Raw genomic sequence first — 115343 nt, 5'->3', positions numbered from 1 at the left:
GAGCCTCTTATTATGATCGTCTTGCGGCTGTTCAATACGCAGAAAAATATTGGGATAAACCTAACCAAAGTTACAAGCAGTTTGATGTAAACTGCACCAACTATATTTCACAGTGTTTGCATGCAGGAAAGGCACCGATGCGGGGATACCCTAAAAAAGCAGCCGGGTGGTGGATGAGAGGAAACGCCTGGAGCTACAGCTGGGCAGTTGCCCATTCCATGCATAGCTATTTAAGTAACTCCAAATCAGGGTTGCGGGCTGTGCGGAAATCTTCAGCAAGTGAACTCATCCCCGGAGACGTTATATGCTACGATTTTGAAGGAGATGGAAGATGGAATCATACGACGATCGTTGTAGCAAAAGATGGTCACGGCATGCCTCTTGTGAATGCGAATACGTATAATAGTCGAATGAGATATTGGGCTTATGAAGATTCAACGGCTTACACGCCAAAGATTAAGTATGATTTTTTCCATATCGTTGATCAGTAAGACTTTCGTTTTAGCAAGTTAGTGGTATAATGATGAATAGATTTGTTAGCAGAGGTGAAAATTTGTGGGACTACACGTAGTTTTATTTCAACCAGAAATTCCAGCAAATACAGGAAATATTGCGCGAACATGTGCAGCAACAAGTACGACGCTGCATTTAGTTCGACCGTTAGGCTTTTCAACAGATGATAAAATGTTAAAGCGAGCTGGATTGGATTACTGGGAATTTGTAAATGTGGTGTATCATGATTCGCTAGAAGAAGTATTTGAAAAATATCCTGAAGCAGGTTTCTACTTCATCACAAAATTTGGTCAGCAGCCACATACAACATTTGATTATAGTGACTTAGAGCAAGATCATTTCTTCGTATTTGGAAGAGAAACAAAGGGGTTGCCAAAGCATATTATTCAAGAGAACATGGACAAATGTCTTCGTTTACCGATGACTGAACATGTTCGTTCTTTAAATTTATCTAATACAGCAGCTATTTTAATCTATGAAGCGCTGCGTCAACAAAACTATGCTGGTTTATCTTAAGTAAAAAGCGAGGTTCAAATTTTATTGAACCTCGCTTTTTTTATTTATGTCGACGATGATATGTAGTGGTTATTTTTTAACTCCCGGTTTATCATTGTATCCAGCTCTGAAGATGGATGCTAAAAAAGCAATTGTTACTCCTAATACTAAAAGTAAGCGCATTGATTTTCCTCCTCAATCTAATTAAAAAGATTATACAGCTACTACATTTAAAACCGACGTTCCATATCTCATGATGTGTAATAATAACAAAATAAATCTTTTAGAGACGTAAGTTCTCTAACAAAGTTTGCCCGTTCCTTCTTACTCTTTTATTATAGCCAATAAATCCTTTACTGTGAATGCCCAGCAAGGACAAATTTCTGAATTTTACAATTTAAAAAGCATGTTCAAACATTTTGCTGCATAGATTGTATTAATCTTGTTCACTAGCACCATAACTAGTAGGGGAGGTCCTTTAATGGATATATTAAAGAAAGTTGAAAGATACCGCGAAGAAGAGAATCGTCTTAAGTGGGAAGGGACATTTGAAGAGTACCTAAAGCTGATTAAAGATGAGCCTTTAATTGCTCAGCCTGCACACTCTAGAGTATACAACATGATAAAGGATGCAGGAATTGAAGAGGTAAATGGTAAAAGACATTATAAATTTTTCAGTGGACAAATGTTTGGACTTGAAGATTCGCTAGAACGGTTGGTGGAGGAATATTTTCATCCAGCTGCAAAGCGTTTAGATGTTCGTAAACGTATTTTACTTTTAATGGGTCCAGTAAGTGGTGGTAAATCAACGCTAGTGACCATGTTAAAAAGAGGGCTTGAAGCTTATTCACTTACTGATCGAGGAGCTGTTTACGCTATTAAAGGATGCCCAATGCATGAAGATCCGCTACATTTAATTCCACATCATTTACGTAAAGACTTCTTTGAAGAGTATGGTATCCGAATTGAAGGAAACTTATCTCCTTTAAATACAATGCGATTAGAGGAAGAGTATGGTGGCCGAATTGAAGACGTCATTATCGAACGAATTTTCTTCTCAGAGGATAAACGAACTGGAATCGGAACGTTCAGTCCTTCTGATCCGAAATCTCAAGACATTGCTGACCTAACAGGAAGCATTGACTTTTCAACAATTGCAGAGTATGGATCAGAGTCAGACCCGCGTGCTTACCGCTTTGACGGAGAGCTTAATAAAGCAAATCGCGGGATGATGGAGTTCCAAGAGATGTTAAAATGTGATGAGAAATTTTTATGGCATTTACTCTCTTTAACCCAAGAAGGAAATTTTAAAGCAGGAAGATTTGCTTTAATTAGTGCAGATGAATTAATCGTAGCGCATACAAATGAAACAGAGTATCGCTCGTTTATTTCCAATAAGAAAAATGAAGCTTTGCATTCACGAATTATCGTAATGCCTGTTCCATATAACTTAAAAGTGAGTGATGAGGAGAAAATTTATGACAAAATGATTCGTGAAAGTGACGTATCAGATGTTCATATTGCCCCTCATACATTACGTATTGCTTCTATCTTTACTACGCTAACGAGATTAAAAGAGCCTAAGAAAGGCGATATTGATTTATTAAAGAAAATGCGCCTATACGACGGTCAATCTGTAGAAGGCTACAACGATGCAGACGTAGAAGAGTTACAAAAAGAGTATACGGATGAAGGAATGAGCGGTATCGATCCTCGCTATGTCATTAACCGCATTTCATCTACTATCATTCGAAAAGATATTAAGTCAATCAATGCATTAGATGTACTGCGTTCATTGAAAGAAGGGTTAGCACAGCATGCGTCTATTTCTGCTGAGGACCGAGAGCGTTACTTAAATTATATTTCTCTGGCGCGTAAAGAATATGACGAAATTGCTAAAAAAGAAGTGCAAAAAGCATTCGTTTATTCGTATGAAGAGTCTGCTAAAACATTGATGGATAATTATTTAGATAATGTCGAAGCATATTGCAACAAGAATAAGCTTCGCGATCCGCTAACAGGAGAAGAGTTAAATCCAGACGATAAATTAATGCGTTCCATTGAAGAGCAAATTGGTATTTCAGAAAATGCGAAAAAAGCATTCCGCGAAGAAATCTTAATTCGTATTTCTGCTTATGCACGTAAAGGAAAACGATTTGATTATAATTCGCATGAGCGCTTACGTGAAGCGATTCAGAAAAAATTGTTTGCGGATTTAAAAGACGTAGTGAAAATTACAACGTCCACTAAAACACCAGATGAGCAGCAGCTGAAGAAAGTTAATGAAGTAGTGGCTCGATTAATTGATGAGCATGGATACAATTCAGTATCTGCTAATGAACTGCTGCGCTATGTAGGAAGTTTGTTAAATCGATAACTCAGTATTAACAAGAAAACATGGCACTTCCGATTCGTGCCATGTTTTTCTTATCTCTTAAGATAAAACGTGCATAATTAGGCTAATGTGTAGTACGGATTGCACATAGCCATCATATGATAAGTCATAAACATATAAATGACATTAGACACTATAAAATGAATAGTTAATAGGGAAAGAATTAGTTAGCAAGTATATCATTCTTGTGCATAGGATAGAGTAACCAACCTTTGAACTAAAGGTATTTGTCAGAAACTTCGGTATAGCTTATGCATGCCGAACAAAAACGTGCAGTTGTTTTTAAAATAAGGAGGGGAATAGCGTGGGAAAAGAAGTAGATAAAAGTTTTGCTGTCTCAAAAGAAGACTGGTCCCTCCATCGTAAAGGCCACGATGATCAAAAAAGACATCAAGAAAAAATTAAAGAAGCGATTAAAAATAATTTACCGGATTTAATTACAGAAGAAAATATCGTGATGTCCAATGGAAGAGAAGTTGTTAAAATTCCAATTAAATCATTGGATGAATATCGAATTCGGTACAATTATGATAAAAACAAACATGTGGGTCAAGGTGATGGAGACAGTAAAGTTGGGGATGTAGTAGCACGTGACGGATCTGCTGGAGATGGTCAAAAAGGAGCAGGAAAAGGCCAAGGAGCAGGTGACCAGGCTGGAGAAGACTACTTTGAAGCGGAAGTATCCCTTATGGAGCTTCAAGAGGCTCTATTTGCTCAATTAGAACTGCCTAATCTTCAGCGAAAAGAATCTGATCAAATTGTTGTAGAGCACATTGAATTTAATGATATACGACGTACAGGCTTGATGGGGAATATTGATAAAAAACGAACTATGATGAGCGCTTATAAGCGAAATGCAATGACAGGAAAGCCAGCTTTTCATCCTATTTATCCGGAGGATTTAAAATTTAAAACGTGGAATGAAGTTATAAAGCCAGAATCTAAAGCAGTCGTTTTAGCTATGATGGATACGAGTGGTTCGATGGGCATATGGGAAAAATATATGGCACGAAGCTTTTTCTTTTGGATGACACGCTTTTTACGTACGAAATATGAAACAGTCGAAATTGAATTTATTGCACATCATACAGAGGCAAAAGTAGTGTCGGAAGAAGACTTCTTCTCAAAAGGAGAAAGTGGGGGAACAATTTGTTCATCTGCTTACCGAAAAGCGCTTGAATTAATTAATCAAAAGTACGATCCGAGCCGTTATAATATTTATCCGTTTCATTTTTCAGATGGTGATAATTTAACTTCAGATAATGCAAGGTGTGTAAAGTTAGTAAATGAATTAATGAAAGTGTCAAATATGTTTGGGTATGGAGAAGTAAATCAGTACAATCGACATTCTACTTTAATGTCCGCGTACAAAAACATTCAAGATGAAAGCTTTAGACACTTTATTTTAAAACAAAAATCAGACGTTTTTCACGCGATGAAAAGCTTTTTTAGAAAAGAGACAGAAGATCAGAAATATGCATAACCTAAAAGGCCTAGACTTATTATCTAGGTCTTTTTTATGCGGTTTATTCAACGCTTCTTTGGAGATAGTAAAAGTACGACTTTATCCAAAAGGAAAATAAGTGAATGAACGAAAAGATAAAGAGTGAAATGCAAAAACATCAACAAAATCAGCGGTTGAACGCAGCCGAGTTAGGTTACTTATGGGCACAATATTTAGGTGATACGCAGTATGTATGTGTTCTTGGTTATTTTCTATCTGTTGTACAAGATCCCGAGATTAAGGAGCTCATAAAAAAGTACATCAGATTTCACAAACCAAGGAGTATGTTGTAGATTATCAGTAATTTTGCGGTGCTGAAACATATATAGCTAAGCGAAAATAGATTGCTCTAGACCCACTTGAATGAGCAGTGATAAGATAGAAAAGCTGATTTTTCAAGAAGTAAGTCGAGGTGTGCAAATGAATAATAGTATAAGGGAATCCATTGCGAAAAAAGTAGCATGGATTAGCGTATGGAGCAATATTGCACTTACGCTAGGAAAAGTAATAGTAGGATGGATTGGAAACAGTGATGCCGTATTTGCTGATGGTATTCACTCTGCAGCGGACGTATTTGCCTCTATTATTGTCTTGTTGGTTATACGAGTAGCGAATAAGCCAGCAGATGATGACCATCCATATGGGCACGGAAAAGCAGAAGTGATTGTCTCAGGAATCGTAGGAATTATTTTATTGCTTGTATCATTTTATGTTGTATTTGAAGGAGTCGTTGGTTTATTTCATCCGGTTGAACCTCCAAATATTTTAGCCATGTGGATTGCTATTATTTCATACATAGCAAAAGTATTGTTGTACCGTTATTCTTTAAACGTAGCGAAGCAGCACCACAGTAAGGCAATTGAGGCAATTGCATTTGATCATAAAGCAGATATTGTTGCTTCTATTGCAGCTGCAACAGGTGTTTTATTATCTATCATTGGTGATAAAATGAATGTTCAACTGCTGTTATACGGAGATAAAATAGCAAGCATCTTTGTTTCTTATTTAATTTTTAACATTGCCAGACAAATGATGGGAGAGTCTTTTCAAATCTTAATGGAAGGCAATATTGATGAAGAGCTACTGAAAGAACTTGAAGAAAGTATTTATGAATTCAAAGATGTGAAGCGTATTGATCGCGTTCGAGCAAGAGAACATGGCCATTACATATTAGTTGATGTGCGTATTTCAATTGACCATTTTAAAACAATTAAGGAAGGCCATGATTTGGGACGAGAAATCAAGGCAACACTGATGAAAAAGCATGATAATATTCAGGAAGTATTAATTCATTTGAATCCTTATTTTCCAGATTAAATAAGAAGCAGCGAATTGTTATCTCGCTGCTTCTTATTATTTATAGATGTAGAAATTAATGAAATAAGTAGAATAAAATAATGAGAATTTTTATTTTTTATTCATAAAGAATCAAGTTTAATAAAATTGTATAAAAGGAATTGTATTTATTTATTGATGTGATAGGATAAAAAAGCATGTAAATGCATTCACTACGAATGAAAGCAGTGGACAGGTACATATAGATAATAATAAATGGTTTGGGGAGTCAAAGAAGGTGATGTTGAAGTGAATGCAAGCATCAGATCAATCATTAAAAAAGTCATGTTCACTCTCTTTATTGCGTATGCGGCAGTGGTCATTTATGCTACTCTCATACGAGAAAATGAACATGTTTACGGAAAAGCAATGAACTTGGATTTATTTAGTACGATCCGGCTGATGTGGGAAAGCGGTAATATAATGCTTACTCTAACAAATATACTAGGAAATATTGTGATGTTTGCGCCGCTTGGAATGTTTATTCCGTTGTTTATGAAGTGGTTTGATGGCTTTATCCAAGTGTTTACGACTGGCTTCTTAATAAGTTTTCTCATTGAAATTTTACAGTACAAGCTAACCGAACGAGTATTTGATATTGATGATATCTTTTTGAATACGCTAGGTACATTTATAGGCTGGGTTATTATTAAAATACTATATCGGATTAAGAACATGCTGAAAGCACGTTTCAAAAAAAGATGAAAGGACTTCTTTACGAAGTCCTTTTTGCATCTTGTTGATAGAAACACTTAATGCAGCGCCTTACGGAAGAATGAGAGGATTCAACGATAATGTGCTGACAATTTTGCTGAACAAATAATAACTTTTTTTCAAGCTCCCTTATTTGCTCTTTAAGCTGTTCTACTTCATTATTGATAAATATTTGAGCCACTGTTAACAAACTCTTTAGCTTTTTCTTTCATTCCTTCTGCTCGTACTTCATTTACATCTTTTTCATTTTCTTGAGCCATGTTACGAATATCTTGAGAAATACGCATTGAACAGAATTTAGGTCCGCACATGGAACAGAAATGAGCTGTTTTGGCACCTTCAGCGGGAAGTGTTTCATCGTGATATTCTTTTGCGCGCTCTGGATCTAGTGACAAGTTAAACTGATCATTCCATCTAAATTCAAATCTTGCTTTAGACAGCGCGTTATCGCGTTTTTGTGCTCCTGGATGGCCTTTTGCTAAGTCAGCGGCATGCGCAGCAATTTTATAGGTAATCACACCTTCTCGAACGTCTTCTTTGTTTGGAAGGCCCAAGTGTTCTTTTGGCGTTACGTAGCAAAGCATAGCTGTCCCAAACCAGCCAATCATTGCAGCACCGATACCTGATGTAATATGGTCATAACCTGGAGCGATGTCGGTTGTAAGCGGCCCAAGAGTATAGAAGGGAGCTTCTTGGCATATTTCCATTTGTTTATCTACGTTTTCTTTGATAAGGTGCATAGGGACATGTCCAGGACCTTCAATCATAACTTGAACATCGTGCTTCCAAGCAATTTTAGTTAGTTCACCAAGCGTTTCTAATTCACTAAACTGTGCTTCATCATTAGCATCTGCAATGGAACCAGGACGTAGTCCATCGCCAAGCGAAATGGAAATATCGTATGCTTTACAGATTTCACAAATTTCTTCAAAGCGAGTATATAAAAAGTTCTCTTCATGATGAGCTAAACACCACTGTGCTAAGATGGATCCTCCGCGTGAAACAATACCTGTCGTACGTTTCGCTGTCAGAGGAATATAGCGTAAAAGAACACCTGCGTGAATAGTAAAGTAATCAACGCCTTGTTCTGCTTGTTCAATTAATGTATCGCGATATGCTTCCCACGTTAGATCTTCTGCTACACCTTTTACTTTTTCAAGCGCTTGGTAAATAGGGACGGTACCTACAGGAACAGGCGAGTTGCGGATAATCCATTCGCGCGTCGTATGGATATCTTTTCCGGTTGATAAATCCATAATAGTATCGGCTCCCCAACGCGTTGCCCATGTCATTTTTTCTACTTCATCTTCAATAGCTGAACGAATAGCGGAATTTCCGATATTAGCGTTGATTTTGACATGGAATTTGCGACCGATAATCATGGGTTCGCTTTCAGGGTGGTTGATATTATTAGGGATAATTGCACGTCCTCTTGCTACTTCTTCACGCACGACTTCAGGATCCATCTGTTCACGAATAGCGATAAATTCCATTTCAGGCGTGATGATTCCTTTTTTCGCATAGTGCATTTGCGTTACATTTTGATTTTTTTTCGCGCGCAGAGGCAAGCGAGTAGTGGTAAAGCGCTCGTACTGATCTCGCGGGTCACCATCATAATAACCGTTATCCTGCGGTTGAACCGTACGGCCTTGATATGTTTCTACATCGTTTCGTTCTGCAATCCACTTCTCGCGCAGAGCGGGTAATCCTTTTTGTAAATTAATTTCATAAGAAGGATCTGTATAAACACCGCTCGTGTCATATACGCGTACGGGGCTATTTTCTTCTTCACCAAAAGATCCAGTAGTAGGAGACTGATGAATTTCACGCATAGGCACTTTAAGGTCTTCTCTAGATCCTTGCACATATACTTTGTGACTGTTTGGAAAAGGCTTTTTCATAGAAACTGATACATTTTGTTTTGACATGACATATTCCTCCGGTTTCGCATAAAGTGTAGCTATACCGAACCATAAAAAAATCGGATTCTGTGATAGACAGAACCCGATGGAATAGGCGAAAAAAGAATAAATAGACACTATTCTTTTCAAGACTACTTCCCTCCGCTGGTATAACCCAAATCAGGTTCAAAGGGTTAAAGAGTTTCATTGCACTCTTCTCTCAGTCTAAGCTATCAGACACCCCTAGTAGAAATAACATTCAAATTATTTAATTTACGGCTTAAGTTTACCATCATTCGGTAAAAAATCAACCCTTAAATAAAAAAGCTAGACAATTAGCGTTGTCTAGCAGCGTCGATTGCAATCACAATAGCTGTAATAATATGCATGATAAAACCTAAAAATGGAATCCAAGCAACTAAGGATGTAACAATCCCTAGTATGTTTCCGTAAGCAGATAACCCTCGTCTATTAGCTAAAATGAGTGTGATAGCATGAAGAATAAATGCAATAAAAAGAGGAGTATAACTAAACCCTATAACAATCCCGGCGCCGATTAAAGGAATTCCCAGCAAGGCTTCATACCCAGCAGTGACCCATTTCATTGTACGTACATTTCCATTCATAGTAAAAAGCCTCCTAAAAAAGATACTACTATATACGAGAAAGGAGAGAAAAAAGTTTCAAATTACTTAGGGGATATGTTGTATAAGCAAGCACTGATTAATTAAATTGATAGATGATAGTAAATAGGGATAGAAAAAACATAATGATTTAGTCATTTTTTCACACAAAAGAAAAATGGTCTAGATGATTCATTTTTAGCTAAGGGCCGGCGTTTTATACGGAACATAGTGGCTAATCTCTAAAATAAATAAAAGTTGATATCGTCTATTTGGTTAGTACATTTAAGCTTTTTGTTACAAATTATTAAAGATTCTTATCTTTTTGCAAATACGCATTGTATTTCATAGTTTTAACAATTATGATAAAAAAGCAAGTGTCAAAATAGGAAAATAGTTGAGCATGTAAAACGAAGCGATAAGCTTATTAATTTGAAAGAAAGGCAAGGTACATAGCTTTATGTGGGAAATTATTGTAGCAATCATTTTAGGGATTGTAGAAGGTTTAACAGAGTTTGCTCCTGTTTCATCAACTGGGCATATGATTATTGTCGATGACCTGTGGTTAAATTCAAAAGAACTATTTTCATCTCCAGTAGCTAATACATTTAAAATTGTTATTCAGCTAGGGTCGATCTTAGCAGTAGTTGTTATTTTTAAAGATCGTTTTATTAATTTATTAGGGCTAGGAAAAAAAGCAGCTGCGCCAATTGGACCGACAAATCGCTTGAATTTAATGCAGGTGATAGTTGGTCTGTTACCGGCAGGGGTGTTAGGACTTTTGTTTGACGATTACATTGATGAGCATTTGTTTTCTTTAAATACAGTGCTAATTGGCTTAGTGGTCGGAGCTGTATTAATGATTTTAGCAGATTTGATTGGACCTAAACGTCCGCGTGTAGAGACGGTGGACCAAATGACTTATGGACAAGCACTTGGTATAGGACTATTTCAATGTATTGCCCTTTGGCCGGGTTTTTCTCGCTCAGGTTCAACGATTTCAGGAGGGGTTCTTCTTGGAATGAGCCATAAAGCAGCTGCAGATTTTACGTTTATTATGGCAGTGCCAATCATGGCAGGAGCAAGCGGACTTTCATTGATTAAAAACTGGCAGTATTTCACATCAGATGCACTACCATTTTTTATTGCCGGTTTTATCAGCGCCTTTATTTTTGCGCTGGTATCAATTCGTTTTTTCCTAAAATTAATTAATCGTATCAAATTAGTACCATTTGCGATTTATCGAATTGTTTTAGCAGCCATTCTATATTTTGTATTTTTATAAAATAAATACGCATGTTTTTTAGTCATTTAAACTTCTAATAGTGACTTAAAAAGCAAGAAAAAGCTATTGCAGCATCGCAATAGCTTTTTTGCATAAATATATATTATCGCCTTTTGAAAGCGTTTTATAAACATAGGTATTGACAAAACGTGTCGAAAAATAGTAAATTAATATTTGTGCAGTATAAAGTTAAGTAAAAGTAAGACTTCTGTTTAGTTTTATTGACTGTAAAAAACGTATGACAACGTATAGATTGGTTTAATTTTATAAAAACTGAATAATAAGCTTAATCGTATAGAGCGGGGGAATCATTATCGGCAGTAAAGCTGCCTTGGGGTGAATCCTTACAAAAGGTAGGAAACTCTCAATTCCGAATCCGACAGTTAACCCCGTTTGCTTTATTGAGAGAAAGAGCCCAAAATAGCGTAAGTAAAAGGCTGTTCTTTCTTAAGAATAGTCTTTTTTTGTTTTTTCAGAAAAATATATACAAATGTCATACATCTTTGGGGAGGTACATCTATGAAAAAAATTCGTTTTGGTTTGGCTACGCAGATTTTTACCGGATTAATCCTCGGTGTTCTTGTAGGGGTAATTTGGTTTAACGATCCGCGTGTAGTAACATACCTGCAGCCGCTAGGAGACTTATTTTTAAGATTAATTAAAATGATTGTTATTCCAATTGTTATCTCAAGCTTAGTTGTTGGAGTTGCAGGAGCAGGTAGTGGTAAACAGGTCGGAAAACTTGGTGTTAAAACAATTCTCTATTTTGAAATTATTACGACTTTTGCAATCGTAATCGGTGTATTAATCGCTAACATCTTCCATCCTGGACAAGGTGTAGACATTCATTCAGCACAGAAGAGTGATATTTCACAATACGTTGAAACATCTGAACAGCAAGAAGGAAAGTCAGTGGCTGAAACTTTCTTACACATTGTTCCGACAAACTTTTTCCAATCAATTGTTGAAGGAGATATGCTAGCAATTATCTTCTTTACAGTGTTATTTGCCCTTGGAGTAGCGGCAATTGGAGAAAGAGGAAAGCCAGTTGTACAATTCTTCGACGGCGTTTCTCATGCAATGTTTCACGTGGTAAACCTTGTAATGAAAGTGGCTCCAATTGGTGTATTTGCTTTAATTGGTGTAACTGTTTCAAAATTCGGCTTAGATTCACTTCTTTCATTAGGAAAGCTTGTTATCTTGGTTTACTTAGCGTTAATTTTCTTCCTACTTGTTGTATTAGGAGGAATCGCGAAATGGGCAGGAATTAATATCTTCCACTTATTCCGCTATATGAAAGATGAACTATTGTTAGCATACAGTACATCTAGTTCTGAGACGGTTCTTCCACGTATTATGGAAAAACTTGAAAAGATGGGCTGTCCAAAAGCTATCGTATCGTTCGTTGTACCAATTGGTTATACCTTTAACCTAGATGGTTCCGTTCTTTATCAAGCGATTGCAGCGTTATTCTTAGCACAGGTGTATGGTATTGATTTAACGATCGTTCAACAGCTGACGCTCATTCTTGTATTGATGGTTACATCTAAAGGAATGGCTGCAGTGCCAGGAACATCATTTGTTGTATTACTAGCTACTCTTGGAACAATCGGTGTTCCCGCAGAAGGATTGGCCTTCATTGCTGGAGTAGACAGAATCATGGATATGGCACGTACGGTTGTTAACTTAGTAGGAAACACACTAGCAGCAATTGTGATGTCTAAATCTGAAGGTAAATTTGACCCTAAAAAAGGTACAGAAGTCATGAGAGCCGGTTAATTTATAAATTAAAAAGCTACTTATTCTATTCGAAAAATTAGAATAAGTAGCTTTTTTCATAATAATTCCTTTATTATTATGGAAATTGACCCTATAATATGTAACATCAGGTATAAATATATCCAAATTTTATTCTTACATAAAAGCAGTCACTGGTTCCTTTCTTTATCAATAAATATAGAGATAGCTTAGCTAGTAGGGGGATAGTAGAGTATGTGGAAAAAGCGAATATGGGTCATCTCCTCGATAATAATCGTATGTTTGTTAATCCCTTACAGTTTACCGATTGTGTTTGCTTTATTAACAGCATTAGCGCTTGAGGGTATTGTTCAAAAATTACATCAATCTTTTAAAATGAAAAGAGTCTATGCAGTGCTTATGACCTTCATTTTATATGTTGTTTCGCTCATACTTATTGGATTTTTTATTGTTCGAACAATCGTTACGCAAGTGGTTGCTCTTTCAAAAATAGCGCCTTCATTTGTAAAAGAAATCTATGAAACCGCGATTTATCCAACCATTATTAAGTGGAAGTACTATTCAAACGCTCTTCCTACAGAAGTGATTTCTTCTATCGAGCGCACGCTTGAAAAAACCGTAAATTCCTTAGACTCTCTATTAAAAAGTACCGTGGAAATCATCATTAGCTTTGCTGCTACTGTTCCTGGGTTTCTATTAGAGTTTCTTATTTATTTAGTAGCGCTTGTGTTTATCAGCCTTGAACTGCCTGCTATTAAAAATAAAATTAAGTCATTCTTAACAGAGGAAACGAAATATAAGCTACAAGTTGTCATTACTCAGCTTATTCAAGCGGGGGTCGGGTTTATTAAGGCACAAATTATCTTAAGTGTCATGACGTTTGTAATGGCTTATGTAGGGCTATGGCTACTAGATGTTCCTTATACCGCACTGCTTAGTTTATTAATTGTAATCGTTGATATCTTACCTATCCTTGGGACAGGCTCTGTACTCGTTCCATGGGGGATTTTTGCCCTTACTCAAGGGCATGACTCATTGGCAATCGGTTTATTTATTCTATTTGGAGTCATTACGGTAGTAAGGCGTGTAGTAGAACCAAAGGTATTTTCCACAAATATGGGTATTTCACCTTTGGCTGCACTAGTTAGTTTATACATTGGATTTAAACTCTTAGGTTTTGTCGGTTTATTTTTAGGACCTGCTTTAGTTATTTTATACGATGCTCTTCGTAAAGTAGGTATTATTCAAATTAACTTTAAACTGTAAAGGCGCTGGATAAAACTAGCGCTTTTTTTATTGAAACCTTTATAGTACGTAATACGTAAAGAGGGAAAGGAAGAAACTATGTCGTATTGGCTTTTATCTATCAATCGGCTAAATTATAGTTTTGCAGTCTTAGATTTAGTGACATGAGGAGGAGAATTTTTGTTAGAGTCGGTCTTACTTTCTTTAATTGAAGCGCTAAAGCAGCTCTCTTATTTTGGCGTAATCTTAGCATTAACATTTGAGTTTGTCCCGGCAGAGCTTGTTTTACCTTTAGTAGGGTATTGGGTGTACCAAGGTGATATGAACTTGTATCTAGCTATCCTTGCAGGTGCAGTAGGCGGTGTTTGTGGGCCGTTGACTCTTTATGCACTGGGACGTTACGGTGGACGACCGCTGGTTTTAAAATACGGGAAATACTTTTTGGTGAAAGAGAAAGAAATTGATGCTGCTGATCGCTTTTTTAATAAGTATGGCGGCGGGGTCGCTTTTTTTGGACGCTTTATTCCAGGAGTGCGGACGGCTATCTCTTTTCCATGTGGGATGGCAAAAATGAATGTATGGTTGTTTTCTATTTATACATTTGTTGCGATGCTTCCAGTAACAGCTATCTACGTATATTTAGGTTATAAGTTAGGACCTAAGTGGAAAGAGGTGGGACCGATTGTGTCTCAATATATGCAGCCCATTGGAATCGGACTTGTCGTTTTAATTGCATTGTTTTTTATCATTAAATATGTGCGAAATAAACAAGTAGGACAGAGCTGATAAATCAAGGAAAAGAGTGAGGATATGTCAGAGCATGAACAGTTAAGAGTAGAATTACGAAAGATTGAAAAATGGGAGAAAGACCAAAAAGGGCTTTTTTTCTGGGAGAGGCTGGCTCGATTACCTTTTTCCGCTTTAGATAAAGTAACGCCAAAGTTCATTCACCAAAAAATAGAGAAATTATTAGATGAAATTGCTAAGTATGTTGATAATGGAGGCCAGTATTTAGCTAATACTTCCGCGACGCTAGAAAAAGCATCAGCCCAATTACAAGAAAATAAGCAGCTTTCGATAGAGGATATTCAGCATTTATCTCTGCAAGAAATGGATGAATTGGCGGGGCATTTTATTGAAGTCCGAAAAAAGAATGCCCAGCTGCAAGGAGCTACAACCGGAGTAGGTGGAATTTTTACACTGGCTATTGATATTCCTTTTGTATTGGGACTTACACTTAAGACACTGCAAGAAGTGGCTGTTTCTTATGGTTACGATCCCACCGAGCAGGAGGAACGCATTTTTATGGTCAAATGCATGCAGTTTTCGTCTTCTGATATTGTAGGAAAGCGTGCGATTTTAGAAGAGTTAGCAAATGGCAATCGAATACAGAGCTTGCAGCAGCTACAAGGTTGGAGAGAAGTGTTTCTAACCTATAGAGACAATTTGGGATGGAAAAAGTTGTTTCAAATGATCCCTATAGCAGGAATGGTGTTCGGGGCGTATATTAATAAACAAGCGATTAGTGATATAGGAGAAGTTGGAATGATGCTTTACCGTAAAAGACGCATTTTGGAGAAAGTCTCACAATCTTAAAAAAAGGAAGCGCAATAATGCGCTTCTTTTTTTCGACATTATTTCTGAGGAAATATGTCGAGGTATGCTAAGTCTATTTCTTTAATCAAAATGAAAAGTAGGAATGGTAATAGTATTTTTTCGTCCGGCAATCAGTAAATAAATAATTCCGATTATACTCCATATGATACCGATAACTAAGGATGTTCTTTCTAAGTTAAGCCACATAAAAAATAAAAATAAACTGCCGAATAGAGGCATAAGTACATATGAAATGCATCCACTTAAGGATCGCTTATTTTGATGAATAAAATAATGGATAAAGACCGCTATGTTCACTGAACTGAACGCAATTAAAGCACCAAAATTAATTAAAGAGGTAGCCGTTTCAAGGGACAGACCTAGTGAAATCAAAGAGAGACCACCAATAACAATAATGTTCCAAATAGGCGTCTTTGTTTTAGGGTGAATATAGTCAAAAATTCCCCGCGGTAGATAACCATCCTTTCCAATTGCATAGAGAAGTCTTGATGCACTCATATGTGAGACAAGCCCAGAAGCAATAGTTGAAGTCAAGGCCGCTGCTACAAAAATAGATTGAAAAAGCTGGCCGCCAATTCTATAAGCGATTTCCGCAGATGCACCTTCTAAATCATGAAACAAAGAAGCTGAAGGGAAAAGAAGCTGAGCAAAGTAAGAAACCGTGATAAATAAGGAGCCTCCCGTACATGCGATAATGAGAATTCCTTTAGGAATGGTTTTCTCAGGCTTAAGTGTTTCTTCGGCCATGGTAGTTACGGCATCAAATCCTAAAAAAGAAAAGCATAAAATGGCCGCTCCGTTTAATAAAAGAGATACAGAGGCCGATTCACTTATAAATGGTTTAAATGATAACCCTTCGCCTTGAGTCGTAGCACTTAAAATAATAAAAATAATAGCGACTAAAATTTGAAAAGCAACTAATACCGTACCAAAAGAAATGGTTAAATGAACGCTAAAAATATTCATTATGGTCATGATGAAAACAAAGCTGATAATCCATACGGCTTTTGGAACACCTGGAAACAGGGAGCTTAGGTAAATATTTGTCAAAAGTGCATTAATCATTGGTAGAAATAGATAATCAAGAAGAGCCGTCCACCCTACTAAAAAACCGATGCTTGGATTCATTACCTGCTGTGCGTATGTATAAGAAGAACCAGCTCCGGAAAAGCTTTTACCATTTTTCCGTAACTAATGGCTGTGAATAAAATAGCAATCAACGTGAATGCATAAGCGCCTGAAACATGTCCATTCGTTGATTCAGTCACAATGCCAAATGTATCAAAAACGGCCATGGGTGCCATGTAGCCTAATCCTATCACGACGATATGCCATAATTTTAGTTGTTTAAGAAGAGAAGGTTCATGATTCATATTTGTTATCCTTTCTATGTATAATCATTCTATAATATTTATTATTATACTATATTATTAGATTTGTCATCTTTTTTTGAAAAAGAAGAGAAAATTGTGCACTAATCGATAAAGAGGAGTTAATTGATTACTAGATAAAGCAAAAAAATGCTTTTTTTCACTTTGATTTTTACCATTGAGTCTAGAAAGCATTTTACATAAAATGAAAGAAAGTAAAAAAGCTTCGATTAGTGTGATCTACCTGTAATAAATATGAAAACAAACTTTTGAATGCGGTTACATTTTTGTTGGTTTATAAATTTATAATGATGATAAAGGAGATGAAGGAAGTGATTGCTACACCCTATATAAACTTGGAAATAAACAAGGAACCAGATGTGCATGTCGTATTGGATGAAACAAAAAAAGATGGTGTTTATTTTATTAAATTAACGGTCAAGTCAATCAAAAAAAGAATTCTTCCAGAAATGGCATTAAAATGGAGCGTTCCGTTATTAGATATTCAACTATATAAATCTTTACAAACTAGTAAAGGCGATGTGAGTGTCTCTTCTGTTCATTGTTTTATGAATAAGAATGGTTCTAACCGTTACACCATTGCATGTTCAGACATACTTCAGCCCATTCAGTGTGCTCCTAATTGGAAAGAAATGTGTCTAGATGTAAAGATGACCTTATTTAGTGAAAGCACTTGGTCTCTTCATAGCTACGAAACTGAACTGCGAATAGATACAAGAATGGTCGAAACCGAAGAGTTATTCAAAGATTTAGCGAAATGGTATGAGAGAAAAGAGATTAATCTAGCATCTACTTTTGATTATGAAAGGGCAATAGATGAACGAGGAAATGTCTCGTTAGATATTTGATAGTGAGGAGAGGGATAGAGTGGGAATCTTATTCAATGAACGTACAAAGGAGTTTCACCTGCAAGGACGCGGCGTAAGTTATATCTTTTCAGTTTTGAGAAACGGTCAGCTCGGTCACTTGTACTATGGAAAAAAGCTTAAGCACCGTTCATCTTTTCAGCACTTTTTACGTGTAGAAACAAGAGGAGCAAGCGCTTCGGTATATGAAGGAGAACTAGCATTTTCTCTTGAAACAATCAAACAAGAGTATCCTTCATATGGGACAACAGACTTCAGAGAGCCAGCCTATCAACTTTTTCAGCAAAATGGAAGTCGAATCACAAATTTTGAATACGATAACCATAAAATTTACAAGGGAAAGAAGTCATTAAACGGTTTACCTGCTACGTATGTAGAAGAAGATAGTGAAGCAACAAGTGTAGAAGTTGAACTGATTGATAAATTGCTCAGCGTATCACTTATTTTAACGTATACCGTTTACGAAGATCGAAATATTATCACGCGTCATGCACGATTTGAGCATGGAGGAGAAGAACCAGTCGATATTTTGCGCATTATGAGCGGCAGTATTGATTTGCCTACATCAAATTATGAAATGGTTCAGCTTTCCGGTGCTTGGATTCGAGAAAGACATGTTAAAACACGAATGCTTCAGCCAGGTATTCAAAGTATTTCTAGTGCGAGAGGTACAAGCAGCAGTCAGCAAAATCCATTTTTAATTTTAAAGAATCCAGCTGCAACTGAACACAGTGGAGAAGCGTATGGTTTTAGTCTTGTATACAGCGGAAACTTTCTTGGACAAGTAGAAGTAGATCATTATAATGTATCAAGAATAACGATGGGTATTCATCCTTTTGATTTTCAGTGGCGACTAGAAAGTGGACAAACCTTTCAATCACCAGAACTAGTACTGGCTTATTCAAACAGCGGGCTAAACGGTCTTAGCCAAGAATATCATGAGCTTTATCGCAAGCGTCTTGCTAGAGGAAAATGGCGGGATTTGGAGCGCCCAGTTTTAATTAATAACTGGGAAGCAACATATTTTGATTTTAACGAAGAGAAAATTGTACATATTGCCAAAGAGGCACAAAAACTAGGCGTTGAACTTTTTGTATTGGATGACGGCTGGTTCGGTAAACGTAATGATGATACAACTTCTCTTGGAGACTGGTTTGTAGATGAAAATAAGCTTCCAGGCGGTATGAAGTCATTGGCTCAAAAAGTAACGGGTTTAGGTATGGATTTTGGTTTATGGTTTGAACCTGAAATGATTTCAAAACAAAGCAACTTGTATGAAAAGCATCCAGACTGGTTGATTCATGTACCACATCGTCATCAGTCTCATGGACGAAATCAATACGTGCTTGATTTTTCACGAGAAGAAGTAGTGAATTATATTTATGAACGAATGGAAGCTATTTTAAGTGAAGCTCCTATCTCTTATATAAAATGGGATATGAATCGAAATATAACGGAGGTTGGATCTGTTGGACTGCCCGCAAATCGTCAGTTTGAAGTAGTGCATCGCTATATTTTAGGTGTGTATGATTTATATGAGCGGTTAACAAAGAAGTTTCCGGATATATTATTTGAATCATGTGCAAGCGGGGGCGCTAGATTTGATCCGGGAATGCTTTATTATGCTCCCCAGGCTTGGACGAGTGATAATACGGACGCCATTGAACGTTTAAAAATTCAGTACGGTACGTCTTTTGCTTATCCAATCAGTTCAATGGGAGCGCATGTATCAGCCGTACCGAATCATCAAGTACGCAGAGTAACAAGTCTAGAAACAAGAGGAGACGTTGCGTATTTTGGCGCATTCGGTTATGAGTTAGATGTTACGCTGATGACGGCAGATGAAAAAGAAACGGTAAAAAAACAAATTCATTATTATAAAAAACACCGATCTCTTATTCAAAACGGCACATTCTATCGTTTGAAAAGTCCCTTTGAACAAGAGGGAAATGTGACGAGCTGGATGGTTGTTTCATCCGATCAAAAACAGGCAATCATCGGTTATTACCAAGTGTTAGCTAGGCCAAACCCTTCTTATGAACACATTGAGTTAAAAGGGCTTCATCCTGAGTACGAATATACAGTGATGGAAACAGACCAAACGGCTTATGGAGATGAGCTAATGTATGCAGGAATTGCCCTAACTCATGAATATCCAGGTGTTGAAGCATATGATGAAAAATCAGGAGACTTTGTATCGGTGATCTACACATTGCAAGCTCAATAAGCAAAAAGCCACTTCAGTATGTTAAGAAGTGGCTTTTTCAGTTAACTATAAAGTATACAATGTTGACATAAAAGGAGAAGTAATGGTAACTTTTAGTTATAATTGTTAACTTTTTATTTTTATAAGTTTACTCAATGGAGGGGAATCGATGGAAACAACAAGTTTAAGAGATTGGAAAGCACTTGCTCAGTCTATTATTAAAGGGAAAGAAATTACATACAACGAAGCGCTTCAACTTCTTCATGTACCAGATGAAGAAGTGTTAGAGGTCATGAATGCCGCTTATTTAATTCGCCATCATCATTATGGGAAAAAAGTAAAGCTTAATATGATTATTAACACCAAATCAGGTTTATGCCCAGAAGACTGCGGATATTGTTCACAGTCGATTGTGTCAGAAGCGCCAATTGATAAGTATGCGTGGTTAACAAAAGAGAAAATTGTAGAAGGTGCCTTTGAAGCTCAAAAAAGAAAAGCGGGTACATATTGTATCGTCGCATCAGGCCGCCGCCCTACTGATAAAGAAGTAGCACACGTAGTGGGAGCGGTAAAAGAAATTCGTCAAAAGACAGACTTAAAAATCTGTGCCTGTCTAGGATTTTTAACAGATGATCAAGCACACGAGCTAGTCGAGGCTGGTGTTCATCGCTATAATCATAATTTAAATACTCATGCTGATAACTATGACAATATTTGTTCTACTCATGGCTATGAAGATCGAGTCGATACCGTTACTACATCTAAAAAAGCAGGCTTGTCACCTTGTTCCGGTGCGATTTTTGGAATGGGAGAGACAAATGAACAAGCCGTCGAATTAGCTTTTCAAATTAAAAAATTAGATGCAGATTCTATTCCATGCAACTTTCTTGTTGCTGTTCCAGGAACGCCTTTGGAAGACAAAAAAGCATTAAAGCCAATGCAATGCTTAAAGCTGTTAGCGATGATGCGTTTTGTAAATCCAACGAAAGAAATTCGAATTTCAGGAGGCAGAGAAGTCAATCTCAGATCACTTCAGCCGCTTGGTTTGTTTGCTGCAAACTCAATTTTTGTAGGTGATTATTTAACGACTCAAGGTCAAGAACCTACAGCTGACTGGGGATTAATTGAAGATTTAGGATTCGAAATTGAAGAATGCGCACTGTAAAGCCGTTGAGAAATCAACGGCTTTTTTATTTTTAGGAGATTTACAGGAACTATACTTTTTTTTTACAAAACTCAACGGCTTCTTTATATTTCCTTCATAAATAATCATTATTATAAAACATGTGAACGATAAGTGAATAGTTACTAAGGTTATGAAATTGAGAAACCACAAAAAACAATAGGTCTATATTAACGCCCTATGCGTTTTTTGTGGTTTTTTTATAAATGAAAGGAAGGCATCGTTTTGAATAGGGAAGCAGATTTCTTACAACAGCTTGGGCAAGACCGTCTAATTGCATCCATTAAAAGCCCGAAAAATTTAGAACAATTTTTAGAAACAGAGATCCAGGCCGCCTTTTTATTAACGGGCAATATTAGTGTGATTAAACGCTATGTAGATTTACTCAAACAGCATAATCGAACGGTTTTTTTACACGTTGAAAAAATTCCAGGGATTAGCTATGACCGAGAAGGGCTTAAATTCCTTGCTAAGTTTGTAAAACCTACAGGTATCGTAACCACTAAAAGTTCACTCATTAATTACGCAAAGCAAGAAGGACTGGTTGCTATTCAGCGGCTGTTTCTAGTGGATACAGACGCGGTAGCACAAGGGTTGAAAACCGTTCAAGATATTAAACCGGATGCATTAGAACTAATGCCAGGATTAATTCCGGAGATGATAGAGAAAGTCGTTAAAAAAACAAGTATCCCTATTATTACAGGTGGACTCATTCAAAATGAAAGCCATATCCAAGCTGCTTTAAAAGCAGGAGCTACGGCAGTTTCTACAGGGAAATCATGGCTATGGGAAAAATATGAATGATAGAGAAAGGAGCGTTTTTAATGAAAAAAGTAGAGCTAGTTAACATTGGGAAGTCATACGATCAAAAAACAAATGTTATTCAAGATATTAACGTCACAATTGAACCGGGAGAGTTTTTCGTACTAGTAGGTCCTTCCGGATGTGGGAAAAGTACAATGCTGAGAATGATTGCCGGATTAGAAGAAGTCACGCAGGGAGAGCTACTAATTGGAGATGTAAAAGCAAATAAACTGCTTCCAAGTCAGCGCGATTTGTCAATGGTGTTTCAAAACTATGCCTTATATCCGCATTTGACAGTGGAACAAAATATTCTTTTTGGCCTGCATACAAAGAAAATTTCAAAGCAAGAACAGCAAAAGCGCTGCAGGGAAGCAGCAGAGATGCTTGGTTTAAGTGAATATCTAAAGAGAAAGCCTAGACAGCTTTCGGGAGGACAGCGTCAGCGTGTAGCGCTTGCACGTGCTATTGTTACTCATTCGCCTATTTGCTTGATGGATGAGCCGTTATCAAACCTAGATGCGAAGCTGCGCGCGAAGATGAGGTCAGAAATTCGCCAGATTCAGCGTAAGTTAGGTATTACGATGATTTATGTCACGCACGATCAAACAGAGGCGATGACGATGGCGGATCGAATGATGATTTTAAATGGAGGAAATATTCAACAAGTTGGACGTCCGCTTGATATTTACAATGCACCAAAGAACACGTTTGTAGCATCTTTTATAGGTTCTCCCCCTATGAATTTATCAAACGTTTCTATAGAAAATAACTTACTAGTTTTTGAAGATAGAAGAGCTATTTCTATGAGTACACCACACAGTAACCTTAACGGTAAAAAAGAAGTTGTGGTTGGAGTGAGACCTGAGCATATACAGCTTGCGACAAACGATAATACGAGTTTTATTGTGGAAGTAGATAATGTAGAAATTCTAGGCACGGAAACACTGCTTACCTTTCATATGGGAGACAAGCAGTGGATGGCTAAGTGGAACGGTCAATGGACTATAAAGGTGGGAGAGCGAGTTCCTATTTTTATCGATCCAAAACACCTGTTTTTATTTGATGGCGATACAGGTTCATGCTTGCACTACGAACCATCAACAGAAGATTTAACTGTAAAGGGGGCATTAGTATGAGTGCTGTTACCAAAACAGCAAACTCACCTGTTTCTGTTTTAGCAAACCCAAAAGAAAAAAAATCAATGCCTACTATCATTGTTGGACTAGCTTATTTACTGCCATCATTACTGTTATTTAGTGTATTTCTTTTCTACCCAATGATTAAGACATTATATTTAAGTCTTTTTATTACGGACACACAGGGAAATCCCTTGAATTTTGTAGGACTGCAAAATTTCTTATATCTATTTACAGATCCTAATTTCTTACAAAGTATGAAAGCTACTTTTCTATTTGTACTCTACACAGTACCTATTGGCTTAGTTATTGCCTTATTCCTAGCGCTAATCGCAAATGAAAAGCTAAAAGGAATTGGTTTTTTCAGAACAATGTTTTCATCTACGATGGGAATGAGCGTAGCGGCTTCTTCTGTGATTTGGATGTTTATGTATAATCCGACAATCGGGGTTATCAATAAAGTATTAAACCTTGTAGGGATTCACGACGTGCAGTGGTTATTAGATCCTAAGTATGCATTGGTTGCTGTGTCTATCTCGACGATTTGGATGAACATTGGGTTTACCTTTTTAATTTTACTTGGCGGGTTGCAAAATATTGATGAAAAGCTGTATGAAAACGCGCGTATTGCTGGAGTTAGCTATTGGTATCAGCTCCGTAAAATTACGCTTCCTATGCTTTCGCCAACGCTGTTTTTTATTATTACGGTTTCCTTTATTAACGCGTTTCAAACGTTTGGACAAATTGACATTTTAACAAAAGGCGGACCTACAGATTCCACAAATGTCATTGTTTATTCAATCTACAAAGATGCATTTGTAAACTACAATGTTGGCTCTGCAAGTGCTCAAGCTACAATATTATTTTTCTGTATTCTACTGGTTACCGCTCTTCAATTCAAGCTTGGCGAAAGGAAGGTACATTATCAATGAGCATCACGAGAAAATGGACAACTTATTTGTTACTCATTGCAGCTACTTTAGTATTGATGTTTCCTATCCTATACGCTTTTTCCATTAGTTTTATGAGTGGAGCGGAAGTGTTAGAAGGGAAGATTTGGCCGTCATCTTTTTCATTTGAAAACTATCGGGACGCTTTTGAAAAAGTTCCGCTGCTTCATTATTTAATTAACAGTTTTGCTGTGTCTATCTTTGTCATGGCCGGGCAGCTGTTAGTTTCAAGTTTGGCAGCTTTTGCATTTGTATTTATTAAATTTAAAGGAAGAGATGCTATTTTCTTTCTCTTTATTTCTACGATGATGATTCCATGGGAAGCAACGATGGTTCCTAACTTTTTAACAGCACAAAAGCTAGGATGGATTAACAATTATTTAGGATTAACGATTCCTTTTTTTGCTTTAGCGTTTGGGACATTTTTGTTGCGTCAGCAGTTTAAAACCATTCCGAATGAGCTATATGAAGCTTCTCAAGTTGCAGGGATCAGCCGCTTTCGTTTCTTTTGGAACGTCGTGCTCCCTGTGTCTAAAACAAGTCTAGTTACGCTTGGTGTATATAGCTTTTTAACAACATGGAATATGTATTTATGGCCCCTATTAGTGACAAATACAGAGGATGTTCGTACCGTTCAGATTGGTTTAAAGCAAATGCAAACACAGGAGATTTCAACTGATTGGGGAGTGGTTATGGCCGCTGTCGTTGTTGTAATCTTACCGACATTATTACTATTATTCCTAGGGCAAAAACGTCTTCAAAAAGGATTAACCCAAGGTGCAATTAAATAGGAGAGTGAATGTGATGAAAAAGATATTGGCTATCGTAACGGCATGCTTGCTAGTTATTCTAGGTGCTTGCTCAAATTCAACCGGTTCTTCGGAAGCGCAAGAAACAAAAAAAACAGCATCAGGTAAAACAGAAGTCGTATTTTGGCACGCTATGAGCGGTGACCTTGAAAAATCACTCAATAAAATTGTTGATGAGTACAATAAATCGCAGGATAAAGTTGAAGTGAAACCTGTTTTCCAAGGAACGTATGAAGAGGCACAAACAAAGTTCAATACAGTAGCAGGAACAAAGGATGCACCGGCTATTATGCAAACGTTCGAAGTAGGAACGAAATTCATGATAGACAGTGGTAAGGTCCAGCCCGTTCAAAAGTTTATTGATGAAGACCACTACGATACTTCACAGTGGGAGAAAAATATTTCAAGTTATTATCAAGTGAATGGAAAGCAATATTCAATGCCATTTAACTCTTCAACACCTGTTCTTGTTTACAATAAAGAGGCCTTTAAAAAAGCGGGGTTAGATCCTGAAAACCCTCCCAAAACGTATGATGAATTAAAGGCAGCTGCAACGAAATTAACAGAAAAACAAGGAAATAAAACATCGCAATACGGTTTTTCAATTCTAAATTACGGATGGTTCTTTGAAGAGTTAGTTGCTTCTCAAGGCGGTTTATATGTGGATCATGAAAACGGTCGTAAAGATGATGCCGAGAAGGCAGTATTTAATGGTAAAGAAGGATTAAATGCATTTAATTTAATTAATGATATGTACAAAGAAGGTACATTCTACAATGTAGGGCAAAACTGGGATGATATGCGTGCAGCATTTCAATCTAAAAAAATTGCAATGTTCTTAGATTCGTCAGCAGGTATTAAAACATTAGTAGACAACGCTCCATTTGATGTAGGTGTATCTTATATTCCTGTGCCAAAAGAAGAGGATCGTCAAGGAGTAGCTATAGGGGGAGCATCTTTATGGATGTCTAAAGGAATTAGTGATGGAACATCAAAAGCGGCTTGGGACTTCATGAAATATTTAGCAACACCAGAAGTTCAGGCAAAATGGCACGTAGAAAGTGGATATTTTGCAGTTAACCCAAAAGCGTATGAACAAGATATTGTGAAAAAAGAGTGGGAGAAATATCCGCAGTTAAAAGTAACGGTTGATCAACTTCATGAAACAAAGCCTACTCCAGCTACACAAGGTGCTTTAATTTCTGTATTTCCCGAATCGCGTCAAAAGGTAGTAACAGGAATGGAAAGCCTGTATCAAGGAGTAACGCCGAAAAAAGCACTTGATCAAGCAGCAAAAGAAACAAATAGAGCATTAGAAGTAGCCAATCAGAAATAACGTATGATTACGAAGCTCGTCTTTCAAGGTATTTTGAGGACGAGCTTTTACTTAGTGAATGACTAGTTAGGGGAGATAGAGGACAATGAATACTTCAATTGATCTTTATGCGCATCGCGGCTTTAGCGGACGGTATCCTGAAAATACAATGATTGCATTTGAAGAAGCTAGAAAAATGCAAGTTGCAGGTATTGAGTTGGATGTACAATTAACAAAAGACGGGGAAATAGTAGTTATTCACGATGAACGAATTGACAGAACGACGAATGGAATAGGATATGTTCAAGAATTTTCATATAAACAGCTGCGTTTATTCGATGCTGGAAGTTGGTATGATTCTCGTTTTTCTAAACAATCGATTCCGACATTAATAGAAGTGTTTGAGTGGATGATGGACAAAAAGACAAAATTGAGGGTGAATATTGAATTAAAAAATGACCGAATTTACTATTCAAAACTTGAAGAAAAAGTTCTTCATCTAATCGATGAGTTTGATTTAGAAGATCAAGTTATTTTGTCATCTTTTAACTATGATAGCCTAGCTAAAGTGAGATCTCTCCATTCATATATACCAACAGGTTTTTTATTTGAAGGGGTGAGTGAAGAGGCGATTGGAAAAGCAAAATCCATAGGAGCGCACTTACACTGTGATATGTCTTTTGCTCTTTCTTCGTATGGGAGAAAAGCAAAGCAAGAAGGATTAGAATTACGAGTATATACAATTAATGAAATGAATGATTTTTTGAAGCTCCAGCAGGCTTCAGTAGAAGTAGTGATGACAGATTACCCTAACCGTTTTTCCTCTACAGTGTCCAAAGAGTGATGTAGAAAGACTGTATGTATTAGTATGGTTTTTTACAGAAAAATATTATTTTATTCTGAATAGTATAAAAGTTATATTGTGCAATTGTTTTATAGATGATATATTGAGAATAGATTATAATGTTCCTTATGAAAGCGAATACATGTTGCGCAGCTCCGCAAACATTCATTTGCCGGTCCCTTGCATCGTCTGTTAGCTCTTTTAGGAGGAATAAAAAATCATGTATGATCAAGATACTATCTACATCATTGGAGATGCAAAAGCTCCTCAAAGCAATCCGATTACTAAAAAGTTCAATCAGTATTTTTTAGGATTGGTAGTTGATAAAACAAATGGAAAAATTATTGATGTGGAATGCTCAGCGACGATTGAGTTGACCGTTCGATTTGTTCAATCAATTTTTATTGGACGTCACATAAGTGACCCAACCCTTACAGACGAAATTAACAGCCGTTATTTTGGATCTTCCCAAAAAGCGCTGGTGGTAGCGTTTCATGATGCACAGAAAAAATATCAGCAAATAACAGCTGCTTTGTCTACATAGGCCTAGACGAAATCCAGCCTGACGTTTTTAAACGTTGGGCTGGATTTTGTTTTGTATAAAAACATTTTCGTGGAGATGAAGGGGGAAGAGTGAATGATTCAAGACGGATTTATGTATGTGAGTGTGTTAACTGCCTTTGCAGCGCTCATGGTAGGAATTGAAAAACGATTTAAAGCCAATCGATTTTTTAAATTTATTCCAGGTATTGTGCTCATTTACATAGGAGCTGCTCTTATGCAAACGGCTGGATTATTTGGGGATAGCGAATCAAATGCCGCCATGTATATGGGTGTTAAAAATGCGCTCCTTCCGGCCATGCTGATGCTTATGCTCTTAAAGTGTGATGTTCGAAGTGTAATTAAACTTGGACCAAGAATGCTGGGAGGATTCATCGTTGCAGTTTTTAGTATAATGGTAGGTTTTATCCTCGTCTACGCTATCTTTAAGAATTTCTATGTAGATGATACGTGGAAAGCTTTTGGTGCTTTATCAGGGAGCTGGACGGGTGGATCAGCTAACATGGTTGCTCTCCAAGGTATTTTAGATGTTCCGGAAAATATATTTGGCTACGCTCTTATGATGGATACGATTAACTATGCCGTGTGGGTTATGTTTATGTTTTGGCTTGTACCATTTGCATCTAAATTTAATAAATGGACAAAAGCAGACGTCAGCTTTATTGAGAATAGTATAGATGAAGTCGCAGCAACTTCTGAAAGCGAAAAAGAAGGCCCTCAGTTTCAGTATCTTCTCTATTTACTTGGTCTAGGTTTGTTTGTTTCAGCATTATCTACATTTATCGGAGGGCGTTTGCCTGAAGTGGGAGCTGTTATCAATGCAACGAGCTGGACGATTATGATTGCTTCTGTCGTTGGTTTAGTGCTTGCCGTAACCCCAGCTGCAAGAATTCCAGGTACGCTCGATGTATCCAATGTTATGTTATACATCGTTGTAGCGCTAATTGCTTCTCAATCAGATTTTTCAAATTTAGCTCAGGCTCCTATTTACTTAATATCTGGTTTTCTCATTATGTTAGTGCACTTAGTGATCATGCTGTTGCTAGCTAAACTATTTAAATATGATTTATTTACGCTTGGGGTAGCAAGTTTAGCTAATATTGGTGGGATGGCGTCTGCTCCAATGCTTGCAGCTGCTTATAACCGTGCACTAATTCCGGTAGGAGTCATTATGGCTCTGATGGGTTCCTTCTTAGGTACTTATTTTGGTATGATGATTGCCAAAATTTTAGGGGCGATTTAAGGGTAAACCCCAAATACGTATGAAAGAATACGTGTGCTGAACGGAAAGGAAGCGATCGATATGATAATTAAAGAGATAGCTGTAAAGCATCAAACCGTTCCACTGCTCGTTCCGTTTAAAACGGCGCTTCGAACAGCTACAGAGATAGACAGCATAAGTGTAGAAATCGAGTTAGAAAACGGAATAAAAGGAAAAGGAGCGGCTTCGCCAACATATGTTATTACAGGCGATTCTTTAGAAGGCATTCAAGCTGCACTTCAAGGTCCTATCAAACTAGCGTTAATAGGGGAGGATATACATCACTTTCAAAAACTCTTAAAAAAAATTCAAAGCTGCTGTATTCATAATTCGAGTGCTAAAGCGGCTGCTGATATCGCTTTGCATGATGCTTATACAAAGCTCCTCAGGATCCCTTTATATGCTTTCTTAGGGGATAAGCAGCCTATCTCTACGTGCATGACGATAAGTGTTGATACACCTGAGAAAATGGCTGAAGATGCACAAAAAAGTGCAGCGGATGGTTTTGACATTTTAAAAGTAAAGGTAGGTTCAGTTCCCGAATTAGATCTTAAGCGTATTAAACATATCCGATCTGTCATTCCGGATCATGTAAAGCTTCGTTTGGATGCAAATCAAGGATGGACTCAAAAACAAGCAGTGCAATTAATTAATGAAATGGAAGCTCTCAACTTTGGTATCGAACTGGTAGAACAGCCTGTCTCTGCTCATGACTGGGAAGGGTTAAAGTTTGTGACTGAACGAGTAAACGTACCGATTATGGCAGACGAGAGTCTATTTTCTGCGAAAGATGCATTAAAGCTTGTAAGCGGAAGATACGTGGACCTTTTAAATATTAAGTTAATGAAGTGCGGAGGGATTAATGAAGCAAGAAAAATTGCAAGCATCGCTGAGGCGAATGGTGTGGCATGTATGATTGGAAGCATGATGGAACCATCGCTTTCCGTTGGAGCGGCTGCCCATCTAGCAGCCGCTCATCCAAATATCACGTATTTTGACTTAGATGCTCCTCTGTGGCTTTCAGCTGAACTAGATGTGTTAAGGTACAGCGGTCAAGAGGTTTTCTTATCAGACCTTCCTGGAATAGGGGAAATCACCGTTCCTATCTCAACATAAAAACATAGTAATAGAGTAGAAGGAGAGAGAGGATGAACATAAAACGTTGGCTTTTGACGGCAATAACAGTTATTTTAGCTACATGTGGGATGAGTGCAATTCCTACTGTTCATGCTTCTGAAGAAAAAGAAACTGCCTATGTAGATGTAGCAGCAGCTACTCTATGGACAGCACCAAACATCTTGCGTGAAGTGGATGCTCCGTCAGCTACTAATCCTGTAGATATGAAGAAGTGGACCACATCGATGAATTTGAAGCAGAAGCAACAGTTATCTAGCGATGGAATGCTTGAGACACAAGCGTTATACGGAAACAAAGTAACGGTTTTAGATAAACAAGGGGACTGGGTCAAAGTAGCCGTAGACGGACAGCCTACTTCTCGAAATGAATTAGGATATCCCGGATGGCTGCCTAACAAGCAGCTAGCCTATAGTAAAAGGTACGAACAGTATGAAAAGAAACCTTTTGTAATGGTGACAGCTCCGACTACTTATTTATATCATTCGCCTTCTTTGAAAAAGAAAGGTATTGAAGTTAGCTATAATACGCGTTTACCTCTTATAGCAAAATCAAAGAGTGCATATAAGGTATTAAAACCAAATGGAAAAGCAGCATGGATTTCTGCAAAAGCAGGAAAAATCTACGCGTCTCAAAAAGACATTCCTATACCAACTGGCACAGAGCTTGTTGAAAGTGGAAAGGCATTTTTGAACCTTCCATATTTATGGGCCGGGATGAGCGGTTTTGGATTTGACTGCTCTGGATTTACATTTACGATGTACCAATCCCATGGTATTACTATTCCACGTGACTCAGGTCCCCAATCTCGAGCAGGGAGGCCAGTAGAGATGCGCGATCTTCAACCCGGAGACTTATTATTTTTTGCCTATAACCAAGGAAAAGGAAGCGTCCACCATGTAGCGATGTATGCGGGAGATGGCATGATGATTCATTCGCCGAATTCCGAGCGAACAGTAGAAATCATTCCGTTAAACACAATGGGATATATTGAAGAGTACGCAGGGGCACGCCGTTATTTACCTTAATCAGTTAGATGAGAGAAAGAAGCTCTTTTTGTGAAGAGCTTCTTTTTAACGATAATAAATGTTTTTAAAAAAAGAAAATTTAGTTTATTTATGTTTAACAGCTTCTCAGTAAGGGAAGAAGTGAAAAAAGAGAAAAAAACATTTTTCTTCTTAAAATGTATTGACTTTATATAAAAAGTATTATATTATTAATGAGCGTCGTTGAGACAAAATAGTAACAACGAAGCTAAAAAAGAATTTTTGAAAGTTGTTGACATCACGTTGATAATTTGATAAGATTAAAAAGTCGCTTAAGAGCGGCGGTTGAACTTTGAAAACTGAACAAAGCGACAAACGTCAACGTTAATTTTTTTATTTTATATGAGCAAGTCAAACATTTCTTCGGAGAGTTTGATCCTGGCTCAGGATGAACGCTGGCGGCGTGCCTAATACATGCAAGTCGAGCGAACTGATTAGAAGCTTGCTTCTATGACGTTAGCGGCGGACGGGTGAGTAACACGTGGGCAACCTACCTGTAAGACTGGGATAACTTCGGGAAACCGAAGCTAATACCGGATAGGATCTTCTCCTTCATGGGAGATGATTGAAAGATGGTTTCGGCTATCACTTACAGATGGGCCCGCGGTGCATTAGCTAGTTGGTGAGGTAACGGCTCACCAAGGCAACGATGCATAGCCGACCTGAGAGGGTGATCGGCCACACTGGGACTGAGACACGGCCCAGACTCCTACGGGAGGCAGCAGTAGGGAATCTTCCGCAATGGACGAAAGTCTGACGGAGCAACGCCGCGTGAGTGATGAAGGCTTTCGGGTCGTAAAACTCTGTTGTTAGGGAAGAACAAGTACGAGAGTAACTGCTCGTACCTTGACGGTACCTAACCAGAAAGCCACGGCTAACTACGTGCCAGCAGCCGCGGTAATACGTAGGTGGCAAGCGTTATCCGGAATTATTGGGCGTAAAGCGCGCGCAGGCGGTTTCTTAAGTCTGATGTGAAAGCCCACGGCTCAACCGTGGAGGGTCATTGGAAACTGGGGAACTTGAGTGCAGAAGAGAAAAGCGGAATTCCACGTGTAGCGGTGAAATGCGTAGAGATGTGGAGGAACACCAGTGGCGAAGGCGGCTTTTTGGTCTGTAACTGACGCTGAGGCGCGAAAGCGTGGGGAGCAAACAGGATTAGATACCCTGGTAGTCCACGCCGTAAACGATGAGTGCTAAGTGTTAGAGGGTTTCCGCCCTTTAGTGCTGCAGCTAACGCATTAAGCACTCCGCCTGGGGAGTACGGTCGCAAGACTGAAACTCAAAGGAATTGACGGGGGCCCGCACAAGCGGTGGAGCATGTGGTTTAATTCGAAGCAACGCGAAGAACCTTACCAGGTCTTGACATCCTCTGACAACTCTAGAGATAGAGCGTTCCCCTTCGGGGGACAGAGTGACAGGTGGTGCATGGTTGTCGTCAGCTCGTGTCGTGAGATGTTGGGTTAAGTCCCGCAACGAGCGCAACCCTTGATCTTAGTTGCCAGCATTAAGTTGGGCACTCTAAGGTGACTGCCGGTGACAAACCGGAGGAAGGTGGGGATGACGTCAAATCATCATGCCCCTTATGACCTGGGCTACACACGTGCTACAATGGATGGTACAAAGGGCTGCAAGACCGCGAGGTCAAGCCAATCCCATAAAACCATTCTCAGTTCGGATTGTAGGCTGCAACTCGCCTACATGAAGCTGGAATCGCTAGTAATCGCGGATCAGCATGCCGCGGTGAATACGTTCCCGGGCCTTGTACACACCGCCCGTCACACCACGAGAGTTTGTAACACCCGAAGTCGGTGGAGTAACCGTAAGGAGCTAGCCGCCTAAGGTGGGACAGATGATTGGGGTGAAGTCGTAACAAGGTAGCCGTATCGGAAGGTGCGGCTGGATCACCTCCTTTCTAAGGATTTTTATAAGACGTACGTTTTGACACTTTGTTCAGTTTTGAGAGTTCAATCTCTCAATTATAGAAAGCACACTACTTTCTTCTTATCTAATAAGAAGAATTTTGGTTGCGATTGTTCTTTGAAAACTAGATAACAGTAATAGCTGAGGAAAAGTGAAACTTTTCTTTTAATCAAACCAATAAATAACACAACAGTATGTTGTACCATTTATTCGCTAATGGTTAAGTTAGAAAGGGCGCACGGTGAATGCCTTGGCACTAGGAGCCGATGAAGGACGGGACTAACACCGATATGCTTCGGGGAGCTGTAAGTGAGCTTTGATCCGGAGATTTCCGAATGGGGAAACCCACTGTTCGTAATGGAACAGTATCTTTATCTGAATACATAGGATATTGAAGGCAGACCCGGGGAACTGAAACATCTAAGTACCCGGAGGAAGAGAAAGCAAATGCGATTTCCTGAGTAGCGGCGAGCGAAACGGAATTAGCCCAAACCAAGAGGCTTGCCTCTTGGGGTTGTAGGACACTCTATACGGAGTTACAAAGGAACGAAGTAAATGAAGAGATCTGGAAAGGTCCGTCAAAGAAGGTAACAACCCTGTAGTTGAAACTTCGTTCCCTCTTGAGTGGATCCTGAGTACGGCGGAACACGTGAAATTCCGTCGGAATCTGGGAGGACCATCTCCCAAGGCTAAATACTCCCTAGTGACCGATAGTGAACCAGTACCGTGAGGGAAAGGTGAAAAGCACCCCGGAAGGGGAGTGAAAGAGATCCTGAAACCGTGTGCCTACAAGTAGTCAGAGCCCGTTAATGGGTGATGGCGTGCCTTTTGTAGAATGAACCGGCGAGTTACGATCCCATGCAAGGTTAAGCCGATAAGGCGGAGCCGTAGCGAAAGCGAGTCTGAATAGGGCGTTTAGTATGTGGTTGTAGACCCGAAACCAGGTGATCTACCCATGTCCAGGGTGAAGTTCAGGTAACACTGAATGGAGGCCCGAACCCACGCACGTTGAAAAGTGCGGGGATGAGGTGTGGGTAGCGGAGAAATTCCAATCGAACCTGGAGATAGCTGGTTCTCTCCGAAATAGCTTTAGGGCTAGCCTCATGTTGTAAGAGTCTTGGAGGTAGAGCACTGATTGGACTAGGGGCCCCCAACGGGTTACCGAATTCAGTCAAACTCCGAATGCCAAAGACTTATCCATGGGAGTCAGACTGCGAGTGATAAGATCCGTAGTCAAAAGGGAAACAGCCCAGACCACCAGCTAAGGTCCCCAAGTATACGTTAAGTGGAAAAGGATGTGGAGTTGCTTAGACAACCAGGATGTTGGCTTAGAAGCAGCCACCATTTAAAGAGTGCGTAATAGCTCACTGGTCGAGTGACTCTGCGCCGAAAATGTACCGGGGCTAAACGTATCACCGAAGCTGTGGATTGACATCTTAGATGTCAGTGGTAGGAGAGCGTTCTAAGTGCAGCGAAGTCAGACCGTAAGGACTGGTGGAGCGCTTAGAAGTGAGAATGCCGGTATGAGTAGCGAAAGACAAGTGAGAATCTTGTCCACCGAATGCCTAAGGTTTCCTGAGGAAGGCTCGTCCGCTCAGGGTTAGTCGGGACCTAAGCCGAGGCTGAAAAGCGTAGGCGATGGCCAACAGGTTGATATTCCTGTACCACCTCCCCGCCGTTTGAGTAATGGGGGGACGCAGTAGGATAGGGTAAGCGCGCTGCTGGATATGCGCGTTCAAGCAGTTAGGCTGATGAGTAGGCAAATCCGCTCATCATAAGGCTGAGCTGTGATGACGAGGGAACTATAGTACCGAAGTTCCTGATTCCACACTGCCAAGAAAAGCCTCTAGCGAGGCGGGAGGTGCCCGTACCGCAAACCGACACAGGTAGGCGAGGAGAGAATCCTAAGGTGATCGAGAGAACTCTCGTTAAGGAACTCGGCAAAATGACCCCGTAACTTCGGGAGAAGGGGTGCTCTGGTAGGGTGTATAGCCCGAGAGAGCCGCAGTGAATAGGCCCAGGCGACTGTTTAGCAAAAACACAGGTCTCTGCGAAGCCGCAAGGCGAAGTATAGGGGCTGACGCCTGCCCGGTGCTGGAAGGTTAAGAGGAGGGGTTATCCTTTGGGAGAAGCTCTGAATCGAAGCCCCAGTAAACGGCGGCCGTAACTATAACGGTCCTAAGGTAGCGAAATTCCTTGTCGGGTAAGTTCCGACCCGCACGAAAGGCGTAACGATCTGGGCACTGTCTCAACGAGAGACTCGGTGAAATTATAGTACCTGTGAAGATGCAGGTTACCCGCGACAGGACGGAAAGACCCCGTGGAGCTTTACTGTAGCCTGATATTGAATTTTGGTACAGCTTGTACAGGATAGGTAGGAGCCTGAGAAGCCGGAGCGCTAGCTTCGGTGGAGGCGTCGGTGGGATACTACCCTGGCTGTATTGAAATTCTAACCCGCGGCCCTGATCGGGCCGGGAGACAGTGTCAGGTGGGCAGTTTGACTGGGGCGGTCGCCTCCTAAAATGTAACGGAGGCGCCCAAAGGTTCCCTCAGAATGGTTGGAAATCATTCGTAGAGTGTAAAGGCACAAGGGAGCTTGACTGCGAGACCTACAAGTCGAGCAGGGACGAAAGTCGGGCTTAGTGATCCGGTGGTTCCGCATGGAAGGGCCATCGCTCAACGGATAAAAGCTACCCCGGGGATAACAGGCTTATCTCCCCCAAGAGTCCACATCGACGGGGAGGTTTGGCACCTCGATGTCGGCTCATCGCATCCTGGGGCTGTAGTCGGTCCCAAGGGTTGGGCTGTTCGCCCATTAAAGCGGTACGCGAGCTGGGTTCAGAACGTCGTGAGACAGTTCGGTCCCTATCCGTCGTGGGCGTAGGAAATTTGAGAGGAGCTGTCCTTAGTACGAGAGGACCGGGATGGACACACCGCTGGTGTACCAGTTGTCTTGCCAAAGGCATCGCTGGGTAGCTATGTGTGGACGGGATAAGTGCTGAAAGCATCTAAGCATGAAGCCCCCCTCAAGATGAGATTTCCCATAGCGCAAGCTAGTAAGATCCCTGAAAGATGATCAGGTTGATAGGTCAGAGGTGGAAGCGTGGTGACACGTGTAGCTGACTGATACTAATCGATCGAGGACTTAACCAAATTTTAAAAGCGTAAGCTTTACTCAGCGAACTGTTATCTAGTTTTGAGAGAGCAATCTCTTGTCTGGTGGCGATAGCGAAGAGGTCACACCCGTTCCCATACCGAACACGGAAGTTAAGCTCTTTAGCGCCGATGGTAGTTGGGACTTTGTCCCTGTGAGAGTAGGACGTTGCCAGGCATTTTTATTATCGCGGGGTGGAGCAGTTCGGTAGCTCGTCGGGCTCATAACCCGAAGGTCGCAGGTTCAAATCCTGTCCCCGCAACCAAATTAACTTTTATACATACTTGAATATATCATTACTATCCTTAGGCATAGCCTAAGGATTTTTTGTTTGACTATATTTATAAACACTTGTTTAGGTTATGATATAAGATAGTGATGCAGATTAAGCAGGAGGTTTTTTATGTTACAAAGCAATATTCAAACTTATATTGAAAAAGAAATGAACGTTCAAGGTCAATCTTTATCTCTATATCAAGAAGAAAAGGAATATGCGTTGCAAAAAGAGTTGATACCGCAAAACCAGACAATAGAAGAAAAAGAAGCATCTTTACGTTTTAAAGATTCTTATATCGAAAGAGTAGATAAGGAAACAGAAGAGCTGATTTTAGAAGAATCTCCTCTTTCGTTTTTAGATACTCCTATTTCTTACTTGAAAGAACACAGAAGTGAATTTCTATATGTAGAATCAAAATGGTTTGAATTTATTAAGCTTGATGGATGTTCTTTGGAAGTGGATGATGTGTTTGGCACATATAAAGTATTAACTGGGTTACATATTCAAAAAAAATTCGGTTCTCTATTAAAACAATTTTTTGCTAAGGAGCTTAACGAAAGTCCAACAAGCGTTCAGCTTTTATTTAATGATAAAGATGGATTATGGGATGTAAATATTGAATTAGATGCTATAAAAGAGTTTGATGAGAAAATGTCGATAGGTGAAGCTCTCGTTCTTACGTATCGTTTTTTATTTCATTTGGTGGAGTATGTAGAGGACGCAAAAGCTTAAGAAATGATGATTACTTTCACTGTAAAGCATAGAAATTATTTTCTATGTTTTTTTGATAGGTGATACGTAATGAAGGTTAAATGAAGCTGGAAACACATTTACATCTCTATGTTTTTATGGAATGATAAAGAGTACCTTTACATATAGACTGATATGAGTGAAGGGCAACTATCAGGAAGCTTTCTAGTTCTTTAAGAATGCAGCTCACATATTAGCTGTGAGTAGCACTCAGGGCAAGAAAGCTTCCGTAGGATGAAGTATAATATATACATACAGGAACTATTTTTAACTCTATGAAAAATGTCTGCTGACGTATGGGATTATAAATAAAGAGGGGATGTTCATGTTATTAAGAAAAATAAAGTCTGAAGAATTAGCAGAAGTATATCAAATGGGATACGCCGCATGGCCTAAAGGGAGGACGTACAAAGAGTATGTTAGAGATAATCAAAAAGAAGAAACATATGGAATTCGGTATGTATACGTAAATGAAGAGAATCAAATTATTGGTTCATTTATTTTGCTTCTTTTACAAACTCCTCGATTAAAGTTTGTTTTACATGGTATTGGATCCGTTGTGGTACATCAGCTTTATCAACGAATGGGGTATGGTCGAGACATGCTTGAAGACTTTTTTAAAAAGATGAAAATAGAGAAGCGCAGCGCTATTTTTATGCTTTATAGCGATATTCTGCCTGAATATTATCATCAATTTGGGTTTAAGGAGCTCCCTCCTCATTTACAACGTTATCCTAAATCCGTTGCTATGGTAAATTGCAGCGAGTCACAATATGCATACTTAAGTAATCAATCCATAGAAGACATACCGGACTATTTTTAAAAGGTATGTCTTTTTTTATATTATTTATCGCAAATCTTTAACTGGCAATGTTACATTTTTAAAAGGCGACATTAAAGTATATTTGGAACTACGAGTGTTTTAGAACAATTAGATTATCTGGCCTCTCCATTTATTTCATGAGGGTTCCTAATGTCAATGTCTTCAATCGATAACGGATACACAACGATTCAATTCCTTTTCTTACTTTTGGGATATATGAATAGGAGTGGAAAAACTCAGTTTCGCTTGTCAAGCTCAGGTTCAGCAGGCTTTTAAGTGATGTAGTTGAAATTTACGAAGGCGACCATTCTGCATATGCTCCAACTTTAACTGTTTCATATAAGTAAAAAACCCTTCTAAAAGCTCAATGTTTTTAGAAGGGTTTTTGATTTATAAGTTACTTTTATCACCGGATACAACCCCAACTTTTTATAGATTTTTCGTCAAATTTTGACATGATTTTGATGAAATTTAATCATTATTCAAAAGTGAATTGTCAGAAATATTACAAGAAAATGTTTAAAATTAATTAAATTCGTAATAAAAGTAAAATATTCCTGTAATGGAAGTGAAATGAACAGGTGGTATCATTCAGTCATTGAGTAAATAAGGAGGTATTCGGAAAATGAAGAAATTTGTATTTACTCTAGGGACAACGGCAATTCTTTCAGCAGGATTTGTAGGTGCGGCATCTGCCTCTACAAGCGGAACGTATGAAGTACAAAAAGGTGACACTTTATGGAAAATCGCTCAAAATCATAATGTGAGCGTAGACGAGCTAAAAGATGCTAATAACTTAACATCAACACTAATTTATCCAAATCAGACATTAAACTTATCTAGCATAAAAGAAATCGTACATACTGTAAAACGTGGTGACACTTTGTGGTCAATCGGTCAACATTATGGCGTAACAGTAGAAGAAATTAAAGAATGGAACGGCTTAACATCAGACTTAGTTTTCCCTGGAGAACAATTTAAAATTAAAACGGCAAAAGCAGCTCAATCTCAAACAGCTAGTGCGCCAGTAGCAAAGGCAGCTCCACAAGCGCAGCAGTCTCAATCGGCACAAGCTCAGCAAGAACAAGCAGCACAAGAACAAGCACAAAAAGAACAAGAGCAAGCTCAAGCAGCAGCACAAGCACAGGCAGCACAAGAGCAAGCACAAAAAGAACAAGAGCAAGCTCAAGTAGCAGCACAAGCACAGGCAGCACAAGAGCAAGCACAAAAAGAACAAGAGCAAGCTCAAGCAGCGGCACAAGCACAGGCAGCACAAGAGCAAGCACAAAAAGAACAAGAGCAAGCTCAAGCAGCAGCACAAGCACAGACAGCACAAGAGCAAGCACAAAAAGAACAAGAGCAAGCTCAAGCAGCAGCACAAGCACAGGCAGCACAAGAGCAAGCACAAAAAGAACAAGAGCAAGCTCAAGCAGCGGCACAAGCACAGGCAGCACAAGAGCAAGCACAAAAAGAACAAGAGCAAGCTCAAGCAGCAGCACAAGCACAGGCAGCACAAGAGCAAGCTCAAGCAGCAGCACAAGCACAGGCAGCACAAGAGCAAGCACAAAAAGAACAAGCAGCTCAGCAGCAGCAACAAGCTCAACAACAGCAGTCTCAACCGCAAGCTAGCGGCAAGTCTATGACTGTTGAGGCAACAGCTTATACGGCTAACTGTGCTGGGTGCAGTGGTACAACAGCTACTGGAGTAAATTTAAAATCAAATCCAAATCAACGAGTAATTGCGGTTGATCCTAGCGTTATTCCATTAGGTTCAAAAGTATACGTTGAAGGTTATGGTCAAGCTGTAGCAGCAGATACGGGTGGCGCAATCAAAGGAAATCGAATCGATGTATTCGTTTCTTCAGACAGTGCTGCACAAGACTGGGGCAGAAGATCAGTTAAAATTACAGTTATCGACTAATACTAGTCTTATAGAATAGAAGTAAAAAGAGATGTCTTTTAGAAGACATCTCTTTTTTATGTTTAAAAATAAACGTTTGAAAAAAATAGGTCCGGGCATACTGAAATTTACAGCAGGAATTAGTTTGTTATATTGGTAAACATTTACTAATTTATATACAATGTTTGAGTGTGTTAAAAAGCCGAAAATATGTCAGGAGTATAGAAATATGAAAATTTATAAAAAAGTGGCTTTACTAATAGTGCTGGGTGTTATTGCAGGATTCTCATATCTAGGCTATCAAGGATTATTTCAGCATGAGGATCATTTAAATACGTCTGATTCAAATAATCCTTTATCTTCTTCTAAACAGAAGCAAAATAGCATAGAAGTTGTAGGTAACCCAGAATCCATTGCGGTGTTAGTAAACAAGCAAAATCTTCTTCCTGATCACTATGAACCCACTGACCTTGTGTACCCAGATGTCCGGTTTATATTTAAAGAAAAAATTGAAAAACGCCAAATGCGTAAAGAAGCAGCAAAAGCTTTAGAGAGAATGTTTTCAGATGCTGAACGAGAGGGAATTTACCTAGCCGGTGTCTCTGCCTATCGTTCTCAAAGCCGACAAGAATCTCTTTATCAAGCGTATATAAAACAAGATGGAGAAGCGGCAGCTAATCATTATAGCGCCCATCCAGGTAGTAGTGAACATCAGACTGGTTTAAGTATAGATGTATCAAGCAGCACCGGTAAGTGTGCTGCCCAAGATTGTTTTAAAGATGCTCCTGAAGCCAAATGGGTTGAAAAAAATTCATATAAATATGGATATATTGTTCGCTATCCAAAAGGAAAGCAGCAGATTACAGGTTATAAATATGAGCCGTGGCATATACGATTTGTCGGAAAAGAACTCGCTTCTAAAGTGTATAAAAAAGGAATTACGTTAGAAGAATATTATAATGACTACATGCAAGTCGATAATCCAGTTCAATAAAAAAAGAAGAGTTATACACTCTTCTTTTTTTATTGTTGGAAGATACCCTTACTTCAAGAGCATGAATTGAGGGAAGATGTTGAGATGAACTACGGGATGCTGCATCCTATGCTGTACTAGTAAATGAGTTAACGCTTATAAATTATAGTGAATTTTGTGATAAACAATACTCATGTTCGCTTTCATTTCCCTTCACATATTCTACAAAAAAGGGAGGTGAAAGAAAATGAGTTTTTACGGAGGTTATGGTTATGGTTATGGTTATGGTTACGGAGCAGGTCACGGAAGTAGCTTTGCGTTAATTGTTGTCCTATTTATTTTACTAATTATCATCGGTGCTTCATGGGCAGGGCACTATTAATAAGATGTCGATAAATAAACTCCCTTGAAGTAATTCAAGGGAGTTATCTGTTTTTATCTATAGTTAGGTAACTGTAAGTATGGAATGCTTACATATCCTTTAAAGCCATTGTATTCTACAAATGCCCAATCAAATGAAAGCTTGTTATCTTTTGAGTAGCCCCAAGCCAAGAAGCTGACGCTTTTTCCTTTAGGAATAGTGGTTACAACCTTGTTGCTTGTGCTAGGCCCTGTACGTAAATTAAGGTTAGCAGCTGTATAAACAATAGTAGGGACCTTCATTAAATAGGAAGTACTGATATACCCGGTGTCGCCAATTATTTTAATGGCAGCCCAGTCTGCATTTACAAACTTGACTACTTCGATTTGATCTTTTTTTCTTAATGTATCAAGAATCTTTCCTTTGGTACTAGGTTCTGAACGTATATTGAGTACGTTTGCTGTCACTTCATATACGCTGAACGGTGCGTTTATCTTCTCTGCTGCACTTGCTGTTTGCTCGTGGGTGAATGGTAGTGTGCCAGATAGGGATGAAAAGGTAAAGCCGGCTGCTAATGTGAGAACCCATATAGATTTTGTAACTGTCTTCATACAAATATCCAACTCCTTAGTGAAATAGGTAATATCTTTTCTATAACAGTAAGAATAAGGAATACTTGTTTCTAAATTGTTACCAACATGCATCTGAGTTATAAATTTATAAAAGTCTATGAAAAGGTTTAGTTCACAGACTTTTTAAGAGCTTTATCTGGACTATTCCTCGCTATCCTCTGTTGATTTATAAAAAGAAAAATATACAAAAACAGATAGTACTGTTCCATAAATGCTCCACAAAGCTAAAGCAAAAATAAATTCTTTCTGCAGGCAATAAATAATCGTTAAAGCAACTAGTGCAATAAAACTTATTAAAATGGTCTTTTTCATAAGCACCCCGCCTATTTAGTTTGATTACTCTATATGCTTTTTGATCTTGCTTTACCCTATAATTATTCGGCTATTGCACTAAAGATGAAAGGAAAAAGTTAAATAAAGCCGAACTTATAATAAAAAGAAGGATGCAGGAGGATTTGTATGTTACAACAACATGTACTAGAAGATATACAAAAGCTACAGTCTATTTGCGAACAAGAAGAAAAAATAGAGCTGAAACTGAATTTTGATATGTTACGAAGTCGAAAACAAAATGAAGTTAACGATTTTTTTCATTATGAAGATAATCAGCTTGTTGGATTTATTGGTCTTTATGGGTTCGGGAATACAGTAGAAATATGTGGAATGGTCGCTCCTAGCTATCGTAGAAAAAAGATTTTTTCAAAGCTGTTTTCTCAAGCTTTACATAACTGTAAGAAGAGTGAGTATACAGAGATTTTATTAAATGCTCCTGGTCATTCGGTTTCAGGCAAGGAGTTCTTAAAACAAATTCCATGTTCATTTACTTTTTCCGAATATCAAATGAAGTGGATAAAAAAAGAATTAGAAGATGATAATCCCTTTGTTACCCTTCGCTCTTCAGAGTCAGATACAGATTTGGAAATAGAAATACAAGTTGATATGGAATGCTTTGGTATGTCCTCAGCAGAAGCCACTGCTTATTATGAGCAAACAAAAATGGAGGCGCAGCAACACCATTTTATCGTAGCGTACAATAGTCAGGCAGTTGGGAAGTTAAGGGTATCTTATGATAAAAGTGAAGCATGGATCCATGGGTTTGGTATTTTACCTTCCTATCAAAAATTAGGAATAGGAAAAGCTGCTTTAAAACAAGTTATTTTACAGCAGCATCAGCTAGGATATGATGTATTTCTTGAGGTTGAAGCAAAAAACAAACGCGCTTTGCAACTTTACGAAACATGTGGTTTCAATTCATATCACGTGCAGGATTATTACGTATACAGCTTGTAGATAAAAACACGGAAATCTTAGATTTTCGTGTTTTTATCTACATATTAGGCAATATGTGCTTTTTTGAGTAAATAATGAGAAAGTAGAGAAAAAGTGATACGCCAGTTGATAAAAACAGTGAAGGTCATAGATAGGAGCACTGCAAGTAACACGTAAGAATACCTCAAATAAATACTTTTTTAAATGATTAATAAGCCGTATATCTAAGGTTCATACTGATAAATATGCATTGATGAAACTAAGAAGAATAAAAAAACAAATTATTCCTCTCTGTTTTTATACGTAACGCAAAAAAGTAAATACTTTATATTTTGAGTATAGCAAAAAATAATAAAGTTTGGATGCTAAAGATGAAAAAGGAAGCTATCTGTGTTATGTATAGTAAGGTGAATGAGAACGTTAAAAAAGGGAATGAGTTAATAAAGCAATGTAGTAGAAAGAAAGGAGTAAAAGGATGGAATTTGCCCATATCTTTACGCTAACAGTATCTGTTGTGACAGCTATTAATATTTTATTAGCCGGTATTCTTATTTTCATCGAACGAAGGGATATAGGATCTACATGGGCGTGGCTTCTTATTTTATTTTTTATACCGATTGTTGGCTTCATTGTATATCTGTTCTTTGGAAGACAGCTAAAACAGAAAAATTTTTATAAATTGTCATCTGATGAGCGGGAATATTTAAGGTCTTCGGTGGATGAGCAATTAAAAGAACTCAAAGCTACCAATGAATATCGAAATGATTTGTTGATTCAACATAATAAACTATTGTTCACTAATTTAAATTCTTCTAAGTCACTCGTGCGTACCGACAATGAAATTGATATCTTTAGTGACGGTAATCAGAAGTTTGATGTATTGTTTGAGGACATTCGAAATGCTAAAAAAGAAATTAATATTCAATATTATATTATTCAGCGAGATAATCTTGGAAGAAAATTAAGAGATGAGCTAACAAAAAAAGCAAAAGAAGGCATAAAGGTTCGTATTCTTTATGATGAAGTAGGATCTAGAAAAATGACGCCATCATTTTTTAAGGAGCTTATCTCATATGGCGGCGAAGCACAGGCATTTTTCCCTTCGATTCTTCGCTTGATTAATTTTCGTATTAACAATCGAAATCATCGAAAGCTTTGTATTATTGATGGTGAGGTAGCGTACATAGGAGGGTTTAACGTAGGAGATGAATATCTAGGGTTAGATCCAAAAATGGGTTATTGGAGAGATACTCATTTTCGCATTAAAGGAGAATCAGTGAACGATATTCAAGGAAGATTCATTTTAGATTGGCATCAAGCAACAAAGCAGCCAATTGAACTTGAACAATTTTTGCATCGTACAGAAACGCATTCCGGAACGGTTCCTGTACAAATTGTAGCAAGCGGTCCTAACTCGACTACTCAGCATTTGAAAAATATGTATATCTCATTGATTATGTCGGCCAAAGAAAGTGTATACCTTCAAACGCCTTACTTTATTCCAGACGCAAGCTTTATGGACGCTTGTAAAATTGCTTTATTATCTGGAGTAGACATTCATATTATGATTCCAAACAAACCCGATCATCCTTTTGTTTATTGGGCTACTTGGTCTCAAGTAGGTGAGCTGCTGACATACGGTGCAAATATTTATCTCTATGAAAAAGGCTTTTTGCATGCTAAAACGATTGTAGTAGATAATGAAGTGTCTTCTGTAGGGACGACGAATATTGATCCGCGAAGTTTCAGTCTTAATTTTGAAGTGAATGCAGTTGTATATGACCAACCTATTGCTGAAAAGTTGCAGAACCTGTTTCTTGAAGATGTGCAATTTAGTTCAAAATTAACACTTGAACGATATAAGGAGCGCTCTCTTTTTATAAAATTTAAAGAAGCAGTATCTCGCTTACTGTCACCAATTTTATAGTGTGAATTATTGGTATCACGAAAAGACTTGAATTATTATATTCAAGTCTTTTAGTTTATTGGTTTTTCCTTGAAAGGAGAGCTTTGCTGTTTGTATAAACGAGAGATAAATTTTAAAAAGTTTTACCAAAAAATCCAAGGGTATTAATACTATAACAAGCTAAAAAATAATAATACCTGGGAGGAATAAAAAATGACCAAAAATGTGATAGGTACGTATAACTCAGAAGAAGCTGTTATTACAGCGATTCGAAATTTAAAAACACAGGGGTATCCGGACAGTGCACTTTCTGTTTTGACAAACAGTGGACAGCATCATGAAAATACAGAAGCGATTGAGCATTATGCAGGAATCAATGTGCAAATAGTTGATACAGATCAAAATTCAAAGCACCATCAATCGTTTATGGACAAAATAAAAAATGCTTTTACGCCAGCTGAAGAAAAAATGGATCAAGATGTTAACCGAATCGAAAATCAATTAATCGAATATGGTGTACCTGCTGCAGAAGCTCCCTCGTATGTATCTGATCTTAAAAAAGGAAAAGTTTTGCTGATGGTAGACGCAGTTGAGCATGATAAGCACAATTCCGCTCTCGGACAAACGGTGATACCTGCTGAAAAATCAGCTGACCCAATGAATAAAAAAATGCTATACGGCAATCACGAAAATAAAGTAAAGTAACGTTGAAGTAGTCCACTGAGAAAATAAAAGAAGAATGCGTTCTTAAATAAAAGCTAGTTAATGAAAGGAAGGGGACCGATGAGAAATCTAGAAAAAACGGAATATGAACTTGACTATCTAAAACAGCAGCAAGAAGTTAATCAAGAGCTCATCAAAGTTTCACAGTCTCTTGTCGCTACATTAAAACAGTATGAAGAAGAACCGAACAATACAGAAGTTTTAGCTGTTATCGCTGATTTAGAAGGTCAGCAAGAACAGCTCAAAGCAAAGACCGAAAAGATATCTAAAGAGCTTGCAAATTTATAAAACATCGAAAGAAGTTCCCATGAAAGGAACTTCTTTTGATGTTTTGTCATAAACAATCTATTGAAAGAGAAAAAGAACCTTATATAACGCGATGTGAACGTTATGGGGATAATAGTTTTGTTTTAGATACATATAGAAGAGAAGAAACGCAGTAAAGGATTATAAAAAAATGGGAAAAGGAAGAGCGGTCATTCGCTCTTCCTCCAGCCGTATTGCTTATGATAGTGATTTAGAAACGTCCGCCGCCAAGTTGCTGTTCAGCCATTTGCACAAGGCGTTTTGTGATTTCGCCGCCCACAGAGCCGTTTGCGCGGGCAGTTGCGTCCGGACCAAGAGTTACGCCAAATTCGCTAGCGATCTCATATTTCATTTGATCGATTGCTTGTTGAGCACCATGTACTACTAATTCGTTGCTGCTCTTATTTCTGCTGTTTGCCATCATAATCAACTCCTTTTATAAGGTTAAGATTATGATTTGATTAATAGATAGTTTTTATACATAAAATAAAAAAATTTTTTCAAGGACTTATAGAATATGCTTATGGTAATATATAAAACGATTGAATGCTTTCGTGATAAAATAAGGGAAGAGATCATGAAGAAAGGAACAGTGAAAGTGAAACCAACCATTTACGATGTTGCGAAAAAAGCAGGGGTATCGATAGCCACTGTATCCAAAGTAATCAATCAGACAGGACGTATTAGTGAAAAAACGATAAAAAAAGTAAATGAAGTAATGATGGAATTAGATTATCAGCCTAGCAGTGTCGCAGCTGCGTTAACAGGGAAAAAGACGTACACGATCGGCGTGCTAGTTCCTGATATCTCTAATCCTTTTTTCGCAGAGGTAGCAAGAGCTTTTGAGAATAGTGCTAGAGCAGCGGGATACACGCTTTTTTTATGCAGTACAGATCATCAAACGGCACGGGAGCATGAATACATAGATCTTTTATTTAAAAAACAAGTAGATGGAATCATTATTGCAACCGAACTAAATGATACGAGGCTTGTAAAGAAAATTGTTAAGCATGATGTACCACTTGTATTGTTTTCAGTTGACCATCCTTCTATCTCCACGCATGTAGTCACGATTGATAACGTTCGCGGAGGGTATATCGCAGGTAAGTATTTAATAGGAAAAGGTCATCAATTGGTAACGATTATGACTGAAAAAGATAGAAAAAGTAGTGAAGGACGATTGGCAGGATTTAAACAAGCACTTATAGAAGCAGGTTTGTCACTAGAAACTCAGTCCATTATCAGCTGTTATTCAACAGTGGAAGATAGCAGAAAAGCAAGTCAACAGCTGCTTTCTTTGCCTAATAGGCCGACAGCGGTTTTTGCATGTACGGATTTAATTGGGGTGTCGCTCATAAACGAGGCAAGGAAGCAGGGGCTTTCGATTCCAGGGGATTTATCGGTAATTGGATTTGATAATACGATTTATGCTGATATTGCTGAGCCAGGTTTGACAACGATTGAACAGCCCATTTCTCAGATGGCAGCTAGTACGTTTGAACAGCTGTTAAAATCTATGAAAAAAGAAGAGTACGCCAAGCAGCGAGTAACGATTATTCCAGAACTAGTAGAACGTGCGTCGGTAAAAAAATTATAAAGCAGAGAAGATAAAAAAGCTGCAGGTGCTGGGGCACCTGCAGCTTTTTCTACTTATCCATATTTATAGAGAGACCTGACTTTTGACTTCGTTTATTGTGTCACCTTTAATAGTTGTTTCTGTTGGAATCGTAAGAAACCCAGTTAAAAAAGCACCAAAGAAGTATAAGCAAGCAAAGATCCAAATCACGCCGCCTGTCCCTAAAAGGCCAATGAAAACGGTCACAATTAAAGGACCTACAAAAGCAGAAAGTCCAGATCCTAAGTTCAACACGGACATCGCAGCTCCTTTATTCTCAGGAGCTAAAGAAGGCACTAATGCTGTAAGAGGAACATATCCTGCTAGTGTTGCACCGTAACAGCATGCGACAATCATCATCACCCAATAATTATGTCCTACGAATTGCGGTACATAGTAAAGAGCAAGCGTTACTATTCCGCATCCTACGCCGCCAAACCATTTGATTGTATTTACCCAGCCGAATTTATCTCCAACAATACCAAAAATAATATTAAAAGCCATATTCACGAAAAATAATGTACCCCAGATTTGCAGCCATTCACTCATTGTAAAATCATGTTTCATCATATACGTTGGCAAGAAAACAACAAATCCAAATTGAGCAGCAGAGTTAATAATCTTTACAATTCCTCCGATGCCTACTTTAGGATTCTCAAATGCAATTGTAATCCCTTTCATTAACTCTTTTGTTTTATTATCACTTACTTTTTGTACGGTAAATCTGTCTTTATTCATGATAATTGAAAAGACTCCACCAATCACAACAAAAAGTAAACCGCTCCACAACGTAGCGATTTCGCCGATTTTCGGAACCATGTAACTGGAGTAAAAAGCTCCGATTACGCTTAAACCAAGTTGGAAGACAAACCAAAACCAACCGACTGCTTTTGAAAGCATTTCCTGAGGCGTGCGGTAAGACACCCAGACTAAGAATGAGTAGGAAAATAAAGGGTAACCGAATCCTCTAAGAGCATAACAAATTAATATAATTGTGTAATTCATAATATGAAGTCCTAAACCTATAAATCCAATCGAACCAATAATAAAGGATATTAATCCGAATGTCATTGCTTTTCTAGGTCCCCACAGTTGAACAAGTACGCCGGAGAACCAAGAAGAAACAGAGACTGTAATACCATAAACAGTAAAAAGTAAAGCTGCATGTTCAATGGTTAAACCTCTTTCTACAAGATAAGGAGATAACCACCCTTGTTCTAAGCCATCACCAATCATAAAAACAATAATACCTATGTATCCCCACGTTAAATGAGAAGGGATCCCAATCCTGTCTAGAGCCGTTTTTCTGGAAATAAATTCATTCATTTTCCACACCACCAGATCGATTATTTTGTTTAAAACATCAAACTAATTTGGTTAAGCGCTTAATCTATTTGATAAAAAAAGTATACGCTTACATTTTTTAAACGTCAATTAAAAATTTAAATATATATAATTTTCAATCAAATAATCCTATCAGTAAAAGCATTGGAAAATGAGATAATAATCCTTTATTTAGTTACAAAAATACTTAAATATAGTGAATTTCTTTATACTTCCGCAATAAATAGATAAAAAATAAAAATAGGTTTTTAATAGTATACGTTTAGATGATTGAAAAACAAATATTCTAAATAATCTATAAAAAAGTGTTTGCTTTTCGTAAAACGTTATGTATAATTGAAAACAGGAAAGCGCTTAACCTACATTGAGGTTTGAGCGAATGTTTTCTTAACTTTTAATTAAAGGAGAAAATAAGATGGGGATTCTTACAATTGGAATAATTGGTGCTGGAAGAATAGGTAAATTACACGTTGATAATTTAAAATTAATGCCGCAAATAAAAATTAAAGCGGTTTCAGATGTGGTAGTAGACCATTTACATGAATGGGCTGCGAGTAAAGGAGTTTTGACGTTAACTACCAATTATCAAGATTTGTTAGCGGATCCAGAAATTGATGCCGTTTTCATTTGTTCGCCCACGAATACGCATGCATCTATTATTAAAGAAGCTGCTCGAGCGAAAAAACATATTTTCTGTGAAAAGCCCGTTAGTTTTTCAGTAGAAGAAACAATTCAAGCGTTAGAAGTAGTAAAAGAACACGGCGTGCAGCTTCAAGTTGGATTTAACAGACGTTTTGATCCCAACTTTAAAAAAGTACATGATCTTGTACAGCAAGGGGAAGTAGGACAGCCGCATATTTTAAAAATTACGTCCAGAGATCCTCAGCCGCCGAGTCCGGAATATGTTCGCGCTTCAGGAGGACTGTTCATGGATATGATGATTCATGATTTTGATATGGCTCGTTATGTAATGGGCAGCGAAGTGGTAGAAGTATCGGCTTACGGAACAACGCTCATCGATCCTGCTATTGAAGAAGCAGGAGATATCGATACGGCAATTGTGTCATTAAAATTTGCAAATGGAGCTTTAGGTGTAATTGATAACAGTCGTCAAGCTGTCTACGGTTACGATCAGCGCCTTGAAGTTTTTGGCGAAAAAGGTGCAGCTGCTGCTGACAACTGCCGTCCCACTACAGTAGAAATATCAACAGGCAAAAGTGTAGTCAAAGAGAAGCCGCTATATTTCTTCCTTGAGCGCTATACACAGGCGTACATAGATGAAGTAACACAGTTTGCAAGAGCAATTATGGAAAATCAAAGCGTTATTTGTACAGGAAACGATGGATTACAAGCAGAACGAATTGCTAAAGCAGCAAAAGAATCTCTACTATCAGGACATCCAGTGAAGATTGAACATAAAAAGTACGCGGTGAATTAATGCTGGTAAACCTGGGGTGAAAGAAAATAAGTTGTTCTTTCTACCCTTTTAGGAAAGCGCTTAACTAAGGAGGAATAAAGATGAATCAGCTTGTTTTTAAAGAAAATCGTGGGTTAGATTTCATTGCTGTTGGCCGCTTATGTATTGATTTAAATGCAAATGAAACGCAGCGTCCGATGGAAGAGACTAAAACATTTACTAAATATGTAGGAGGCTCTCCGGCTAATATTGCAATTGGAGCAGCAAGACTAGGCTTAAAAACCGGTTTTATCGGAAAAGTATCAGATGATCAAATGGGCCGCTTCATTACAGATTACCTGCAAAAAAATAAAATTAATACAGATAGCATTGTTATCGATAAAACGGGGGCCGTAACGGGACTAGCTTTTACGGAAATCAAGAGTCCTACAGATTGCAGCATCTTAATGTATCGCGATAATGTAGCGGACTTAAAGCTGGATCCTACAGAAGTATCCGAAGAATATATCAAACAATCAAAGGCTCTTTTAATATCTGGAACGGCTCTTGCGCAAAGTCCTTCTCGTGAAGCAGTGTTTTTAGCACTAGAACACGCACGTAAGCATGAAGTTGTTGTATTCTTTGATATCGATTATCGTCCATACACATGGGAATCAGAAGCTGAAACAGCGGTCTATTTTAATTTAGTCGCTGAAAAATCAGATGTGATCATTGGTACGCGAGAAGAGTTTGATATGATGGAAAAACTATTAAATGATGAAGAATCTAATGACCAAATAACAGCAGAGCGATGGTTTTCTCATCATGCTCAAATCGTCGTGATTAAGCATGGAGGAGAAGGATCTATTGCCTATACAAGAGACGGTCAGTCTCACCGCGGAGGAATATTTAAAACAAAAGTCCTTAAAACGTTTGGCGCTGGTGATTCTTATGCTTCAGCCTTTATTTACGGATTAATGCAAGGCTTGGAAATTCCACAGGCAATGCGATTGGGCGGTGCCTCAGCTTCAATTGTGATTTCAAAGCACAGCTGTTCAGATGCCATGCCAACAAGCGTTGAGCTCTTCAACTTTATAGAGTCAGCAACAGAAGTATTGCAGGAAGTTTAATAGACAGAGGAAAGGTCTTAAGAGACTAAAGGGATAGAAGTTTATCAAAATGAGATAAAGGGAGAGATATTTTATGACACAAACAGCGGTAAAAACAGTGAAAAACTATATTGGCGGACAATGGATTGAATCGGCTTCATCAAAAATAGAGCCTGTGTATAATCCAGCGACGGGCGAATTAATTGCACAAGTGCCTCTTTCTACAAAAGAAGATGTAGACCAAGCGGTGCAAGCAGCAAATGAAGCTTTCCAAAGATGGGCAAAAACAGCTGTGCCTAAACGTGCACGCATTTTATTCAAGTACCAGCAGCTGTTAGTAGATAACTGGGATGAATTAGCAAAGTTAGTGACAGTTGAAAATGGGAAAAGCTTTAACGAAGCGCGGGGTGAAGTGCAGCGTGGTATTGAATGCGTAGAGTTTGCAGCTGGAGCTCCTACGTTAATGATGGGTAAACAGCTTCCTGATATCGCAACAGACATTGAATCTGGCATGTACCGCTATCCAATTGGGGTAGTTGGAGGAATTACGCCGTTCAATTTCCCAATGATGGTTCCTTGCTGGATGTTCCCGCTTGCGATTGCTTGCGGCAATACCTTTGTATTAAAGCCGTCTGAACGTACGCCGCTTTTAGCTGCAAGATTAGCTGAGCTGTTTGAAGAAGCCGGTTTGCCAAAAGGAGTGCTGAACATTGTAAATGGTGCTCATGATGTGGTAAATGGCCTTCTTGAACATAAGTTCGTAAAAGCTATTTCATTTGTTGGTTCACAGCCTGTAGCTGAATATGTGTACAAAAAAGGTACGGAAAACTTAAAGCGTGTTCAAGCTTTAGCCGGTGCTAAAAACCATTCGATTGTATTAAATGATGCGGACTTGGACGTAGCAACAAAACAAATTATCGGAGCTGCTTTTGGTTCAGCAGGTGAACGTTGTATGGCAGCATCTGTTGTTACTGTGCAAGAAGAAATTGCAGATCAATTGATTGAAAGATTAGTAGAAGAAGCCAACAATATTGTAATTGGCGACGGCTTAAAAGAAAACGTCTTCTTAGGACCGGTTATTCGTGAAAATCATAAAGAACGTACGCTTAGCTATATCGAATCAGGCGTGCAAGAAGGTGCCGAACTTATCCGTGATGGTCGCACAGACGCAGAAGTAAATGGCAGTGGATACTTTGTTGGACCAACGATTTTTGATCATGTTACGCAAGAAATGAAAATTTGGCAAGATGAAATTTTTGCACCTGTGCTGTCTATTGTTCGTGTAGAAACATTAGGAGAAGCTATTGAAGTAGCTAATAGTTCTCGCTTTGCAAACGGTGCCTGCATTTATACAGATAGCGGCGCAAGCGTACGTGAATTCCGTGAAAATATTGAATCCGGTATGTTAGGAGTGAACGTAGGGGTACCGGCACCTATGGCGTTCTTCCCATTCTCTGGTTGGAAAGATTCTTTTTATGGTGATCTTCATGCAAATGGTACAGACGGAGTGGAATTTTATACAAGAAAGAAAATGGTAACAACTCGCTGGTAAGTGATTAGTTAAAAATCGCATCTCATTTAAAAGGGAAGTATCGGGAATTAAGGATATTCCTTATGCTTCCTTTTTTTAATCGCAATCTAGTACTAGAAGGGAGAAAAGGTCATGGAAACAGTTAAGATGACGACGGCACAGGCATTAGTGAAATTTTTAAATCAGCAGTATGTTGAATTTGATGGAAAACAGCACAAGTTTATTAAAGGGGTTTTTACAATTTTTGGACATGGAAATGTAGTAGGTCTTGGGCAAGCTTTGGAAGAAAACCCAGGAGATTTAGACGTATATCAAGGTCGCAATGAACAAGGAATGGCAAATGCAGCGATGGCTTTTGCAAAACAAAAACATCGAAAACAAATTATGGCGTGCACATCATCAGTGGGACCAGGCTCAGCCAATATGATTACAACGGCAGCCACGGCTTCAGCTAATAACATTCCAGTTTTGCTGCTTCCCGGTGATGTATTTGCAACTAGACAGCCCGATCCTGTTTTGCAGCAAATAGAACAGTCGTATGATTTATCTATTTCTACAAACGATGCTTTTCGTCCAGTGAGTAAGTACTGGGATCGCGTAAGTCGACCGGAACAATTGATGACAGCTATGATTAATGCGATGCGTGTGTTAACAAACCCTGCAGACACGGGAGCCGTAACTATTTGTTTGCCTCAAGATGTGCAGGGAGAAGCATGGGATTTTCCAGCTTATTTCTTCCAAAAGCGTGTTCACCGCATTGAGCGCCGCCTTCCGACTAAGGACAGTCTAGGAGATGCGGTTCAAGTAATGAAAACAAAGAAAAAGCCGATCATCATTTGCGGAGGAGGCGTTCGGTATTCGGAAGCCGCGAATGAGTTAAAACAATTTGCTAGTGAGTTCCACATTCCATTTGGAGAAACTCAAGCAGGGAAAAGCGCTGTCGAAAGCGACTATCGCTACAATCTTGGCGGAATCGGTGTAACAGGGAATTTAGCTGCTAACACAATTGCTAAAGAAGCAGATTTAGTGATTGGAGTAGGCACTCGATTTACTGATTTTACAACAGCATCCAAACAGCTTTTTCAACATCCCGACGTGCAATTTCTTACGATTAACACGTCTGAATTTCACGCGAATAAACTCGATGCTGTGAAACTTGTAGCTGATGCAAAAGAAGGCTTGCTTGCTCTTAGAGAAGAGCTAAAATCAATTGGCTATCAATCTGGTTATACAACAGAAATTGCAAGTGTGAAAGACACATGGGAAACAGAATTAGAGCGTCTACATAGCATACGTTTTACTGGCGCAGATTTTATTCCAGAAATAAAAGGTCATTTAGATGAAAGGTTAGCTGAATATGCAGAATCACTTGGTACTCAGTTAACGCAAACAGAAGTAATTGGAGAAGTGAACAAACTTCTTGATTGCAACTCTGTCATCGTTGGTGCAGCTGGAAGCCTTCCGGGTGACTTGCAGAGAATGTGGAAGGCTAATAAACCCAATACCTATCATATGGAATATGGGTATTCATGCATGGGATATGAAGTATCAGGCGCGCTTGGAGTTAAGCTAGCGGAACCAGCTAAAGAAGTGTACGCGATGGTTGGAGATGGAAGCTATCAAATGCTTCATTCAGAGCTCCTTACAAGCCTTCAAGAAAGAAAAAAGATAAATATTTTACTTTTTGACAATTCTGGTTTTGGATGTATTAATAACCTTCAAATGTCCAATGGAATGGGCAGCTTTGGAACAGAGTTTCGCTATCGAAACGAGGAAACAGGAAAGCTAAACGGAAACGTGATGAAAGTTGATTTTGCAGCCAGCGCCGCAGGTTACGGCTTAAAAACATACCGTGTAAGTTCTCTTGAAGAATTAAAAACGGCGATAGCAGATGCACAAAAACAAGAGGTTTCTACGTTAATTGATATCAAAGTGCTGCCAAAAACTATGACGAATGGTTATGAATCATGGTGGCATGTAGGAGTAGCAGAGGTATCTGAAAATCAGCACGTACAAGAAGCTTATCAAGATAAAATGAAAAACCTTGAAGTGGCAAGGGTTTATTAAGAGTCAAAAAAATTTCGGATGTTGAAAAGAAACATTTGATACATGTAAAAGCGATTTTAATTTTGTATAAGGGAGAGGAAGAAATGTTCAAGGAAAATACGGTTAAACTGGGGATTGCTCCAATTGCTTGGACAAATGATGATATGCCTGAACTAGGAGCTGAAAATACATTTGAACAGTGTATCAGTGAGATGGCTTTAACCGGCTTTAGAGGAAGTGAGGTCGGAAATAAATATCCGCGAGATGTTTCCATCTTAAAAAAAGCATTATCGCTGCGGAATTTAGAAATTGCAAGCGCATGGTTTAGTACATTTTTAACAACAAAGCCGCTGGAAGAAACGGTGACTCCATTTATTGAACATCGCAATTTTTTATACGAAATGGGCGCAAAAGTAATCGTTGTATCTGAACAAGGACACAGCATTCAAGGGCTGATGGATGTTCCTTTATTTAAAGAAAAGCCTGTCTTCACGCCACAAGAATGGAATAGGCTTGCAGAAGGTCTGCATCACCTTGGGAAACTAGCCCGAGAGAAAAATATGCATATTGTCTATCATCACCACATGGGAACAGGCGTGCAAACAACAGAAGAAATTGAGCAGCTAATGGAACTTACCAATCCAAATCTTGTTTCGCTGTTATTTGATACCGGTCATCTTGTGTTCTCGGGAGAAGAACCTCTTTATATTTTAAAAAAATATTTACACCGTATTAAACATGTTCATTTAAAAGATATTCGCCAAGAAGTAGTTGATAGAGTCAAAGAACAGAACCTGAGCTTCTTGCAAGCAGTAAAAGAAGGAGCCTTCACTGTTCCAGGTGATGGAGTTATTGAATTTGATGAAGTGTTTACTGCGCTGGCCACTTCGGATTATAACGGCTGGTTTATCGTAGAAGCAGAACAGGATCCAGCGCTTGCTAATCCTTTTGAATATGCGCTAAAAGCAAGAAATTTTATTAAAGAAAAAAGCGGTCTTTAATTTCTAGTGTAAAAGGTTTACCGTCTTTTATGTGCCTATCAAGTGAAAGGAGGAGGGAAATGAAGCCGACCATTTATAGTGTGGCTGAAGAAGCAGGTGTATCAATTTCTACCGTATCAAAAGTCATCAATCAAACCGGTCATATTAGTGAAAGAACAAGACAAAGAGTAATTGAGGTTATGGCGCAGTTGAATTACCATCCAAGCGTCGTAGCATCTGCTTTAACAGGAAAGCCCACCAAAACGATTGGGCTTCTTATACCCGACATCTCCAACCCTTTTTTTGCTGACTTAGCAAGAAGCATAGAAGACCGAAGTCATGAGCGAGGCTTCCATGTTGTGATGTGTAATACCGATAACGAGGCGGAAAAAGAGAAAAAGTATTTATCGCTGTTAATTCGTCAAAGAATTGACGGCTTAATTGTAGCTTCGGCTTTTCGTAATGCTAATCTTTTAAAGGATATGCTTAAGCAAGATATACCGATTAGTGTTATTGCTTCAGAAATTCCTCATATATCTGTTAATACAGTGACAGTGGATGACTATAAAGGAAGCTATTTAGCGACTGATTATTTATTGTCTTTACATCACGAAAAAATTGCAATTATTACAGAAAATGCAAAAAGTAATCACGCTCGTTTAGAAGCTTTTCAAGACACCATGCAAAAAAATGGAATTATCGTATCACCTCAGCATGTTATTAAGACTGAAGCAAGTATTCAAAAAGGATATGAAAGCGCTAAGCGAATTTTTTCAATGAAGGAGAAAGTGACGGCTATTTTTGCTTGTAACGATTTACTGGCTATCGGCGTTATGAAAGCCGCAAAAGAATTCAAAATTGATGTGCCCCAGGACTTATCAGTAATTGGATTTGATAATACGGTTCTTTCTACTACCATCACGCCCATGTTGACAACGGTAGCACAGCCGACAAAAGAAATGGCTGTAAACGTGGTGGATTTGCTGGTTAGAGAAATGGAATATCCAACGATGCATAAAGAACATTTGCTTCTCGAGCCAAAATTGATTGTCCGGAAATCAACGGCTCCGTTACGAAGAGACGCCAGAACACTCATAAATAATTAAATACATTCGAGAATATTGCTTTTAATAAAAATTCATCATACTCACATATTTAAAAGAATTTATAGAGCCTGTGAAGAAAAGTTGGCGTTATAAGTAGATTCTTATTGTGCTACTACGTAAAGGAGGAAGTTAAGCATGTTAGGTAAATTAGGTGAATTAAATAAAGGATACAACGTACTTACAGAAATGACTGGTCAGCACAAAGGTATGCTGATGGATATCGGGATTTATAAAATGTCCCAAGGAAAAGAGGAAACTTTACTAGACGGCAGCAATGAAACGGCTATTCTTTTACTAGAAGGAAAGGTAAAGCTAGAGTGGGAAGGTCATTCAAAAGAAATTCAGCGTCAGTCCCTTTTTGAAGAAGAGCCTTGGTGTTTGCACGTTTCGAAAAATGTAGATGTTAAAATTACCGCGCTTGCCAATAGTGAAGTACTAGTTCAAAAAACAGATAATGAAAAAGAATTTCCGTCAAAATTATATACGCCTGAAGATTGTCAAAATACAGTAGCAGGTGAAGGAGTATGGGAAGGTACTGCTCAGCGTGTAATTCGAACGATTTTTGACTACAATAACGCTCCTTATTCTAACCTTGTTATTGGAGAAGTTATTTCTTATCCGGGAAGATGGTCGAGTTATCCGCCTCATCATCATGACCAGCCTGAAGTGTATTACTATCGTTTTGACAAGCCACAAGGGTTTGGGTGTGCCATGGTGGGAGAAGATGCGTACCGTGTAGTTGATCATAGCTTTATTACAATTCCTGGTGAATTGGATCATCCTCAAGCAACAGCTCCCGGCTATGCAATGTACTTTTGCTGGATGATTCGCCATCTTGAAAATAATCCATGGACGGACCGTATCATGGAAGAAGAGCATAAGTGGCTATTAGAGCCAGATGCAAAAATTTGGCCTGAAAAATAAATAACGATCTTTATATGAAATGGTTCTACATGCTGAAAAAGCTCAAATAAAAAATAATTATACATAAATTAATAGTTTATTTTTGTAAAATATGTTTTTATATGTTAAAATATAGCTTGTATTAATATTCAGGCGATGATATCGCTCTTTTTCGCAGATTCCTTTTTAGGAGTCTCTTTTTTTATCATTTTTGTAAACAGAAGAATTCATATGAGATTAAAAAGAAAAGGAGATAAGCGTAAGCCGCTTATCTCCTTTTCTTTTTAGCATTATCTAACGCTAAGTTCTTTTTAACTATTTTTTCTAAAGCAACTTCCACGTGAACATTTTTTTCATCGATGTCATTCACAAACACGACGGTTCCTTTTCGTCCTTTAATCTTTAAAGCATCACCCGTAGAAGGGATATTTTCCCGCAACTGACTCAATAGAAGCTTTCTGTTTTCAAAAAAGTGGACAGCTACCATTTTATCTCACCTAATTTCATATGATTTATGTGATACAAAGATGTGTATATGAAATCCTTCCTATACATTATGTCGCTGCTGCTGGTTTTAGAACAAATTGAATAGACAGTGATTGCATCAATATATGAAATAAATACGACGGAATAGTTATAAATCTCTTATCCTTGGACATACTTATACTACTAATCTAAAAAGGGATGTGGATGAAAATGAAGGTGGCTATCGGATTAAGTGTATTTACGGTCGTTACGGGAGCAATTGCGTTAGGGGCAGTTTACTTTTTAGCAGGTATCTTTTCGTTTTTCTTAACGGTTTTTTCATAAAAAAATCCACCAAGAGGTGGATTTTTTTATTTTGCAGCTGCTTTTTTTTTATGAGGCGAATTGCCGATAAATCCAAATTTTCCGCCGACAACTTCTTTTACTTCGTGGATGACAATAAAAGAATTCGGGTCAATTTGTTGGATTTTCTTTTTAATTTTTAATAGCTCGTTCTTTTTAATAACAACGTAAATAATACGTTTATCTTTGTTAGCGTAGTAGCCATATCCGTAAAAGATGGTGGCTGCATTTCCAAATTCGCTGGTGATGACTTGCGCTATGTCTTTGTATTGATCAGACATAATGGTCATTGCTTTTTTGTTGTGGAAACCTTCGATAACAATATCGACAATTTTGGCACAAAGATAGACGAAGATAAAGGTATAGAGCGTGTTGTTGACGCCAATGGCAAAAACCGATGCTAAAATAATGACGCTGTCCATGTAGAACATGCTTTTAGAAATATTATAGCCTTTTGTATAGTTTAATAAATAAGCTAAAAGAGTTGTTCCACCGGTAGATCCATCCGCGATAAAAATGAGAGCCAGTCCTGTTCCCATTAGTAAGGCGCCGAATACAATTCCTAAAATCATATCGTGAACGTGAAAGGGAACATAGCTGATCAGACCGAGGAAAACGGACGTCATAACAGCACCTAGAATAGTATAAAGAATTGTTTTTTTGGTTAGAAATTTATAGGCTAGGGCAATAAATACAAGATTTACAAGAAATGTGCTGATACTCGTAGGGATATGAAATAAATAATATAAAACAAGAGCAATACCAACCGTACTTCCGTCACCTAATTTATTTGGGATGACAAAAAAATCAATCGATGCAGCAACTAAAAGCGCTCCGGCAATAATTAAAATGATATCTTTATAAATTGTTTTCAATATGCAAACCTCCTTGATAATTAGGGTATTTTCATGTGGGATCTTGTTTTTACTAGTGTTTCAAAAATGATAGAATAAAAAACGTCTTAGAAATTGTCTAGTTATAAAACTGATCAACTTCTAAGACGAAGAATTACGATACGCTTGGTCTAGAATTTCTTTTTTATATGCTTCAATGTCACCGATTATATAAACCTCTGAACGCTATGTCAACGCCATGAGAGATGTTAAAATTTTCAAAAAATAGAAGGCGGTTTCCTACATGAAAAAGAATCCTTTGCGACGGTGCAAAGGATTTTCAAATTTATTGGAATAGGGGGAATACGTTATTAGGATTGTCATTTTCATAAATTAATATACCTCTATTTAAAAAAATTTATTTGTTAATGACGATAGAAAGTTTGTAATTCACATGCTGATTTAGCCCTGTTAAAAAATCATTTAGTTCTTCATTTGAATGAAATTTGCATTCTAGTAAGTAGCAACCATCACCGCTAATTTTAAAGTTGTTGATGACGAAATCCTGCTGACTTTCTAAAAATGAGAGGTAGTGGTGATGATGAATGCTCTGCGTATAGATATTTAAAAATGCGTGGACGGTGTAGCCGAGTTTGCGTTCATCAATGTTAATTGTATAGCCTTTGATAATGCCTTCATCTTCTAGCTTTAGTACTCGAGCAGAAGCAGCTTGTCCGGTTAAATGAACTTTTTCTCCTAATTCTTTCATCTTCATACGCCCATTTTTTGACAGCTCTTCTAGTATGCGCTGATCTGTATTATCTAACATCGCTACAAATCCTTTCGTATGTCAAATCAAAAGGGTTAAATACTCAATTTCACCTATGTATACTGATACGTCTTCTATTTTATACTAAAGAAGAGTAAGAAAAAAGAGCAGTCAATTTTCAAGATATAGAAAGCAGCAGTAGTTTGTAAACAGCTAGATTGACGAAAGCTTAAGCTTGCTGTATGATTCTTTGAGTGTTTACGTGGTTCGTAACCATCCCACGTTAAAAAACTAAGGAGAGAATAGTAAGATGAATATAAGAACAATGTGCGTCAACGGCCTTTTAGCTGCTATGTATATTGCTGTCAGCATGCTAATTCAGCCGTTTGGCTTCACCAATATCCAATTTCGTATATCGGAAATGTTCAATCATTTGATTGTGTTTAATAAAAAGTACGTGTACGGCATTGTGCTAGGAGTATTTCTGACGAATTTGTTTTTTTCACCAATGGTCGCTTATGACCTGGTGTTTGGGGTAGGACAATCTGTGCTATCATTACTCATTACCATGTTTTCTATGCGCTACATTAAAAATATGTGGGCTCGTATGCTTGTTAATACACTTGTGTTTACGGTTACGATGTTTATTATTGCGTTTGAACTGCATCTAGCATTTGATTTACCATTTTTCTTTACATGGTTAACAACAGCCGTTGGTGAGTTCGTTGTTATGCTTGTCGGAGCACCAATTATGGCGGCAATTAATAAACGTGTACAGTTTAATAAGCTAGTTGGATAAAAAGATGCGGCTGTGATAAATCTCACAGCCACATCTTTTTTTCTCTGTTATTCTATAGATGTAGTGATAAACCCCTTATTATTGAAGAGCTTTTCACGCATGGACAAATTACCCATATCTAGCATGTAAAAAGAGCAGGTCGCGTTTGCGTTCTGCTCTTTTTACGTAAGGTAATAGCCAAGTATCCAATGAGACTATTTTGAAAGGTGGAGTGATAAATCTCACAGCGCACCCTTTTTTCTTTTGTTACGATATACATATAGTTGGCAAACTTCTTATCGAAAAGTTTTTCGCACAACAACACATTACCTATGCGTAGCAACTAAAAAAGCAGACCGATGACGGTTTGCTTTTTTAGTTATCTTTTTGTTAATAGTATCTATGATTACTCTTGCATTTGTAATATAAATTCTGCATGTAACAAGAACTGCTCTTATTAGTTTCTTACTTATTGCGTTTCAAGCTGCTGATCTTTTTTCTTTAACGTAAGAGCGAGCAGGAATGAAACGACGGCGAAAGCGATGGCCACATAATAGACGGTATGAACTCCGCTTGTCATACTTTTTATTTGTAACAGCGTTTTATTTGTTTCATTTGATTGTTGAATAAAATGCTGAGAAGCCATGGTCATAATACTTGTATACAAAGCGGGACCAATAGCGCCTGAAACTTGGTTAATCGTATTTGAAATAGCTGAGCCGTGAGCGTGAAGCGGTTTAGGCACTTGATTTAAAGCAAGCGTCATCACCGGCCCTATGCTTAAGCCTACGCCAATTGTAAAGGCAGCATATAAAATGGCTGCGGTCGTCGTAGTTGTTTCGCTTGAAATGGTAGTGAACAAACTTAAAATAATCGTTAAAAGGATTAAGCCTGTTAAAAGCAACGGTTTAAATCCAATTTTATCAAACAAACGCCCTCCGACCATAGCTGTTAGAGCTAGCGTTACTCCTCCTGGAAGCATAAGAAAACCTGTTTGCAAAGGAGACAGTCCAGCAGCCGTTTGGAAATAAAGCGGCAAAATTAACATCATTGAAAACTGAATCATCATAATGAGAAACATTAAGAAAATAGATCTTGAAAACACAGACGATCTAAAAGGCTTCATATTAATCATTGGAGAATTCAGCTTTGTTTGCTGTCTGACAAATAAAGCAAGAGCTACGACGCCAATGATGAGGGTAAGCCATACAATAGGATTACTCCATCCTGTCTCTTCACCAGCTGTGCTAAATCCATAAACAACTCCTCCAAATCCAATTGTAGAAAGAATAACAGATGGGATGTGAATCGTTGGTCTAGATGTTTCGGAAACGTTACTGAGTTTAACAAGAGCAAATAGGAAAATAAGCGCCGCAGCAATTAAGAGACCTAGAAATATAATTTGCCACGAATAATATTGAATAATTAATCCTGAAAGAACCGGTCCTATTGCCGGTGCAAATAAAATGGCTACGCTAAAAATACCCATTACAGTGCCGCGTTTGCTAACAGGCACGAGTGTTAACATTGTACTCATCACAAGAGGTAAAATAATGCCTGTTCCTAATGCTTGAATCATACGTCCCACAAAAAGCAGAGAAAACCATGGGGTGATAAAGCCAATGAAGGACCCAATTAAGTAAAAGCTCATAGCTGCTACAAACAGCTGTCTTAATGTAAATCGTTGAATTAAAAAAGCAGACACCGGAACAGATATGCCGATCACAAGCATATATCCGGTAGTTAACCACTGAGCTGAGCTCGTTCTAATGTGAAAATCTGAAATGATACTTGGCAAGGCAACATTCATTACCGTTTCACTAATTAAGCATAAAAAGTTTCCTAGAATCAAAATGAAAAGGATAAGCTTACTTTGTGTACTCATTTTTTCTTCTGTGTGCGTCATAAGTGACCTCCTTTTACTACATTAGTTTTTGTTTGCAAATAGCTTGCCAATTTGGTCAGCCGCAATTTGCAGAGGGACTGTATTATTTTTAGTTAAGGAAAGAGTATAAGCACCTTCAATCCAAGACTGTATAGCTGAACCTAGTTGTCTTGCTTCCTCTTGTTCATAACCTGAACACACTAATTTATCTGCATAAACTTGTTCCCACTCGTTATAAACGGCTTCACAGGCCATACGAAGTGTTTCGTTCGATGACCATACTTCACTCGACATAGCAGCGAGGGAGATATCCGCTTCATTTTCCACTTGTTCAAACATTCGATCAGCCATTAGTTTTATATGATATTGAATGGCTGACGCCGCATCTTCATGAGAAGCTAGGGATTTTTCTATGTAAGCTTTAACTCTTTCTCCCGTTTTTTGAATGGCTTCTTTTGCTAATTGTTGTTTTCCATCCGGAAAATAATAATAAATAGATCCCCTTGGAGCGCTGCTTTCTTTTGTGATTTGACTTAGGCTGGTGGCGTGATAGCCTTTTTTGCGAAAAAGTTTAGCAGCAGCGCTTAAAATTTTTTCTTTTGAATTGGTTGATTCCATGAAAACAGCCTCCTGATATATCTACTAGTTGATCGGTCAGTATAATGGTATCAACTCTATACTGATCAGTCAATCCAGCCGCTTAGGTCTTGTATAGGAGGGGTGATTGACGCATGTTTTGCAGGTGTAAGCATTGATTGAAATGTTAAGAATAAGGTTACAAAGTATTTTGGAGTTATACTTTTATTATTGTTAAAAAAATATGGTCAAGTAATGAAATTAAAAGAAGACGAGAAGCGTATAGCATGTTACGATAGGGACGGTATAGAAATTGACACATACCGGTTTCTAATAAAAGAGACGGGTTTTAAAATTTTTAAATGTAAGGTTGTGATTCACCTGAGACTGAATAAATTTATTAGCGAATCTGGAAAAGCGTCAAGACGCGGGGCAGATAAGTTAATTAGTGAAGGAAGAGTAACCGTTAATGGAAAGGTTGCAAAAATCGGAGATCAAGTTAAGCCTGGCGATGATATTCGAGTAAGCGGCCAACAGCTTCGAATTGCTCGAAATAATGTATATATTGCGCTTAATAAACCAGTCGGCATTACAAGTACGAGTGAAAAAAAAGTAAAGGGAAACATCATTGACTTAGTAAACCACCCTTTGCGTATTCATCACGTTGGACGACTAGATAAGGATTCAGACGGCTTAATTTTACTTACAAATGACGGCGATATTATTAACGAAATTTTACGTGCAGAAAACAAGCATGAAAAAGAATATATTGTTGCAGTAGATAAGCCAATTACACCGGAGTTTATTAAGCAAATGTCTGAGGGAGTAAAAATTTTAGGTACAAAAACGCTTCCTTGTAAAGTTACACAGCTGTCCAAGTACGAGTTTCAAATTATTTTAACGCAGGGCTTAAATCGCCAAATTCGCCGTATGTGTGAAGTGCTTGGATACGAAGTATACCGACTTCAGCGCACGCGTATTATGAATATCCACTTAAACAACTTACCTGTTGGGCAATGGAGAGATTTAACGAAAAAAGAGCGCACGCAGCTGTTTAAAGAATTAGATTATGAACCTAAAGAGTGGTAAATCAAAAGACACCAGCCTGTTAGACTGGTGTCTTTTTTATTCGCATACAACTACTTGTCTAGAAAATACGCTTTTGCGCGCTACGCAGCGATCTGAAATAGAAAACCCAGCTTCATGAATCATATGATCAATCGTGTCTACTGTAATCACCACTACTTTATCCGCAAAGCGGCGAGCGTGTTTTAAAATAGAGAGCTGATCTTCAGGCGTCGCGTGCGTGTAGAGATTATAAGGCATATCGATGATTGCTACATCGTAGTGAGTTGTAACATCCGAAATCGGTCCAGTTTTGACATCACCGCTGAAGCCGAAATGCGCGATATTTTCACGAGATCCGTCGGTCACAAGCGGATTGATATCGCGTCCTACAATATCAATGCCCATTGAAAGAGCTTCTACGAGGACGGTACCGATACCACAGCATGGATCAATCGCTTTGATTCCTTCAGGGTTCGGAACGGCAATGTTAGCTACAGCTCTTGCAACGCGGGTACTGAGTGCTGTAGAGTATTCACGCGGTTTCTTCAAGTGATGCAGCCATACAGCTTCGCTTTTTTGGTATTTTCCAAAATACCAGCGTCCTTCAAATGTAACAATGCCAAATAAATGGTCAGGGTTATGCAAGTCTGCTTCTGCTATAAAATGCCAACCCACGTCACGTTCAATAGCACGCTGACCCTTATAACTTATTTTTTGATCTTTTTCCAAATCATTAATTTTCATAAAAATGAGTTTGAATGTTTTATCTCCAAGGTCAATATCTTCTACTTGTTTGCAAATGTCTGCAAGGTCATCTGATTCATACATAACATCTAACCGCTCTTTGATAAAAGGGCTTCTGCTTGGATCAAGCTTAACGGGACTTTTTATAATAGGTTTGTCAGTTTCAATTTCAAAAAGAGAGCGTCTCTCTAATTGACATAGGGAGAGTTCCTCTTCGCTGCATGCGTATGTGTAGATATACCGATGCAGCTGCGTATGGTTATTCAATATCGTATCATCCTTTATCGTATCTAATTATCCTTCTTCTCAAACAATAGCGAGAAAAGGAGAGAAAAGCAACGAATTTAAATACATTCGGCTGTGAATACTAAATTGCAGCGCTTCATAGTCCACTTATTTGACAAAACATGCTAAAATAACTGGTGATAACCTGCATGTGCTGCTGTTTATACAAAAGAACTGAATCAAGTTTTCTCAAAAATCATTTACACACTGCTGACATTTTGATGAATAGGAGAGGCTACGTGATGTCTAAAAGTGATCATGAAAAGCAACCGATGAGTCGGGCTGATATGAAAAAACAAGCCAAAACATCTTCGCAAAACCTTGTGATGAACGTACTCATTGCCATTGTATCTGTATGTATTTTAGCTCTTATTATAAATATTTTTTTACTGATGAAATGAGCCTTTATACTGCTCATTTCTTTTTATTAGGTTCAGCTTTTGTTGAATCGTTTAAAGTCTCTTTCACTAGAGAGCACATTGTGAATAGCATATCTTTTTTTTACAGATGATAGTTGTGATATGATGAAGCAATAATAGATTAGACAAAAAGCTGGAGGTTACTTAGTATGCCATTACTTAGATTTGATGTAATAGAAGGAAGAGATGAAAAAGAGTTAAAAGCACTGCTAGACGCTACTCACCGAGCAATGCTAGAAGCCTTTGGCGTACCAGAGCGTGATCGTTATCAAATTGTACATCAGCATCCTGCTCATGAAATGATTATTGAAGATACAGGTCTAGGCTTTGAGAGAAGCAAAGATTTGGTTATTATAAGTGTAACGAGCAAACAGCGAACTGAAGATCAAAAGCAAGCTCTTTACCGATTAATTGTAAAAGAGCTGGGAGAAAGCTGCGGTATTCAGCCGAACGACATTATGATTTCAATTGTTGAGAACGGTAATGCCGACTGGAGCTTTGGCATGGGAGAAGCTCAATTCTTAACTGGGAAGTTATAAAACGGTTTATTATCTAAAGAAGCCCTTATTTCTAAGGGCTTTTTCTCATTTTGTCTATAAAAATATTATTCTCTCAGTCACATCTTACTCAAAATTAAATACAGACATCTGTCAAATGAATGATACAATAAGCTTATATGCCGTTTTGAATTGAAAAATAATAAAGAATTCGGTGTACTAACTTCAGAACAACAATAATTTTACATAAAGATGTAAAGATTTAAAGGTTAAAAGAGAAATGTATAAAATCTGTAAAACAAAAGAACAGTTACGCGTTAAACATAGGAGTAAAAGGTTCTTCACGTGTTTTTTCGGATAATAAGAGAAAGTAATTTTGATCATTGAGGAGGAACTTAGAATGTTTGGATTTGATGCAGATGTGTCGCCATTAGTGCGAATTAAAGTAATAGGAGTCGGCGGTGGAGGAAATAACACCGTTAACCGTATGATTGAACACGGTGTACAAGGAGTAGAATTTATCGCCGTTAATACGGATGCTCAGGCGCTTAATTTATCTAAAGCAGACGTAAAAATGCAGATTGGTGCAGCATTAACGCGAGGATTAGGTGCAGGAGCTAATCCAGAAGTAGGAAGAGAAGCAGCAGAAGAAAGCAGAGAACAAATTCAAGAAGTACTGCAAGGCGCAGATATGGTATTCGTAACAGCTGGTATGGGCGGAGGGACCGGCACTGGAGCAGCTCCGGTTATTGCTCAAATTGCCCGTGAACTAAATGCTTTAACAATTGGAGTAGTTACTCGCCCGTTCAAGTTTGAAGGAAATAAACGTACTAAGCAAGCAGTAGGTGGTATCACTGCGATGAATGAATCGGTGGATACTCTTATTGTAATTCCAAACGATCGCTTGCTTGAAATTGTTGATAAAAAGACGCCTATGCTTGAAGCATTCCGTGAAGCAGATAATGTTCTTCGCCAAGGTATTCAAGGTATTTCAGACTTAATCGCTGTTCCAGGCCTAATTAACCTTGACTTTGCTGATGTGAAAACAATCATGTCTAATCAAGGGTTTGCGCTTATGGGTATCGGACGAGCTTCCGGATCAGATCGAGCAATTGAAGCAGCGAAAAAAGCGATTTCTAGTCCGCTGCTAGATGCGTCAATCGATGGAGCAAGAGGTGTACTGTTGAACATTACAAGCGGCAGCAGCCTGAGTCTTTACGAAGTACAGGAAGCAGCAGATATTGTCACGTCGGCTTCTGATCAGGACTTAAATATGATTTTTGGGTCTGTGATTAATGAAGATTTAAAGGATGAAATGATGGTAACCGTTATTGCAACTGGATTTGATGATGAAGATATTTCACCATCAGCTTCCACTTCTAGAGTTTCAAGAGCACGCTATTAAATTAAATAACAAGCTTTTATGGTGGTAATTGTTTTTCAATTGCCTTAAAAGGGAATCCGGTGAAAATCCGGAGCGGTCCCGCCACTGTAACAAGGAGCCTTATGTCAAAAAACCACTGTCTATTTAGAGACGGGAAGGCGGTATAAGGCAGTGACTTGAAGCCAGGAGACCTGCCATAAATTGCAGCACACAATAACCTACGAGGATAGGGAGGTGTTTTGGCAGAATCAAGAATAGGATAAACAAGGGATACGTTTATCTAATTTTGTTGTGAAGACAAGCACTTCTTTTTAGAAGTGCTTTTTTTTGTATATTAAAATAGAAGGTGGAAAAATGAATGATAAATAATAAAAAATTTGTATCTATACTGCTTCTTGTTTTACTTTGTTTTACTGCTTGCGCTCCTCATGAAGAGAGTATGAGTATAAAAGAAAGAAAGAAAACGGATAAAAGCGTTACATTTTTATTTAATTTCACACCTGCAACCCTTGATCCTCATACCGATGATGATTATACGGCAGTCCGTGCAGGAGTGGGGGAGACGCTTGTCAAAATCAGCGACGATTTAAAAATAAAGCCTTGGCTTGCTGAAAAGTGGGAAACGAAAGATAACGGTCTTACATGGACATTTACGATAAGAAAGAACATCACGTTTCAAAATGGCAGCGAGCTGGATGCAAATGCCGTGAAGTCTTCTCTTCAAAGAGCAATAGATCAAAGTTATGCGATGAGAAATGCTTTAAAAATCAAAGAAATAAAAGCGAACGATCATATGCTGACGATTACGTTAAAAGAACCAATCCCTAAATTCCCTTCTGAATTAGTGCATCCAAATACAGCTATTATAGATGTTGGTACTTCTAATATAGCTAAGAAGCCCATTGGTACAGGTCCGTTTCACGTCTTGTCTTTTGATCAAGGAAATCAAGTGAAATTAGAAAGATATGAAAATTATTGGAATGGGAAAGTAAAATTAAAAAGTGCGACCTTTGCATTTAACGAAGATGCTAATGCGCGAGTGGCTGCTCTTCAATCCGGAACAGCGGATATTATTTATCGTCCGCCTTTAGAAAGTTTAAACAATTTACAAACAGATTCGTCTTTTAAAGTGAACGGAGTACCTAGTGTGCGCACCCATTTATTGCTTTATAATCAAACCAATGACGCATTAAAAGACAAAAATGTAAGAAAAGCTATCGCTTCCTTATTAAACCGAAAAGAAATCGTTAGCAGCATAATGAATAATCAAGCGACAGCCGCTCAAGGTCCATTTTTACCTGAATTTCCTTTTGCTGATAATCCTGCTAGTGGGCAAAGAGGTATGGTATCTGCTAAAAAATATTTAGAGAAAGCAGGGTATCAACTCAAAAATGGAAAAGCAATCAAAAATGGAAAGCCATTATCGCTCTCTCTTGTCACATACAGCTCTTTGCCAGAACTTCCTTTGATTGCTCAGCTTATACAGTCTAGTGCGAAAGAGTTAGGAATCAATATTAAAATTAATCTCGTTGAGGACAGCGATGAATATTTAATGGCAAAAGATGATTGGGATTTAGCAGTGTACAGCCTTATCACAGCACCTAGAGGAGATGCCAGCTATTATTTAAGTACGAACTACTTGCCCGGCGGTGGTTTAAATGCCAGCCGGATTAATGATGATAAGCTAACAAAAATGATTGAGCAGTTAAATTTAACAGTAGATGACGCGAAGCGAGATCAGCTTGCTAAGCAAGCAACCGCTTTGATTAATAGGAAAACGTTGACGTCATCGATTGTACATCCAAACATTGTTGTTGCTTATAATCAAAATGTGAAAAACTGGACAACAAATCCAAGCGAGTATTATATGCTAACTCAGCATTTAGACGTAGCGCCATAGTCAACATTGCGGCATTAGTAGGGAAAAGAAAAAGTACACAATGACAGAGAAAAGGATGTGACAGTAAACGTGCAAGGAGTACAAATGTATCAAATTAAAGAAGTAAAAGAAAAGGATGCTGAGGTGATTCAGTTTGTCATAAATATGCGAAATGAGCTATTTCCTATGCTAGAAAACAATCAACTTCCTGGGGATTTGCTTCATTTTAATGAGCATTATGTTCAAGCGAAAGGCGCTGCTTTTTTTGCAGCTGTCACGGAAAATCAACAAGTAATTGGAACCATTGGTTTATACGCTTACGATGGACGGTTTCATGCATTAAAAGAGCGATATGAACATAGAACTGCAGCCGAGATTGTAAAATGCTATGTGGATCCAGCCTATAGGCGTCTAGGCATCGGACAGCAGCTGTTAAAAGAAGTTGAACGATTTGCCCAAAGTCATTTTTATGACACGTTGTATCTGCATACCCATCCTTTTTTACCAGGAGCTGTCCCTTTTTGGACTTCACAAGGCTTTATCAAAAGGCTAGCTGAACAGGATGAACCATGGAATACACTGCACATGGACAGAAAAATACAAACCGTCATAATGTAGCTGAATCATACAGTAATTACCATAGAATCTGTATACGAGCTCATGCTATAATAAGCGTAACTTACATTTATAGCCTGTAGGGCAAGTCCTTACAGAGAAGAACCACGTTTCGAATTGGCTGAGACGTGGTTTTTTTCTGTGAAAAATAAACAACAAAATATTTTTTAAAATATATATGAAATCGCTTTCAAAATAAAGAGATATATTATATAATTACTAGTGTTGTGTTGTACTTTGTTAGTGTTAAATCAATATCCTACATGTGTGAGTCGATTGCCTTATGGTAGTCGGCTTTCTTTTTTTATGGTTAGATTCTAGAAAGAAATAGCACTCGTTAAAATGGCTGTAATCGTCATGACAATGGTTGTTCCAAATGCCCATTTAAAAAGAAATTTTTGATGCTCCCCGAAATCTACTTCAATCAGCCCAATCAGAATGAAAGTAGCGGGTACTAAAGGAGATAGAGGAAACCCAGTTGTGGAATGTCCTAATAAAGCTGCTCGTCCTATTTCTACAGGATCTACACCAAAATTAGCTGCTGTATGGCTAATAACAGGCAAAATGCCAAAATAATAAGCATCAGGTGAAAATACAAAGCTAAGAGGAAGGCTCGTTATCGCTACAACTAAGGGAAGGTGAGAGCCTAACCACTCAGGAGTAAGGCTGACAATTGTATTAGCCATAGCATCCATCATTTTTGTTTCTGTAAAAATGCCTGTAAAGATTCCTGCTGCAAAAATTAATGTACTAACCATTACAAAGCTGTTTGCATGACTTAAGATTCTTTCCTGCTGTTCTTTTGGATGAGGAAAATTAACAAATAAAGCAATGGCAAAGGCAATGGCAAATAAAATGGGAATAGGGAGTATGTCTATGATCAATAGAGCCATTAAGCACAGCGTCAATAAAGCATTAAACCAAAAGAGTTTAGGTGGCTTCGTAGGTTTCTCATGAGCTGAAAGCTGTTCAGCAAAAGCCATTGATGAACTTTTTAAATGAATTGTTCCTAAGCGTGCTTTCTCTCTTTTTCCGAGCAGGTATGCCGAAAATAAAGTCCACATCAATCCTGCTGCCATAGCTGGAAGCAGAGGGTTAAATAGATCTGGGACTTCCAATTGTAGACTTGCAGCTGCTCTTACTAGAGGGCCTCCCCAAGGGATCATATTCATAACACCTGCGCTTAAACTAATAACACAAGCAAGTATTAGTCGGTTCATTCCTAATTTTGTATACAACGGAAGCAAGGCGGAAACTGTAATTAAAAATGTAGAAGAGCCATCTCCATCCAAGCCAACGAACATTGTAATAACTGCCGTTGCCATTACGACTTTTAAAGGATCTCCTTTTACAATGTTTAGGATACAAGAAATCATAGGATCAAATAAACCGACATCAATCATTAGTCCAAAATATAAAATAGCAAAAACGATCATAATGGCCGTAGGAGCTACTTTTAAAATACCTTTCATCATCATATCTCTCATATCAGCACTAAAACCTCCAAGTACGCCAAAGAGGATAGCGACAAAAATAAAAGCAACAACCACGGACAAGCGTTTACTAATGACGAGAAAAAGAAAAGTGGCAATCATTCCAAAACCTAACAAAGAAAGCATATCTATCACCTCTTATAAAGAGTTAGAAGATTCTATCAATTTACATTATAGCACTAGATTCAATGTCAAAGTTTGGTGTTTTTGAATAAGGTAGCTTCAAACTTAAAACTAAAAAAGCCGCCGGATAGGCGACTGGTTTAAGCTAGGTCAGCTGTTATAGACTGCTTTTGAAGGTGATCAGACAGTAGGCTGTAAGCAATAATTTTCTTTTTATATTTTTTCACGACATCGACATGATCATGATAACTGTATACGCATAATCGAACATCGTTTTTACCTTTTTTCATATCGATAACAAGTGGAGTTTCACTGTCTTCTAAGTGTTTATAATAGTCCTTATTTCCTTCATGGACATAATATTGTTTTAAAAATGTTGCTTTATTAAAATAATCAATCACTTGAATTTTATCTTTGCCTTCTAAGTATTTCCCACCAACTGTGACAGTAACGTTTTGATCATCAAGTGTTGGGTGTAATTGAAATTTAGTCATAAGCCATTTGACAACTGGAGTTGGAAGACACGTTACTAATATTTTGAGCGCACTTACAAGAATGATGGAAAGTAATACAATCCATGTCATAGTTAATCATCTCCGCTATAGTTTAAATTAAATAAGATTACATACTTATTTTACCACAGAGAACATGAGTGCTTTTTGTACATTGTGTGAACCTTCCTCAGTGAATAGATGTATATGAAATACGTTTATTTACGCTCGTTTAGGGAAATATAAAATCATAACAAATACTACATATAAAAAGGAGAAAAAATCATGTTGTGGACGATTATTGGACTTTTATTTATTTTTTGGCTGTTAGGATTAGTTTTTCATATTGGCGGCGGCATCATTCACATTCTTCTTGTTATTGCAGTGATTGTGCTAATCGTAAAACTTGTGAAGCGAATTTAGATATAAAAGGCCTTTCCTTAGGGAAAGGCCTTTTATATGGAGAGGTTATAAAAACAAGATGTATTTTGATATAAAAGTTCATATGTTTCCGTTACAGAAACCCTTTTAAGACGTGCTATTTGCTGAACAGACTGATGCATCATTGATGGAACAGTGGTCTGGTTTTGAAAAGGTCCTTCAAATGGCCAAGGTCCATCTGTTTCTACCATCAAATAGTCAAGAGGGTAGTCCTTTGCAAGCGCTTGGATTTTAGACTTATATAAAATATCAGGTGTAACTGAAATATAGTAACCGTTGTTTTTCATTCGTTCAACAGTCTTTTTAGCTCCTTTGAACCAGTGGAAGTGAGCTTTAGACACAGAATGTTTTTCTAGTAAGTCACACACAATCTCAGCATCTTCATATACAGCGTGAAGAATTAAGGGCTTTTTCCATTTCTTTGAATGGATAATAAAAGCTTCGAGTAGCTCCAAATAGGGATCTAAAGAAAGCCTGCACTTCTGACTTAGGTAATAAGGCAGACCGACCTCACCAACAGCTATCATTTCTGCATTGTGTTGATCAATCCAAGCAAACAGCTCCGTTAATTCATTTGAAGAAGGCAGCATTTGTTCAGGATGAAATCCGTAGGCGGGTTTCACGCAGGAATACAACTTGCTGATTTTTTGATTAAGTTGGCAAGAGTGTAAAGTAGAAGATACAGAAATAAGTGCTTGTAACGAAGCATCCTTCTCAATTATGTCTTTCCAACTTTGCGGTTCATATTGATCGAGATGAATATGAGAGTCAATGATTCGTGTCATAAATACCACTCCGTCCAGCTCATTTGGTTTAGCAATAATACGTTAGAAAATGTATGATTCTATTGGGGTTTCATCTTATTTTTAACTTCGGTTCCCACATTTTGTGATAGATGAAAACGTATAAATGACAAGGGCTAACCAAATAAAAATAAAAGACCAAAAAACGCGTTGAGCTAAAATCTCCCCTAATGCTACGTGTTGAACCAGCTTCCAATAAATTGGTATTAGCCTCACATAAGATAAGAAAGGGCCGTATACACCACGCTATCTTTGTTATGATTTAAATTCATTTGAAACCTTCTTTTTAACATGAGATAAAATTAGCAATAAGAATCATAGATTAATAAAAAAGTAGCAAAAACGATTATATCATAGAGAAAAACGATCTTTTAAGGATTAAATACACCTAAAAAAGGAGTACGTACAAGGTCATTGCGTTTCCATGTCTAAGATAAAACAATATCGTATCTCAAGGTAAGTGCTTCCGTAAGCAGATATGATAAGCACTTCTTCAGCTTATATTCAAGTGGTTATGAAAAACAGTTGATTTCATCATCAGAAACTGTCAAGCTTAAGGAAGAAAAAAATCTTAGAGGAAAGAATATATAGGTGACGAATATGATCGAAATAAAAGCGTCTGCGCTAAGCGACGGAGAATTTAATAGAGGTGTGTTTGCTGAGCAAGATATAAAAAAAGGAACGCTTATTCACGAAGCTCCTGTTATCGCTTACCCTAATAAAGAGCATGATTTTATTGAGAAGACAACACTAGCTGATTATGCTTTTGAGTATGGAGTGAATCATACGGCTATTCTTTTGGGATACGGTATGCTGTTTAATCATTCATATACACCGAATGCTACGTATGAAATTAATTTTGACAATCATACCTTTGATTTTTACGCTTATACGGATATCCAAGCGGGGGAAGAAATTCTCATCAACTATAACGGAGATGTAGATGATCAAGAGCTCCTTTGGTTTGATCGTGAAGACGAAGACGAACAAAAGTAAAAAGTTAAGCCCATCGAAAATCGATGGGCTTTTTTATTATACTTTTTTATCTGGATACATAGTAGAATTCAAACGAATGAATTGGTAAATATGCGTGATAATAACTTTTAAAACGGCATATCCAGGGACGGCTAAAATGATACCGACGATTCCGAATAAGTTTCCGGCCGTTAGAATGACAAAAATGACCGTAATTGGGTGAATGTCTAGGCTTCTTCCCATAATTTGTGGAGAGATTACTTTACCTTCAAGTAATTGAACAACTGCCCAGACAATGGCTAGCTTTACAAGCATAAAAGGAGACGTAATAAACGCAATAATAATGGCTGGGATAATGGCGATAATCGGACCAAGGTAAGGGACAACATTGGTTACCATGGCGATGATCGCTAGAAGTAATGCATAATCTAATCCAATAATGAGATACCCAATAAAAAGCAGTACCCCTATACAAATCGCCACAAAAATTTGTCCGCGGATATATGCACTTAATGCGTGGTTCATATCGGCTAAAATAAATTTAGCCTCAGAACGAGAGCGGTTTGGAAGCAGCTTGACAATGTAATTAGGTAGATTTTTTCCATCTTTTAATAAGTAAAAAAGAATAAAGGGTAAAACTGCAACAGATAATATAATTTCTGTAATGGTGCCGACAAAGTTCACAACACCGGTTGAAAATCCAGAAACATATTTACTTAAGTGTTTTGATGCATCTTTTGAAAGTTTGTCTAGGTCCGTGTTAGCCGACTGAAGACCTTGTTCGACATATCGGTTATTTGAAAGGTTCGTCACCGCATGCTGAACGTCATGTGTCAGCTCTGGAATATTATTAATGAGACGCTGAACCTGATCTTTTAGCGGCGGAATAACCGATGAAATAATAATAGCTAACGCACCGATGATTACTATGTATAAAACAAGAATGGAAATAATTCGTTTTACACCTTTTCGTTCCAAAAAGTCAACAAGGGGATTAAATAAATAAAAGCAAATTCCTGCTAAGATAATCGGCAGTGCGATTGTTTTAATAAAAATAGAGATAGGAATTAAAATAAATCCGATTTTTGATAACGAAAAAATAGTCATGCTGAGAATAAAAATAATAATTGTATATACAACAAATTTATTATTTAAGATTTTTTCTCGGAAAAAAGTTTCTTTCTGAGGTCTAGGTTCCAAGCTGTTCAACTCCTTTAAAAAATAAATGTATAGTTATCATACCCTGATTTAGACTAATTTAAGAGGGTTTTTTACAAAGAAGTGTGCATACTAGTAGAAAATCTTCCAGCAAGAAGGGGTGAAATCGTTGAAAGAACAAAAACAACCACCGTATGATGATTTCTCTACAGTAGAAAAAAGTCACGAGTATATAACGGCTGAAGAATTTCCAGACGGTCCCTTCGGCTCTTCTGTTAATCAAAAATTAGGAAAATCTACTTCGTGGGAAAAAGGACAACGAACGTATAGCGCATTTAATTATGAAAATAAAAATCTTCATGAAAAAGCTCAAAGATTATTCCCGAGCACATCCTGTACATGATAATCCAGAAGCCCATGAACAAAATCCAAGCTAATGTCTTTATTATGTTTCGTATATATTGTCCTATCTTTTTGCCAAATCATGTTGACAATAAGGAATTTAGCCTGTAATATAAAACGTAACTTATCACTGTTTCTACAGGATTCGACAAAATTTGGTTTACTTAAATTTGTGATCTCAACTTCTATTTACAGCTATTAGAGCGCTGTAAGTAGAAGTTTTATTTATGTTATAGACACAGAAGAAAAAGCAGGTCTGCTGAAGCGGACCTGCTTTTTTATTATTGAACAGCGTCAAATTTATTTACTTTCCACTGTGAACCAGATTGGTAGAACGTCACGGTGCGTTTTACGCTGCCGCCATCTACAGTTGGAACGGTGAACTCATAAGAGCGAACTTTTGATGTTTGATACACGAGCTTTGTTTTTGCTTTTGACCACTCTAACATGCTGAATCCGTCACCGACTGGATGAGCCAGTTTGCCGTTATATGTGATGTAGCCGTAATTTGTTAATCCCTTTTCTACTGCACTATTTGTAAACGTCTCAGATAAGTAGCTTGATAGTTCAGCTTTTGTATCAAATTCAGGGCAAAGGTACACATACTCAGTTCCTTTATATTCAAATGTACGTTCTGTACATGGATTGTTTTTGTAACCGTGCAGAGCATTCCAGAAATGATTGCTGGCACTAGCTGCAATTTTGACAGCATTTGCATCCGTTAGCGTTTGAGATGTTGTTTGTGCTGTAACTCCAGTGCTTAGTGTAAAGAAAATAGCGATTGATGATAAAACTAGTCCAATTTTTTTCATTTCTAACTCACTCCTAATTAATTAACGTTGTTTATGTAACAATTATGTGTTTTATATTTCTTTTATTACATTTATATTACAATAAACTTGTAACAAAAGAAAGTGTTTTGTCTTTTTTTTCTTAAATTTTTTTAGTTTTTTACTAGTTTTTAAAGTAGATATAGTAAGATAAATGCTGGTAAATGTTAAAATAACAGTATTTTTGAAAGCTTTGTTCCATTTTTTATTCTTTTTGTTACAAATAAATTTTTTTGTAATGAAAATGTAACAAAAGGAGTGAAGTACTTTTACTATATAGAAAAATAAAGATAAAGCGGTGAAAATGTGAATGTAAAAACTATTCTTCCTTTTTTTAGGTGTATTCCTTTTGCATTTTCCAGCTTTGTTAGTAGAGTAGGCTAAGAGAGAGGCGGAATTATGAAAGCTATTATACATAGTGAGAAAAGTGGAGTAGCAAGCATGAATTGCAGAGATCTTCAGGAGATAAACCTTGAAAGAAGGGAAATTCAGAATAAAAAGATCCGATCCCCTGTTAGCTCTGTGGATCGGATCTTTTTATATAATCAAACGTTTGTTTAAATGAAAGAAACACGATAATAGCAGGATTCTTAGCTATTTTTTATCATAACCACCAAGCTAATAAAAAGGTCATAAAACCTCCTAGTATCAAAAATCCCATACTGTATTTGAGCGTGTATTTAAACAGTTCACTTTCTTTTCCAGCCAATCCCACTGCTCCGGCAGCTACAGCAATTGATTGAGGAGAAAGCATTTTAGCCATCACTCCGCCGGCAGTATTGGCTGCTACGAGAATAATTGGCAAGACATTAATTTGCTGAGCTGTAGTTAGCTGCAAATTGCCGAACAGTGCATTATTTGATACGACAGACCCTGTTAGAAACACGCCAATCCAGCCAAGAAATGGGGATAAAAATGGAAAATAAGCAGCCGATGTAGCGAGCGCCAATCCAAGTGTGGAAGACTGTCCTGAATAATTTGAAATAAAAGCAAAAGCAATGACCATCATTATAGCCATAATAGGTCTTGATAATTCTTTTACGGTTTCTAAAAGAGTGGTCCATGCCACTTTTGGCGACACGTTAAGCAAGAAAACTGAAAGGATACAAGCGATAAGAATTGCTGTACCTGTAGCTGCAAGTACGTCTATTTTTAAGACAGCAGCATAAGGCGTAGGTTCTTTTACTAAAGGCGCCGCTTTAATTACGTGATTGTGTAAAAATGGGACGTTAATAAGCAGGTTCGTATGTTCAAGCACCGTTTTGACAAAGGAAATGCTCCGAGCCGTCACGAGTATCGTTAATAGAATGAAAGGAGACCACGCTTTTAAAATTTGTTTTGCTGACAGGCCGAAGCTTTTAGCTGTTGCCGGTCTTGTTCGTTTAATATAAAAAGCAAGAGCAAGCAAACTTACAATAGAAGATGTGATATTTGGAAGTTCAGGGCCGATGTATGTAACAGTTAAATACTGTGTCATTGCATAGGAAACGGCTGTGATGCTCGTTGCTTTCCATACGTCTTTTAATCCTTTTATACCATCCATAATAAAGACAAGGAGGAAAGGAATAAGCAAAGAAATAATCGGAAGCTGCGTCCCAAGAAAATGAGCAATTTCTTTTGGATCGATGCCAGATACTTGGCCTGCGACAATGACAGGGATTCCCATGGCGCCAAACGCTCCTGAAGCTGTATTGGCAATTAAGCATAGCGCAGCTGCTTTTAACGGTTTGAATCCAAGTCCAACTAGAAGTGCTGCCGTAATCGCAATTGGAGCGCCAAATCCTGCTGCACCTTCTAAAAAAGCATTAAAGGAAAAAGCAACAAGCAGCATTTGCAAGCGGGAGTCATCGGTTATTGAAATAATAGATTGTCTGATGATAGTAAACTGTCCGCTTTTGACAGTTAGTTTGTATAAAAACACCGCTCCGATAATAATATAGCTGATGGGCCAAAGTGCATACAGAAACCCATAGTCTGTAGCTCCTAAGACCATTGAGGTAGGCATATCATAAAAATAGATAGCAATAATCATAGAAAGAATTACCGTAATACCGGCAGCTATATGTCCTTTTAGTTTTAAAAGAGTTAGAGCAATAAAGAAAAAGATAATGGGGATAAGTGCAATTAGTGCAGAAAGCCAAATATTATCTAACGGATTATATACCTGAGTCCATGTCATATTCATACACCTCTACTACATATTTAAAATAAGGGAGCGGGGGAGTCCCCCGCAAAAATCTTTAGATGTTACACAAAAGCTCTGTCGCGAGTTTGCTTAAGAATGCTAGCAGAGTGCTCGAGCTGCTGTTGTTCGTGAGGAGTTAAGTTCAATTCGATAATTTGACGCACTCCGTTTTTATTAATAATGGCTGGTACGCCGATATACACATCAGAAATACCGTATTGTCCTTCTAACAAAGCAGATACTGTTAAAATAGAGTTCTCATTATCTAAAATAGCCTTGGTGATGCGTACAAGCCCCATCGCAATTCCGTAATAAGTGGCTCCTTTTCGATTAATAATATGATAAGCCGCATCGCGCGTTTGTTCGAATAGATGCTGCATATCCGGTTCTTTTTCGATAGCGGCAGTATTGATAAAATGTTCAAGCTTCACACCGCCAATTTGCGCATGGCTCCAAACAGGAAATTCCGTATCTCCGTGTTCGCCCATAATATAAGCGTGGACGTTGCGAGAATCTACTTCGAAATAGTCGCTTAGCAAGTAGCGGAAGCGAGCTGTGTCAAGGATCGTTCCTGAACCAATTACTCGTTCATTTGGTAACCCTGATACTTTTTGTGTAACGTGTGCGAGAATATCAACTGGATTTGTTGCGACTAAAATGATGCCGTCAAATCCGCTGTTCATAATATCTTTTACAATACATTCAAAAATTTTAACGTTTTTTTCAACTAGATCTAAACGTGTTTCTCCTGGAGCTTGATTAGCGCCCGCTGTAATAACTATTAAATCAGCGTCAGCACAGTCTTTATAATCTCCAGCCCAAATTTTCATCGGTGTGGCAAATGGCATTCCGTGATTGATATCGCGTGCTTCACCTTCCGCTTTTTCTTTGTTCATATCGATTAACACTAATTCATTGGCAATACCTTGATTCACTATTGAAAAAGCGTAGCTTGAGCCGACAAAACCAGTTCCGATAACGGCAACTTTTCGTGTTTTTGGTGTAAATTGTGTTTTCATTTGTATCATCCTTTGAATTTTATTTTGTGATGTTTTTCACAATATTAGTGTAACAAGAATAAATAGCCTCGGCTGTGATAAAAATCACCCCCTTAAAAAATAATGAATAATTTCATCCTGCGATTTGAAAAAAGGGTCTTTCTACATGAAGTGCCACACTTAGAAAGATTTTAAACGTTTAAAGTGTTGAATAAAGGCAACTTGTTTTGCAGAAAGCTAAAGAGTTTAACGTTCTCTATTTGTGTGTTAACAGCCAATAATGTTTCTATAGACCCACACGAAATCCATTTGTTACACTAAGTTTGCTTATTTTGAATAAAGGAGCTGAAGGGATGGAGAACTACTATGAGCAAGCCCAAAAAGGAGCTTGGGTTAGCATCTTATCATATATCTTTTTATCAGCGTGTAAACTTATTATTGCGGGTGTCACCGCTTCCTCTGCGCTAAAAGCCGACGGTCTTAATAATGTCACAGATATTATTGCGTCAATTGCTGTTTTAATCGGCTTAAAAATCTCTAAAAAACCTCGTGATAATGATCATCCCTATGGACATTCCAGAGCGGAACATATATCTTCACTTATTGCTTCTTTTATCATGATGGTAATCGGACTAGAAGTATTGGTCGATGCGGGCCAGTCATTATTTATGGACAAATCTGAAGCGCCTAATTTACTAGCTGCTTGGGTAGGTCTCGGAGCAGCTGCCGTTATGGGTGGTGTATATCGATATAATATTACGCTTGCTAAAAAACTTGATAGCCAGTCTTTATATGCGGTTGCTAAAGATAATTTATCTGATGCACTTGTTAGTATAGGGGCTGTTGTAGGAATTTTCGGCTCACAATTCGGCCTGCCCTGGCTCGATGTGGTAGCTGCTTTTGCTGTGGGAATTATTATTTGTAAAACCGCCGTCGAGATTTTTAAAGAAGCTGCGCATTCCTTAACGGATGGCTTTGATGAAGAAAAGTTAGGGCACTACAAAGAAAGCATCGGGCTTGTAGAAGGTGTAAAAGAAGTAGAAGATGTGAAAGCCCGCAAGCTTGGTAATCAAGTCGTGATTGATGTAACTGTTAAAGTAGATCCTCATTTAAATGTTATCAAAAGCCATGAAATTGCCGATCAAATTGAACATATGATGAACTACGAACATCAGATTAAAGATACGCTTGTTCATATTGAACCCGATGCATACGAAAAGCAAAAATAAAACCAGCACGTTCTTTCGTTATGAAAGGATGCGCTGGTTTTATTTTTAGAGAATTTGAAATAAATCACAAAAACTTCTTCAAAAATAAAAATAAAAAGCCGTTATTAGTAATATAAAGATTTTTGTGGAAGGGTGAGGGAATGAAAAGGTTAAGTGCAAAGCTTGTAGTATTTTTTAGTATTTTTATAGCTGTTTTATTATTAGTTGTTTCAGGAACTGTTTATCAATTTACAAAAACACAAATAGAAAAAGATGTAGAAGTTCAGTCTCAAAGTCAAGTAAAAGAGTTAAAAGAAACGATTCATACGTACTTAGACATGTATAGTCGTTCGTTACTAACGTACAGTGAAAATGATGTAATCGTTAATTTTGTTAAGCAGGAAGGAGATCAAACAGATCAAGAGAAAAATCCATATTTTACATGGCACACAGTTGAAAAAGAGTTTACGCAGTTTAAAGAAAAGTATCCAAACCTGGCACTTGAATACATAGGGACAAAAAATAAAGGGATGTATTCTGTTCCTAAGCAAGAGTTTGGTTCAAACTATGATCCGACTTCAAGGGTATGGTACAAACAAGCAGTGGAATCACCTGATGAAGTTATTTATACGGATCCATATGAAGATGCAGCAACAAAAAAGACCGTCGTGACAATCGCGAAGGCTATCTTAGACCCAGATACTAAAAATGTGTTGGGTGTTATAGCTACTGATTTAGATTTAGATGCATTAAAAGCAATTGTAGGGAAAGCAGAAGTAAATCACGGTGGTTATGCATTTTTATTTGATCAAAATGGCACAGCGCTCGTTCATCCAACAGAAGCTGGAAAAAATTTAATGAATCAGCCGTTTATGAAAAAAATGTACGAAGCAGATGGAACTAGAGATTTCATGAAGTATACCTTTCAAGGTGAAGAGAGGGTAATGGCATATGACACTCTCGAAGGGACGAATTGGAAGATTGGAAATGCCTTTATTTATAATGAAATGCTCTCAAGTGCTCATCATTTACTGACTGTTATTGTGTGGATTGCGTTAATTGGTATCTTATTATCAGTGATACTAACCATCCTTTTCTCAAGAATTATTACTGATCCGGTTCGCCGCTTGAAAAACGAAGTAGCCAAAGTAACAGCTGGCGATTTGACGGTTCAGGTGAAAACGAAGTCAAAAGATGAAATTGGTGAGCTTACTCATTTATTTAATGATATGGTAGCTAAAATGAAAACATTGATTGGGACAGTTCAGACGTCTGTTGAGACAGTAAAAACGTCTGTTGAAGACTTGAGCGCCGTATCTGAAGAAGCAACTGCATCGAGTGAGGAAATCGGCCGGGCTATCCACGAGATTGCCAGCGGCGCCACGCAACAAGCTTCTGACGCTGACTCTACTAATCATAAAACGATGAGTTTATCTTCGCAAATTGAAGAAGTCATAGAACAAAACGTACAGATTAATAAGATGACGTTTGAAGCTGTAAGCATCAATGAAAAAGGCTTAAAACAAATGCAGCTGCTTCGTAACCAAACCACTGAATCGTCTCAAATGATTCATGCTGTTCAAACTGTAATGGAAGAGTTAACAAGTAAGATGAAAGAAATTGAATCTATTATTTTCACGATTAACGGTATTTCAGATCAGACAAATTTACTTGCATTAAATGCTAGTATTGAAGCAGCTCGTGCAGGAGAGCATGGTAAAGGATTTGCGGTAGTAGCTGAAGAGGTACGAAAACTGGCTGAACAGTCCTCACAGGCCACTGAACAAGTTCGTCATACGATTGCAGCAATCCAAGGGGAAGTTGCAGCTGCGCGTGAAGAATGCAACCGTACAGAAGAGCTTTCAAAATCTCAAGATTTTGTTGTAGGAGATACAGAACAAGCTTTTCATGAAATTGCAACCACGATTGAACAAGTAGCAGCGGCTGTTGAACATGTGACAAGCAGCATGGACAGTATTGATGAGCATAAGGAAGACGTGGTAGCGGCCATTCAAAGTATAGCAGCTATTGCACAGCAATCAGCAGCGGGAACTGAAGAAATTACGGCTTCTACTGAAGAACAAATTAGAGCTATTTCTACTGTTTCTCAATCGGCTGAACATCTGCAAGAGATTAGTGAAGAATTGGCGAACTTGATTCGTCAATTTAAAATTAAATAGAAAAGAGCGCCAATATCATATTGGCGCTCTTTTCTATTTAATAGGAAAACAAGTTGCTATACGGTAAAAAAACCTGCTGATTTGGAGGTGCAACAGCTGACACGAGCTGATGTGTAAATGGATGTATAAAAGAAAGCTTAATGGCATGTAAAGCTTGCTGCTGCTCTTTTAGTCTATTTCCTCCATAAAGCGTATCACCAAGCAACGGATGGCCGATATGACTCATATGAACGCGAATTTGGTGAGTGCGTCCGGTCTCTAGCGAAAGTTCAATAAGGGTCTCGTTTTTTACCGTATTGCGTTTTAACACCCGATAAGATGTTTTGGCAGCTTGTCCCGTTCTAGATACTCTTCTTCTTGTAGCGTGATGACGATCACGTCCAATAGGTTCATTGATGATTCCTTCCTCTTTTTTTATGATTCCTTGGACGAGAGCAATATAAGTCCGATTAATTTTACGTTCAGCGAGCAGCTGATCAAATACAGAGCTTGCTACAAAATGCTTTGTGAATAAGATAGCACCTGATGTATCACGGTCCAAACGATGAACGTGTCTGGGCTTTGTTTTGAGGCCCGTTTTTTGAAAATAAGCAGCTACAGCATTTAAAAGAGTTTTTTGGTCGTGTTCTGATGAAGGATGAGTATCTATCTTTATTGGTTTGTTTACGATTAGTACGTGCTCATCTTCAAACAAAATCTCAATCTCAACATTGTGAGGTGTTATTTCGTTAGGCTCTGTTTCAAAAAAAGGGAGTGACACTGTATCATCTTCCTTAAGCGTGTTTTTCCATGGTAAAGGTTCACCGTTTATATGCACATTTTTACTCATCCGAAACTGATGCAACATTTTTTTAGGAATACGCCATTTCGTTTTTAAATAATCTTCAATCGTTTGACCTGCGTCATTCTTTGAGATTTTGTCTTCTAGCCATTGGCCGTGTATATTCATATTTAATCCCTTCCTTACATACTAGTAAATATCATTTAATCTTCAAAAAGAACTTGTAAATAATTAGGAGGAAATAACTACCTGAAGTTCTCGTTTTATGTTTATGTTATGCTAAATAAAGAGACATAAGTTAAGAGAAAAAAGGGGGGGTAACCATGAAAATTGCCCAAGCAGCTCCGCCAGAAATGGAGAATTACATAGAAGAGTTGACTGAACAGCTACGCTATGACTTGTTACCTCGGTATGTATCTGTAGATAAGCTTAATCCCGATGAATTATTAAATCCAGATTATTGTACAGACCATTTATATAATGGCTTACTCGATGAAGCATTGCAAGTCATTAGTAGCCTTCAGACAATAATTGCCGTGATTGAAGCGATTCAACATCGGCCGATTGAAGAAAGCGACTGCGAGCAATTTGAAAAAAATATTGTCATTTTAAAAAAATATGGATTCTTATTTCCTGTTTCCATTGAATGTTTCGCAAAAGAAAACAATTTGATTACGTATTCGTATGAATCGTTTTATAATTCATACATAAATTGAAAAGAAAAAAGCATGATTATCCCATGCTTTTTTCTTTTTTTAATGAATTTTGGTTCTCAATTGGATAAAAAAAGAACATGTGATAACCTTAAACTCGTATAAAGTTCTTATAGAAATATAAAATCAAATATTAGCGCTTTTCATATGACAAATAAATTGAAATAATACAGATGTATAACGAACTGTAAATTATGTAAATCATACTAAATAATGTTATGATTAGACAGGCCGTATAAAGAAAAGCATTTACCTTTTATAAGATTACAGAAAGTTTCAATCTTATTACATATGTTTAAAATTAGCCTAAATGGTTTCTTTTTACGTCTATATCATATACAATGCCCCCTAGATGATTTTTTCGAATAGCTAATAATCGTTTAGGATTATGAAAGGAGATTAATCATGAAAAAACTGATGTATACATTGCTCATTGGATTAATTGCTGCAGCTTTAACAGCATGCGGTTCAAACGATGATGCAAAGCAATCAAAAAGTGATGATCAAAAAACTGCACAAACTGAGAAGCAAAAAGAGGCTCAGGAGAAGCAGGAAAAGCAAGCAAAAGAAATGCAGAAAAAATTAGATAAACAAAAAGTAGATGAGAAGAAAACTGTAGCAGTTGTAAACGGTAAAAAAGTTTCTGGTGAAGAATACAATGCAGCCCTCGCTACATCACAAAATCAGTACCAACAAATGGGACAGGACCCAACATCTAAAGAAGCAGCTAAACAAGTAAAGCAGCAAACAATTGATAATTTAGTAGGTCAAACGCTGCTATTGCAAGAAGCTGAAAACAAAGGGTATAAAGCAACGGATGAAGAAGTAGATAAAAAGTTCAAAGAAACAAAAAAGCAGTTCAAGACAGATAAACAATTTAAAGCGGCTTTAAAAGATGCAGGATTAACTCAATCGCAATTAAAGTCTGAGCTGGCTGACAGCATTAAATATCAGCAGTACGTAGATAAAGATATCCAAACACCAGAAGTAACGGATAAAGAAATTCAAGATTATTACGATCAAGTTGCAAAACAAAGTCAAAGTCAAGCAAGCGGCAGTAAAGAGCAATCTCAAATGCCAAAGCTTGAAGACGTAAAGCCTCAAATTAAGCAGCAGCTTGAACAACAAAAGAAACAAGAAGCATTAGAGAAAAAAGTTGAAGAACTTAAGAAAAATGCAAAGGTTGAAGTGAAGCTTTAAATGCAAATAAAACGGCCCTTTAAAGGGCCGTTTTTTTGTTATGTAAATTTATTGTTTCTTGTCAGTAAAAGGGGAAATGTGATAGATTTTGTTATATTTTAACTTATAAGGGAGAAAGTGTTCTTCTGTTTTGTGTTTCATCTTATACTTTCCTTATATAGACATAAGAAAAATTGGGGGAGTCAATGAATGAAAAAAATGGCTATTTTTTTAGTTGGGCTTGTTTTTTTTCTCGCAGGGATGGGTCTGACAGGAAATGCTTCTGCGGCGTCAAATCAACTTATTATCATTAATAAATCTACTAATACCCTTGCTTTTTATGATGGAGGAAAATTAGTAAAGACGTTCAAAGTTGCGACAGGGAGGCAAATGAGTTATACACCAGAAGGTACCTTTAGCATTGTGAATAAAATTAAAAACCGCCCTTATTATAAAGACAATATTCGAGGAGGAGATCCTAGGAATCCACTAGGAGATCGCTGGCTAGGATTAAATGCGCGTGGAACATATGGCACGACGTACGCTATTCATGGAAATAATAATCCAAGTTCTATCGGGACCTACGCAAGTTCAGGCTGCATTCGCATGTACGATGAAGAGGTGCGCTGGCTGTTTGACCGCGTTCAAACCGGGACAAAAGTAGTTATTGGTCAATTTCATTCTCAAAGTTTTGATTCAATCGCTGTTAAAAACAAATACAAAGTAAGCAGCGCTCCAGTAGCCCAGAATCTTTGCAAAACGAAAAAGCTCTCAAAAGGCCAAATTGGTTTTGTAACGATTCAATCACCGATGGTTTTATTAAAAGAAGAAAAAGGAAAATGGGTAAAGATTCGTACATTAAATCGCGGTGAGCGTTATAATGTATATAAAATAGACGGCATTAAAGTCTCTTTAGGACCAGGATTTATTGAAAATTATCCAAATAAAAAAACATCTATAAAATTAGATATTTGCAAATAGAAAATACCGTTCATATAGCTGCCTATATGAACGGTATTTTTTGAATTTTTAATAATGTTTATTATAATAAAAAACAGGGAAACTAATTGCCTAATGAAGAGAGAGAAAGGGTTGTTTTAGCGTATGTCTACAATAGATTTATCGAAATTCGAGAAAAAAATGATTATTCGTAACATCAAACCGGACGATATAGATGAAATTTTAGCACTTCAAAAGCTATCCTTCCCCGGAATGGATCCATGGAAAAAAGAACAGCTTGAGAGTCATCTGGCCATTTTTCCAGAAGGACAAATATGTGCAGAATACGACGGGGAAATTATCGGATCTTGTTCAAGCTTGATTGTGAACTTTGATGAGTACGATGATCAGCATACGTGGGACGATATTACAGACGAAGGGTACATTACAAATCATAACCCGGAAGGCTATAATCTGTATGGAATTGAAGTAATGGTTCATCCAAAATACCGCGGCATGAAAATAGGACGCCGCTTATATGAAGCGCGTAAAGATTTGGCACGTGAATTGAACCTAAAAAGTATCATCATCGGAGGAAGAATTCCCAATTACCATAAGTATTCAGGTGAAATGTCACCTAGAGAGTATGTAGAGCAGGTTATTCATCATAAAATTTATGATCCAGTGCTATCTTTTCAGCTCATGAATGGATTTACGCTAATGCGTATAAACCCTGGTTATCTTCCTGATGATCTAGCTTCTAATAAGTACGCAACGTTGATGGAATGGAATAACGTAGATTACGTTCGCCGTTCAAAACGTCATTTTAAAACGTCATTCCCAGTGCGCATTTGTGTTGTTCAGTATATGATGAAACAAATCAATTCATTTGAAGAGTTTGCAACACAGGTAGAATATTATACAGATGTTGCTTATGACGCAAAAGCGGACTTCTGCGTATTTCCGGAAATTTTCACAACTCAGCTAATGTCTTTCTTGAATGAAAAAATTCCAAGCAAAGCAGTTCAGCGCGTAGCAGAATATACAGAGGAGTACATTGAGCTATTCACTAACTTAGCGGTCAAATATAACGTAAATATTATTGGAGGATCCCACTTCGTCGAAGAAGATGATGGAGATATCTTTAATATTGCGTACCTATTCCGCCGAGATGGAACAATTGAAAAACAGTATAAAGTGCATATTACACCTAATGAAAGAAAATGGTGGGGAATTAGTCCAGGAGATAAAGTCGAAGTGTTTGATACAGATTGCGGTAAAATTGCGATCCAAATTTGCTATGACATTGAATTTCCGGAGCTTGCTCGTATTGCTACAGATAAAGGTGCAAATATTATTTTTACGCCATTCTGTACGGAAGACCGTCAAGGCTATCTGCGCGTAAGATACTGCTCTCAGGCGCGTGCGATTGAAAACCAAATTTATACGGTTATCGCAGGTACAGTTGGAAACCTGCCTGAAACAGAAAACATGGATATTCAGTACGCTCAGTCTGCTATTTTTGCACCGTCTGACTTTGAATTTGCACGAGACGGCATTGTAGGAGAATGTAACCCTAATATTGAAATGGTGGTTATTGGAGATGTAGATTTAGAAATTCTTCGTCGCCAGCGTCAATCAGGAACGGTTCGTCAATTAAAAGACCGACGCCATGACGTTTACAATATTAAATATAAAAAATAACGTATTTTCTAAAGACATCATGCAGATGCATGGTGTTTTTTATTTCAACTTTTGCCATAATAAAAACTATTACAATGAATGTTGTGTACTAACCATGGAAAAGAGGGGAAAACATGAGTTTTCATGGACAATCGGTATTACCCGCTGTTCGAGATATGAAGCAATTAGAAAAATTTTTAGTAAGTAATTATGAGTACGGAGTTCTTTTAGACAATCAAGTAGGCATGCTAAAAGGAATCATGAGAGAGGTCCATAAGCATGAAAAGAAACTAATCATTCATTTAGACTTAATTCATGGCTTAAAGCACGATGAGTATGCGGTTGATTTTTTGTGTCAAGAGTTTAAGCCTGCGGGAATTATTTCGACAAGAACAAACGTCATTTTAAAGGCTAAACAAAGAGGGATTTATGCCATTCAACGGGTATTTCTATTAGACAGTACGGCTTTGAAAAAAAGCTACGAATTAATGAAGAAAGTAAAACCCGATTATATTGAGCTTCTTCCTGGAATCGTGCCCACCTTAATCCAAGAAGTCAAAGCTGAAACGGGTATTCCAGTTTTAGCTGGAGGTTTAATACGAACGGAAGAAGAAGTTCGTAATGCTTTAGAAGCCGGGGCTTCTGCTGTTACAACATCAAATAGAGAACTGTGGAGTATTTCAACTTAAAAAAACTGTTTGACAACGCTTTCACCATCTAGTAAACTTCTAGATAAGTTAATAGATGTGAGGGAGAATAGGAGATCCACGATATAGCCTTTTAATGATTTTATTAGGGGGATGTATGGTGGATTTTCTTATTTTCTTGTAAAGTTAATCGTTTTCATACAAAGGGGAGGTTGTTTATATGCAAGCATTCTTAGGAGAAATAATTGGAACAATGATTTTAATTATCCTTGGCGCTGGTGTATGTGCGGGCGTCAATTTAAAAAAATCGTTTGCTGCTAATTCAGGATGGATCGTTATCACAATGGGATGGGGAATGGCAGTAGCCATGGCAGCATATGCGGTTGGTAATATGAGTGGGGCACACTTAAACCCAGCGTTAACCGTAGCGCTTGCTATTACAGGTGATTTTCCGTGGTCACAAGTACCGATGTACATCTTAGCTCAGTTTATTGGAGCCATTCTTGGTGCAACAGTTGTTTATTTACACTACCTTCCACACTGGAAAGAAACAAAAGATGCTGGTACAAAATTAGGCGTATTTGCAACGGGACCAGCAATTGCTAACCCATTTGCAAACATTTTAAGTGAGGCAATTGGAACGTTTGTATTAGTTGTAGGAATCTTAGCAATCGGGGCAAATAAATTTACAGATGGATTAAATCCTTTAGTAGTAGGATTTTTAATTGTAAGTATTGGTTTATCATTAGGAGGGACAACAGGCTATGCCATTAACCCTGCTCGTGATTTAGGGCCTCGTATTGCTCATGCTATCCTGCCGATACCGGGCAAAGGCGGTTCAAACTGGAAATACGCCTGGGTACCAGTAGTGGGTCCTTTATTAGGCGGATCAATTGGCGCAGTATTTTATCAAGCGGCATTCTTAAATAAAATGTCTAGCAGCTTATGGATTGTCTTAAGCATTGCGGTGATTGTTTTAGCTGTTGTGTATACTATTTCAAAGCAAAAAGCAGCGCACTTGCAGTCAGCTGTAGTGCCGAAAAAGTGAATGCGCTTTACCATCAAACTATGTACAATAAAGAAACAACATTATATAGAGAATAGGGGATATTGATATGGAAAAATTTATTTTATCTTTAGACCAAGGAACAACGAGCTCACGAGCGATGTTATTTAATAAAAAAGGTGAAGTGGTACACGTAGCACAAAAAGAATTTACACAGTATTTTCCAAAACCAGGCTGGGTAGAGCACAATGCTAACGAAATTTGGGGTTCTATCCTTGCAGTTATCGCATCTTGTTTGTCTGAGTCAGGCATTCATGCAGATCAAATCGAAGGAATTGGGATTACCAATCAGCGTGAAACAGCAGTGGTATGGGAAAAAGCAACAGGAAATCCGGTATACAATGCTATAGTATGGCAATCCCGTCAAACATCTGGTATTTGTGAAGAGTTAAAAGAAAAAGGATTAAACGATACGTTCCGCGAAAAAACTGGATTATTAATTGATGCATATTTCTCTGGAACAAAAGTAAAGTGGATTTTAGACAACGTAGAAGGTGCACGAGAAAAAGCGGAAAACGGTGAACTATTATTTGGAACAATCGATACATGGTTAATTTGGAAGCTATCGGGCGGGAAGGCTCATGTAACCGATTACTCAAATGCATCCCGTACTCTTATGTTCAACATCTATGATTTGAAATGGGATGAGGAGTTATTAGATATTTTAGGAGTGCCAAAATCGATACTTCCAGAAGTTAAACCTTCATCTGAAGTATACGCTCATACAGTAGATTATCATTTCTTTGGTAAAAATATTCCAATTGCTGGAGCAGCAGGGGATCAGCAAGCAGCTTTATTTGGACAAGCGTGCTATGAAAAAGGAATGGCGAAAAACACCTACGGAACAGGCTGCTTTATGCTAATGAATACGGGTGAAAAAGCGGTTAAATCAGATCACGGTTTGTTAACAACGTTAGCATGGGGAATTGATGGAAAAGTAGAATATGCGCTTGAAGGCAGTATTTTTGTAGCTGGATCTGCTATTCAATGGCTTCGCGACGGTTTAAGAATGTTTAAGGACGCGGCTGAAACTGAAAACTATGCAAGTCGTGTAGACTCTACAGACGGCGTATATATTGTTCCAGCTTTCGTAGGACTTGGAACGCCGTATTGGGACAGCGATGTGCGAGGAGCAATGTTTGGATTGACACGCGGTACAAAAAAAGAACACTTTATCCGTGCAACGCTTGAATCACTAGCCTATCAAACAAGAGATGTATTAAGTGCAATGGAAGCGGACTCCGGTATTACATTAAAAACGCTTCGTGTAGACGGTGGGGCAGTGAAAAATAACTTCTTAATGCAGTTCCAAAGTGACGTCCTAGACGTTCCGGTTGAGCGTCCGCGCGTGAATGAAACAACAGCGCTTGGGGCAGCATATTTAGCGGGTCTTGCGGTTGGCTACTGGAAAGGTTGCGATGAAATTGCGCAGCAGTGGAATATGGAAAAATCTTTTGAACCGAATATGGAAGAAGAAAAGCGTGAAGAGCTATATAGCGGCTGGAAGAAAGCAGTACACGCAACAATGGCGTTCAAATAAGTATTTGATGAAAACCCTTTAATTAAATCTTCATATATGCTATAATATAATCAAGTTAATAAATTGGTTGGAGAATCGGAGAGACCACAGATCCATATGTAGACATACTATATATGTGATTTGTGGTCTCTCTTTTTTGCATATTGGAAAATTTTGATATCTTTGAAAAATGAAAGGGGAATGGCGTATGTTTTCAAGTCAAACACGTTCAAATAAATTGGTAGATATGACACAAAATCAATATGATTTACTAGTAATTGGTGGAGGAATTACTGGGTCAGGTATTGCACTTGATGCTACTCATCGAGGTATGAAAACAGCATTGGTTGAAATGCAGGATTTTGCAGCAGGGACATCTAGCCGTTCAACGAAGCTTGTTCACGGTGGCTTACGCTATTTAAAACAGTTTGAAGTTAAAATGGTAGCAGAAGTTGGTAAAGAACGCGCTATTGTATACGAAAATGGTCCACATGTCACGACTCCGGAATGGATGCTGTTACCTTTCCATACGGGTGGAACATTCGGGAAATTCTCAACTTCAATTGGACTGCGCGTATATGATTTCTTAGCTGGTGTAAAACGCTCAGAGCGCCGTAAAATGTTTAGTGCAGAAGAAACGCTTAGCCGAGAGCCGTTGGTTAAATCTAAAAACTTAAAAGGCGGCGGGTATTACGTTGAATATAAAACAGATGATGCACGTTTAACGATTGAAGTAGCTAAAGAAGCTGCCGCAAGAGGAGCAGATTTAGTTAATTACACAAAAGTGGAAAACTTCATTTATGATAAAGGCAAAGTAGTAGGAGTGGTTGTGCGTGATCAGCTTGCGAATAAAGAATATAATATTTATGCAAAAAAAATCGTAAATGCTGCAGGTCCGTGGGTGGATACGCTTCGTGAAAAGGATAATTCAAAAAAAGGCAAGCAGCTTCAATTAACAAAAGGAATTCACTTAGTTATTGATCAAGAGCGCTTCCCGTTAAAACAAGCTATTTATTTTGATACACCTGATGGACGTATGGTGTTTGCAATTCCGCGTGATGGAAAAACATACGTGGGCACAACAGACACGGTCTATAAAGAAGACGCTAGACATCCGCGTATGACTGTGAAAGACCGTCAATATGTAATTGATTCGATTAACTACATGTTCCCAACGGTTGATATTACGGTAGACGATGTAGAGTCAAGCTGGGCGGGTGTTCGTCCACTTATTCACGAACAAGGAAAAGATCCTTCTGAAATTTCGCGTAAAGATGAAATTTGGACATCAGAATCAGGTTTAATTACAATCGCCGGCGGGAAATTAACTGGATATCGTAAAATGGCTGAAATTGTTGTAAATCGCGTAGCTGAAGATTTTAAAGCGGAAGGACGCGAATTTGAAAGCTGTCAAACTAAGTATTTACCGATTTCCGGAGGGAATGTAGGAGGTTCAGGTGGCTTCCCAACGTTTGTAGAGCAAAAAGTCAAAGAAGGCATTAAATTAGGGTTATCACGTGATGCTGCTGAAAAGCTTGTAAAACGTTATGGTTCAAACGTAGATAAAGTATACCGCTACATGATTGAACGTCCCGATCAGCTAAAGAACAGCGACCTTCCAGCTAGTGTATTTCTGCAAATTCAATATGGCATAGAAGAAGAAATGGTTTCAAAACCAGTGGACTTCTTTATTCGACGTACGGGCGCTTTATTCTTTGATATCAACTGGGTAAGAAGCTGGAAGAAACAAGTGATTGCTCATATGGCCCAAGAGTTAAAGTGGACGCCTGAGCAAACAAAAGCTTATACAGATGAATTAGAACAGCACCTTCATGACGCAGTTGTACCAGTAGATGAAAAAGTTAACCGTATGACAGGTATTTCATGATAAAATAAAAAAGTACCTCAAAATTTGTCAATACAGCCATAATATAATAGCAGGAAGTCAAATTTTGACGAAGAAATATAATATAACTGTTAAAAAAAGAGAAAGGCGATTATTCGTTTTTCTCTTTTCATACATATTTACATTTATGTAAGGGGGCTTTTTTTATGAGTTGGAAAGAAACGTATACATCTTGGATCAATCACCCAAATTTAGATCCTGAATTGCGTCAGAATTTAGATGCAATCAAAGGTGATGAAAAACAATTAGAAGATAGTTTTTACAAAACATTGGAATTTGGAACAGGCGGAATGCGTGGAGAAATTGGAGCGGGTACAAACCGTATGAATACGTATACAATCCGAAAAGCTTCCGAAGGCTTTGCTGAGTATATCAAACAAGCTGGCGAAGAAGCTATTAAGCAAGGCGTAGTCATTGCGTATGACTCTCGCCACAAATCACCTGAATTTGCGATGGAAGCAGCAAAAACATTAGCAAGTCACGGAATTAAAACGTATGTATTTGAAGAGCTAAGACCAACACCTGAACTTTCATTTGCGGTGCGTGAGTTAAACGCATTTGGAGGTATTGTTATTACAGCGAGTCACAATCCTCCTGAATATAACGGATACAAAGTATATGGTCCAGACGGGGGTCAGCTGCCGCCAAAAGAAGCTGATGAATTAGTTGGTTTTGTAAATGCTGTAGAAAATGAGCTTACATTAGCCGTTCAATCTGAAGCGCAGCTAAAAGAAAAGGGTCTTATTGAAATGATTGGTTCAGCGATTGACGAAGCATACAATGAGAAACTAAAAACGATTTTAATTAATCCAGAGCTAGCTTCTGAAACAGGCAAAGACTTAAAGGTAGTTTTTACACCTCTGCACGGTACAGCTAATAAGCCAGTTCGCAAAGCGCTTCAATCAATCGGCTACGAGAATGTCACGGTTATTGAAGAACAAGAACTTCCTGATCCAAATTTCTCAACGGTTAAATCCCCGAACCCTGAAGAGCCAGCTGCATTTGAGTATGCTGTTCGTAAAGGAAAAGAAATTGATGCAGATATTTTAATTGCAACAGATCCAGATGCAGACCGTTTAGGCATTGCTGTCAAAGATCCAAGCGGTGAATATGCGTTATTGACAGGAAACCAAACGGGTGCTTTATTACTTCACTATTTGCTTTCTCAAAAGAAAGAAAAAGGCGTGCTGCCTGTTAATGGCGTTGTGTTAAAAACGATTGTAACGTCAGAGATCGGCGCACAAATTGCTCGTTCATTTGGACTGCAGGTTGTTGATACCCTAACAGGTTTCAAATTTATTGGTGAAAAAATTAAGCAATATGAGCAAACGGGTGAGTATACATTCCAATTTGGTTACGAAGAAAGCTATGGCTATTTAATTGGTGATTTTGCTCGTGACAAAGACGCTGTACAAGCAGCCATTCTAGCAGTAGAAGCTTGCGCTTATTATAAAAAGCAGGGCATGACATTGTATGAAGCGCTTCAGGAAGTGTTTACTAAGTATGGTTTTTATCGTGAAGGTCTGAAATCTTTAACGCTTAAAGGAAAAGAAGGGTCTAAGCAAATTCAGCATATTTTAGCTACATTTAGAAATGAGCCTCCTACTGACATTGCAGGATTAAATGTGTCGGTTGTAGAGGATTATACATTAAGTGAGCGCCAGCATATTAAAGCAGGAAAAGTAGAAGAGATTACATTACCAAAATCAAATGTATTAAAATATATTTTAGAAGACGGTTCTTGGTTCTGCCTTCGTCCGTCTGGTACAGAGCCAAAGGTGAAGTTCTATTTTGGCGTCGTGTCAGAAGATGAAACAACGAGTATTGCCCATTTAGAAGCTGTACAAACAGCTGTAATGGGTGAGGTAGAACGTGTATTAGACAAAGTGAAAACGGTATAAAAAAAAGCCTGCTCAAATTTGAGCAGGCTTTTCTTATGATACTTTATTTGATTGCGTATTTGACGAATACGAAGAAGATTGTATGGCTTTATAAATTCGCGGAGCAAGCATGGCCCCAAAAACGGTAAAAATAAGATCCTTTACTGCAAACCACGACATAATCTTCCAAGCGGCTGAATATGTCATGGCAGGAGCTTCAAGCCAGTAATTAACGGCTACATACATATACGTAGTACCAATTAAGTAAATCACTGTAATACCAACTAACGACGAAATTAAAAAGATAGAAAAAGTTGGCTTACCGCGCATTTCCATAATTTTTCCTGTAACAAACGCCGCCACAATATAAGAAAGTAAAAAGCCCCCGGTGCTTCCAAACAAAATACCAATTCCTGCTTTAAACTGAGCAAATACCGGAGCGCCAGCAATGCCAATTAATACATATACAATCATTGAAATAGAACCCATTCGGCTCCCTAGTAAAAGTCCTGCTAATATAACAAAAAAAGGCTGAAGTGAAAGAGGCACGCCGCCTACTTGTAAAAAAGGTGCCCAGGAAGTAATGTTTGCACCAATAGCCATAAGAGCTGCAAACATACCGGCTAGTGTTAAATCTAATGTGCGAAACCTTTTAGTATTCATATATGTTCCTCCCAGTATGTACTGAAATATCTTAGCATATGTATTGAAAATTGTACGTCGAATCTATTTTTATGTCAACAATAAAAATTAATATGTTTACATATATCGTTTGATGTTTTCTGAAATGAAGCATGTATATTTTTAGTGCAACATAAAAAAATAAAGAAGGGAATTCATCCCTTCTTTGTCCAAGTGTGTGTATCAAAAATACTAGTACAATGATTCTTCCAAGAGTTCCGGGTTGTGCTCCGAATATTCCGTTGCATGATCAATGTAACGTAGTAAAGAATAAAGCTCTTCTTGAATGATGCGGTAGTTTCGTTCAAAATTGTAGGCGTGCAAAAAATGTTCAATCTTTTTTGAAAGAAAATCGTCGTCTGTTCGAACCATTAAAATTAATAAGTTATCCCATTGTGAACGGTGTGTGTAATATAAAGCTCGATCATAATCAATTACATCCATTAATAACGTTCCTCCTTTTGAGGAGTTGAAATTAGTGTATGATATTTGCGGGAATTCTTACGCTGTAAATGTTGGGCGAAAGACCAGTGCATAATTAAAAGAGGCTGTAGTCGTTATATAAGAAGAATAAGCGTATAGCACCGGATAAATGATAAGAAAGGCAAAGAGTAATGCAGCGTAACCGTCATATTACATCCATTATTTAAGACAACTAAATAAAAATCCCCTTTTCTTGAAAAAATAAAGCTTCTTTTTGATGAAAACACATGAATTGACATGTTTGTACATAGATTGAAGTAAGGAGTGAAAGGGGGAGCTGTCGTGAAAGAAGCGGATTATAAGCAATTATACCGTGCGATTGATGAAATTACGGAAATAGCTAGCGGGTTCGGTTTAGATTTTTATCCGATGCGCTATGAAATTTGCCCGGCAGATATTATTTATACGTTTGGTGCATATGGGATGCCAACTCGTTTTTCACATTGGAGCTTTGGAAAACAATTTTATAAAATGAAATTACACTACGATCTTGGATTAAGTAAAATTTATGAACTAGTTATCAATTCAGATCCTTGCTATGCATTTTTATTGGATTCCAATGCGCTTATTCAGAATAAATTAATTGTAGCTCACGTGTTAGCTCACTGTGACTTCTTTAAAAATAACAGTCGTTTTGCCAATACTAAACGTGACATGGTAGAAAGTATGGCAGCGACCGCTGATCGAATTAAAGAATACGAAGTAAAGCACGGTAAGCGTGAAGTAGAAAAGTTTTTAGATGCTGTCTTATCGATTCAGGAACATATTGATCCGTCTCTTATGCGCGCCAAGCTTTCTTGGAGCATAGATGATGTGGAATCATCGGAAGAAGAAATTGTTTCTCCTTATGATGATTTATGGAATTTGGATTATAAAGAAAAGAAAAAACCAAAGCCTCCAAAGTCTTTTAAAAAATTTCCACCTCAACCTGAAAAAGATATTTTATTATTTATCGAAGAATACAGTCCGTATCTAGAGGATTGGCAGCGAGATATTTTAACCATGATGCGAGAAGAAATGCTTTATTTTTGGCCGCAGCTTGAAACAAAAATTATGAATGAAGGCTGGGCTTCTTTCTGGCATCAGCGCATTATTCGAGAAATGGACTTAACGAGTGATGAAGCGATAGAATTCGCCAAGCTAAATGCAGGGGTTGTGCAGCCATCTAAGACGGGAATCAATCCATATTATTTAGGATTAAAAATCTTTGAAGATATTGAGGAGCGATACAACACTCCAACAAAGGATATGATTCGTCGGGGCGTGGAGCCGGGTTCGGGAAGAGAGAAGATGTTTGAGGTACGTGAAGTTGAATCAGATATTTCCTTTATCCGCAATTACTTAACAAAAGACTTAGTCATGCGCGAAGATATGTACTTATTTCAAAAACAAGGAAAAGACTATAAAATCGTAGACAAAGAATGGACGGAAGTTAGAGACCAGCTTGTCAATATGCGTGTAAACGGTGGCTTTCCTTACATCACAGTAACAAATGGAGACTATTTAAAAAATGGAGAGCTTTATTTAAAACACTGGTATGAAGGAATTGAATTAGATGTTAAATACTTAGAAAAAGTGGTGCCATATGTGCATCAGCTTTGGGGGCGACCAGTTCATTTAGAAACTATAATGGAAGGCAAGCCAATCGCTTTTACGTATGATGGGAAAACAGTGCATAGAAAACATTTGTAGAAAAGAAGACCGCTTAAATAGCGGTCTTTTTGTGGTACTAAAGTTTATTATCCATATAAATTGAAAAAATAAAATTATTATGCAATAATTTAATGAGAATTATTTTCATTTAGAAAGGAAGATAAGATGTTTGTTGTAAACGCAAGTTTTGAAACAGAAAAGCAATTTGAAGACCAGCTCAAGCAAAAAGCTAAGAAAAATAAGGCAGAAATTGAGGCAGCCAAAGGAAATTTATCGTTCGAATGCTGGAAAAAAGATTCGGTGGATAAAGTTGAATATGTCTTTGTATCCAAGTGGGAAGAAAAACAGTTCTTTCAAGCGTGGATTTCAAGAGAAGAACACGTGAACGAACATAAAGAAGTGAATAAAAAGAAAACGCAAGCACCAGCTGAAGCTATGAAAGTCAAGAAAACGCTGCGTTTTTATGAGGCGGTAGAAGAAGGTATTCTTTCCTAAATGAGTCTGCTTGACTTTTACAAATGTTGTAACTATAATGATTACAACTAACTGGGAGTGAAAGCAATGAAAATTAGCAGCCGATTTACCGTGGCCGTTCACATACTGTCTTTAATTAAAGTAGATAGCAGTCACCCTAGTACCTCAGAGTGGATTGCTAGTAGTGTAAATACAAATCCTGTTGTCATAAGACGTGTAATTGGGATGTTAAAGAAAGCTGGACTTGTGGGCGTAAAAGCCGGAGCTGGCGGAGCTTATCTATTGAAAGATTTAGAAGAGATAACGTTGTTAGACGTTTACCGAGCGGTGGCGGCAGTGGAAGAGGGAGAATTGTTTCAAATGCATGAAAATCCTAATGTTGAGTGTCCTGTAGGAGCCAATATTCAAAGTGTACTTGAATTGATTTTAAAACGTTCTCAAGATGCTATGGAACAAGTCTTGGCTGATGTGACTATGAAAGAATTAGTGACGGATTTAATAGCAAAAATAGATGCATAATAATATGCTTCTGTTCGTGAAAAAAACGGAGAAACCTAAGTTTCTCCGTTTTTTTATAGCTTTACAATTGTTCGCCCTCGAGCTTGTCCTTTTAGTAAAGTCGGGAGCACCTCAGGGAGATCTTGTAGTGAAATTTCTTGCTGAATGAAAGGTTCGAAGTTTTTAGGCTTAAAGTCATTAGCAAGTCTATTCCAAATCTCTTTTCGAATTGGCATTGGGCAGTAAACAGAATCAATACCTAACAAATTAACCCCTCTTAAAATGAACGGAAAGACGGTTGTTGGCACTTTGCCTCCAGCTGTTAGCCCGCTGACCGCTACAGAGCCTCCGTACTGAATTTGACTGAGAACAGAAGCTAAAGGCTCTCCGCCAACAGGATCTACTGCAGCCGCCCATTTTTGCTTGCCTAATGCTTTTAATTTGCCGTTATAAATATCTTCGCGTCCTACAATCGAGGAAGCGCCAAGCTCTTTCAAATAAGCTGCTTCCGAGCTTTTTCCAGTACTTGCTTCCACTGTGTAGCCTAATTTTGAAAGGATGGCAACCGCAAAGCTTCCTACGCCACCCGTAGCGCCTGTTACAAGCACAGAGCCGTTAGCTGGACTAATATGGTTTTCCTCTAATCGGTGTACAGATAAAGCAGCCGTAAAGCCCGCTGTTCCGATAATCATTGCTTCTTTTAACGTCAAATTTTCAGGAAGAGGGACAATCCATTCACTGCGTATGCGCGCATACGCACTATAGCCTCCAAAGTGTGATACCCCAATGTCATAGCTTGTTGCGATGACACGATCTCCTTCTTTAAAATCAGGGCTGTCAGAAGATACAACGACTCCTGCCAGGTCGATTCCTGGGACAAACGGATAGCTTGTCACAATATTGCCGTTTGCGATGCTGGCTAAGCTATCTTTATAATTCACCCCTGAATAATGAACACGAATAAGTACATCGCCTTCTGGCAGATCGTTTAGCGTTAGTTCTTTGACCAACGCCTCCACTTGGTCTTCACTTTTTTTGTCTACTACTAATGCTGAAAATGATTGCTCCATTTTATTTCTCCTTTCTATATTGAGATGTATATATCTATACATAGATTACCTTATTTCTATACCCATTATAGAAAATAGTAAGAGAAATTCATAATACTTTGATTACGAAACGAATCATTTCATTATAAAATGGTGGTATAGCTATTAGTTAGCAATGCATAGAAAAGAGGAGAAGGGAAATGAGCACAAATGTATATTTTAACCATGATGCAGGTATTGATGATTTAGTATCACTTTTTTTACTGTTGCAAATGGAGGATGTAAAGGTAACAGGGGTATCTGTTATTCCTGCTGACGGATATCTAGAGCCAGGTATTAGTGCAAGCCAAAAAATTATTGATCGCTTTGGAGGGTATGATATCGAAGTAGCCAAATCTACTTCACGCGGTATGAACCCATTTCCAAAAGAATGGCGTATGCATACATTTTATGTAGATGCCCTGCCAATTCTAAATGAAAAAGGGGAAGTGCAAACAAAAATAAGTCAGCTGCCTGCTCACGATCATTTAATTGAAACATTACAGCATACACCCGGAAAGATGACTTTATTATTTACAGGACCGTTAACTGATTTAGCAAGAGCACTAGAAAAAGCGCCGGAAATAGAAGAGAAAATTGACAAGTTAGTGTGGATGGGCGGTACATTCCAAGAAATGGGAAATGTGCAGGAGCCTGAACATGATGGAACGGCGGAGTGGAATGCTTTTTGGGATCCAGAAGCTGTAGCAAAAGTATGGGAAAGCAGGATTAAAATTGAGATGGTTGCTTTAGAAAGCACGAATCAAGTTCCATTAACGCCGGCTATTCGTCAAATGTGGGCTTCACTTCGAAGGTATGAAGGAGTAGACTTTGTAGGGCAGTGCTATGCGGCTTGCCCGCCGCTTGTACACGTTGAAACCAATTCAACTTATTATTTGTGGGATGTACTCACAACGGCATTTACAGGTAATTCAACACTTGTGAAGGTAAAAACCGTTTCAAGTATTGTACATACGAAAACACCGAGCCAAGGAAGAACAGAAATTTCTCAAGAGGGACGACCTGTAGACGTCGTGTATGATGTCACAGCTGAAGAATTCTTTACGTACATTACAAATTTGATGAAAAAAGCAGTAGCAAAATAAAGAAAAAGGTTGCACATCAAAGTGTGCAACCTTTTTAATGAATCATATTCAAGAATTGACGTGTCCGCTCTTGTTGAGGATTTGAGAATATTTGATCGGGTGTACCTCTTTCTATAATGATGCCTTGATCCATAAAAATAACTTCATCTGCTACTTCACGGGCAAAGCGCATTTCGTGAGTTACCACAACCATTGTCATTCCTTCTTTTGCTAGGTCTTTCATTGCTTGAAGAACATCTCCTACAAGCTCAGGATCAAGAGCTGAAGTAGGCTCATCAAACAGCATAACTTTTGGATCCATCGCCATTGCTCGGGCGATACCAACACGCTGTTGTTGTCCGCCTGATAGCTGAAAAGGGTAAAAGTCAAGTTTATCGCCTAAACCAACGCGTGTTAACAATTCTTTTCCTCTCTTTTCTGCTTCTTGAGTGGAAACACCTTTTACGATAACGGGACCTTCCATAACGTTTTCAAGCGCATTTTTATGAGGAAACAAGTTATAGTTTTGAAAGACCATACCTGTTAGACTGCGAAATAAAATAATGTCTTTTTTGCGAACAGGTTTGGTGAAATTCATGCTTTTTTTATCAAGTTCAATCGTACCGTCTGTTGGGATTTCTAAAAGATTTAAGCAACGTAAAAAAGTGGTTTTACCAGATCCAGAAGGACCGATTAGTACAATTACCTTGCCTTGTTCAACTTCTAAATCAATCCCTTTTAATACTTGCAAATCACCGAATGATTTATGCAAATTTTTGATATTAATCATATGAAAAACTCCTTTAGCTACTTGAAACGGTTATTTAGATACGTAACGATCTAGTCTTATTTCAATGCGTCCTTGGATAATGGATAAGATTGTGCACATAATCCAGTATAAGAGTGCTGCTTCACTATAAAGAAGTAAAAACTCATAGTTAGTCGAAGCAATTTCTTGAGCTTTACGGAACATCTCAGAAACAAGAATAAGCGATGCAAGTGATGTATCTTTAATAAGACTAATAAAAGAGTTAGATAATGGCGGAATTGATACACGTGCTGCTTGCGGTAAGATAATCCGTCTTAACGCTTGGGAATAAGTCATACCAAGTGAGTAACCAGCTTCCCATTGCCCTTTAGGGATAGATTGAATCGCTGCCCGGATAATTTCAGATGCATAAGCACCTACACTTAATGAAAACCCAATAATAGCAGAGATAAATGGGTCAATTGTTATATCTAAGTTCGGTAATCCGTAGAAAATAATAAATAATTGCACAAGCAGCGGTGTACCGCGAATAATCGATACATAGATGCGCGCAATTATATTTAAAATTTTTATAGATGATAAACGAGCTAAGGCTGTTAAGACAGCTAAAATAATACCGAGTACAAACGTAATTAATGTTAGTGGAATAGAATATTGAATAGCTCCCTTTAGCATTGGTAAGAGGGATGATTGAGCGATTGAAATCAATTGATTCAATCGCTCTCCATCAGGAATAATGTTATTTAGGAGAAACATCTTCGCCAAACCATTTCTTGGAAATTTTCTCGTATGTTCCGTCTTTTTTCATATCTTTTAATGCTTTATTTACTTCATCCACTAACTTACTGCTATCTTTTCTAAACATAAAACCGCTTGCAGCACCATCGGATTTCTCATCCGCGATTTTGATAGGTGCGTTAGGATGCTTTTTCTTATAGTCAAGGAATGATAATTTATCATTGATTGTAGCATCGACCCGGTTTGCGCTCATTAGTTCTACCGCTTGAGCAAAACCTTCAGCACTCGTAATATTTGCACCGTAAGATTGAGCCATATCTTTGTAGTTACTTGTTAATGACTGTGCAGATTTTTTTCCTTTTAAATCTTTAAATGATTTGATATCTTTTTCGTCTTTACGAACAATTAATACAGCGCCTGACTGGATGTATGGGTCAGAGAAATCGTATTTCTTTTGACGATCTTCGCGAATGCCAACTTCATTAGCAATCATGTCAAAGCGTTTAGCATCTAATCCAGCAAACATGCCATCCCACTGTGTTTCTTTGAACTCAGCTTTTACGCCAAGACGCTTAGCTACTTCTTGAGCCAATTCTACATCAAACCCAGTTAGCTTTTGTTTGTCGTCATGAAAAGTGAACGGAGGGTATGTACCTTCAGTTCCAATTGTTAATACACCATCTTTTTTCACTTTATCGTATAAATCTTCTTGTGAAGATTTATTGTCTCCATTGTTTGCTTCATTTTTTGAGCTAGAACCGCATGCGGCAAGCACAACTGTGAAAGCTAATAGCAGCGACAAAAGTGCAGCAAATTTCTTCATTTTCTAAACCCCCTAGTATTCTGATAGGAAATGATACTCTGTGATACTAAACAAGAACACAGCAAAAGTCAATAAAAAAAACTTATACGATTAATGTGACTTAAAATAAGGGAAATATACCTTCTATACAACGTTTGGCACAAGGATACAGAAAGGTTTAAAAATTTGGATTAAGTGGATTTTTAAGGGATATTTGAGGAGTGAAAAGGAAGTTTCATGTGACGATTTTCTCTTTCATTTTTTCATGACTTTTGGTGCAATAAACATATAGTTAAATGTTAAGGTAGAAATAAATTCCTTATGGTACACTTAAAGAAGAATTTATGAAACGGAGCGATATGATGAAAGTCATAAATTTAATCTCAATTGCCTTTGGTGCTATCGCTGGTACATATGCACGCTATTTGCTAAATCTTTCCTTATTATATACGGGATATCCAATAGGAACGGTAATTGAAAACCTATTAGGAAGCTTCATACTAGGACTATTAACAGGATTTTTTACATGGAAACAGCCAAAAGAATGGATAAAGCTTGGGCTAGGCGTTGGCGTGTGTGGTGGTTTTACTACGTATTCAACGTTTGCAGGAGACTTCGTTTCTCTCATTCAGCATCATGTATTTGGTGGAGCCATTTACGTCATTGTCTCTTTAGTAGGTGGGATCCTTCTTGCTTTAGCAGGCTATCTATGCGGTGAAGCGGCAGGGAAAAATTTAGTGAAAGTACATGAGGTGAAGTAAATGAGCATAGTGAGCTTGGCGCTTGGTGGAGCGGCTGGAGGAATATGCCGTTATCTTTTGGGGTTAAAAGTTACAAAAATAGTTTCAAATCCTCCTTTTCCAGTATCAATGCTGTTTGTTAACTTGCTCGGTGCGTTGGGGCTTGGGCTTTTTTACGGTAGTTATTATGGAAAGGTTCCGAGTCATGCTTATGATGACTCAATATTTTTAATAATTGGCATTGGCTTTTTTGGAGCCTTTACCACTTTTTCAACGTTTAGTGTGGAAACCGTGCAGTTAATTCGAGAAAAATCTTATCGGAAAATGTTGGCGTACGTGGGGATTTCAGCATTTGGAACAATTGGTTTATTTACAGTCGGTTTACTGGCAGGAACGTTTTTATTTAACTAAGGAGAACGTTTCTAGTAGGGAAAAACAAAAAGACGGAGAAGTAGAGAATGGATAGAAAAGCAGAAGTTTGGAAATATATTTTGTTGATTGTGGCTATTGCAGGTCAAATCATCGGTTTTTTATTTTTATTTATAAATGTTGTGGCGGCGTTTATTTTTTACGGTTTTTATATTCTAACTTTTATTACGTTACTCCTGCTGTTTATATGGGATCGGAAAAAGGAAAAAGACAAAGAAGAATTTGAGGACTATACTGATTACTAACCATATAAAAAGCAGAGTGGTGCGGTGCGTCGGGCCTCTTACGTAAAGAGGCTTAAAAAATACATATATGAAAGGAAGAGAGCTGTAAGAGCACAAAGGGATATTGTATTTACATCTAATTGTGTTATAATTTTAAGTGCAAAAACAAAATTAATAAATAGCAATCACTAGGGGAGCTCTTTGGAGCTGAGACGAATGTATTTCGGACCCTTTGAACCTGATCTGGTTTGGACCAGCGTAGGGAAGTGGCGATCATGTTTACATAACAATGCATGCTAACCACTCTACGTTGTAGAGTGGTTTTTTTATATGTAATAAAGCCCTCTGCACAAGATGAAGTGATTGAAATTTCTCTTTATTCTGAATGGAAAGGTTTCGATCATGTGGATATTCCTAAATTTCATATCATTACAACAGATAAGCAGTCAATCGAAGAGCTTCAGAAAATTTTAACAGCTATCGAGCCTTTTGCGGGCGCTGTTCATATTAGAGAAAAACAGAAAACGGCAAAGCAGATTCAATGTTTGCTAGAAAGTCTGCCATTTTGTCACTCTAAAATTATTGTAAATGACCGAGTTGATGTAGCATATGCTTTAAAAGCAAAGGGAGTACAGCTTGCCTATCATAGCTTAGACGTTTCGTTTGTTATAGACGCATTTTCTTCTCTTATGGTCGGAAAATCAGTTCACTCTGTGGAAGAAGCACTAGAAGCTGAAAAAGAGGGTGCTCACTATATTCTATACGGACATATTTATTCAACTCATTCAAAAAAAGGATTAAAAAGTCGAGGGATAGCGGCACTAAAAGAAGTAGTAGACGCCGTGAGGATACCGGTTATTGCCATTGGAGGAATTACACCTGCAAATGCCAAAGAGGTGCTTCAAACAGGAGCACACGGTATAGCCGTGATGTCTGGCGTCATGCTTGCGCAAGATCCGCTCAAAGCAATCAAACAATATTCTCACATATGGCCATCTGGAGGTGGAGAAAATGAAGCAGCATTATGATGTACTGCTAGTCGGAGGAGGCATAATCAGCTCTTCTATCGCTTATCATTTGTCAAAACAAGGAGCGTCAGTAGCCATTCTTGAGCGCAATCAAATCGGGTGTGAAGCTTCAAGTGCAGCCGCTGGTATTTTAGGCGCTCAAGCTGAAATTGATGAAGAAGGCCCTCTTTTAGACTTAGCTATTAGAAGCAGAAGCATGTTTCCTGAACTGGTTAAGGAATTAAAAGAAAAAACGGCCATCGACGTAGAGCTTATTCAAAAAGGCTTATTAAAAGTCGCTGTAACGGAAGAAGATGCACATGTATTAAAGAAAAAAGCCGCTCAGCATCATCGATGGGATGAACATGTAAGATGGATTGATGTAAATGAAGCGCGCTTGTTAGAACCGGGGCTCTCTCCAGACATACACGGAGCAATTACTATACCGGGAGACGGTCAGCTAGCTCCAGCTAAGTTAACACAAGCTCTTGCTCATGGAGCCTTGTATCATGGAGCAGATGTATTTGAATACTGTGACGTTCATTCTCTTATCATGGAAAATGAAGCAGTAAAAGGTGTGAAGACGTCTAAAGGCTTTTTTTATGGAGAAAAAGTCGTTATTGCAGCAGGCTCATGGGCTAAACGCTTTATTTCTTCTGAACATTTAGGCCATGTGTTTCCTGTGAAAGGAGAGTGTATTGCTCTTCAAAGTCATAAGCCGCTGCTTTCTAAGACGATTTTTTTAGATGAAGGTTTTTATTTAGTGCCTAAAGCGGGCGGAAGAATTGTAATCGGGGCAACTAAGCTACAGCACGATTTTACCAAGACGGTTTCTGCACAAGGTATTCAATTTTTACTAAATAAAGCCGTTACGCTCCTGCCGGCTATCAAAGAAGCAACATTTGAAAAAGCATGGGCAGGTCTTCGGCCACAAACAAATGATGGTTGGCCTTATCTAGGAGAGCATCCTGAAATAGCGAATCTACACATGGCGTTTGGCCACTACCGAAACGGTATTTTATTAAGTGCTGCAACTGGAAAAATTATGGCTGATGCTTTGTTAGGGAAAAGTCCGAATCATTCATTTTTTACATCATTTCAGCTAACAAGAGCAATGGAGGGAGTTCATTGAATCTAATTATTAATGGTAAGACTGTCACTGTGGGAGATGAAATTGAAACCGTCGAACACCTGTTACAGGCTCAGAACCTGCATGAGCGAGTTGTAATTGTTGAGTTAAACAAGAACATTTTGCAAAAAGAAGAACATAGCGATGCAGGCTTAAAAGATGGAGATACATTAGAAGTTGTTTCATTTGTCGGAGGAGGATGAAGAGTATGTTAAAAATTGGACAATATACATTTAATTCACGTTTATTATTAGGAACAGGGAAGTTTCCGGACTTTACGACTCAGCGTCAAGCGGTAGAAGAGTCGGAAACAGAAATTTTAACATTTGCCGTTAGAAGAATGGATATTTTTGATCAAAATCAGCCTAATTTACTAGAAGCGCTTGATGTGAAGCGTTTCACTCTATTGCCTAATACTGCCGGAGCAAAAAATGCAGAAGAGGCGGTACGTATTGCTAAATTAGCAAAGGCGTCTGGACTTTGTGATATGGTGAAAGTAGAAGTAATTGGATGTGATAAAACGCTGCTTCCTGATCCAGTTGAAACATTAAAAGCCAGTGAAGAACTGTTAAAAGAAGGCTTTACTGTTCTACCTTACACATCGGATGATGTTTTACTTGCGCGCCGTTTGGAAGAGTTAGGCGTACATGCCATTATGCCAGGAGCTTCGCCTATCGGTTCAGGTCAAGGTATTGTTAACCCGTTGAACATGCGTTTTATTATTGAACAATCAAATGTGCCAGTGATTGTAGATGCAGGTATTGGAACGGCTTCAGATGCAGCTCAAGCTATGGAGCTAGGAGCAGATGGCGTGTTATTAAATACAGCTGTTTCAGGAGCAAAAGATCCTGTGAAAATGGCTCGTGCTATGAAACTAGCGATTGAAGCAGGACGAGCAGCATTTGAAGCAGGACGCATTGAAAAGAAACAATATGCAACGGCAAGCAGCCCAACAGAAGGGATGAGTATCGGTTGATTAATCGTTATTCCCGCCAAGAATTGTTTCAACCTATCGGAAAAGGCGGACAGCAGCAAATTCAAGAAAAGCATGTTCTAATTGTAGGAGCAGGTGCTCTTGGAACAGGGAATGCCGAGGCTCTTGTACGAGCGGGTGTGAAGAAAATAACCCTCATTGACCGAGACTATGTAGAGTGGAGCAACCTTCAGCGGCAACAATTATATAGTGAAAAAGATGCTGATAAAAGAATCCCAAAAGCAATTGCCGCTAAAAAACGACTTCATGACATTAATCATGATGTAAAAGTAGAAGCGCACGTAGCAGACGGCACCCCTCAAGTTTTGGAGCAGCTCATTGAGGGGGTAGATGTTCTGATTGATGCAACCGATAATTTTGACACGCGTCTTGTAATGAATGATTTATCGCAAAAATATAATATTCCTTGGATTTACGGAGCGTGTGTAGGAAGTTATGGCATTAGTTATACCATCATACCGAGTGAAACACCGTGTTTATCCTGTTTACTTGAATCTGTTCCGCTTGGAGGATTAACTTGTGATACAGTGGGAATTATTAGTCCTGCTGTGCAAATGGTAGTCGCTCATCAAGTAACAGAAGTGTTAAAAATATTAGTGGGAGACTGGGGGGCACTCAGGAGAGAACTTGTTTCGTTTGATGTATGGAAAAATGAGTATACGAGCATCAATGTGAACGCCTTTCGAAAATCAGCTTGCCGCTCATGCGGTAGCGAACAAACATATCCCTTTTTACAATATGAAAATCAAACGAAAACAGCTGTGCTATGCGGAAGGAACACGGTGCAGATCCGTCCGGGCAAATCAGCCAAGCAGCCGCTGCAGTCTTTAGGTGAACGATTAACAGAAAGAGGATATAAAATTGAACAAAATCCGTATCTGCTTTCTTTTTATGTAGATGATTACCGTTTAGTTATGTTTCAAGATGGGCGAGTCTTTGTCCATGGAACAAATGATATAGTAGAGGCAAAGTCGCTTTATCATCGGTATATTGGATAAGAAAGAGATGGAGGTTTCAAGCATGACAGTACCAAAAGCATTAACCATTGCTGGATCAGACAGCGGTGGAGGAGCAGGCATTCAAGCTGATTTAAAAACATTTCAAGAGCGTGGCGTTTTTGGAATGTCTGTGATTACAGCTGTCACTGCACAAAATACAGTCGGTGTGCAAGGAGTTTACCCGTTAGAAGTAGAAGCAGTCGAAACGCAGTTGGATTCAATTGCGACTGACTTATTTCCTAATGCAGTTAAGACAGGCATGTTATTCAGTGCTGATATTATTTACGCAGTGGCTCGTAAAATCAAACAATACGGACTGCAAAACGTTGTAGTCGATCCTGTTATGATTGCAAAAGGTGGACAGTCTCTTCTTCAAAGAGAAGCTGTACAGGCTCTAAAAGAATTATTGCCTCTTTGTGAAGTCATTACGCCAAACATACCAGAGGCGGAAGTTATCACAGGTAAAGAAATTCACACGCTTGAAGACAGAAAAGAAGCGGCCAAACAGCTGCATGAGCTAGGTGTAAAGCATGTGGTAATTAAAGGAGGACATGACCAATCACATCAAGAGATGATTGATTTAGTGTATGATGGTCATGAGTATGTTGAAATCAAGCATGAAAAGGTAAATACAAAGCATACGCACGGAACGGGATGCACGTTTGCCGCTTGCGTTACTGCTGAACTAGCGAAAAACAAAAGCGTGGTTGAAGCAGTCCAAACCGCTTCGAATTTTGTTCACTATGCAATAAAGCATACGCTTGAAATTGGTTCCGGACACGGTCCTACTAATCATTGGGCGTATAGAAAACACTTTCGTTCTTCATAAAGGAAACGTGCCTACAATCTAGGCACGTTTTTTATGAAGAAGGAATATGTGTAGGAATCTCTCCGTCGATGCCTAAATAATAATGTCTAATAGGCTTTAAATTTTCATCAAGCTCATAAACAAGCGGCACGCTTGTCGGAATATTTAAGTTCGCAATGCCGTCAGGAGAAATGTTATCTAAATACTGCATTAGAGCTCTAATCGTATTGCCGTGAGCGGAGATGATAACTTTTTTGCCAGCTTTAATAGAAGGAGCAATGATTTCGTCCCAGTATTCAAGGACCCGCTTTTCTGTATCAGCTAAGTTTTCAGTCACAGGAAATTGCTCCTTACTTAAGTCCTTATATTTCGGATTGGAAGCTTCATAGCGAATATCTCTTGTCTCTAAAGCAGGAGGGCGTTCGTTCATCGATCTTCTCCACAAATGTACTTGCTCTTCGCCGAATTTTTTTGCGGTTTCTTCTTTGTTCAAACCTTGAAGAGCTCCGTAGTGTCGTTCATTCAACCTCCAAGACTTGTATACAGGAATCCACATGAAGTCCATTTGATGTAAGATAATCCACAGAGTGCGAATGGATCGTTTTAGAACAGAAGTATAAGCAATATCAAACACATACTCGTTTTTCTTTAATACTTTTCCAGCTTCTCGCGCTTCTTGCAATCCATTTTTGGAAAGGTCTACATCCGTCCAGCCTGTAAATTTGTTTTCAAGGTTCCATACGCTTTGCCCATGCCGAATCAATACAAGTTTTATCATCATGTTCTCCTTTCAACAGTGACTAAAGACTATATTCTTTCTTATTATGAGAAGGAAAAAGTTTTTTATCCTAAAGCTGGGGAAAGGGGGTTTTTAGCACTTAGAAAAAGTGCTGCCGAAAAGTAAAGCTTTAACTTTTTTACGCATATGATAAAAATAAAAAAGTGAAGGGAAGATAGTGGATGAATGACCAAGAACGTCAGATTCAAGTGCTTCACGGCCAGATTGAAGATTTAAAAGAAGAAATTTATCAAATGAAGCTTGATATCAGCTCGTTGGAAAAAGAAAAAGGAAAACCCGTTTGGACACCGGCTCTCGTTGGTCAAATAGGGGGTTTTGTTCTAGGTGGATTAGCTATCATTGGTATCTTTTGGATGTAGAACTTCTCGTATTGAAAACGAGAAGTTCTCCGTATTTTTCAATAAGCAATTCCAACGCGGCATTTGGGGAATTTTTGAGCCCATATCTCATGGTAGGTAAAGTGAGCGGTATCTCCCGTTGAAATTTTAACGGCATCAGCTGGTAAAATATCTTTCTCCACTCGGTACGTACCTGTTATTTCACCGTCAGGCAAGTATGTTGGGCATATCACAGTCCAGTTTAGATCACTTTCCTTCAAACTTAAGTATCCTTTTAAATGATCTTCTGCTGCTCTGGTCGTTTTACGCTTTGATTCATTTGATTGAAAACGATACTTTTCTGGTTCTGTTCGTGATTGTAAGATACCTGCAGTTCCAATAGTAAGAATACGATGAACGCCGTAATGCTTCATGCTTTTTATAATAAGCGGCATACTTTTTGAAATCGTTTCAGCACCATCTGTATTTAACGCACTGACTACAATGTCTTGGTTCTTGAGGGCAAAGTTGATATTTTCTTGATGAAGTACGTCGCCTTGTAAGATATGTAGGTTTGGATGACTAATCTTTAGCTTATTTCGCTCTCTCACAAGTACAGTAACGTCGTTTTCATCTTTTAGCATCATTTTTAATAAAGACTGCCCAACTCGTCCTGTAGAGCCTAAAAGTAAAATTTTCATTGGTCACACTCCTCCTTAAAAGATAGTATCTATTCTTTAGGATATACAATCTGCATACTTATTCATAATAAAAAGCATGCGTAGCATAGAGTAATACAAAGTTGATGAATAAAATATTCAACAACAACAAAATTTGATATGATAAAAAGACAGAAAAATCAAAAAACAGGAGAGTGAATGTCTTTTGGGAGACTTGCCTCTGAATCAAATGATGATATTAGTCGTGTTGCTTATGTTATCAGCTTTCTTTTCATCTGCTGAGACAGCCTTTTCGAGCGTAAACAAAATTCGTTTAAAACATTACGCTGAGAAAAAGCATCGAGGAAGTAAAAAAGCGCTGCACATTGCTGAACACTTTGAGCAGGCGCTATCGACGATTTTAGTAGGAAATGTTGTCGTGAACATTGCTGCGTCCTCTTTGGCGGCTAAAATTGCCCTCGATGTATTTAAAGGAAACCTAGCACTTGTGATTAGTATCATTGTTATGACCATCATCATTTTGATTTTTGGTGAAGTCTTGCCAAAATCGCTAGCTAAAGAGCATGCCGAATCTTTTGCGCTGATGATTTCATCATTGTTATTTATTATTATTAAATTATTAACCCCAATATCCTTCTTGTTTTTACAGGTGAAAAAAGGAGCTTCTCACTTATTAGCGTCTGCTCCTACACCAACGATTACAGAAGATGAAATTAAAGTGATGGTAGATTTAAGCGAAGAAGAAGGAACGATTAATAATATTGAAAAAGAGCTAGTTCATCGCTCACTCAATTTTAATGACATTGTGGTAGGGCAAATCTTAAAACCTAGAATTGATGTCACAGCTGTTGACGTAAATGCCGATATTGATTCAGTTTGTCAAATGTTTCTTGAAGAGAGATATTCGAGAGTTCCTGTATACGAAAATCATATTGATAATATTATTGGCATTTTATCAGAAAGAGAATTTTTAACCCGTTTAGTCCAAGGAAAAGAGATTTCTATTCGAGACTTGTTAAGACAACCTATTTTCGTGGTAGAATCCATGAAAATATCTGTTCTATTGCCAGAACTTCAAAAAAGTAAGGTGCACATGGCAATTGTAGTTGACGAGTTTGGTGGAACGGCCGGTCTTGTTACCTTAGAGGATATATTAGAAGAAATTGTAGGGGAGATTTGGGATGAACATGACGAAGCTGTTAAGTATGTACAGCAGGTAGGGGAAGAGGAGTACGAATTTAACGCCGACATCCCCATTGATGAATTTTTAACCTATGTAGCGGTTAGTTCTCCTGACAGTACGTGTCATACCTTAGGGGGATGGATATATGAACAGTTTGATCATATTCCTGCTAAAGGAGACTTTTTTTCATATGAAGAGATACTATTTACCGTTAACGAGGTGGAAAATCGACGTATTCGCAAAGTTTCGGTAAAATCGTTTACGAATACGAAAGAGGAAGCTGATTAAAAGAAACTAGAAAGCGCTCCAAGAGGTCTTGGAGCGCTAAAGTCATAATATGAAATTAGTTAATATTAGTACTTGCCGCCTAGGTTTTGCTCAGCTAATTGTACTAAACGTTTTGTGATTTCGCCACCAATAGATCCGTTCGCACGAGCTGTTGCATCTGGTCCTAAGTTTACACCAAACTCACTAGCGATTTCGAACTTCATTTGATCGATAGCAGCTTGAGCACCAGGCTCTACTAACTTGTTTGATGAATTTCTGTTTGATGCATTTTGATAATTTGCCATGTGTATTCATCTCCTCGTTAGATAAAATAGATTGTAATGGTTGAGTTAGCTGGAGTTGAACCAGCAGAGCAGATGCATCGTTATATCTGCTTGCCTACCGCGGCGTAACTCAATGTTTGCGAGCTGTTGTGCTCGGTTGTTACTAGTATTATGGCGAAAGGTAAAAAACATATACATAGAAAATTTTGGTAATTTATAGAAAATTCATATAAAGTTTTATAAAGAGTAAGAGAGTTTTATTCTGTGCATATTACATATTATAGGTACATACTGATCAGGTAAAGCGAGGTGCGCGGATGTCGATTTGTTCCTTATGTAATGGGTTTAGTGATGTGCAAATGACGTGCAAAACATGTGGAGGAGTGCTGGGGGATATGGGAAAAGTCAGCGACTATTTTGATGATTACAGTGCTTATATGGAAATCGATCAGTTAAAAGTGGAAAATGGTTATCCTAGTGATTTAGCAAATCATCAATGTATTCATCTCTTTTACTGTTCTAATTGTCATAGTGAAGAATTGAAGCAAATACAGGAATAAAAAAAGACCCCTAGAGGTCTTTTTTTATTCGTGCTCAGCACGGATGCGCTGTTCTGATTCTGCATCAAAGAAATGCGCTTTGTTCATATCTAATGCTAAGTCTAGAGATTGAAGAGGTTTAATATCTGTTCTAGAATCCACGCGCGCTACAAAATCTTGTCCGCCAAGTTTAGAATAAAGCATGGTTTCAGCACCCATTAACTCGGATACATCGACTTTAATTGTAACTTTTGTGCCAGGTGAAGATTCAATAAATACAGGCTCATCATGGAAATCTTCAGGACGGATACCTAAAATAATTTGTTTATTTAAATATCCTTGCTCACGAAGTATTTTCAATTTGCCTTCTGGAACTGCGAGAAGAGAATCGCCTATTTGAACCTTTCCGTCTTTTAATGTTCCTGTTAAGAAGTTCATAGCAGGAGAACCAATAAACCCGCCTACAAATACATTCTCAGGTTTTTCATATACTTCTTTTGGTGTACCAACCTGCTGGATAATACCATCTTTCATCACAACGAGACGAGAAGCCATTGTCATTGCTTCCGTTTGGTCATGTGTTACGTAAATTGTCGTTG

The 115343-nt window shown here is 38.0% G+C and carries 109 protein-coding genes, 1 tRNA gene, 3 rRNA genes, 1 pseudogene and 5 riboswitches (1 of these 119 running past the window's edge); of the genes and pseudogenes, 83 read left to right on the top strand and 31 right to left on the bottom strand.

What is annotated here, in order from left to right; genetic code table 11:
- From ACLHDF_RS19810 to ACLHDF_RS19780, 7 genes are all read left to right on the top strand, one after another.
- Positions 1 to 491, top strand: the 3' portion of a protein-coding gene (locus ACLHDF_RS19810) for an amidase domain-containing protein (RefSeq protein WP_413920385.1). Its footprint begins 397 nt before the window's first position; 491 of the gene's 888 nt are visible here — the last part of the coding sequence; its start codon lies off the left edge, out of view; the stop codon is at positions 489 to 491.
- A gap of 64 nt (positions 492 to 555) precedes the next feature.
- The gene (trmL, locus tag ACLHDF_RS19805) at positions 556 to 1029 is read left to right on the top strand and encodes a tRNA (uridine(34)/cytosine(34)/5-carboxymethylaminomethyluridine(34)-2'-O)-methyltransferase TrmL (protein ID WP_413920384.1); all 474 of its coding nucleotides are present in this window, start codon (positions 556 to 558) and stop codon (positions 1027 to 1029) included.
- A 460-nt stretch (positions 1030 to 1489) separates the two neighbouring features.
- Positions 1490 to 3385, top strand: coding sequence for a PrkA family serine protein kinase (locus ACLHDF_RS19800; RefSeq protein ID WP_013055179.1), 1896 nt, complete (start codon positions 1490 to 1492; stop codon positions 3383 to 3385).
- A 322-nt stretch (positions 3386 to 3707) separates the two neighbouring features.
- Entirely contained in the window at positions 3708 to 4886 is a 1179-nt protein-coding gene (yhbH, locus tag ACLHDF_RS19795; RefSeq protein WP_028412691.1) for a sporulation protein YhbH, read from the top strand.
- Positions 4887 to 4990: 104 nt separating this feature from the next.
- Positions 4991 to 5200: a DUF3231 family protein gene (locus ACLHDF_RS19790; RefSeq protein WP_413920383.1), complete on the top strand. Its 210-nt coding sequence runs from the start codon at positions 4991 to 4993 to the stop codon at positions 5198 to 5200.
- Between the two features lie 127 nt (positions 5201 to 5327).
- Positions 5328 to 6224, top strand: a complete 897-nt coding sequence (locus tag ACLHDF_RS19785) for a cation diffusion facilitator family transporter (protein ID WP_413920382.1) — start codon at positions 5328 to 5330, stop codon at positions 6222 to 6224.
- Between the two features lie 267 nt (positions 6225 to 6491).
- On the top strand, positions 6492 to 6947 hold the full coding sequence (locus ACLHDF_RS19780; RefSeq protein ID WP_413920381.1) for a VanZ family protein: 456 nt from the start codon (positions 6492 to 6494) through the stop codon (positions 6945 to 6947).
- 167 nt (positions 6948 to 7114) lie between these two features.
- On the opposite strand, the gene thiC is transcribed toward ACLHDF_RS19780, so the two are convergent.
- Together thiC and ACLHDF_RS19770 are read right to left on the bottom strand one after the other, a co-directional pair.
- On the bottom strand, positions 7115 to 8884 hold the full coding sequence (gene thiC / locus ACLHDF_RS19775; RefSeq protein ID WP_413920380.1) for a phosphomethylpyrimidine synthase ThiC: 1770 nt from the start codon (positions 8882 to 8884) through the stop codon (positions 7115 to 7117).
- A gap of 113 nt (positions 8885 to 8997) precedes the next feature.
- Positions 8998 to 9112: riboswitch (TPP riboswitch) on the bottom strand.
- A gap of 80 nt (positions 9113 to 9192) precedes the next feature.
- The gene (locus ACLHDF_RS19770; RefSeq protein WP_413920379.1) at positions 9193 to 9483 is read right to left on the bottom strand and encodes a hypothetical protein; all 291 of its coding nucleotides are present in this window, start codon (positions 9481 to 9483) and stop codon (positions 9193 to 9195) included.
- Between the two features lie 457 nt (positions 9484 to 9940).
- Here ACLHDF_RS19770 and ACLHDF_RS19765 point away from each other — a divergent pair, with 457 nt between their 5' ends.
- From ACLHDF_RS19765 to ACLHDF_RS19745, 5 genes are all read left to right on the top strand, one after another.
- A complete protein-coding gene (locus tag ACLHDF_RS19765) occupies positions 9941 to 10765 on the top strand; it encodes an undecaprenyl-diphosphate phosphatase (RefSeq protein ID WP_413920378.1) in 825 nt (274 codons plus the stop codon).
- Between the two features lie 273 nt (positions 10766 to 11038).
- Positions 11039 to 11178: riboswitch (cyclic di-AMP (ydaO/yuaA leader) on the top strand.
- A 106-nt stretch (positions 11179 to 11284) separates the two neighbouring features.
- Positions 11285 to 12544 carry a cation:dicarboxylate symporter family transporter gene (locus ACLHDF_RS19760; RefSeq protein ID WP_098239943.1) on the top strand — a complete coding sequence of 420 codons (1260 nt, stop codon included), beginning with the start codon at positions 11285 to 11287 and terminating at the stop codon, positions 12542 to 12544.
- 213 nt (positions 12545 to 12757) lie between these two features.
- Positions 12758 to 13789: a sporulation integral membrane protein YtvI gene (ytvI, locus tag ACLHDF_RS19755; protein WP_413920377.1), complete on the top strand. Its 1032-nt coding sequence runs from the start codon at positions 12758 to 12760 to the stop codon at positions 13787 to 13789.
- A 159-nt stretch (positions 13790 to 13948) separates the two neighbouring features.
- Positions 13949 to 14554: a DedA family protein gene (locus ACLHDF_RS19750; protein ID WP_413920376.1), complete on the top strand. Its 606-nt coding sequence runs from the start codon at positions 13949 to 13951 to the stop codon at positions 14552 to 14554.
- 24 nt (positions 14555 to 14578) lie between these two features.
- The gene (locus ACLHDF_RS19745; protein WP_413920375.1) at positions 14579 to 15364 is read left to right on the top strand and encodes an EcsC family protein; all 786 of its coding nucleotides are present in this window, start codon (positions 14579 to 14581) and stop codon (positions 15362 to 15364) included.
- 81 nt (positions 15365 to 15445) lie between these two features.
- Here ACLHDF_RS19745 and ACLHDF_RS19740 read toward each other — a convergent pair.
- Positions 15446 to 16758, bottom strand: a pseudogene (locus ACLHDF_RS19740) (APC family permease).
- Positions 16759 to 17078: 320 nt separating this feature from the next.
- Between ACLHDF_RS19740 and ACLHDF_RS19735 the strand changes: the two are divergent.
- The 22 genes from ACLHDF_RS19735 (at position 17079) to ACLHDF_RS19630 (ending at position 41070) form a co-directional block, all read left to right on the top strand.
- Positions 17079 to 17624 carry a hypothetical protein gene (locus ACLHDF_RS19735; protein WP_413920374.1) on the top strand — a complete coding sequence of 182 codons (546 nt, stop codon included), beginning with the start codon at positions 17079 to 17081 and terminating at the stop codon, positions 17622 to 17624.
- Positions 17625 to 17643: 19 nt separating this feature from the next.
- Positions 17644 to 19869, top strand: coding sequence for an alpha-galactosidase (locus ACLHDF_RS19730; RefSeq protein WP_413920373.1), 2226 nt, complete (start codon positions 17644 to 17646; stop codon positions 19867 to 19869).
- A 148-nt stretch (positions 19870 to 20017) separates the two neighbouring features.
- Complete coding sequence (bioB, locus tag ACLHDF_RS19725) at positions 20018 to 21013, top strand: biotin synthase BioB (protein WP_013055194.1); 996 nt, start codon at positions 20018 to 20020, stop codon at positions 21011 to 21013.
- 243 nt (positions 21014 to 21256) lie between these two features.
- Positions 21257 to 21835, top strand: coding sequence for a glycerol-3-phosphate responsive antiterminator (locus ACLHDF_RS19720; protein WP_413920372.1), 579 nt, complete (start codon positions 21257 to 21259; stop codon positions 21833 to 21835).
- A 20-nt stretch (positions 21836 to 21855) separates the two neighbouring features.
- Positions 21856 to 22971: an ABC transporter ATP-binding protein gene (locus ACLHDF_RS19715; RefSeq protein WP_016762891.1), complete on the top strand. Its 1116-nt coding sequence runs from the start codon at positions 21856 to 21858 to the stop codon at positions 22969 to 22971.
- Positions 22968 to 23903 carry a carbohydrate ABC transporter permease gene (locus ACLHDF_RS19710; protein WP_016762892.1) on the top strand — a complete coding sequence of 312 codons (936 nt, stop codon included), beginning with the start codon at positions 22968 to 22970 and terminating at the stop codon, positions 23901 to 23903. Before ACLHDF_RS19715 ends, ACLHDF_RS19710 begins: the two co-directional genes overlap by 4 nt.
- Positions 23900 to 24712, top strand: a complete 813-nt coding sequence (locus tag ACLHDF_RS19705) for a carbohydrate ABC transporter permease (protein ID WP_013081575.1) — start codon at positions 23900 to 23902, stop codon at positions 24710 to 24712. The genes ACLHDF_RS19710 and ACLHDF_RS19705 overlap by 4 nt, the downstream gene beginning before the upstream one ends.
- Positions 24713 to 24725: 13 nt before the next feature.
- Positions 24726 to 26066: an ABC transporter substrate-binding protein gene (locus ACLHDF_RS19700; protein WP_413920371.1), complete on the top strand. Its 1341-nt coding sequence runs from the start codon at positions 24726 to 24728 to the stop codon at positions 26064 to 26066.
- Positions 26067 to 26151: 85 nt separating this feature from the next.
- Positions 26152 to 26889, top strand: coding sequence for a glycerophosphodiester phosphodiesterase (locus ACLHDF_RS19695; RefSeq protein WP_413920370.1), 738 nt, complete (start codon positions 26152 to 26154; stop codon positions 26887 to 26889).
- 220 nt (positions 26890 to 27109) lie between these two features.
- Positions 27110 to 27433 (top strand): DUF3870 domain-containing protein, encoded by a 324-nt coding sequence (locus ACLHDF_RS19690; protein ID WP_014461787.1) that lies wholly within the window; start codon positions 27110 to 27112, stop codon positions 27431 to 27433.
- Between the two features lie 93 nt (positions 27434 to 27526).
- Positions 27527 to 28693 (top strand): DUF819 domain-containing protein, encoded by a 1167-nt coding sequence (locus ACLHDF_RS19685; RefSeq protein ID WP_413920369.1) that lies wholly within the window; start codon positions 27527 to 27529, stop codon positions 28691 to 28693.
- Between the two features lie 60 nt (positions 28694 to 28753).
- The gene (locus tag ACLHDF_RS19680; protein WP_413920368.1) at positions 28754 to 29827 is read left to right on the top strand and encodes a dipeptide epimerase; all 1074 of its coding nucleotides are present in this window, start codon (positions 28754 to 28756) and stop codon (positions 29825 to 29827) included.
- Positions 29828 to 29859: 32 nt separating this feature from the next.
- Positions 29860 to 30873 carry an NlpC/P60 family protein gene (locus tag ACLHDF_RS19675; protein ID WP_413920367.1) on the top strand — a complete coding sequence of 338 codons (1014 nt, stop codon included), beginning with the start codon at positions 29860 to 29862 and terminating at the stop codon, positions 30871 to 30873.
- A gap of 378 nt (positions 30874 to 31251) precedes the next feature.
- A 16S ribosomal RNA gene (locus ACLHDF_RS19670) occupies positions 31252 to 32803 on the top strand.
- A 226-nt stretch (positions 32804 to 33029) separates the two neighbouring features.
- Positions 33030 to 35964: ribosomal RNA gene (locus ACLHDF_RS19665) — 23S ribosomal RNA — on the top strand.
- A gap of 62 nt (positions 35965 to 36026) precedes the next feature.
- Positions 36027 to 36142 (top strand): 5S ribosomal RNA (gene rrf / locus ACLHDF_RS19660).
- Together the 16S, 23S and 5S rRNA genes with 1 tRNA gene alongside form the textbook arrangement of a ribosomal RNA operon.
- A gap of 11 nt (positions 36143 to 36153) precedes the next feature.
- Positions 36154 to 36230 (top strand) — tRNA-Met (locus tag ACLHDF_RS19655).
- A gap of 138 nt (positions 36231 to 36368) precedes the next feature.
- Positions 36369 to 36974 (top strand): hypothetical protein, encoded by a 606-nt coding sequence (locus tag ACLHDF_RS19650; RefSeq protein WP_413920366.1) that lies wholly within the window; start codon positions 36369 to 36371, stop codon positions 36972 to 36974.
- A gap of 343 nt (positions 36975 to 37317) precedes the next feature.
- A complete protein-coding gene (locus ACLHDF_RS19645) occupies positions 37318 to 37815 on the top strand; it encodes a GNAT family N-acetyltransferase (RefSeq protein ID WP_413920365.1) in 498 nt (165 codons plus the stop codon).
- A gap of 625 nt (positions 37816 to 38440) precedes the next feature.
- On the top strand, positions 38441 to 39736 hold the full coding sequence (locus ACLHDF_RS19640; protein ID WP_413920364.1) for a LysM peptidoglycan-binding domain-containing protein: 1296 nt from the start codon (positions 38441 to 38443) through the stop codon (positions 39734 to 39736).
- A 208-nt stretch (positions 39737 to 39944) separates the two neighbouring features.
- A complete protein-coding gene (locus ACLHDF_RS19635; RefSeq protein WP_413920363.1) occupies positions 39945 to 40709 on the top strand; it encodes a D-alanyl-D-alanine carboxypeptidase family protein in 765 nt (254 codons plus the stop codon).
- Between the two features lie 226 nt (positions 40710 to 40935).
- Positions 40936 to 41070 (top strand): YjcZ family sporulation protein, encoded by a 135-nt coding sequence (locus tag ACLHDF_RS19630; RefSeq protein WP_116373288.1) that lies wholly within the window; start codon positions 40936 to 40938, stop codon positions 41068 to 41070.
- Positions 41071 to 41123: 53 nt separating this feature from the next.
- Here ACLHDF_RS19630 and ACLHDF_RS19625 read toward each other — a convergent pair whose 3' ends face one another.
- Both ACLHDF_RS19625 and ACLHDF_RS19620 read right to left on the bottom strand, forming a co-directional pair.
- Entirely contained in the window at positions 41124 to 41660 is a 537-nt protein-coding gene (locus ACLHDF_RS19625; protein ID WP_413920362.1) for an SH3 domain-containing protein, read from the bottom strand.
- A 162-nt stretch (positions 41661 to 41822) separates the two neighbouring features.
- Positions 41823 to 41993 carry a hypothetical protein gene (locus tag ACLHDF_RS19620; protein WP_413920361.1) on the bottom strand — a complete coding sequence of 57 codons (171 nt, stop codon included), beginning with the start codon at positions 41991 to 41993 and terminating at the stop codon, positions 41823 to 41825.
- 147 nt (positions 41994 to 42140) lie between these two features.
- Between ACLHDF_RS19620 and ACLHDF_RS19615 the strand changes: the two genes are divergently transcribed.
- From ACLHDF_RS19615 to ACLHDF_RS19600, 4 genes are all read left to right on the top strand, one after another.
- A complete protein-coding gene (locus ACLHDF_RS19615; RefSeq protein WP_413920360.1) occupies positions 42141 to 42971 on the top strand; it encodes a GNAT family N-acetyltransferase in 831 nt (276 codons plus the stop codon).
- Between the two features lie 454 nt (positions 42972 to 43425).
- The gene (gene cls / locus ACLHDF_RS19610) at positions 43426 to 44877 is read left to right on the top strand and encodes a cardiolipin synthase (protein WP_413920359.1); all 1452 of its coding nucleotides are present in this window, start codon (positions 43426 to 43428) and stop codon (positions 44875 to 44877) included.
- Between the two features lie 192 nt (positions 44878 to 45069).
- Positions 45070 to 45561 (top strand): general stress protein, encoded by a 492-nt coding sequence (locus ACLHDF_RS19605; protein WP_413920358.1) that lies wholly within the window; start codon positions 45070 to 45072, stop codon positions 45559 to 45561.
- Positions 45562 to 45639: 78 nt separating this feature from the next.
- Positions 45640 to 45867: a hypothetical protein gene (locus ACLHDF_RS19600; protein WP_413920357.1), complete on the top strand. Its 228-nt coding sequence runs from the start codon at positions 45640 to 45642 to the stop codon at positions 45865 to 45867.
- Between the two features lie 229 nt (positions 45868 to 46096).
- On the opposite strand, the gene ACLHDF_RS19595 is transcribed toward ACLHDF_RS19600, so the two are convergent.
- Positions 46097 to 46306: a small, acid-soluble spore protein, alpha/beta type gene (locus ACLHDF_RS19595; RefSeq protein WP_413920356.1), complete on the bottom strand. Its 210-nt coding sequence runs from the start codon at positions 46304 to 46306 to the stop codon at positions 46097 to 46099.
- Between the two features lie 177 nt (positions 46307 to 46483).
- Here ACLHDF_RS19595 and ACLHDF_RS19590 point away from each other — a divergent pair, with 177 nt between their 5' ends.
- Entirely contained in the window at positions 46484 to 47482 is a 999-nt protein-coding gene (locus ACLHDF_RS19590) for a LacI family DNA-binding transcriptional regulator (RefSeq protein ID WP_413920487.1), read from the top strand.
- Between the two features lie 63 nt (positions 47483 to 47545).
- On the opposite strand, the gene ACLHDF_RS19585 is transcribed toward ACLHDF_RS19590, so the two are convergent.
- Positions 47546 to 48826 (bottom strand): MFS transporter, encoded by a 1281-nt coding sequence (locus ACLHDF_RS19585; protein ID WP_413920355.1) that lies wholly within the window; start codon positions 48824 to 48826, stop codon positions 47546 to 47548.
- Between the two features lie 433 nt (positions 48827 to 49259).
- Here ACLHDF_RS19585 and iolG point away from each other — a divergent pair, with 433 nt between their 5' ends.
- From iolG to ACLHDF_RS19550, 7 genes are all read left to right on the top strand, one after another.
- Positions 49260 to 50282, top strand: a complete 1023-nt coding sequence (iolG, locus tag ACLHDF_RS19580) for an inositol 2-dehydrogenase (protein ID WP_413920354.1) — start codon at positions 49260 to 49262, stop codon at positions 50280 to 50282.
- Positions 50283 to 50362: 80 nt separating this feature from the next.
- Positions 50363 to 51370 (top strand): 5-dehydro-2-deoxygluconokinase, encoded by a 1008-nt coding sequence (gene iolC, locus ACLHDF_RS19575; RefSeq protein WP_413920353.1) that lies wholly within the window; start codon positions 50363 to 50365, stop codon positions 51368 to 51370.
- A gap of 73 nt (positions 51371 to 51443) precedes the next feature.
- Positions 51444 to 52901, top strand: a complete 1458-nt coding sequence (mmsA, locus tag ACLHDF_RS19570) for a CoA-acylating methylmalonate-semialdehyde dehydrogenase (protein WP_413920352.1) — start codon at positions 51444 to 51446, stop codon at positions 52899 to 52901.
- Positions 52902 to 53012: 111 nt separating this feature from the next.
- The gene (gene iolD / locus ACLHDF_RS19565) at positions 53013 to 54947 is read left to right on the top strand and encodes a 3D-(3,5/4)-trihydroxycyclohexane-1,2-dione acylhydrolase (decyclizing) (protein WP_413920351.1); all 1935 of its coding nucleotides are present in this window, start codon (positions 53013 to 53015) and stop codon (positions 54945 to 54947) included.
- A gap of 83 nt (positions 54948 to 55030) precedes the next feature.
- Complete coding sequence (gene iolE, locus ACLHDF_RS19560) at positions 55031 to 55927, top strand: myo-inosose-2 dehydratase (RefSeq protein WP_413920350.1); 897 nt, start codon at positions 55031 to 55033, stop codon at positions 55925 to 55927.
- 59 nt (positions 55928 to 55986) lie between these two features.
- Positions 55987 to 57012 (top strand): LacI family DNA-binding transcriptional regulator, encoded by a 1026-nt coding sequence (locus tag ACLHDF_RS19555; protein WP_413920349.1) that lies wholly within the window; start codon positions 55987 to 55989, stop codon positions 57010 to 57012.
- A 135-nt stretch (positions 57013 to 57147) separates the two neighbouring features.
- Positions 57148 to 57936, top strand: a complete 789-nt coding sequence (locus ACLHDF_RS19550) for a 5-deoxy-glucuronate isomerase (RefSeq protein WP_413920348.1) — start codon at positions 57148 to 57150, stop codon at positions 57934 to 57936.
- Positions 57937 to 58183: 247 nt separating this feature from the next.
- Here the strand turns inward: ACLHDF_RS19550 and ACLHDF_RS19545 are convergent, their stop codons facing one another.
- The 3 genes from ACLHDF_RS19545 to ACLHDF_RS19535 form a co-directional block, all read right to left on the bottom strand.
- Complete coding sequence (locus ACLHDF_RS19545) at positions 58184 to 58402, bottom strand: hypothetical protein (RefSeq protein ID WP_413920347.1); 219 nt, start codon at positions 58400 to 58402, stop codon at positions 58184 to 58186.
- 349 nt (positions 58403 to 58751) lie between these two features.
- Entirely contained in the window at positions 58752 to 59618 is an 867-nt protein-coding gene (locus tag ACLHDF_RS19540) for a YitT family protein (protein WP_413920346.1), read from the bottom strand.
- A gap of 376 nt (positions 59619 to 59994) precedes the next feature.
- Positions 59995 to 60405, bottom strand: a complete 411-nt coding sequence (locus ACLHDF_RS19535; RefSeq protein WP_413920345.1) for an Lrp/AsnC family transcriptional regulator — start codon at positions 60403 to 60405, stop codon at positions 59995 to 59997.
- Positions 60406 to 60601: 196 nt separating this feature from the next.
- A riboswitch (PreQ1 riboswitch) is annotated at positions 60602 to 60646 on the top strand.
- A 9-nt stretch (positions 60647 to 60655) separates the two neighbouring features.
- Here ACLHDF_RS19535 and ACLHDF_RS19530 point away from each other — a divergent pair.
- On the top strand, positions 60656 to 61144 hold the full coding sequence (locus ACLHDF_RS19530) for a QueT transporter family protein (RefSeq protein ID WP_413920344.1): 489 nt from the start codon (positions 60656 to 60658) through the stop codon (positions 61142 to 61144).
- Between the two features lie 448 nt (positions 61145 to 61592).
- Here ACLHDF_RS19530 and ACLHDF_RS19525 read toward each other — a convergent pair whose 3' ends face one another.
- Together ACLHDF_RS19525 and ACLHDF_RS19520 are read right to left on the bottom strand one after the other, a co-directional pair.
- Positions 61593 to 63029, bottom strand: a complete 1437-nt coding sequence (locus tag ACLHDF_RS19525; protein ID WP_413920343.1) for a DHA2 family efflux MFS transporter permease subunit — start codon at positions 63027 to 63029, stop codon at positions 61593 to 61595.
- A gap of 21 nt (positions 63030 to 63050) precedes the next feature.
- A complete protein-coding gene (locus ACLHDF_RS19520) occupies positions 63051 to 63626 on the bottom strand; it encodes a TetR/AcrR family transcriptional regulator (RefSeq protein ID WP_413920342.1) in 576 nt (191 codons plus the stop codon).
- A gap of 330 nt (positions 63627 to 63956) precedes the next feature.
- Between ACLHDF_RS19520 and rluF the strand changes: the two genes are divergently transcribed.
- Positions 63957 to 64673, top strand: coding sequence for a 23S rRNA pseudouridine(2604) synthase RluF (rluF, locus tag ACLHDF_RS19515; protein ID WP_413920486.1), 717 nt, complete (start codon positions 63957 to 63959; stop codon positions 64671 to 64673).
- 36 nt (positions 64674 to 64709) lie between these two features.
- Here the strand turns inward: rluF and ACLHDF_RS19510 are convergent, their stop codons facing one another.
- The gene (locus ACLHDF_RS19510) at positions 64710 to 65663 is read right to left on the bottom strand and encodes a TRM11 family SAM-dependent methyltransferase (protein WP_413920341.1); all 954 of its coding nucleotides are present in this window, start codon (positions 65661 to 65663) and stop codon (positions 64710 to 64712) included.
- 260 nt (positions 65664 to 65923) lie between these two features.
- Between ACLHDF_RS19510 and ACLHDF_RS19505 the strand changes: the two genes are divergently transcribed.
- The 5 genes from ACLHDF_RS19505 to ACLHDF_RS19485 all read left to right on the top strand — a co-directional run bounded on the left by ACLHDF_RS19505 (position 65924) and on the right by ACLHDF_RS19485 (position 70478).
- The gene (locus ACLHDF_RS19505; RefSeq protein WP_413920340.1) at positions 65924 to 66082 is read left to right on the top strand and encodes a hypothetical protein; all 159 of its coding nucleotides are present in this window, start codon (positions 65924 to 65926) and stop codon (positions 66080 to 66082) included.
- Between the two features lie 167 nt (positions 66083 to 66249).
- Positions 66250 to 66639 carry a tautomerase family protein gene (locus tag ACLHDF_RS19500; RefSeq protein WP_413920339.1) on the top strand — a complete coding sequence of 130 codons (390 nt, stop codon included), beginning with the start codon at positions 66250 to 66252 and terminating at the stop codon, positions 66637 to 66639.
- Positions 66640 to 66997: 358 nt separating this feature from the next.
- Positions 66998 to 68002, top strand: coding sequence for a cell division protein FtsZ (gene ftsZ / locus ACLHDF_RS19495; RefSeq protein ID WP_014461739.1), 1005 nt, complete (start codon positions 66998 to 67000; stop codon positions 68000 to 68002).
- 2 nt (positions 68003 to 68004) lie between these two features.
- Positions 68005 to 68195: riboswitch (cobalamin riboswitch) on the top strand.
- A 144-nt stretch (positions 68196 to 68339) separates the two neighbouring features.
- Positions 68340 to 69881: a nickel ABC transporter substrate-binding protein gene (gene nikA / locus ACLHDF_RS19490; RefSeq protein WP_413920338.1), complete on the top strand. Its 1542-nt coding sequence runs from the start codon at positions 68340 to 68342 to the stop codon at positions 69879 to 69881.
- Between the two features lie 69 nt (positions 69882 to 69950).
- The gene (locus tag ACLHDF_RS19485) at positions 69951 to 70478 is read left to right on the top strand and encodes a GNAT family N-acetyltransferase (protein WP_413920337.1); all 528 of its coding nucleotides are present in this window, start codon (positions 69951 to 69953) and stop codon (positions 70476 to 70478) included.
- A gap of 314 nt (positions 70479 to 70792) precedes the next feature.
- On the opposite strand, the gene ACLHDF_RS19480 is transcribed toward ACLHDF_RS19485, so the two are convergent.
- Together ACLHDF_RS19480 and ACLHDF_RS19475 are read right to left on the bottom strand one after the other, a co-directional pair.
- Positions 70793 to 72094, bottom strand: coding sequence for a CitMHS family transporter (locus ACLHDF_RS19480; protein WP_413920336.1), 1302 nt, complete (start codon positions 72092 to 72094; stop codon positions 70793 to 70795).
- A gap of 137 nt (positions 72095 to 72231) precedes the next feature.
- On the bottom strand, positions 72232 to 72675 hold the full coding sequence (locus tag ACLHDF_RS19475; protein WP_413920335.1) for a YfmQ family protein: 444 nt from the start codon (positions 72673 to 72675) through the stop codon (positions 72232 to 72234).
- 192 nt (positions 72676 to 72867) lie between these two features.
- Here ACLHDF_RS19475 and ACLHDF_RS19470 point away from each other — a divergent pair, with 192 nt between their 5' ends.
- The gene (locus ACLHDF_RS19470) at positions 72868 to 73005 is read left to right on the top strand and encodes a lmo0937 family membrane protein (protein WP_013055244.1); all 138 of its coding nucleotides are present in this window, start codon (positions 72868 to 72870) and stop codon (positions 73003 to 73005) included.
- Between the two features lie 32 nt (positions 73006 to 73037).
- On the opposite strand, the gene ACLHDF_RS19465 is transcribed toward ACLHDF_RS19470, so the two are convergent.
- Positions 73038 to 73808, bottom strand: coding sequence for a TatD family hydrolase (locus ACLHDF_RS19465; RefSeq protein WP_413920334.1), 771 nt, complete (start codon positions 73806 to 73808; stop codon positions 73038 to 73040).
- Positions 73809 to 74426: 618 nt separating this feature from the next.
- Here ACLHDF_RS19465 and ACLHDF_RS19460 point away from each other — a divergent pair.
- Positions 74427 to 74822, top strand: coding sequence for an SET domain-containing protein (locus tag ACLHDF_RS19460; protein WP_413920333.1), 396 nt, complete (start codon positions 74427 to 74429; stop codon positions 74820 to 74822).
- A 36-nt stretch (positions 74823 to 74858) separates the two neighbouring features.
- Here the strand turns inward: ACLHDF_RS19460 and ACLHDF_RS19455 are convergent, their stop codons facing one another.
- A complete protein-coding gene (locus ACLHDF_RS19455) occupies positions 74859 to 76001 on the bottom strand; it encodes an AI-2E family transporter (RefSeq protein WP_413920332.1) in 1143 nt (380 codons plus the stop codon).
- Positions 76002 to 76128: 127 nt separating this feature from the next.
- Between ACLHDF_RS19455 and ACLHDF_RS19450 the strand changes: the two genes are divergently transcribed.
- Positions 76129 to 76362 (top strand): hypothetical protein, encoded by a 234-nt coding sequence (locus ACLHDF_RS19450; protein WP_413920331.1) that lies wholly within the window; start codon positions 76129 to 76131, stop codon positions 76360 to 76362.
- A gap of 280 nt (positions 76363 to 76642) precedes the next feature.
- On the opposite strand, the gene ACLHDF_RS19445 is transcribed toward ACLHDF_RS19450, so the two are convergent.
- From ACLHDF_RS19445 to ACLHDF_RS19435, 3 genes are all read right to left on the bottom strand, one after another.
- Positions 76643 to 77173, bottom strand: coding sequence for a DL-endopeptidase inhibitor IseA family protein (locus ACLHDF_RS19445; protein ID WP_413920330.1), 531 nt, complete (start codon positions 77171 to 77173; stop codon positions 76643 to 76645).
- 622 nt (positions 77174 to 77795) lie between these two features.
- Positions 77796 to 79370, bottom strand: a complete 1575-nt coding sequence (locus ACLHDF_RS19440) for a lactate permease LctP family transporter (RefSeq protein ID WP_413920329.1) — start codon at positions 79368 to 79370, stop codon at positions 77796 to 77798.
- Between the two features lie 68 nt (positions 79371 to 79438).
- Complete coding sequence (locus tag ACLHDF_RS19435) at positions 79439 to 80395, bottom strand: L-lactate dehydrogenase (RefSeq protein ID WP_413920328.1); 957 nt, start codon at positions 80393 to 80395, stop codon at positions 79439 to 79441.
- A 332-nt stretch (positions 80396 to 80727) separates the two neighbouring features.
- Between ACLHDF_RS19435 and ACLHDF_RS19430 the strand changes: the two genes are divergently transcribed.
- Together ACLHDF_RS19430 and ACLHDF_RS19425 are read left to right on the top strand one after the other, a co-directional pair.
- Complete coding sequence (locus tag ACLHDF_RS19430; protein ID WP_413920327.1) at positions 80728 to 81603, top strand: cation diffusion facilitator family transporter; 876 nt, start codon at positions 80728 to 80730, stop codon at positions 81601 to 81603.
- A gap of 140 nt (positions 81604 to 81743) precedes the next feature.
- Complete coding sequence (locus ACLHDF_RS19425) at positions 81744 to 83762, top strand: methyl-accepting chemotaxis protein (RefSeq protein WP_413920326.1); 2019 nt, start codon at positions 81744 to 81746, stop codon at positions 83760 to 83762.
- Positions 83763 to 83799: 37 nt separating this feature from the next.
- Here ACLHDF_RS19425 and ACLHDF_RS19420 read toward each other — a convergent pair whose 3' ends face one another.
- On the bottom strand, positions 83800 to 84711 hold the full coding sequence (locus ACLHDF_RS19420; RefSeq protein WP_413920325.1) for an RluA family pseudouridine synthase: 912 nt from the start codon (positions 84709 to 84711) through the stop codon (positions 83800 to 83802).
- Between the two features lie 155 nt (positions 84712 to 84866).
- Here ACLHDF_RS19420 and ACLHDF_RS19415 point away from each other — a divergent pair, with 155 nt between their 5' ends.
- The 9 genes from ACLHDF_RS19415 (at position 84867) to ACLHDF_RS19375 (ending at position 96096) form a co-directional block, all read left to right on the top strand.
- Complete coding sequence (locus ACLHDF_RS19415) at positions 84867 to 85259, top strand: DUF5365 family protein (protein ID WP_413920324.1); 393 nt, start codon at positions 84867 to 84869, stop codon at positions 85257 to 85259.
- Positions 85260 to 85661: 402 nt separating this feature from the next.
- A complete protein-coding gene (locus ACLHDF_RS19410; protein ID WP_413920323.1) occupies positions 85662 to 86456 on the top strand; it encodes a SurA N-terminal domain-containing protein in 795 nt (264 codons plus the stop codon).
- Between the two features lie 189 nt (positions 86457 to 86645).
- Complete coding sequence (locus ACLHDF_RS19405; protein WP_413920322.1) at positions 86646 to 87416, top strand: L,D-transpeptidase; 771 nt, start codon at positions 86646 to 86648, stop codon at positions 87414 to 87416.
- A gap of 123 nt (positions 87417 to 87539) precedes the next feature.
- Positions 87540 to 89078, top strand: coding sequence for a GNAT family N-acetyltransferase (locus tag ACLHDF_RS19400; RefSeq protein ID WP_413920321.1), 1539 nt, complete (start codon positions 87540 to 87542; stop codon positions 89076 to 89078).
- A gap of 113 nt (positions 89079 to 89191) precedes the next feature.
- Complete coding sequence (locus ACLHDF_RS19395) at positions 89192 to 89746, top strand: glycerol-3-phosphate responsive antiterminator (protein ID WP_413920320.1); 555 nt, start codon at positions 89192 to 89194, stop codon at positions 89744 to 89746.
- 178 nt (positions 89747 to 89924) lie between these two features.
- Complete coding sequence (locus ACLHDF_RS19390; RefSeq protein ID WP_413920319.1) at positions 89925 to 90752, top strand: MIP/aquaporin family protein; 828 nt, start codon at positions 89925 to 89927, stop codon at positions 90750 to 90752.
- A gap of 67 nt (positions 90753 to 90819) precedes the next feature.
- The gene (gene glpK / locus ACLHDF_RS19385) at positions 90820 to 92310 is read left to right on the top strand and encodes a glycerol kinase GlpK (protein ID WP_413920318.1); all 1491 of its coding nucleotides are present in this window, start codon (positions 90820 to 90822) and stop codon (positions 92308 to 92310) included.
- Between the two features lie 187 nt (positions 92311 to 92497).
- On the top strand, positions 92498 to 94177 hold the full coding sequence (locus ACLHDF_RS19380) for a glycerol-3-phosphate dehydrogenase/oxidase (RefSeq protein WP_413920317.1): 1680 nt from the start codon (positions 92498 to 92500) through the stop codon (positions 94175 to 94177).
- A 164-nt stretch (positions 94178 to 94341) separates the two neighbouring features.
- Positions 94342 to 96096, top strand: a complete 1755-nt coding sequence (locus ACLHDF_RS19375; protein WP_413920316.1) for a phospho-sugar mutase — start codon at positions 94342 to 94344, stop codon at positions 96094 to 96096.
- Between the two features lie 33 nt (positions 96097 to 96129).
- Here ACLHDF_RS19375 and ACLHDF_RS19370 read toward each other — a convergent pair whose 3' ends face one another.
- Together ACLHDF_RS19370 and ACLHDF_RS19365 are read right to left on the bottom strand one after the other, a co-directional pair.
- Complete coding sequence (locus ACLHDF_RS19370; protein WP_413920315.1) at positions 96130 to 96738, bottom strand: biotin transporter BioY; 609 nt, start codon at positions 96736 to 96738, stop codon at positions 96130 to 96132.
- A 210-nt stretch (positions 96739 to 96948) separates the two neighbouring features.
- Positions 96949 to 97200, bottom strand: a complete 252-nt coding sequence (locus tag ACLHDF_RS19365; protein WP_013055267.1) for a YhdB family protein — start codon at positions 97198 to 97200, stop codon at positions 96949 to 96951.
- Between the two features lie 321 nt (positions 97201 to 97521).
- On the opposite strand from ACLHDF_RS19365, the gene ACLHDF_RS19360 reads away from it, so the two are divergent.
- The 3 genes from ACLHDF_RS19360 (at position 97522) to ACLHDF_RS19350 (ending at position 99885) form a co-directional block, all read left to right on the top strand.
- Positions 97522 to 98931, top strand: coding sequence for a SpoVR family protein (locus ACLHDF_RS19360; protein ID WP_413920314.1), 1410 nt, complete (start codon positions 97522 to 97524; stop codon positions 98929 to 98931).
- A gap of 126 nt (positions 98932 to 99057) precedes the next feature.
- The gene (locus ACLHDF_RS19355) at positions 99058 to 99387 is read left to right on the top strand and encodes an antibiotic biosynthesis monooxygenase family protein (RefSeq protein ID WP_413920313.1); all 330 of its coding nucleotides are present in this window, start codon (positions 99058 to 99060) and stop codon (positions 99385 to 99387) included.
- Positions 99388 to 99453: 66 nt separating this feature from the next.
- Positions 99454 to 99885 (top strand): Rrf2 family transcriptional regulator, encoded by a 432-nt coding sequence (locus ACLHDF_RS19350; RefSeq protein WP_013081642.1) that lies wholly within the window; start codon positions 99454 to 99456, stop codon positions 99883 to 99885.
- A gap of 53 nt (positions 99886 to 99938) precedes the next feature.
- Here ACLHDF_RS19350 and ACLHDF_RS19345 read toward each other — a convergent pair whose 3' ends face one another.
- Entirely contained in the window at positions 99939 to 100934 is a 996-nt protein-coding gene (locus tag ACLHDF_RS19345) for an NADPH:quinone oxidoreductase family protein (RefSeq protein ID WP_413920312.1), read from the bottom strand.
- Positions 100935 to 101113: 179 nt separating this feature from the next.
- Here ACLHDF_RS19345 and ACLHDF_RS19340 point away from each other — a divergent pair, with 179 nt between their 5' ends.
- The gene (locus tag ACLHDF_RS19340) at positions 101114 to 102058 is read left to right on the top strand and encodes a nucleoside hydrolase (protein ID WP_413920311.1); all 945 of its coding nucleotides are present in this window, start codon (positions 101114 to 101116) and stop codon (positions 102056 to 102058) included.
- Positions 102059 to 102092: 34 nt separating this feature from the next.
- Here the strand turns inward: ACLHDF_RS19340 and ACLHDF_RS19335 are convergent, their stop codons facing one another.
- The 3 genes from ACLHDF_RS19335 to ACLHDF_RS19325 are packed head-to-tail and all read right to left on the bottom strand — an operon-like array spanning position 102093 to position 104367.
- A complete protein-coding gene (locus tag ACLHDF_RS19335; protein WP_413920310.1) occupies positions 102093 to 102827 on the bottom strand; it encodes an amino acid ABC transporter ATP-binding protein in 735 nt (244 codons plus the stop codon).
- A gap of 30 nt (positions 102828 to 102857) precedes the next feature.
- Positions 102858 to 103562: an amino acid ABC transporter permease gene (locus ACLHDF_RS19330; RefSeq protein ID WP_251398943.1), complete on the bottom strand. Its 705-nt coding sequence runs from the start codon at positions 103560 to 103562 to the stop codon at positions 102858 to 102860.
- Positions 103546 to 104367, bottom strand: a complete 822-nt coding sequence (locus tag ACLHDF_RS19325) for an amino acid ABC transporter substrate-binding protein (protein ID WP_413920309.1) — start codon at positions 104365 to 104367, stop codon at positions 103546 to 103548. Before ACLHDF_RS19325 ends, ACLHDF_RS19330 begins: the two co-directional genes overlap by 17 nt.
- Positions 104368 to 104708: 341 nt before the next feature.
- Here ACLHDF_RS19325 and ACLHDF_RS19320 point away from each other — a divergent pair, with 341 nt between their 5' ends.
- The 9 genes from ACLHDF_RS19320 to thiD all read left to right on the top strand — a co-directional run bounded on the left by ACLHDF_RS19320 (position 104709) and on the right by thiD (position 110696).
- Positions 104709 to 105107, top strand: coding sequence for a fluoride efflux transporter FluC (locus ACLHDF_RS19320; protein ID WP_413920308.1), 399 nt, complete (start codon positions 104709 to 104711; stop codon positions 105105 to 105107).
- The gene (gene crcB / locus ACLHDF_RS19315; protein WP_413920307.1) at positions 105108 to 105497 is read left to right on the top strand and encodes a fluoride efflux transporter CrcB; all 390 of its coding nucleotides are present in this window, start codon (positions 105108 to 105110) and stop codon (positions 105495 to 105497) included.
- Between the two features lie 47 nt (positions 105498 to 105544).
- A complete protein-coding gene (locus ACLHDF_RS19310; RefSeq protein WP_413920306.1) occupies positions 105545 to 105760 on the top strand; it encodes a hypothetical protein in 216 nt (71 codons plus the stop codon).
- Between the two features lie 159 nt (positions 105761 to 105919).
- A riboswitch (TPP riboswitch) is annotated at positions 105920 to 106021 on the top strand.
- A 122-nt stretch (positions 106022 to 106143) separates the two neighbouring features.
- The gene (locus ACLHDF_RS19305; RefSeq protein WP_413920305.1) at positions 106144 to 106767 is read left to right on the top strand and encodes a thiamine phosphate synthase; all 624 of its coding nucleotides are present in this window, start codon (positions 106144 to 106146) and stop codon (positions 106765 to 106767) included.
- Positions 106751 to 107878 (top strand): glycine oxidase ThiO, encoded by a 1128-nt coding sequence (gene thiO, locus ACLHDF_RS19300; RefSeq protein WP_413920304.1) that lies wholly within the window; start codon positions 106751 to 106753, stop codon positions 107876 to 107878. The genes ACLHDF_RS19305 and thiO overlap by 17 nt, the downstream gene beginning before the upstream one ends.
- Positions 107875 to 108078, top strand: a complete 204-nt coding sequence (gene thiS, locus ACLHDF_RS19295) for a sulfur carrier protein ThiS (protein ID WP_413920303.1) — start codon at positions 107875 to 107877, stop codon at positions 108076 to 108078. Before thiO ends, thiS begins: the two co-directional genes overlap by 4 nt.
- 5 nt (positions 108079 to 108083) lie before the next feature.
- Positions 108084 to 108851: a thiazole synthase gene (locus ACLHDF_RS19290; protein ID WP_413920302.1), complete on the top strand. Its 768-nt coding sequence runs from the start codon at positions 108084 to 108086 to the stop codon at positions 108849 to 108851.
- Positions 108848 to 109867, top strand: coding sequence for a thiazole biosynthesis adenylyltransferase ThiF (locus tag ACLHDF_RS19285; RefSeq protein WP_413920301.1), 1020 nt, complete (start codon positions 108848 to 108850; stop codon positions 109865 to 109867). The genes ACLHDF_RS19290 and ACLHDF_RS19285 overlap by 4 nt, the downstream gene beginning before the upstream one ends.
- 22 nt (positions 109868 to 109889) lie before the next feature.
- Positions 109890 to 110696 carry a bifunctional hydroxymethylpyrimidine kinase/phosphomethylpyrimidine kinase gene (gene thiD, locus ACLHDF_RS19280; RefSeq protein WP_413920300.1) on the top strand — a complete coding sequence of 269 codons (807 nt, stop codon included), beginning with the start codon at positions 109890 to 109892 and terminating at the stop codon, positions 110694 to 110696.
- 31 nt (positions 110697 to 110727) lie between these two features.
- Here thiD and gpmA read toward each other — a convergent pair whose 3' ends face one another.
- Positions 110728 to 111453 carry a 2,3-diphosphoglycerate-dependent phosphoglycerate mutase gene (gpmA, locus tag ACLHDF_RS19275; protein ID WP_413920299.1) on the bottom strand — a complete coding sequence of 242 codons (726 nt, stop codon included), beginning with the start codon at positions 111451 to 111453 and terminating at the stop codon, positions 110728 to 110730.
- 182 nt (positions 111454 to 111635) lie between these two features.
- Here gpmA and ACLHDF_RS19270 point away from each other — a divergent pair, with 182 nt between their 5' ends.
- A complete protein-coding gene (locus tag ACLHDF_RS19270; RefSeq protein WP_413920298.1) occupies positions 111636 to 111833 on the top strand; it encodes a hypothetical protein in 198 nt (65 codons plus the stop codon).
- A 38-nt stretch (positions 111834 to 111871) separates the two neighbouring features.
- On the opposite strand, the gene ACLHDF_RS19265 is transcribed toward ACLHDF_RS19270, so the two are convergent.
- Positions 111872 to 112492, bottom strand: a complete 621-nt coding sequence (locus ACLHDF_RS19265; RefSeq protein ID WP_413920297.1) for an NAD(P)-dependent oxidoreductase — start codon at positions 112490 to 112492, stop codon at positions 111872 to 111874.
- Positions 112493 to 112676: 184 nt separating this feature from the next.
- Here ACLHDF_RS19265 and ACLHDF_RS19260 point away from each other — a divergent pair, with 184 nt between their 5' ends.
- Positions 112677 to 113942, top strand: a complete 1266-nt coding sequence (locus ACLHDF_RS19260; protein WP_413920296.1) for a hemolysin family protein — start codon at positions 112677 to 112679, stop codon at positions 113940 to 113942.
- 65 nt (positions 113943 to 114007) lie between these two features.
- On the opposite strand, the gene ACLHDF_RS19255 is transcribed toward ACLHDF_RS19260, so the two are convergent.
- Positions 114008 to 114226 carry a small, acid-soluble spore protein, alpha/beta type gene (locus ACLHDF_RS19255; RefSeq protein WP_413920295.1) on the bottom strand — a complete coding sequence of 73 codons (219 nt, stop codon included), beginning with the start codon at positions 114224 to 114226 and terminating at the stop codon, positions 114008 to 114010.
- Positions 114227 to 114522: 296 nt separating this feature from the next.
- Here ACLHDF_RS19255 and ACLHDF_RS19250 point away from each other — a divergent pair, with 296 nt between their 5' ends.
- A complete protein-coding gene (locus tag ACLHDF_RS19250) occupies positions 114523 to 114765 on the top strand; it encodes a hypothetical protein (protein ID WP_413920294.1) in 243 nt (80 codons plus the stop codon).
- Positions 114766 to 114789: 24 nt separating this feature from the next.
- Here the strand turns inward: ACLHDF_RS19250 and ACLHDF_RS19245 are convergent.
- On the bottom strand, positions 114790 to 115343 hold a 554-nt coding region (locus ACLHDF_RS19245), incomplete at its 5' end, for an ABC transporter ATP-binding protein (protein WP_413920293.1).

Origin of the sequence: Priestia megaterium (genome assembly GCF_046599315.1) — a bacterium.
GTDB classification, from domain to species: Bacteria; Bacillota; Bacilli; order Bacillales; family Bacillaceae_H; genus Priestia; species Priestia megaterium_F.
This window is presented reverse-complemented; position numbering and strand designations above follow the sequence as displayed.

Bases quoted from the DNA above. Each gene is read 5' to 3' on its own strand.
- ACLHDF_RS19800 (WP_013055179.1), top strand. From the start codon at position 1,490: ATGGATATATTAAAGAAAGTTGAAAGATACCGCGAAGAAGAGAATCGT.
- ACLHDF_RS19790 (WP_413920383.1), top strand. From the start codon at position 4,991: ATGAACGAAAAGATAAAGAGTGAAATGCAAAAACATCAACAAAATCAG.
- ACLHDF_RS19785 (WP_413920382.1), top strand. From the start codon at position 5,328: ATGAATAATAGTATAAGGGAATCCATTGCGAAAAAAGTAGCATGGATT.
- thiC (WP_413920380.1), bottom strand. From the start codon at position 8,884: ATGTCAAAACAAAATGTATCAGTTTCTATGAAAAAGCCTTTTCCAAAC.
- ACLHDF_RS19770 (WP_413920379.1), bottom strand. From the start codon at position 9,483: ATGAATGGAAATGTACGTACAATGAAATGGGTCACTGCTGGGTATGAA.
- ACLHDF_RS19765 (WP_413920378.1), top strand. From the start codon at position 9,941: ATGTGGGAAATTATTGTAGCAATCATTTTAGGGATTGTAGAAGGTTTA.
- ACLHDF_RS19760 (WP_098239943.1), top strand. From the start codon at position 11,285: ATGAAAAAAATTCGTTTTGGTTTGGCTACGCAGATTTTTACCGGATTA.
- ytvI (WP_413920377.1), top strand. From the start codon at position 12,758: ATGTGGAAAAAGCGAATATGGGTCATCTCCTCGATAATAATCGTATGT.
- ACLHDF_RS19745 (WP_413920375.1), top strand. From the start codon at position 14,579: ATGTCAGAGCATGAACAGTTAAGAGTAGAATTACGAAAGATTGAAAAA.
- ACLHDF_RS19735 (WP_413920374.1), top strand. From the start codon at position 17,079: ATGAAGGAAGTGATTGCTACACCCTATATAAACTTGGAAATAAACAAG.
- bioB (WP_013055194.1), top strand. From the start codon at position 20,018: ATGGAAACAACAAGTTTAAGAGATTGGAAAGCACTTGCTCAGTCTATT.
- ACLHDF_RS19715 (WP_016762891.1), top strand. From the start codon at position 21,856: ATGAAAAAAGTAGAGCTAGTTAACATTGGGAAGTCATACGATCAAAAA.
- ACLHDF_RS19710 (WP_016762892.1), top strand. From the start codon at position 22,968: ATGAGTGCTGTTACCAAAACAGCAAACTCACCTGTTTCTGTTTTAGCA.
- ACLHDF_RS19705 (WP_013081575.1), top strand. From the start codon at position 23,900: ATGAGCATCACGAGAAAATGGACAACTTATTTGTTACTCATTGCAGCT.
- ACLHDF_RS19700 (WP_413920371.1), top strand. From the start codon at position 24,726: ATGAAAAAGATATTGGCTATCGTAACGGCATGCTTGCTAGTTATTCTA.
- ACLHDF_RS19695 (WP_413920370.1), top strand. From the start codon at position 26,152: ATGAATACTTCAATTGATCTTTATGCGCATCGCGGCTTTAGCGGACGG.
- ACLHDF_RS19690 (WP_014461787.1), top strand. From the start codon at position 27,110: ATGTATGATCAAGATACTATCTACATCATTGGAGATGCAAAAGCTCCT.
- ACLHDF_RS19685 (WP_413920369.1), top strand. From the start codon at position 27,527: ATGATTCAAGACGGATTTATGTATGTGAGTGTGTTAACTGCCTTTGCA.
- ACLHDF_RS19680 (WP_413920368.1), top strand. From the start codon at position 28,754: ATGATAATTAAAGAGATAGCTGTAAAGCATCAAACCGTTCCACTGCTC.
- ACLHDF_RS19675 (WP_413920367.1), top strand. From the start codon at position 29,860: ATGAACATAAAACGTTGGCTTTTGACGGCAATAACAGTTATTTTAGCT.
- ACLHDF_RS19650 (WP_413920366.1), top strand. From the start codon at position 36,369: ATGTTACAAAGCAATATTCAAACTTATATTGAAAAAGAAATGAACGTT.
- ACLHDF_RS19645 (WP_413920365.1), top strand. From the start codon at position 37,318: ATGTTATTAAGAAAAATAAAGTCTGAAGAATTAGCAGAAGTATATCAA.
- ACLHDF_RS19640 (WP_413920364.1), top strand. From the start codon at position 38,441: ATGAAGAAATTTGTATTTACTCTAGGGACAACGGCAATTCTTTCAGCA.
- ACLHDF_RS19635 (WP_413920363.1), top strand. From the start codon at position 39,945: ATGAAAATTTATAAAAAAGTGGCTTTACTAATAGTGCTGGGTGTTATT.
- ACLHDF_RS19630 (WP_116373288.1), top strand. From the start codon at position 40,936: ATGAGTTTTTACGGAGGTTATGGTTATGGTTATGGTTATGGTTACGGA.
- ACLHDF_RS19625 (WP_413920362.1), bottom strand. From the start codon at position 41,660: ATGAAGACAGTTACAAAATCTATATGGGTTCTCACATTAGCAGCCGGC.
- ACLHDF_RS19620 (WP_413920361.1), bottom strand. From the start codon at position 41,993: ATGAAAAAGACCATTTTAATAAGTTTTATTGCACTAGTTGCTTTAACG.
- ACLHDF_RS19615 (WP_413920360.1), top strand. From the start codon at position 42,141: ATGTTACAACAACATGTACTAGAAGATATACAAAAGCTACAGTCTATT.
- cls (WP_413920359.1), top strand. From the start codon at position 43,426: ATGGAATTTGCCCATATCTTTACGCTAACAGTATCTGTTGTGACAGCT.
- ACLHDF_RS19605 (WP_413920358.1), top strand. From the start codon at position 45,070: ATGACCAAAAATGTGATAGGTACGTATAACTCAGAAGAAGCTGTTATT.
- ACLHDF_RS19600 (WP_413920357.1), top strand. From the start codon at position 45,640: ATGAGAAATCTAGAAAAAACGGAATATGAACTTGACTATCTAAAACAG.
- ACLHDF_RS19595 (WP_413920356.1), bottom strand. From the start codon at position 46,306: ATGGCAAACAGCAGAAATAAGAGCAGCAACGAATTAGTAGTACATGGT.
- ACLHDF_RS19585 (WP_413920355.1), bottom strand. From the start codon at position 48,826: ATGAATGAATTTATTTCCAGAAAAACGGCTCTAGACAGGATTGGGATC.
- iolG (WP_413920354.1), top strand. From the start codon at position 49,260: ATGGGGATTCTTACAATTGGAATAATTGGTGCTGGAAGAATAGGTAAA.
- iolC (WP_413920353.1), top strand. From the start codon at position 50,363: ATGAATCAGCTTGTTTTTAAAGAAAATCGTGGGTTAGATTTCATTGCT.
- mmsA (WP_413920352.1), top strand. From the start codon at position 51,444: ATGACACAAACAGCGGTAAAAACAGTGAAAAACTATATTGGCGGACAA.
- iolD (WP_413920351.1), top strand. From the start codon at position 53,013: ATGGAAACAGTTAAGATGACGACGGCACAGGCATTAGTGAAATTTTTA.
- iolE (WP_413920350.1), top strand. From the start codon at position 55,031: ATGTTCAAGGAAAATACGGTTAAACTGGGGATTGCTCCAATTGCTTGG.
- ACLHDF_RS19555 (WP_413920349.1), top strand. From the start codon at position 55,987: ATGAAGCCGACCATTTATAGTGTGGCTGAAGAAGCAGGTGTATCAATT.
- ACLHDF_RS19550 (WP_413920348.1), top strand. From the start codon at position 57,148: ATGTTAGGTAAATTAGGTGAATTAAATAAAGGATACAACGTACTTACA.
- ACLHDF_RS19545 (WP_413920347.1), bottom strand. From the start codon at position 58,402: ATGGTAGCTGTCCACTTTTTTGAAAACAGAAAGCTTCTATTGAGTCAG.
- ACLHDF_RS19535 (WP_413920345.1), bottom strand. From the start codon at position 60,405: ATGTTAGATAATACAGATCAGCGCATACTAGAAGAGCTGTCAAAAAAT.
- ACLHDF_RS19530 (WP_413920344.1), top strand. From the start codon at position 60,656: ATGAATATAAGAACAATGTGCGTCAACGGCCTTTTAGCTGCTATGTAT.
- ACLHDF_RS19525 (WP_413920343.1), bottom strand. From the start codon at position 63,029: ATGACGCACACAGAAGAAAAAATGAGTACACAAAGTAAGCTTATCCTT.
- ACLHDF_RS19520 (WP_413920342.1), bottom strand. From the start codon at position 63,626: ATGGAATCAACCAATTCAAAAGAAAAAATTTTAAGCGCTGCTGCTAAA.
- ACLHDF_RS19505 (WP_413920340.1), top strand. From the start codon at position 65,924: ATGTCTAAAAGTGATCATGAAAAGCAACCGATGAGTCGGGCTGATATG.
- ACLHDF_RS19500 (WP_413920339.1), top strand. From the start codon at position 66,250: ATGCCATTACTTAGATTTGATGTAATAGAAGGAAGAGATGAAAAAGAG.
- ftsZ (WP_014461739.1), top strand. From the start codon at position 66,998: ATGTTTGGATTTGATGCAGATGTGTCGCCATTAGTGCGAATTAAAGTA.
- nikA (WP_413920338.1), top strand. From the start codon at position 68,340: ATGATAAATAATAAAAAATTTGTATCTATACTGCTTCTTGTTTTACTT.
- ACLHDF_RS19480 (WP_413920336.1), bottom strand. From the start codon at position 72,094: ATGCTTTCTTTGTTAGGTTTTGGAATGATTGCCACTTTTCTTTTTCTC.
- ACLHDF_RS19475 (WP_413920335.1), bottom strand. From the start codon at position 72,675: ATGACATGGATTGTATTACTTTCCATCATTCTTGTAAGTGCGCTCAAA.
- ACLHDF_RS19470 (WP_013055244.1), top strand. From the start codon at position 72,868: ATGTTGTGGACGATTATTGGACTTTTATTTATTTTTTGGCTGTTAGGA.
- ACLHDF_RS19465 (WP_413920334.1), bottom strand. From the start codon at position 73,808: ATGACACGAATCATTGACTCTCATATTCATCTCGATCAATATGAACCG.
- ACLHDF_RS19460 (WP_413920333.1), top strand. From the start codon at position 74,427: ATGATCGAAATAAAAGCGTCTGCGCTAAGCGACGGAGAATTTAATAGA.
- ACLHDF_RS19445 (WP_413920330.1), bottom strand. From the start codon at position 77,173: ATGAAAAAAATTGGACTAGTTTTATCATCAATCGCTATTTTCTTTACA.
- ACLHDF_RS19440 (WP_413920329.1), bottom strand. From the start codon at position 79,370: ATGACATGGACTCAGGTATATAATCCGTTAGATAATATTTGGCTTTCT.
- ACLHDF_RS19435 (WP_413920328.1), bottom strand. From the start codon at position 80,395: ATGAAAACACAATTTACACCAAAAACACGAAAAGTTGCCGTTATCGGA.
- ACLHDF_RS19430 (WP_413920327.1), top strand. From the start codon at position 80,728: ATGGAGAACTACTATGAGCAAGCCCAAAAAGGAGCTTGGGTTAGCATC.
- ACLHDF_RS19425 (WP_413920326.1), top strand. From the start codon at position 81,744: ATGAAAAGGTTAAGTGCAAAGCTTGTAGTATTTTTTAGTATTTTTATA.
- ACLHDF_RS19420 (WP_413920325.1), bottom strand. From the start codon at position 84,711: ATGAATATACACGGCCAATGGCTAGAAGACAAAATCTCAAAGAATGAC.
- ACLHDF_RS19415 (WP_413920324.1), top strand. From the start codon at position 84,867: ATGAAAATTGCCCAAGCAGCTCCGCCAGAAATGGAGAATTACATAGAA.
- ACLHDF_RS19410 (WP_413920323.1), top strand. From the start codon at position 85,662: ATGAAAAAACTGATGTATACATTGCTCATTGGATTAATTGCTGCAGCT.
- ACLHDF_RS19405 (WP_413920322.1), top strand. From the start codon at position 86,646: ATGAAAAAAATGGCTATTTTTTTAGTTGGGCTTGTTTTTTTTCTCGCA.
- ACLHDF_RS19400 (WP_413920321.1), top strand. From the start codon at position 87,540: ATGTCTACAATAGATTTATCGAAATTCGAGAAAAAAATGATTATTCGT.
- ACLHDF_RS19395 (WP_413920320.1), top strand. From the start codon at position 89,192: ATGAGTTTTCATGGACAATCGGTATTACCCGCTGTTCGAGATATGAAG.
- ACLHDF_RS19390 (WP_413920319.1), top strand. From the start codon at position 89,925: ATGCAAGCATTCTTAGGAGAAATAATTGGAACAATGATTTTAATTATC.
- glpK (WP_413920318.1), top strand. From the start codon at position 90,820: ATGGAAAAATTTATTTTATCTTTAGACCAAGGAACAACGAGCTCACGA.
- ACLHDF_RS19380 (WP_413920317.1), top strand. From the start codon at position 92,498: ATGTTTTCAAGTCAAACACGTTCAAATAAATTGGTAGATATGACACAA.
- ACLHDF_RS19375 (WP_413920316.1), top strand. From the start codon at position 94,342: ATGAGTTGGAAAGAAACGTATACATCTTGGATCAATCACCCAAATTTA.
- ACLHDF_RS19370 (WP_413920315.1), bottom strand. From the start codon at position 96,738: ATGAATACTAAAAGGTTTCGCACATTAGATTTAACACTAGCCGGTATG.
- ACLHDF_RS19365 (WP_013055267.1), bottom strand. From the start codon at position 97,200: ATGGATGTAATTGATTATGATCGAGCTTTATATTACACACACCGTTCA.
- ACLHDF_RS19355 (WP_413920313.1), top strand. From the start codon at position 99,058: ATGTTTGTTGTAAACGCAAGTTTTGAAACAGAAAAGCAATTTGAAGAC.
- ACLHDF_RS19350 (WP_013081642.1), top strand. From the start codon at position 99,454: ATGAAAATTAGCAGCCGATTTACCGTGGCCGTTCACATACTGTCTTTA.
- ACLHDF_RS19345 (WP_413920312.1), bottom strand. From the start codon at position 100,934: ATGGAGCAATCATTTTCAGCATTAGTAGTAGACAAAAAAAGTGAAGAC.
- ACLHDF_RS19340 (WP_413920311.1), top strand. From the start codon at position 101,114: ATGAGCACAAATGTATATTTTAACCATGATGCAGGTATTGATGATTTA.
- ACLHDF_RS19335 (WP_413920310.1), bottom strand. From the start codon at position 102,827: ATGATTAATATCAAAAATTTGCATAAATCATTCGGTGATTTGCAAGTA.
- ACLHDF_RS19330 (WP_251398943.1), bottom strand. From the start codon at position 103,562: ATGTTTCTCCTAAATAACATTATTCCTGATGGAGAGCGATTGAATCAA.
- ACLHDF_RS19325 (WP_413920309.1), bottom strand. From the start codon at position 104,367: ATGAAGAAATTTGCTGCACTTTTGTCGCTGCTATTAGCTTTCACAGTT.
- ACLHDF_RS19320 (WP_413920308.1), top strand. From the start codon at position 104,709: ATGAAAGTCATAAATTTAATCTCAATTGCCTTTGGTGCTATCGCTGGT.
- crcB (WP_413920307.1), top strand. From the start codon at position 105,108: ATGAGCATAGTGAGCTTGGCGCTTGGTGGAGCGGCTGGAGGAATATGC.
- ACLHDF_RS19310 (WP_413920306.1), top strand. From the start codon at position 105,545: ATGGATAGAAAAGCAGAAGTTTGGAAATATATTTTGTTGATTGTGGCT.
- thiO (WP_413920304.1), top strand. From the start codon at position 106,751: ATGAAGCAGCATTATGATGTACTGCTAGTCGGAGGAGGCATAATCAGC.
- ACLHDF_RS19290 (WP_413920302.1), top strand. From the start codon at position 108,084: ATGTTAAAAATTGGACAATATACATTTAATTCACGTTTATTATTAGGA.
- thiD (WP_413920300.1), top strand. From the start codon at position 109,890: ATGACAGTACCAAAAGCATTAACCATTGCTGGATCAGACAGCGGTGGA.
- gpmA (WP_413920299.1), bottom strand. From the start codon at position 111,453: ATGATAAAACTTGTATTGATTCGGCATGGGCAAAGCGTATGGAACCTT.
- ACLHDF_RS19270 (WP_413920298.1), top strand. From the start codon at position 111,636: ATGAATGACCAAGAACGTCAGATTCAAGTGCTTCACGGCCAGATTGAA.
- ACLHDF_RS19265 (WP_413920297.1), bottom strand. From the start codon at position 112,492: ATGAAAATTTTACTTTTAGGCTCTACAGGACGAGTTGGGCAGTCTTTA.
- ACLHDF_RS19255 (WP_413920295.1), bottom strand. From the start codon at position 114,226: ATGGCAAATTATCAAAATGCATCAAACAGAAATTCATCAAACAAGTTA.
- ACLHDF_RS19250 (WP_413920294.1), top strand. From the start codon at position 114,523: ATGTCGATTTGTTCCTTATGTAATGGGTTTAGTGATGTGCAAATGACG.